We start from the raw sequence: 115,343 nt of genomic DNA, 5'->3' as shown, positions 1-115,343 counted from the left end.
TCTCGCCTCGTGCGTGCTCGCCGAGGAGGTAGATCGCCGGGTACTTCATGGTGACCTTGGAGCCGATGTTGCCGTCGACCCACTCCATCGTCGCGCCCTCGGCGGCCGTGGCGCGCTTCGTCACGAGGTTGTAGACGTTGTTCGACCAGTTCTGGATCGTCGTGTAGCGCACGCGGGCGTTCTTCTTGACGATGATCTCGACGACGGCCGAGTGCAGCGAGTCGGACGAGTAGATCGGCGCGGTGCAGCCCTCGACGTAGTGCACGTAGGAGCCCTCGTCAGCGATGATGAGCGTCCGCTCGAACTGGCCCATGTTCTCCGTGTTGATGCGGAAGTAGGCCTGGAGCGGGATCTCGACGTGGACGCCCGGGGGGACGTAGACGAACGAGCCGCCCGACCACACGGCGGTGTTGAGCGCGGCGAACTTGTTGTCGCCCGAGGGGATGACCGAGCCGAAGTACTGCTCGAAGATCTCCGGGTACTCGCGCAGGCCCGTGTCGGTGTCGACGAAGATGACGCCCTGCTCCTCCAGGTCCTCGCGGATCTGGTGGTAGACGACCTCGGACTCGTACTGAGCGGCGACGCCTGCGACGAGGCGCTGCTTCTCGGCCTCGGGGATGCCGAGGCGGTCGTACGTGTTCTTGATGTCCTCGGGGAGCTCCTCCCACGAGGTCGCCTGCTTCTCGGTCGAACGCACGAAGTACTTGATGTTGTCGAAGTCGATGCCGGACAGGTCGGCACCCCACGACGGCATGGGCTTGCGGTCGAAGAGGCGCAGCGCCTTGAGGCGCGTCTTGAGCATCCACTCGGGCTCGCTCTTGAGCGCCGAGATGTTGCGGACGACGTCCTCGGAGAGGCCGCGCTGCGCGAGCGCGCCGGCGGTGTCGGAGTCGTGCCAGCCGTACTCGTAGGCGCCGATCGAGGCGATGATCTCCTCGTCGGTCGCGGGAGCGTCCTGCTCCGCGACGTTCTCGGTGGGTGCGGTCATCTCATTCCTTCCGCGGTCCGGCCTGTCGGCCGGTGGTGGGTCCCGGTGGTGGTCGTGACGAGTGCGGCGTGCGCCGCGGTCCCGTCGTCCGGCGGGACGCCGGGCGGCGGCCCTACCGGGATGTTCGTGGTGCACACGTGCGCGCCGCCTGCGAGGGTCGACAGGCGCTGCACGTGGGTGCCGAGGAGCCGCGAGAACGCGGCGATCTCGGCGTCGCAGAGCTGCGGATAGCGGGCGGCGACGTGCTGCACGGGGCAGTGCCCCTGGCACAGCTGGACCATCTGCGTGCCGGGGACGGGGCGCACGGAGGCGACGAAGCCGTCCTCGGTGAGCGCCTCGGCGAGCTGCTGGACGCGGGCGGCCGGGTCGGTCGCGGTGAGCACCTCGGCGTAACGCGCCTCGCGCTCGGCGACGTGCGTGGCCGCGAACGACGTGACGGCGCTCGGGCCGCCGACGGCCTCGAGGTGGTTCATGACCTGGAGGGCGAACTGCGAGTAGCCGGCGGCGAGGGAGTCCTGGGCGGAACCGGTGGCGACGTAGCGGCGCGCGGGGCGCCCACGCTGGCCGGTGTGCCCGGACTCGTGGACCGTGACGAGGCCGTCGGACTCGAGGCTCGCGATGTGCCGGCGGATCGCGGCCGACGTGAGGTCGAGCCGAAGCCCGAGGTCGGCGGCGCTCACGGGGCCGTCGGAGACGACGAGCTCGAGCACGCGGTCGCGCGTGCTGTGCTCGCCCGCAGGCGCGGTCAGCCGCGCGTCGTGGTCGACGGTCATGCGCACACCCCTTCCACGTGCCGACATCGATATAGGCAACAGTGTCCTGCCCTAAATGGCCTGCCGCAAGCAAGGTGAGCCTCACCTGAGGACGTTGGTCCCGTCGCGTATCCGCACGATCCCGCCGCTCTCGGGCGGCGTCTCCCGCGCCTGAGACGCTCACCGCGCACGACGTGGTGTGGGACACATCGGCGCTCGGCGTGTCGTCCGGGGGCGCCCCGCCCGAGCACAGGTGGCGACCAGCCCCCTAGACTTGCCGACCGTGACAGCAGATCCCGTCGTCGAGGTGACCGGCCTCGTCAAGCGCTACGGCGGCACCGCCGTCGTCGACCAGCTCACGCTGCGCGCCGCGCGCGGCGCCGTGACCGCCGTCCTCGGCCCCAACGGCGCCGGCAAGACGACGACGATCGAGTGCTGCGAGGGCCTGCGCACACCGGACGCGGGCTCGGTGCGGGTCCTCGGCCTCGACCCGCGCACCGACGCGGTCGCGCTGCGCCCCCGCGTCGGCGTCATGCTCCAGGACTCGGGCCTCCCCGCGCAGAAGCGCGCCGCGGAGGTCCTCGCGCACGTCGCCCGCATGTACCGCGACCCGTGGCCCGTCGCCGACCTCACGGAGCGCCTCGGCCTCGCCACCTTCGCCCGGACGACGGTCCGACGCCTCTCGGGCGGCCAGCGCCAGCGCCTCGCGATGGCGTGCGCGCTCGTCGGACGTCCCGAGGTCGTCTTCCTCGACGAGCCGAGCGCGGGCATGGACCCGCAGAGCCGGCTCGCCGTGTGGGAGCTCGTGCGGTCGCTGCGCGCGCAGGGCACCTCGGTCATCCTCACGACGCACCTCATGGACGAGGCCGCGGAGCTCGCCGACGACGTCGTCGTCGTCGACCACGGCCGCGTCATCGCCCAGGGCTCCCCGGCCGAGCTCACGTCGACCGGTTCCGACCAGGTCGCCTCGCTCACGACGGCCGCTCCCCTGCCGCACGGGACGGCCGCGCGCCTGCGCGCGCACCTCGGCGACGGCTGGACGGTCGACTCCCCCGACGCGACGTCCCTGCGCGTCCATGGGCCCGTCGACCCGACCGCCCTCGCGGCCGTCCTCGCGCTCTGCGCGACGGAGGACGTGCTCGTCACGCGCCTCGACCTCGGCAGCCGCTCGCTCGAGGACTTCTTCCTCGACCTCACCGGACGGACCATGCGATGACCGCCCCCGCGCACCCTGGCGCCGCACCCGTCCTCGACCGGCTCCGCGCGCAGACCGCGTTCGAGCTCGCGTCGATCTTCCGCAACGGCGAGCAGATCATGGTGACGATCCTCATGCCGCTCGTCGCGCTCGTCGCCCTCGCAGCGTTCGACGTCGTCGACCTCGCCCGCGCGGACGGGCCGCGCGTCGACCTCGTCGCCCCGGGCGTCCTCGCGATGGGAGTCATGGCCGCGGCCTTCACGTCGCCGGCCATCGCGACGTCCTTCGACCGGCGTGGCGGCGTGCTGCGCCTCCTCGCGACGACCCCCCTCGGGCGCGTCGGCCTGCTCGGCGGCAAGGTCTGCGCGGTGCTCGTCCTCCAGGCCGTCCAGGCCGTCGTCCTCGGCGGCGTCGCCGTCGGCCTCGGCTGGCGCCCCGCGCCCCTCGAGGTGCTCGTCGCGGCGGGCGTCGGCGTGCTCGGCACGGCGGTGTTCACGGCCCTCGCGATGCTCGTCGCGGGCACGCTCCGCTTCGAGGCCGTGCTCGCACTCGCGAACATCCTGCTCATCGCCCTCACGCTCGTCGGCGGTGTGCTCGTCCCGACGGACTGGCTGCCGGGCGTCGGCGGTGAGATCGCGCGTCTGCTCCCGTCGGGCGCGCTCGGCGAGGCCCTGCGCGGAGCGTTCGGCGACGGCGTCGCATGGCGCGACATCGTCACCCTTCTCGGCTGGACGGGCCTGCTCACGTGGGCGACGAACCGCACGTTCCGCTGGTCCTGACCAGCACCGGTGTCCCCGGCACGACGCCCTCCCGTGACATGTCCCACGCGGGCGCGGCGCAGGTGGCCTCGCGCGGGCGCGCGGGCATAGCGTAGGGGCCGTGACGACGCCCTCGACGACCGCCAGCCCCACCGCGCCCACCAGGCGCCCGACGCTCCTGCAGCGGTTCCTCGCGTGGGTCGACGGCCATCGCCGCGGCATCCTCGTCGCGAACCTCGCCGCGCAGATCGGCATCATCGTCACGGGCGGGCTCGTGCGACTCACGGGGTCGGGGCTCGGCTGCTCGACGTGGCCGCAGTGCGAGCCGGGGAGCTTCGTCCCCGTCTACCACCCGGAGACGGCGTTCCACTCGGCCATCGAGTTCGGCAACCGCACGCTCACGGGCGTCGTGTCGATCACGGCGGTCCTCGTGGCCGTCGCGCTGTGGCGTATGCGCGACCGCGCCAAGGTGCTGCGCGTGCTCGGCTTCGCGCCGATCGTCCTCGTCGCGGTCCAGGCCGTCGTCGGCGGCATCACGGTGCTCGTCGACCTGCACCCGGCGATCGTCGGCTCCCACATGTTCCTCTCCCTCGTCCTCGTCGCGGTCTCGACGTACCTGCTCGTGCGCGCGGGCGAGGGCGACGCGCCCGGGCGCGTCGTCGTGCCGGCGCCGGGGCGGGCGCTCGCGCTCGCCTCGGGCATCCTCGCGGTGCCGATGCTCGTGCTCGGCGTCCTGACAACGGGTGCGGGCCCCCACTCGGGCGACGAGGAGGTCGGCTATCGCTTCGCGCTCGACCCCGCGCACGCGGCGAAGCTCCACGGGATGAGCGTGTGGCTGTACATCGCGGTCGTCGTGGCGTTCGCCGTCGTCGTCCTGCGGGCCGTCCGTCGGGTCCCGGCCGAGGACCGGCTCGAGCTGGTCCGTCCGCTGCACGCGCTGCGCGAGGTCGCGGGTGTCGTCACGCTCCAGGCCGTCATCGGCTATGTGCAGTACTTCGCGGGTCTGCCGATCGTGCTCGTGCTGCTCCACATGCTCGGCGCGGCCCTCACGACGGCCGTCGTCGTGCGCCTCGTGCTCTCCTCGCGCGTGCGTCCTGCGCTCGCGCCCACATCGCCGCTCGTCGCCGACATCGCCTGAGAGCTCCTCGAGCCGAGCACTTGACTCTGACGCGACGTCAACCTGTTGCATGGTGGACGACGACGAAGGAGGCAACATGCGCACGACGTCTGCGACCGAGTGGTCGCTCCACGAGCTCACACGACTCACGGGCACGACGAGCCGCACCTTGCGGCACTACGACGCGATCGGCCTTCTGCCGCCGTCACGCACCGGAGCGAACGGCTACCGCTTCTACGACGCCGACGCCCTCGTCCGCCTGCAGCGCATCCTGCTGCTGAGGGACCTGGGCCTCGGCCTCGCGGCGATCGCCGACGCGCTCGACGGGCACACCGACGAGGCTGCCGCGCTCGAGCGGCACCTCGCCGAGCTCGTCGCCGAGCGCGGCCGCCTCGAGCGACGGATCGCGGCGGTGCGGCACACGATCGCAGGACGACAGGAAGGAGGGCACCTCGTGCCCGAGGAGATGTTCGACGGCTTCGACCACACGGTCCATGCCGAGGAGGTGACGGCCCGCTGGGGCCGTGACGCGTGGGAAAGCTCGGACCGCTGGTGGCGTGACCTCGGCGACGAGGGCCGGGCCGGCTTCCAGGCCGAGCAGCGCGCGATCGCGGACGCGTTCGCCGACCTCGCGACGCGCGGGGTGTCCCCCGCCGACGCCGAGGCAGCCGAGGTCGCGGCCCGCCACCACGCGTGGCTGCGCCCGGCCGCACCGCGGGTGAGCCGCGGGTACTTCACGGGGCTCGCGGAGATGTATGTCGCGGACGAGCGCTTCGCGGCCGCGTACGGCGGGACCGACGGCGCGGCCTACGTGCGCGACGTGCTGCTCGCGTACGCGGAGCACGCGGCCTTCGACGAGGACTGAGCGAACGGCTCATCGCGTCCAGGCACCCCGCCGGGGTGCCTGGACGCCACCATCCGGCCGCACCGTCGAGCGCGGACCGGACGGTTGCGCCCACGCACCTCCCGGTGGTGCGCAGGCGCAAGCAACCCTGCACGGACGACGAGCCCGGACCCGCATGCGGGTCCGGGCTCGTCGAGGTGTCAGAGCAGCCTTGTCAGAGGACGGTGTCAGCCGATCGAGCGAGTGCCCGGCGGCGGACCGGGACGCCGCTGCGGCCACGGCGCGTCGGACGGCCTCAGCGTCGCGAGGTCCGCGGCGAGAGCCGCGTGGAGCGCAAGCACTCCGACGACCGTCGACGGGTTGTGCAGCCGTCCCGCGAGCACCCCGTCGACGGCTTCCTCGACGGGCAGCCACACGGGCACCATGTCGCGCTCCTCGTCCTCGCGGACGTGCCGCTCGGCCTCGGGCACAACCGAGAGCTCGCGCGCGAGGAACACCCGCAGCGCCTCGTTCGAGCCGCCCGGGGTCGTGTAGTAGTCGACGAGCACGTCCCAGCGCGCGGCGCGCAGGTCGGCCTCCTCGAGGAGCTCGCGCTGCGCGGCGAGACATGCGTCCTCGCCCGCGACGTCGAGCAGCCCCGCGGGCGGCTCCCAGAGCTCCGAGCGCACCGGGTGCCGGTACTGCTTGAGCAGCAGGACGCGACCCTCGTCGTCGAGCGCGACGACAGCGACCGCCCCAGGGTGGTCGATGACCTCGCGCGTGACGACGACGCCGTCGCCCAGGTCGACATCGTCGGCCACGACGTCCCACACGTATCCGCGGTGCACCGGCTTGCTCCCCGTCGTGGGACGGGGAGCAAGCCGGTCGAACAGCGGGTCGTCCACGTCAGTCCTGCGCCGCGATCGCGGCAGCGACGAGGCCCGAGAACAGCGGGTGCGCCTTCGTCGGGCGCGACTTGAACTCGGGGTGAGCCTGCGTCGAGACGTAGTACGGGTGGACGTCGGCGGGGAGCTCGACGAACTCGACGAGACCGCCGTCGGGCGACGTGCCCGAGAAGACGAGGCCGGCCGCAGCGATCTGCTCGCGGTAGGCGTTGTTGACCTCGTAGCGGTGGCGGTGACGCTCGGAGACCTCCGTCGCGCCGTAGACACCCGCGACGACCGAGCCCTCGGCGAGGACCGCGTCGTACGCGCCGAGGCGCATCGTGCCGCCGAGGTCGCCCGCGCCGTCGACGAACGCCTGCTGCTCCTCCATCGTCGCGACGACGGGGTGCAGCGTGTCGACGTCGAACTCCGAGGACGACGCGCCCTCGAGGCCGAGGACGCTGCGCGCGTACTCCATGACCATGGCCTGGAGGCCGAGGCAGATGCCGAGCGTCGGGACCTTGTTCTCACGGGCCCAGCGCAGCGCGCCGATCTTGCCCTCGATGCCGCGCACGCCGAACCCGCCGGGGACGAGGATCGCGTCGGCGCCCTCGAGCGCCTCCTGCGCACCCTGCGGCGTCTGGCACTCGTCGGACGCGACCCAGCGGATCGTCACCTTGGCGTCGTTGGCGAAGCCACCGGCGCGGAGCGCCTCGGTCACGGAGAGGTACGCGTCGGGCAGGTCGATGTACTTGCCGACGAGCGCGACCTCGACCTGGTGGGTCGGCTGGTTGACGCGCGTGAGGAGCGTGTCCCACTCGGCCCACTCGACGTCGTGGAACGGCACGCCGAGGCGGCGCACGACGTACGCGTCGAGGCCCTCGGAGTGCAGGACGCGCGGGATCGCGTAGATGCTCGGCGCGTCCGCGGCCGTGACGACGGCCTCGTTGTCGACGTCGCACATGAGAGCGATCTTGCGCTTGATCGAGTCGGGCAGCTCGCGGTCGGCACGCAGGACGAGCGCGTCGGGCTGGATGCCGATCGAGCGCAGCGCGGCGACGGAGTGCTGCGTCGGCTTCGTCTTGAGCTCCCCCGACGGGCCGATGTACGGCACGAGCGAGACGTGGAGGAAGAAGACGAGGTCACGGCCGAGCTCGTGGCGCACCTGGCGTGCGGCCTCGAGGAACGGCTGCGACTCGATGTCGCCGACGGTGCCGCCGATCTCGGTGATGATGACGTCGACGTCGTCGCTCGCCTGCGCACGCATGCGCGACTTGATCTCGTCGGTGATGTGCGGGATGACCTGGACGGTGTCGCCGAGGAACTCGCCGCGGCGCTCCTTGGCGATGACGTTCGAGTAGACCTGGCCGGTCGTGACGTTCGCCTTGCCCGAGAGCGGGACGTCGAGGAACCGCTCGTAGTGACCGATGTCGAGATCGGTCTCGGCACCGTCCTCGGTGACGAAGACCTCACCGTGCTGGAACGGGTTCATCGTTCCCGGGTCGACGTTGAGGTACGGGTCGAGCTTCTGCATCGTGACCCGGAGACCGCGTGCACGGAGCAGGCGACCGAGGCTCGAGGCGGTCAGCCCCTTGCCGAGTGAGGAGGCGACGCCTCCCGTGACGAAGATGTGCCGGGTCGTAGATTCCGACCGCCCGGAGAGTCGGTTCGCATGCTCTGCCACGGAACTCCACTCTAACAACTACCTGGCGCATCCGGGGACGGCGCGCGGTGCGAACGATGTCACACGCGGAGGTGATGACCCGCGTAGACCTGGCTGAGCTGACCGAGCACGGCGGCCGGCGTCGGAAGCGACGCGGCGCGCGCAAGCGCGTCCCGTCGCAGGTCAGCGGCCCGGAGCGGGTCGCTGAGCACCGCGGCGACCTCGGTCGCGATCGCGGTGGGGTCATCGACGGGGACGAGGACGGCGGCGTCGCCGACGACCTCGCGGGTCCCCCCGGCATCGGTGACGACGAGCGCGCAGCCCGCACGCAGCGCCTCCTGCACGGCGATCGGCTGCCCCTCCCACACGGCGGTCGAGACGACGACGTCGGCGGCCGTGAGCAGCGAGGGGACGTCGTCCCGCGGGCCGAGGAACCTCACCGGAGCGTCGAGGCGCGCAGCGTCGGCGCGCAGCCCGTCGAGCAGCGGGCCGCCGCCTGCGACGCACCACGTGACGTCCCGACCCTCGGCGAGCCCTGCGAGCACGCCCGCGGCCTCGAGAAGAGTCCCGAGGCCCTTCTGCGGGGCGAGACGGGCCACCGTGAGGACGAGCGCAGCCTCGGGCGCGAGCCCGAGCGCCGTCCGCACGCCCGCGCGGTCCGCCGCGACGACGCGCGTCGTCGGCGCCGGGACGAGCGCCCGCGCGGCGCTGCGCGCACCTCGCGCCCGGGAACGCTCGACGAGGTCGCCCGAGACGCCGAGGACCGCGTCGGCGCCACGCGCGACGACACGCTCGAGCACCTCCGAGATCCCGCGGACGGCCCTGCCACCGACGGGAAGGTTGTGGAGCGTCACGACGACGCGCGGTCGCCGCCGACGGGTCCGCGCGGCGATCACCGCGAACGCGCCCGCGCGCAGCCCGTGCGCGTGGACGACGTCAGCGCCGCCGAGAACTCCGCGCAGCCGGACTATCGCCGGAAGGTCTCCGGGCCCGGGCCGCGCAGCGATCGGCACCTCCGTCCACGGCAGGTCACCGAGCGAGCCCGAGACCGACGCGGGGCCCGCGACCCGGACGAGCGCGCCCGCGGACGCGAGCTCCTCTCCGATCTGCGCGACGTGCCGCACGACGCCGCCCGCACTCGTGCCGAGCACGAGCAGCACGCGAGTGCCACGCACGTCGAGGTCGCCCGCCGAGGTCATGACGCCACCCTGCCACGGCTGAGCCGTGCGAGCACGGCGCGCAGCGTGCGCAGGTCGGCGACGGCCAGGACGAGCGCGAGGACGACGACCGCGACGAGGCCACCCGCCGCGCCCCCGCTGATCGCTGCGGTGAGCGACGCGTCCGCACCGACGACCGCGTCAGTGACGGCTCGGCCGACCCACGACGCGACGGCCCCGCCGACGGCGATGGCTCCGACCGTGCGCAGGACGCCCGAGAGCACCTCGGCGCCGAGGTCGCGCCGCAGCGCGACGAGCGCGACGAGGCCGCCCGCGGTCATGCCCACGGCGTTGCCGGCCCCGAGCGCGAGCAGCGTTCCGGGGGCGTCGGCCGCGCCGTCGGTCGTCGTGACGACGAGGACGAAGGACACGACTGCCGTGACACCCCACGCGAGCGAGCCGGCCAGCATCGCCGAGCGCGAGCGCTCGAGCGCGTAGAGCGCACGTGTCGCGTGGTAGAGCACGGAGAATCCGACGAGGCCGGGCGCCATGGCCGTGAGAGCAGGCCCCATGGCGGCGACGACGGCATCCTGGCCGTGGCCCACGCGGCCGAACGCGACGGCGACCGCGGGCGCCGCGGCGACGAGGGCGACGGCGCCGAGTCCCGCGAGCGTCGCGACGGCGCGCGTCGTGCGCGCGGCGAGCACCGAGAACCCATGGCTGTCGCGGTCCCCTGCACGTTCAGCGAGTCGCGGGAAGACGCTCGTCGCGAGCGGCACCGCAAGCACCGCGTAGGGCAGCAGGTAGACGGCCTGCGTGTACTGGAAGACGGGCCACGTGCCCGTGCCGCCGTACGTGCCGGCGAGCCTCAGCGTGACGACGACCGCGAGCTGCTGAGCGAGCAGCGCCGTGACCCCCGCGCCCGCGAGCCTGCGTGCTCGTGCGGCGACGCCCTCCGGGAACGAGAACGTCGGCCGCAGGCGGACCCCCGAGCGCAGCACCGGCACGAGCAGCGGGAAGCTCATCGCTGCGACACCGGCGGTCGTCCCCCAGGCGAGCCACGCGACGGCGGCGTCCGGAAGCGCCGACGGGTCGCCCTGGTGGCCTTCGGCGGTGAGAGCGAACAGCCCGTACGCGCCGAGCACCACGAGCGTCGAGAGGACGGGCGCGAATGCGGGCCAGAAGAACCGCTTCTGCGCCTGGAGGACGCCCGAGAGCACGACGCCGACGCCGTACAGCGGCACCTGCAGGGCGAAGATCCGCAGGAACGTCGCCGTGAGCTCGACGGTAGCCGCGTCGTCGGGCGCGAGGACACGCGCGACGGGGTCCGCGAGCACCAGGACGAGCAGCGCGACCGGCGCGAGCGCGGCAAGTGCCCACGTGAGCGCGGCCGACGCGGTCCGGTCGGTTTCGGTGCGCAGGCCGCGCGCGAGCGGAACCGCGAGCAGCGGGACGAGCGCGCCCGCAAGGGCACCACCCGCGACGATCTCGAAAAGGACGTTGGGTACGGTGTTGGCGGACGCATAGGCCGTGCCGACCGCGTCGTAGCCGACGGTTCCTGCCTGCGCGACCCACCGGACGAAGCCGAGGACGCGGGAGAGGACCGTGACTGCCGTGATGAGCGCCGCCGCACCGACGAGGCTCCCGGCGAGCCGTCGGCGCGACTCGGCTGTCACCGCCGTCGGCCCCAGGCGTCGACCGCGGCGAGCACGGGCGTGCGTTCGATGACGGCGGAGAAGCTCACGCGCTCGGAGGCGAGCGTGAGGCCGACGACGCCCGCGAGCATCGCGGCTCGCACGGGCAGCGGCAGGCCTGTCGCGGCGACGCCGAGGTGGGCGCCGAGCGCGTTGGCGCCGCAGTCCCCGAGCATGTCGTCCTCCTCGAGGTCAGCCGTCACCGCGGTCGCGATCGGGCCGAGCGCGGGCGCCGCCGCGAGCCCCTGGCCACCGAGCGACAGTGCGAGCGACGTCGCGGCTCCCGCCTTGAGCGCGCGTCCGGGACGGAGGTCGAGCAGGTTGACGAGATTCGCGGAGCCCGCGACGAGCGCGGTGTCGACAAGGACGTCGACGCACCGGCGTGCGCCGCCCCGCTGTCCGCGATCACCGTCGACGACGAGCGCGGCGACGAGCGCGGACGCGCCGATCCCGGCGATCTTCACGGCCCCGGTCGTCACGCGCCCCTCACGGAGCGCGCCGAGATGGCCGCGCAGTCCCTTGCGGCGGTCCTCGGGGGCCTCGCGGAGGTCGTCGTTGAGGCCCACGGCACCCGCGCCGAGGGTCGCGACGGCGTGCGCGACGCCGGTGCGCGGCGCACCGGCGAGGAGGCCAGCGGCGAGCGCGGCGTCGGCGAGTCCTGCGGCGAGCGCGGGGCCAGCCTTGAGGTCGACCTTGCGGCCCGCGTAGTTCGTGCGTGCCCACGTCGCGGGGTCGAGGTCGGCGGTCGCACCGTCGAGCACGGAGCGCGACACGCGCGTGCTCACGGCACCGGTGACGGCTCCGAGAACGGTGCCGAGCGCGCGGCGCAGGCTCATCCCTCGGCCCCGTCGGTCGCGCCGTCGGTCGCGCCGTCCGTCGCGCCATCCGTCGCACCGTCCGTCGCACCGTCGGTCGGCTCGTCGGTCGTGGGCACCTCGGGTGCGGCCGCACGGCGTGCCGTGCGGTCGACCTCGGCGAGCCGCACGACGGTCGGGACGACCGCGGTCGAGCCCTCAGTCGTGCCGAAGTGGCCGACGGTGCCGGCGGCGCGCGCCGCGAGGGCGAGAGGCACCGAGATCTGACCGGTGAGCTCGCCGACGTCGTCGACGGTCGACACGGAGCTCGCGTCGTCGCCGCCGATGATCGCCTTGAGCAGCGGCGACGTGCGATCGCCCGCGACGACAGCCCCTTCGGCAAGCTCGACCGCGGCGCGCGGCAGCTCCGCCTGGATGAGGAGCGTCGTCGCGTCCTGCGTGCTCGGTGACGACGGCGTCACGTCGGCCTCCGGCGCACCGGGGGCGAGGATGACGATCATGTCGGCGGGCGCGAGGTCCTCGGAGTACGTGACGAAGTCGCCGGCGGAGAGCAGCCGCTGCAGCTGGAGGGCGTCGGCAGAGAACGCGTCACCCTCGTGCGCGAGCTGGACGAGCGAGAGCACGAGCGCCCGCGCGAGGTCCGCGTCGTGGGACCCGCCGCCCGCAGTCTCCGGCAGGTAGTCGGAGAGCGACGGGACGAGCGCCTGGCGGTAGCGCGCCTGCCCCTCGCTCGTCCACTGGTCGGAGACCCGCACGCTGCCCGAGACCTCGGCGCCGGCCGCGACGAGGTACGTCGTCAGCGCGTCGACGACGGCGTCGTCCGTGTCGGCGAGCTCGACGAACGAGACACGGCGGCCCGCGATCGTGCCCGCCGTGAGCTGCGACGCGGTCGCCGCGAGGAACGCGTCACGCGTCTGCACGTTCCCCTCGGTCTCCTGGAGCTTCTCGCGGAGCTTCTCCTTGTCGGCGCGCAGCGTCTCGACCTGGCCCGTGAGCTGGTCGCCGATCGCCTCCTTGAGGGGGCCCGCGCCGAGGACGATGCCGACGGCGAGCGCGAGGAAGACGGAGATGAGCGAGACGAGGTGGTAGCGGAAGTCGATCACGGCTGGAGAGGTCCTCGGGTCAGGGGGCTGGGCGTCACGGAGTTGCGGGGGCTCACGGCCCGGAGAAGAGCCCGACGAACCAGCTCCAGACGTCGTCGACCTGGGCGCCTGCGAGCCCGAAGATCGTCTGGCCGGCGGCCGTCGAGAGCAGCGCGACGACGAGGGCGACGAGACCGGCGACGACGAGCATCGTCAGCTGGAGGTTCGAGATCCGCTGGCGGTAGAGGCGCGAGACGCCCTTCGCGTCGACGAGCTTGCCGCCGACGCGCAGCCGGGTGAGGAACGTCGAGGCCATGCCCGAGCGCCCCTTGTCGAGGAACTCCACGAGGGTGACGTGCGTGCCGACCGCGACGATGACCTCGGCGCCCTTGTCGTCGGCGAGGAGCATCGCGACGTCCTCGCTCGTGCCCGTCGCGGGGAACACGACATGGTGGACACCGAGGCGCTCGACACGCTCGAGGCCCGGCGCTTTACCGTCCCGGTAGGCGTGGACGACGATCTCGGCACCAGACGTGAGCGCCTTGTCGGAGACGGAGTCCATGTCACCGACGATGAGGTCGGGCTTCCATCCCTCGTCGAGGATCGCGTCGGCTCCGCCGTCGACCCCGATGAGGATGGGCCGGTACTCGCGCACGTAGGGGCGCAGCGTCGCGAGGTCCTCGCGGTAGTGGTAGCCGCGGACGACGATGAGCACCTGGCGGCCCTCGATCGTCGTGCTGATGTCCGGCACACCGACGCCGTCGAGCAGGAGCTCCCGCTCGCGGCGCAGGTAGTCCATCGTGTTCGCGGCGAACGACTCGAGCTGTGCGGAGAGGCCCTCGCGCGCCTCGGCGAGTGCGGTCGTGACGATCTCTTCGTCCTGGAGAACTCCCTCTGCCACGAAGGCGTCGCCGAGGAACACCGACGCGCCGTCGAGCCGGACCTTGCGGCCTTCGGGCATCGTCATGATGTCCGGGCCGAGGTCGTCGACGAGCGGGATGCCCGCGGCGAGGAGGATCTCCGGCCCCAGGTTCGGGTAGCGCCCCGAGATGGAGCGCGCAGCGTTGAGCACCGCGGCGGGGCGCGCGGCGACGAGCGCCTCGGCGGCGACGCGGTCGATGTCGAGGTGGTCGATGACAGCGACGTCGCCGGGGCGGAGGCGCTTGGTGAGGTCCTTCGTCCGTGCGTCGACACGGACGGGGCCAAGGATGCCGGTGGTGGGCTCGGGGATCTCTCCCCGGCGGAAGGTGAGTCTCATCGAGGTCATCATCCCACGACCGCGGCACGCAGGAGCTCCGCCGCGTGGGTGCGCGCCACCGCCGAGTCCTGGCCGGAGAGCATCCGTGCGAGCTCGGCGAGACGGTCGTCGCCGGTCACGGTGCGGACGTCGGACTGCGTGACGACATCTCCGTCCGCGGCCGTCGACTTCGTCACGACGACGTGCTGGTCGGCGTACGCGGCGACCTGCGCGAGATGCGTGACGACGACGACCTGCGCGTCGCGTGCCAGCCGCGCGAGGCGCGCCCCGACCTCGAGCGCGGCGCGTCCACCGATGCCGGCGTCGATCTCGTCGAAGACGAACGACGGCGTCTCGCCGCCGGGGCTCGCCGCGAGGACGACCTCGACCGCGAGCATGACGCGCGAGAGCTCGCCGCCCGACGCGCCGCGGCCGAGCGGGCTCGCGGGGGCTCCGGCGTGCGGCACGAGGGAGATGGTCACGTCGTCGGCCCCGTACGGCCCGGGCGCGGTGGTCGCGACGTCGACGACGAGCCGGGCACCGGCCATCGCGAGGCCGTCGAGCTCCGCGGTGACGCGCGCCGCGAAGTCTTCCGCGCCGCGCCTGCGCGCGGCGCCGAGCGTCTCCGCGAGCTCCCCGAGCAGCGCGTCGAGCTCGTCGCGGCGGGTACCGAGGACGACGATCCGCTCGTCGCCGCCCTCGAGGTCGAGGAGGCGGAGGCCGGCGCGCGAGGCCCACGCGAGGACCTCGGCCGCGTCGGCGCCGTAGGACCGGGTGAGCGTCGTGAGCTCGGCGCGTCGCTCGTGGGCGCGTTCGAGCGCGGCCGGGTCGGCCTCGAGCCCGGCTAGGTGGGAGGAGAGCTCGGCGGCGACCTCGGCGAGCGCGTAGCCCGCCTCCGCGATGCGGGCAGCGAGCCCCGCGAGCTCCGCGTCGTGCTCCCCCGCGTGGTCGAGCGCCCGGCGCGCGTGGTCGACGAGCGCGACGGCGTCGGGCCGGTCCTCGCCGGACTCGTCGCCGACGAGAGCGGCGTGCGCCTCGGCCGCGCGCAGGCGGATCTCCTCGACGTTGCTCAGCCGCTCGACGAGCGCGTCGAGCTCAGAGTCCTCCCCCGCGCGCGGGTCGACCCGTTCGATCTCGGCGAGACCGAGGCGCAGCAGCTCGGCCTCGCGCGCACGGTCGTCGCGCTCGGCGACGAGGCGCGCGGCCTCCTCGAGCACCGCGGCACGCTCCGTCCAGGCGTCGCGGTAGCGGCCGAGGAGCGCGAGGTGGTCAGGGCCGAGGTAGGAGTCGAGAGCCTCTCGCTGCCGCCTCGGCGAACGCAGCCGCAGCTGGTCGGCCTGCCCGTGGACGGTGACGAGCTCGCCCGAGATCTCCGCGAGCACGGTCTGCGGGACGGTCCGGCCGCCGAGGTGCGCCCTCGAGCGGCCCGCGGCGGCGACGGTGCGCAGCACGACGAGTGCACCGTCGTCGTCGAGCTCGCCGCCGGCGTCCTCGACGCGCTCGCGCACGGCCGATCCGGCGGGCAGCACGAAGGTACCCTCGGCCGCTGCGCGCTCGGTGCCCGTGCGGACCCTCGCGGCGTCGGCCTTGCCGCCCATGAGGAGGTCGAGCCCCGTGAGGAGCATGGTCTTGCCCGCGCCCGTCTCCCCCGTGATCGCCGTGAGGCCGGGAGCGAACGGGATGCGGGCATGCGTGATGACGCCGATGTTCTCGAGCGAGATCTCCTCGAGCACGCTCATGCCTCCTGGTCGGGTGCGACGGGGGTCGTGCTGCGGTGCTCGGCCGAGGCGCGCGCTGCGCCTCGCCAGCCGACGACCGGAAGGTCGAACTTGTTGACGAGCCGGTCGCTGAAGAGCGCGTGGCTGAGGCGCGCGAGCCGCACGCGGTCGGTCCCGAGCGTCACCTCGATACGCGAGCCGGGCGCGACGTCGACGCGGCGTCGGCCGTCGAGCGTGAGGACGCCCGACGTCTGGGAGTCGGGCACGACCTCGATCGCGAACGCGGAGCGGGGCCCGACGACGAGCGGGCGCGCGAAGAGCGCGTGCGCGGCGAGCGGGACGAGCAGCATCGCGTCGACGTCGGGCCACACGACCGGGCCGCCGCCGGAAAACGCGTGCGCGGTCGACCCTGTCGCCGTCGCGACGATGACACCGTCGCAGCCGAACGACGACAGAGGTCGTCCGTCGACCTCGACGACAACCTCGATCATGCGTTCGCGGTCCGCCTTCTCGACCGTCGCCTCGTTGAGCGCCCAGCCGGTGAGGACGTCGCCCTGGGGGGTGCGGACGGAGACCTCGACGATCCCGCGCTCCTCGACCTCGTAGTCGCGCGCACCGATCCGATGGACGGCTGCGCGCAGGTCCTCTCGCTCGGCCTCAGCGAGGAACCCGACGTGACCGAGGTTAACCCCGAGGATCGGCACGTCCGTGCCGCGCGTGAGCTCGGCGGCGCGCAGGATCGTGCCGTCGCCGCCGAGGACGACGACGATCTCGGCGTCGCCGATGCTGTCGTGCCGGCTGCCCTGGAGGTCGCCGTGGACGGGCAGGCGCTCGTGGTCGTCGTGCAGCACGACCTCGAAGCCCGCCGCCGCCAGCTCGTGGAGCGTCTCCCGGAGCGCGACGAGCGCCTCGGGCCGCCCGCCGTGGGCGACGACGATCGCGGTGCGGGTCATGTGCTCACCGTCCATCTCGGTCGTGCGAAGGGATGCCGACCGTGCGAAAGGTCGCCCCGGACGAGTCTGCCACCGCGGCGCGCACCGCGGCCGCCGCGTCCGTGCGTGCCGCGTGCGGGTCGTGCGGCGCGTCCGGGGAGAACCAGCAGAAGAACTCTCGGTTTCCTGCTGGCCCGGGGACGGCCGACGCGACGACGCCGCGCAGTCGCGCCCCGTGCTCGGCGCCGCACGCGACGACGTCGAGCACCGCGTCCACGTGGTGCTCGGGGTCGCGGACGACGCCGCCACGTCCGAGCCGCGCGCGACCGACCTCGAACTGCGGCTTCACCATGAGGAGCAGCTCGGCGTCCGGGGCCGCGGCGCGGACGGCGGGCAGGACGAGGGTGAGGGAGATGAAGGAGAGATCAGCGACGACGAGAGCGGGCTCGAACGGCAGGTCCTCAGCGCGCAGCTCGCGCGCGTTGAGTCCCTCACGGACGGTGACACGCGGGTCGCGGCGGAGCTCGGGGACGAGCTGGTCGTGGCCGACGTCGATCGCGGCGACCGCGCGCGCACCGCGCTCGAGCAGGACGTGCGTGAAGCCGCCCGTCGACGCACCGACGTCGAGGCAGTCGAGGCCTCGCAGCCCGGGGGTGCGGACTCCTGTCGCCGCGAGCCTGTCGAGCGCGGCGAGCGCGCCGACGAGCTTGCCGCCGGCGCGCGAGACGAGCTCGCCGTCAGGTGCGTCGTCGACCGTGAGCGTGGCGTCGGGACCGACGGGCTGCGCGGGCCGCGACGCGAGGACGCCGTCGACGTGGACGCGGCCGTCCTTGACCTGCTGGGAGGCGCGGGCGCGGGAGCGGGCCAGGCCCCGCGCGACGAGCGCGACGTCGAGACGCTCGTGGGCCCCGTCGGCGTCGGTCGGGACGCCGCCGGTCGAGGTGGGAGGCACGGGGAGGCTCACGGTCGGGGGCGCGCCTCGCCGGGCGCGTCGGGCTCGTCGGCGAGGTGGTCGTGAAGCGTGCGGTGGACGTCCTCGAGCACGCCGGGGTGCTCGGCGAGGGGGCGCGCGGCGAGGTCGGCGAGCGGCGCGAGCGCCGCGTCGACCGTCGCGTCGCCGGTGGGGCCGTCGCTCATGTCCTCGGTGTCCTCTCGGTGGTTCTGTGGTGCGCGTCCACGCTAGCGGACGACGTGCAGGACGGCCCTGTTCCCACAGGTCGCTGTGGGAACAGGGCCGTCCTGGTGCTGCTCAGTGGCTGCCGACGGGAAGGTCGGGCACGACGGACGGGTCGAGCGGGGCGCCCGCGTCGGCCGACTCCCATGCAGCCGCGCAGGCCGCACGCACGAGGTCGACGGGCTCCGCGTCGGCGTCACCGCGCGTGTCGTCGAGCTCGAGCCGGCCGGCCTCGACCCGTGCGGCGATGCCGCGGCTCGTCCACCAGCCGTCGCGGACGACGGGCTCGGGGTGGGCGACGAGCAGCGCGCGCAGGTCCTCGCCGAGAAGGTGGGGCCGCAGGTGCGGCTCAGCGAGGATGTCGTCGCGCGCCGTGCTCACGCCGGTGAGGACGTGGAGCCCGACGTACCCGCCGGAGCGGGCACCGGCGAGGTCCGTGTCGAGGCGGTCGCCGACGACGAGCGGTCGGGCTCCCCCGGCACGCTCGACTGCCAGCTCGTACATGCGCGGTGACGGCTTGCCTGCGGAGTCGGGCTCGAATCCCGTCGCCGCGACGACCGCGCCGACGAGCGCCCCGTTGCCGGGAGCGTAGCCGCGCGCCGTCGGCAGCGAGAGGTCACGGTTCGACGCGACGAACCACGCGCCCTTGCCCACCGCGTAGGCGGCCTCGGCGAGGTCCTTCCACGCGAGGTCGGGCGCGAAGCCCTGGACGACCGCGTCGGGCGCGTCGTCGGCCGACGCGACGATCGTCATGCCGACGTCGCGCACCGCGGTGCGCAGGCCGGCCCCGCCGACGACGAGGACCTTCGAGCCACGCTCGAGCCGGCCCGCGAGGACCTGGGCGGCCGCCTGCGCGGCCGTCATGACCTCGTCGGGCGACGTCGGGATGTCGAGGCCCGTGAGCTGGCCGGCGACGTCCTCGGGCTCGCGCGACGCGTTGTTCGTCACGAAGACGAGCCGCATGCCTCGGGCGCGCGCGCCCGTGAGGCTCGGCGCCGCGTGGTCGATAGGCAGCGGGCCGCGGTAGGCGACTCCGTCGAGATCGACGAGCGCGAGGTCGAAGGCCTCGGCAAGAGGTGCGGCGGACCCGATGAGACCCGCGCTCACGCGCGCTCCTCGTCGTCGGTCGCCTCGGGCTCGTCGCCGATGGCGCCGGACTCGTCCGCGTCGGCGTCGTCGTCCGTGGCGTCGTCGTCCGTGCTGAGCGTGTCCGCCTCGGCGCCGTCGTCCACGGCGTCGATGTCGTCGCCTGCCTCAACGGCCTCGTCGGCGACGTCAACCTCATCATCGTCAGGGGTGAGGTCGGCAGACGCATCCTCCGCGTCCGCGTCCTCGTCCTCCTCCGGCTCGAGGTCGTCGAGGTCGAGGACGACGACGTCCTCGTCGAGCTCGATCTCGCCGATCGCGGCGGCAAGCTCGGCCGGCGTGACGCCCTCGAGCGTGGCGGCGGCCTCCTCGTCGCGTCCTACGGACTCGAGGATGTCGGCGCGGGCCTGCAGCACGCGCACCTGCTGGACGCGCGCGACGCCGGTGAGATCGATGTCAGCGAGCGTCACGAGCGCGGCGTCGGTCTCGCCGAGGTCCATGCGGGCACCGGCGACGACGATCGCGAGCTCGACGCGTCCCTCGGTGTCGAGCGTCTCGGCCTCGGGCGTCTGCGCGAGCGCGATCGCACGCTCGGGACGCCCGAGCCCGCGCTCGCAGTCCGCCATGACGGGCAGGTGCTCGGACGAGCCGTTGAGCCGACGCACGGTGCGCAGCTCGCGCAGCGCCTCGGCGTAGCGCTCGGTGCGGTACGCGGCGAGACCCGCGGTCTCCCGAACGATGTCGACGCGACCACCGCGTGCGACCGCAGCGACAGCGTGCTCGTAGGCAAGCTCGGGGTCGATGTCGAAGAGGCGCGCGACCATGACGAGGTGGCGGCCGACGGTCTCCGCGTTCTGCTTCGAGAGCGAGCGCAGGTTGGCCCGCGCCTCACGGTCGAGCTCGCCGATCGTCACGTCCTCGGGGATCTCGGGACCCGCGGGAACCTCGCGGCGGTCGTCGCGCATGGTGTCGCGGGGCGTGTCACGGCGCACCTCGTGCCGGTCCGACGTGTCACGGGCCGGGCCGTGCGCCCGATCTCCACGTGCCTGGTCGCCGCGGAAGCCGCCCTCACGACGGTCGTCACGCTGGCCGTGCGACGGGCGTTCGCCGAAGCGGCGCTCACCACCGTCGCGGCCACCGCGGAAGCCACCCTCGCGGGGGCCGCCGTCACGGGAGCCACCCTCACGGCCACCACGGAAGCCACCCTCGCGAGGACCACCGTCGCGCTGGCCGTAGGCGGGGCGGTCGCCGTAGCGACGCTCACCACCCTCACGGTTCCCACGGAAGCCACCCTCACGGCGCTCGCCACCCTCACGGTTGCCCTGGAAGCCACCCGAACGCGGTGCGCCGTCTCGGGGAGCTCCGTCGCGGCCACCGCGGAAGCCGCTGTCGCGGCTGCCCTGGAAGCCACCTTCACGACGGTCACCGTCGCGCTGGCCGTAGGCGGGGCGGTCGCCGTAGCGACGCTCACCACCCTCTCGGTTGCCACGGAAACCGCCCTCACGAGGGGCGCCGTCGCGGGTGCCCCGGAAGCCACCGTCGCGGCTGCCCTGGAAGCCACCTTCACGACGCTCGCCGTCGTGCTGGCCGTAGGCGGGTCGGTCGCCGTAGCGACGCTCACCGCCCTCACGATTGCCGCGGAAGCCCCCCTCACGAGAAGCACCGTCACGAGGAGCCCCGTCACGCGGTGCACCGTCGCGAGCACCGCGGAAGCCGCCCTCGCGACGGTCGTCGCGCTGGCCGTAGGCGGGGCGGTCGCCGTAGCGACGCTCACCACCTTCGCGGTTCCCACGGAAACCGCCCTCGCGGTTGCCCTGGAAACCGCCCTCGCGGCGCTCGCCACCCTCACGGTTGCCCTGGAAGCCACCCGAACGCGGTGCGCCGTCGCGGGAAGCTCCGTCGCGACCGCCACGGAAGCCACCGTCGCGGTTGCCCTGGAAGCCACCTTCGCGACGGCCACCGTCGCGCTGGCCGTAGGCGGGGCGGTCGCCGTAGCGACGCTCTCCACCCTCTCGGTTGCCGCGGAAGCCGCCCTCACGAGGAGCGTCGTCGCGGGAGCCCCCGTCGCGGTAACCGCGGAAGCCACCGTCGCGGCTGCCCTGGAAGCCACCTTCACGACGCTCACCGTCGCGACCGCCGCGGAAGCCGCCTTCACGACGGTCACCATCACGCTGGCCGTAGGCGGGGCGGTCGCCGTAGCGACGCTCGCCACCCTCACGGTTCCCACGGAAGCCACCCTCGCGGCGGTCACCACCGCGAGCTCCGGACCGATCCTCACGGCCTGCCTGCTCACGGCCTCCGCGGTAGCTGCGGTCGCCGCGCTCGGGGCGTCGATCCTGACGGTCGCCGCCAGCCTGCTGATCGTTCACGTTGGTCGCTTCCTTCCACGATGTTGTTATCAATGCATTGTCTCATCACGCCACCACACCTGGGGCGCTCAGCACAGTCACGCGCGTCACGACGGCCAGCGCACGGCCGACGGCGGTGCACGCCGCCCCCGCTCCCTAGGTGCGGTGCACGCCGCCCCCCGCTCCCACAGGTCGAGCCGTACTCGAACCACGAGCACCGGCGTCCGCCGGTCCATGCCCTCGATGAAAGGACGCGCTCCACCCATCGAATGGCCGGGATGCGTCAGTCCGTCGCTGACCGTGCAGGCGAGCAACGCTCGGACGCTGTGGACGGAGTGGGCGCGCCGGCGCACACGTCGCGGTCGGCGCCCGGTCACCGGCCACAGGGCCACAGGGCCCGCTCGGTCGCCGGGGTCACTGGGCACCGCTCAAGGACCATGGATCCCCGCGACCTGCACGCGCGGGCGAACGGTCGGGAAACGCAGAAGGCCCACCCCGAAACGGGGTGGGCCTTCGCGAATGAATGTCCGGCAGCGTCCTACTCTCCCACCCCGTCACCAGGGCAGTACCATCGGCGCTATGAGGCTTAGCTTCCGGGTTCGGAATGGGACCGGGCGTTTCCCTCACGCTATGACTGCCGAAACTCTATGGGGTTATCAACACACCGGTGATGACCCGGGAACCGCACAGTGGACGCGTAGCATAAAAACTGTTGTATCAAGTCATCGGCTATTAGTACCGGTCAGCTCCACGAGTCTTTCGTCCTCGCTTCCACATCCGGCCTATCCACCCAGTGGTCTACTGGGAGCCTCTCACCCTCAAAGGGGCACGGAAATCTCATCTCGAAGCAGGCTTCCCGCTTAGATGCTTTCAGCGGTTATCCCTTCCCAACGTAGCCAACCAGCCGTGCTCCTGGCGGAACAACTGGCACACCAGAGGTTAGTCCGTCCCGGTCCTCTCGTACTAGGGACAGGTCTTCTCAAATTTCCAACGCGCGCAGCGGATAGGGACCGAACTGTCTCACGACGTTCTAAACCCAGCTCGCGTACCGCTTTAATGGGCGAACAGCCCAACCCTTGGGACCTACTCCAGCCCCAGGATGCGACGAGCCGACATCGAGGTGCCAAACCATGCCGTCGATATGGACTCTTGGGCAAGATCAGCCTGTTATCCCCGGGGTACCTTTTATCCGTTGAGCGACGGCGCTTCCACAAGCCACCGCCGGATCACTAGTTCCGACTTTCGTCCCTGCTCGACCTGTCAGTCTCACAGTCAAGCTCCCTTGTGCACTTGCACTCGACACCTGATTGCCAACCAGGCTGAGGGAACCTTTGAGCGCCTCCGTTACATTTTAGGAGGCAACCGCCCCAGTTAAACTACCCACCAGGCACTGTCCCTGATCCGGATCACGGACCGAGGTTAGGTATCCAGAGCGACCAGAGTGGTATTTCAACGATGACTCCACCGACACTGGCGTGCCGGCTTCACAGTCTCCCACCTATCCTACACAAGCCGCACCGAACACCAATACCAAGCTATAGTAAAGGTCCCGGGGTCTTTCCGTCCTGCTGCGCGTAACGAGCATCTTTACTCGTACTGCAATTTCGCCGAGTTCGCGGTTGAGACAGCGGGGAAGTCGTTACGCCATTCGTGCAGGTCGGAACTTACCCGACAAGGAATTTCGCTACCTTAGGATGGTTATAGTTACCACCGCCGTTTACTGGGGCTTAAATTCTCAGCTTCGCTCAAGAGAGCTAACCGGTCCTCTTAACCTTCCAGCACCGGGCAGGCGTCAGTCCGTATACATCGTCTTGCGACTTCGCACGGACCTGTGTTTTTAGTAAACAGTCGCTTCCCCCTGGTCTCTGCGGCCCTCAAACGCTCCCCTGGCAAGCAGGTTCACGCCTCAGGCCCCCCTTCTCCCGAAGTTACGGGGGCATTTTGCCGAGTTCCTTAACCACGATTCTCTCGTCGCCTTAGTATTCTCTACCTGACCACCTGAGTCGGTTTAGGGTACGGGCGGCTGGAGCCTCGCGCCGAGGTTTTTCTAGGCAGCATAGGATCATCGACTTCCCTTAACGGTCCCCGTCAGCTCTCAGGCACATGAACGGCGGATTTGCCTACCGTTCGCCCTACAGCCTTGGACACGGTCTACCATCGCCGTGCTTCGACTACCTTCCTGCGTCACCCCTCGCGCTGACCTACTACCGGATCGGTTCGCGGCCTCACCGGAGCACCGGTCCCCCGAAGGGAACATGGTGCCGGCTCGGGCGCTTAGCATCACCGGATTCGATCTGGGCGGCTCTTCGCCGGTACGGGAATATCAACCCGTTGTCCATCGACTACGCCTGTCGGCCTCGCCTTAGGTCCCGACTAACCCAGGGAGGATGAACCTGGCCCTGGAACCCTTGGTCATTCGGCGGACGGGATTCTCACCCGTCATTCGCTACTCATGCCTGCATTCTCACTCGTGTAGGCTCCACCACTGGGTTACCCCGCAGCTTCAATGCCCACACGACGCTCCCCTACCCATCCACACGCCTGGACCACGAAGGCCTAGCGAAAGTGTGAATGCCACAGCTTCGGCGGTGTACTTGAGCCCCGCTACATTGTCGGCGCGGAATCACTTGACCAGTGAGCTATTACGCACTCTTTCAAGGGTGGCTGCTTCTAAGCCAACCTCCTGGTTGTCTGTGCAACTCCACATCCTTTCCCACTTAGCACACGCTTAGGGGCCTTAGCTGGTGGTCTGGGCTGTTTCCCTCTCGACTACGGAGCTTATCCCCCGCAGTCTCACTGCCACGCTCTGGCTTACCGGCATTCGGAGTTTGGCTGACGTCAGTAACCTGGTGAGGCCCATCGGCCATCCAGTAGCTCTACCTCCGGCAAGGAACGCGTGACGCTGCACCTAAATGCATTTCGGGGAGAACCAGCTATCACGGAGTTTGATTGGCCTTTCACCCCTACCCACAGCTCATCCCCCCAGTTTTCAACCTAGGTGGGTTCGGTCCTCCACGCGGTCTTACCCGCGCTTCAACCTGGCCATGGGTAGATCACTCCGCTTCGGGTCTAGACCCAGCGACTATGATCGCCCTATTCGGACTCGCTTTCGCTACGGCTTCCCCACACGGGTTAACCTCGCCACTGAGCACTAACTCGCAGGCTCATTCTTCAAAAGGCACGCGGTCACCCCTGCTAGGGAGGCTCCCACGGTTTGTAAGCACACGGTTTCAGGTACTATTTCACTCCCCTCCCGGGGTACTTTTCACCTTTCCCTCACGGTACTGGTCCGCTATCGGTCACTAGGTAGTATTTAGGCTTATCGAGTGGTCTCGACGGATTCACACGGGATTTCTCGGGCCCCGTGCTACTTGGGAACACCCTCGGGAGGTCACGCCATTTCGTCTACGGGGGTCTCACCCTCTGTGCCGGACCTCTCCAGATCCTTCGACTATGACGCGACTTTCTGACTCCCTGGACCAGCGGCAGCTGGTCCTGAAGGGTCCCACAACCCCGTACGCGCAACGCCTGCCGGCTTTGACACGCGTACGGTTTGGCCTCATCCGCTTTCGCTCGCCACTACTCACGGAATATCTCTTCCTGCCGGTACTGAGATGTTTCACTTCCCGGCGTTCCCTCCGCTCACCCTATATATTCAGGTGAGGGTACCTGGACATGACTCCAGGTGGGTTTCCCCATTCGGACATCCTCGGATCACGGTTCGTTTGCCAACTCCCCGAGGCTTATCGCAGGCTACGACGTCCTTCATCGGCTCCTAGTGCCAAGGCATCCACCATGTGCTCTTAGAAACTTGAACAACAGCTATTGCAGATACCAAAGATAAAGATCTTTGAATTACAAAGATGCTCGCGTCCACTGTGCAGTTCTCAAGCAACCACCGGCCCCGCGCACCCATGCCCGGCGCCTCCAGCCCGAACTCACAAGGAGTAGGGCTGGGGTTCGCCGGCCGGCGCGGTCCGAGAGGTACCTCCACACACCCCGAAAGGGTGTGGGCCTGTTCCCTCAGGACCCAACAGCGTGCCTGATCCACCCCACCGAGGTGACCACCGCGTTCCTTCCCCAACCGAAGCTGGAGCGTACTAGCAGCGCCCACCCCCTATGCGGGGAGGCGAGAGTCAATGTTCCACCCATGAGCGTCCACCTCGAGCACGTACGGCTCGAGCGTGGCACTGACCCGATCACCAGCCAAGGGCTGGGCGGGTTGTGGCTCCTTAGAAAGGAGGTGATCCAGCCGCACCTTCCGGTACGGCTACCTTGTTACGACTTAGTCCCAATCGCCAATCCCACCTTCGACGGCTCCCTCCCAAGGGTTGGGCCACCGGCTTCGGGTGTTACCGACTTTCGTGACTTGACGGGCGGTGTGTACAAGGCCCGGGAACGTATTCACCGCAGCGTTGCTGATCTGCGATTACTAGCGACTCCGACTTCATGGGGTCGAGTTGCAGACCCCAATCCGAACTGAGACCGGCTTTTTGGGATTCGCTCCACCTCGCGGTTTCGCAGCCCTCTGTACCGGCCATTGTAGCATGCGTGAAGCCCAAGACATAAGGGGCATGATGATTTGACGTCATCCCCACCTTCCTCCGAGTTGACCCCGGCAGTCTCCTATGAGTCCCCGCCATAACGCGCTGGCAACATAGGACGAGGGTTGCGCTCGTTGCGGGACTTAACCCAACATCTCACGACACGAGCTGACGACAACCATGCACCACCTGTACACCAGTCCGAAGACGCACACATCTCTGCATGATTCCGGTGTATGTCAAGCCTTGGTAAGGTTCTTCGCGTTGCATCGAATTAATCCGCATGCTCCGCCGCTTGTGCGGGCCCCCGTCAATTCCTTTGAGTTTTAGCCTTGCGGCCGTACTCCCCAGGCGGGGCACTTAATGCGTTTGCTGCGGCACGGAACTCGTGGAATGAGCCCCACACCTAGTGCCCAACGTTTACGGCATGGACTACCAGGGTATCTAATCCTGTTCGCTACCCATGCTTTCGCTCCTCAGCGTCAGTTGCGGCCCAGTGACCTGCCTTCGCCATCGGTGTTCCTCCTGATATCTGCGCATTCCACCGCTACACCAGGAATTCCAGTCACCCCTACCGCACTCTAGTCTGCCCGTACCCGATGCAAGCCCAAGGTTGAGCCTTGGGTTTTCACACCAGACGCGACAAACCGCCTACGAGCTCTTTACGCCCAATAATTCCGGACAACGCTTGCGCCCTACGTATTACCGCGGCTGCTGGCACGTAGTTAGCCGGCGCTTCTTCTGCAGGTACCGTCACTTTCGCTTCTTCCCTGCTGAAAGAGGTTTACAACCCGAAGGCCTTCATCCCTCACGCGGCGTCGCTGCATCAGGCTTTCGCCCATTGTGCAATATTCCCCACTGCTGCCTCCCGTAGGAGTCTGGGCCGTATCTCAGTCCCAGTGTGGCCGGTCGCCCTCTCAGGCCGGCTACCCGTCGTCGCCTTGGTGAGCCGTTACCTCACCAACAAGCTGATAGGCCGCGAGTCCATCCCCCACCGATAGATCTTTCCAGACCCGGCCATGCAGCCAGGTCTCGTATCCGGTATTAGCCACGATTTCCCGAGGTTATCCCGAAGTGAGGGGCAGGTTACTCACGTGTTACTCACCCGTTCGCCACTGATCAGGCGGAGCAAGCTCCACCGTCACCGTTCGACTTGCATGTGTTAAGCACGCCGCCAGCGTTCGTCCTGAGCCAGGATCAAACTCTCCGTAAATGTCTAGCGCCAGCCCCGAAGGACTAACAACCATACGAAGCGAACCCGAAGGTTCAAATAAACTGGCAATGACCGACTCATGTCGGTCCATTCCAAAGGAATCTCAACGATCAGGCACCGGGTCGCCATGTAGCGGCCGGCATCCCTCTCGCACGAGAGTTATTTGGCATTGACTATCAAGCACACTGTTGAGTTCTCAAGGAACAGACGCGCATCCTCTGCTCTTCCCTTGCGGGTCCTGCTCGGAGGCAACCGTTCAAACTTATCCGACCTTTTCTCGCTGTGCAAATCGGCGGGATCTTGCGATTCCTGCCGAACTGCTGCTCCGAGACCGGATCCCTCGCGAGGGGACAACAATGCTGTCCGAGCCTTGTGGGGGGGTGTCGCCTCCGGGGAGCGTCCGCCGGCCCGGAGGCCCTGCGTGTCGCATCCACCCTCGCGGGCTGACTCGGAATACTCTAGGCGAGTGCGTGCCGCGATGGCAAACCCGCAGGGTGTGACCGCGGACACGTGCCGCTGAGCCTCGCGATTCCGCGACTCTCGCTCCGGCCAGACCGCGACGGCACCCCGTTCCGGTGCCCGGGAGACGCGCGGAGTCGTCGGGAGACGTCCGACAGGAATGTGCTCCCACCTCCCGTCGCGATCCCACCCGTCATGTGCGACGGGCCGCCGCCCACCCGTGAGGTGAGCGGCGGCCCGTGCCGACCAGGTGCGGAACCCTCGTCCGTCAGTCAGCGATCTCCGCGACAACGAGCGTCTTCTTGCCCCGGCGCAGCAGCACGAAGCGGCCCGCGAGCACGTCGTCCGCCGTGAGGATCGCGTCCTCCGACATCACCTTGACGTTGCTGACGTAGACCCCGCCCTCGGCGATCGCACGACGTGCGGCCGAGCGACCGGCAACAACACCCGTCGCCGCGAGGACGTCGACCACCGCGTCACCGACACGCGCCGGCGCCGACGGCAGTCCCGAGACCGCCGCTGCGACAGTGTCGTCGTCGAGCTCCGCGAGCTCACCACGGCCGAACAGCGCCTGCGAGGCTGCGATCGCCTGGTGCGCAGCACGCTCGCCGTGGACGAGCGTCGTCACGTCGAGCGCGAGCGCCCGCTGCGCCTCACGCGCCGCCGGCCGCTCCGCGACCGCGGTCTCGAGCTCGGCGATCTGCTCCCGCGTACGGAACGTGAACGTCCGCAGCCAGCCCACGACGTCCTCGTCGGCCGCGTTGAGCCAGAACTGGTAGAACGCGTACGGCGTCATCATGTCCGGCGCGAGCCACACGGCGCCGCCCTCGGACTTGCCGAACTTCGTGCCGTCCGCCTTCGTGATGAGCGGCGTCGTCAGCGCGTGCAGCGCCAGCCCGTCCGACTTGCGCGCGAGCTCGACGCCCGAGAGCAGGTTGCCCCACTGGTCGTTGCCACCCGTCTGCAGCGTCACGCCGTGACGACGGTTGAGCTCGAGGAAGTCCATGCCCTGGAGGATCTGGTAGCTGAACTCCGTGAACGAGATGCCCTCGTCCGACGCCAGCCGGCGCGCAACCGTGTCCTTCGCGAGCATCGTGCCCAGGCGGTAGTGCTTGCCGACGTCCCGCAGGAAGTCGAGCGCCGAGAGGCCGCCGTGCCAGTCGAGGTTGTTGACCATGAGCGCGGCGTTGTCGCCCTCGAACGACAGGAAGCGCTCGATCTGCGCCCGCAGCCGCTCGACCCACTCGGCTACCGTCGCGCGGTCGTTGAGGACGCGCTCCCCCGACATGCGCGGGTCACCGATGAGGCCAGTCGCGCCACCCACGAGCGCGATGGGACGGTGCCCCGCGAGCTGGAGGTGACGCAGCAGGACGAGCTGGACGAGGTGACCGTGGTGAAGGCTCGGCGCCGTCGGGTCGAAGCCGCAGTAATACGTGACGGTGCCGTCCTCGAGAGCCTTGCGCAAGGCGTCGATGTCCGTGGACTGGGCGATGAGCCCGCGCCACTGGAGCTCGTCAAGAACGTCGGTCACGTCTACTCCTTCAGATCTCGGGCGCCGCTCGGCGCACCCGTCGATTGTGCCCCACCTGCGCGACGCCGCGGAGCCGCACGCCTGTACGCGGACACCGTCGGCTCACCGTCGAGCCAGAAGCGCCACGGGAACAGACCGGCGTCACCGCCCTCCCCCGACACCCCGACGCGCGGTCCCGACCGCACCGTCGACGGGTCGACCGGCACAGCAGGGACCCGCAACGCGATGCGGCCGGCGGGGTCGAGCACGTCAGCGCCGTCGGCCTCCGGCCCCAGGCCCAGCGCGACCGTGAGGCGCGCAGGACCGCGCGCCAGGTCGACGTCCGCCCGCGCCGTGCCGCGCGCGGTGCGGCGACGTCGCGCGAGATCCGCGCCGACGACGACCTCGCCCGCCCGCAGCAGGACAGCCGCCGCCTCGCCGTCCGGACCGCACACGACGTTGACGCACGTGTGCAGGCCCAGGTGCCGGTAGGCGTACAGGCGCCCCGGCGGGCCGAACATCACCGCGTTGCGGCGTGACCGGCCGCGGAACGCGTGCGAGCCCGGGTCCTCGACGCCCTGGTACGCCTCGACCTCCGTGATCCGCACCGCGACAGTCCCCTCGGCCGACACTGCGACGAGCAGCGCGCCCAGCAGGAGCGGCACCGCCTCGGTCGCGCGACACGCGAGCAGCGTGCGGTCCGGGACGACGAAACCGCCTGGGCCCGGCACGCTCACGGCGCCCCCGGCTCCACGACGTTTCCCTCACCGTCGAGCACGACGTCCGCACGCTCGCGCGTCCGGTTCACCCGGTGGTGCTCGGCCTCGGCGACCATCCAGCGTCGCCACTCCTCCGCCATCGCCTCACCGTCCCGCGCGATGCCCCGCGCGAGGCGGACGTCGTCAGGCGCCTCGACCCACACGACGAACGGCGCGAACGGCTCCGCGAGCAGGCTCGCCGAACCCACGCCCTCGACGACGAGGAAGTCCCCGAGCGGCACCGTGTGCCGCTCGACGTAACGGCCCAGCCCCCAGTCGTAGCGCCGGTAGCGACCCGGCGTGCCCTGCACGAGCGGCTCGAGCACCCACTCGCGCAACCGCTCTGGCCCCTGCTCGAGGCCCGTCCAGCCCTCGTAGAGGTCGTCCATGTGGAGGACCTGCGCGCCGAGGTGCGGCGCGAGCGCCGCCGCGAGCGTCGTCTTGCCCGAACCCGCCGGGCCGTCGACGCACACGAGTCGCATCGCGGCGAGGCCCGCGGGCGCGGCCTCGATCGCGGCGGCAAGGCGGGTGACGACGTCGTGCGGGACAGGCATGGCTCCTCCTCAGGGCCCGGGTGCGACGAGGGCGGGCCGGAAAACCGGCCCGCCCTCGTCGGCGACAGGATCTTGGAAGCCTCAGGCCTCCGCGAACGTGCGCAGCGCGGTCGCCCGCGCACGCGCCGCCTCGAGCTGCTCGGCCACGCGCGCCGGGGCGGTGCCGCCCACGGCGTCGCGGGACGCGAGCGAACCCTCGACACTGAGCACGCTACGCACCTCCGGCGTGAGGTGCGAGGAGATTCCCGCAAGATCCTCGTCCGTGAGATCCCACAGCTCGATCCCGCGGTCCTCGCACACCTTGACGCACGCACCCGCGACCTCGTGCGCGACCCGGAACGGGACCCCCTCGCGCACCAGCCACTCGGCGATGTCCGTCGCGAGCGAGAAGCCCTGCGGCGCGAGCGACGCCATGCGCTCCGTGTCGAAGGTCATCGTCGCGACCATGCCGCTGAACGCCGGCAGCAGGACCTCGAGCGTGTCGACCTGGTCGAACACCGGCTCCTTGTCCTCCTGCAGGTCACGGTTATACGCGAGCGGCAGCCCCTTGAGCGTCGCGAGCAGGCCCGCGAGGTCGCCGATGAGACGCCCCGCCTTGCCGCGCGCGAGCTCCGCGACGTCCGGGTTCTTCTTCTGGGGCATGATGCTCGACCCCGTCGAGAATGCGTCGTCGAGACGCACGAAGCCAAACTCCTTCGTGTTCCAGATGATGACCTCCTCCGCGAGACGCGAGAGGTCGACACCCACCATCGCCGCGACGAACGCGAACTCCGCCATGACGTCGCGCGACGCCGTGCCGTCGATCGAGTTCTCGACCGGCCCGTCGAAGCCGAGCTCCGCCGCGACCGCCGCCGGGTCGAGCCCGAGCGACGAGCCGGCGAGCGCCCCCGAGCCGTACGGCGAGCGGGCAGCACGCGCGTCCCAGTCGACGAAGCGCTCGACGTCCCGCAGCAGCGGCCACGCGTGCGCGAGCAGGTGGTGCGCGAGCAGCACGGGCTGCGCGTGCTGCAGGTGCGTCCGGCCCGGCATCGCCGCGCCAGGATGCGCGTCCGCCTGCGCGACGAGCGCGTCGACGACGTCGAGCACGAGCCCGACGATGACACGCGCCTCGTCGCGCAGGTACATGCGCGTGAGCGTCGCGATCTGGTCGTTGCGCGAACGGCCCGCACGCAGCTTGCCGCCCACGTCCGCCCCCGCACGCTCGATGAGGCCGCGCTCGAGGGCCGTGTGCACGTCCTCGTCGTCCTCGGCAGCGACGAAGGCGCCCGACGCGACGTCCGCCGCGAGACGGTCGAGGCCGTCGAGCATCGTCGCGAGCTCGGCGTCGTCGAGCAGGCCCGCCGCGTGGAGCACGCGGGCGTGCGCCCGCGACCCCGCGATGTCCTGCCCCGCGAGCCGCCAGTCGAAGTGCGTCGACTTCGACAGGGCGGCGAGCGCCTGGCTCGGACCACCCGCGAAACGGCCGCCCCACAGGCTCACCCGGGCACCCTCGTCGTGCGTCGTCATCGTCAGAGCTTCCCCGTGCCGAAGTCCACGCCGTTGCCGAACTTCACGTCGCGCGCCGCCGCGAGCTTCGCCGTGAGGCCGAAGATCTCGATGAAGCCCTTCGCCTGCGACTGGTCGAACGAGTCGCCCTCGTCGTACGTCGCGAGGTTGAAGTCGTAGAGGCTCGTCTCCGCGCGGCGGCCCGTGACCGTCGCCCGGCCGCCGTGCAGCGTCATACGGATCTCGCCCGAGACGTAGCGCTGCGTGTCGTCGATGAAGACGTCGAGCGACTTCTTGAGCGGCGAGAACCACATGCCGTCGTACACGAGCTCGCTCCAGCGCTGCTCGACCTGACGCTTGAAGCGGGCCTGCTCGCGCTCGATCGTCACGTTCTCGAGCTCCTGGTGCGCGGCGATGAGCGCCATCGCACCCGGCGCCTCGTAGATCTCGCGCGACTTGATGCCGACAAGACGGTCCTCGACGATGTCGATGCGGCCGACGCCCTGCGCGCCCGCACGACGGTTCATCTCCTGGATCGCCTGGAGCGGCGTCACCGCGACGCCGTCGATCGCGACCGGCACGCCCTGCTCGAACGTCAGGACGACCTCGTCCGCGACCGGCGGGAACGTCGGGTCGTCCGTGTAGGAGTAGACGTCCTTCGTCGGGCCGTTCCAGATGTCCTCGAGGAAGCCCGTCTCGACCGCGCGGCCCCAGACGTTCTGGTCGATCGAGAACGGGTTGTGCTTCGTCGTCGCGATGGGCAGCGAGTGCTTCTCCGCGTAGGCGATGGCCTTCTCGCGCGTGAGTGCGAGGTCGCGCACCGGCGCGATCGTCTTGAGGTCGGGGGCGAGCGACGTCGTCGCGACCTCGAAGCGCACCTGGTCGTTGCCCTTGCCCGTGCAGCCGTGCGCGACCGTCGTCGCGTCGAACTGACGCGCGGCGCGGACGAGGTGCTTGACGATCGTCGGGCGCGAGAGCGCCGAGACGAGCGGGTAGCGGTCCATGTAGAGGGCGTTGGCACGCAGGGCCGGCATGCAGTACTCGGCCGCGAACTCCTCACGGGCGTCGGCCACGTACGCCTCGACGGCGCCGCAGTCGAGGGCTCGCTGGCGGATGACCTCGAGGTCCTCCCCGCCCTGACCGAGGTCGACGGCGACGGCGATGACCTCGGCGCCCGTCGCCTCCCCGATCCAGCCGATGGCGACAGAGGTGTCCAGGCCGCCGGAGTAGGCGAGCACGACGCGATCAGTCATGGCGATTCTCTTTCTCGAAAGCTGTGGTTGGGGTGAAGTGTGTCAGGGATGAAGGGTGCCGGCGGACCGTGTCCGTCAGCCGCCCTCGGCGAGCCGCAGGAGGCGCGCGGCGATGGCCGCGCCGCCCTCCTCGCCCTCACGTGCGATGACGAGCACCGTGTCGTCGCCCGCGATCGTGCCGAGGACTCCCGGCAGGACCGAGTGGTCGAGCGCCGACGCGAGATAGTGCGCCGCGCCCGGCGGGGTGCGCAGAACGACGAGGTTGCCCGACGTCTCCGCCGAGACGAGCAGCTCCTCGCACAGCCGGGCGAGGCGCGCGACGAGCGACTCCGCGTCGGCCGACGCCTGGAGGCTCTGGTCGCCGCCCTCCCCCGGGACCGCGTACACCGAGACGCCGTCGGCCGTGCGCACCTTCTGCGCGCGCAGCTCGATGAGGTCCCGCGACAGCGTCGCCTGGGTGACCTGCAGCCCGTCGGCCGCGAGGCGACCCGCGAGCTCCGTCTGGGAGTGGATCGGCTCGGAGACGAGCAGCGCGCGGATGCGCGCGTGCCGCGCCGCCTTGGTCGACGGAGTGCCGGTGGCACCGCGGTCGTCAGTGGTCGTCACGCGTGCTCCAGGACCCAGGTGAGGAGCGCCTTCTGCGCGTGGAGTCGGTTCTCCGCCTCGTCCCACACGACCGACTGCGGGCCGTCGAGGACCTCGGCCGAGATCTCCTTGCCGCGGTAGGCGGGCAGGCAGTGGAGCACGACGGCGTCAGCCTTCGCGTGCGCGAGCAGCGTCGCGTCGAGCGCGAACGGCACGAACGGCGCCTCGCGCTCGGCCTGCTGGTCCTCCTGGCCCATCGACACCCACGTGTCCGTCGCGATGGCGTCGGCGCCCTCGACCGCGGCGACCGGGTCGCTCGTCACGAGCACCGAGCCGCCCGTCGCCTCAGCGATGCGCGCCGCGTCCGCGACGACCTGCTCATCCGGCAGGTAGCCGTCGGGCGTGCCGATGCGCACGTGCATGCCGGCGGTCGCCCCGCCCAGCAGGTAGGAGTGCGCCATGTTGTTCGCGCCGTCACCGACGTACGCGAGCGTCTGCCCCGCGAGGGCGTCGACGCCGCCGCGGTGCTGCGCGATCGTCATGAGGTCCGCGAGGATCTGGCACGGGTGGAACTCGTCCGTGAGCGCGTTGACGACGGGGACGCCCGCGTACGCGGCCATCTCCTCGACGCGCGCCTGGCCGAACGTCCGCCACACGATCGCGGCCGCCTGGCGACCGAGCACGCGCGCCGTGTCCGCGACCGGCTCGCCGCGGCCGAGCTGCGAGCCCGCCGCGTCGATGACGAGCGGGTAGCCGCCGAGCTCCGCGACGCCCACCGAGAACGACACGCGCGTGCGCGTCGACGGCTTGTCGAAGAGCACCGCGACCGCGCGCGGGCCCTTGAGCGGCGTCCGCAGGAAGCGGTCCGCGTGGAACTCGAGCGCCAGCTCGAGCACCTCGCGCTGCTCCGCAGGACTGAGGTCGTCGTCGCGCAGGAAGTGCCGGGTCATGCGAGCTCCTCGGAGGTGGGGACGGTGCAGGTGGCGAGGAAGCCGACGAAGTCGTCGACCTGGTCGCCCGTGAGGATGAGCGGGGGCGCGAGGCGCAGGGCGTCGGGAGCGACCGCGTTGACGACGAAGCCGGCCTCGAGCGCGGCGGCCGCGACCTGGGCCGCGACCGGAGCCGCAAGCTGGACGGCGACGAGCAGGCCCGCGCCGCGCGCACCCACGACGAGCGGGTTGCCGCACGACGCGACCTGCGCGCGCAGGTACTCCCCCGTCGCCCGGACGTGCGCGAGCAGCCCGTCACGCTCGACGACGCCGATCGTCGCGAGCGCGGCCGCCGCCGCGACCGGGTTGCCGCCGAACGTCGTGCCGTGCTGGCCACGGCCGAGGAGCGTCGCCGCCCGCTCACCGAACGCGACGACCGCGCCGATCGGGAAGCCGCCGCCGAGACCCTTCGCGAGAGTCACGACGTCGGGCACGATGCCCTCGCCGATCTCCGGGTCCTGGAACGCGAACCAACGGCCCACGCGGCCCGCGCCCGTCTGGACCTCGTCGAGCACGAGCAGCGCGCCGTGCGCCGCCGTGAGCTCACGGGCCCGTGCGAGATAGCCGGCGGGGTGGCGCCGCACGCCGGCCTCGCCCTGGAGCGGCTCGAGGACGAGGGCGCCCACGAGGTCGCCGTCGGTCGCGAACGCGGCCTCGAGGGCCTCGACGTCGCCGAACGGAAGGAACTCGACGCCCCCGGGCAGCGGCTCGAACGGCTCGCGGTACTGGGGCTTGCTCGTGAGCGACAGCGCGCCCATCGTCCGGCCGTGGAACGCGCCCTCGAGGGCGAGCACGCGCGGCCGCGCCGAGCCGTCCGGACGCCGGTTGCGACGCGACATCTTCAGCGCGGCCTCGTTCGCCTCGGTGCCCGAGTTCGCGAAGAAGACGCGCGAGCCCTCCGGGGCGCCCGCGAGGTCGAGGAGCCGCTCGGCGAGCGCGACCTGCACGGGCGTCGCGAAGAAGTTCGAGACGTGACCGAGCGTGCCGAGCTGAGCGCTCACCGCCGCCGTGAGCGTCGGGTGCCCGTGACCGAGCGCGTTGACCGCGATGCCCGCGAGCAGGTCGAGGTAGCGCCGGCCGTCGGCGTCCCACACGTACGCACCCTCGCCCCGCACGAGCACGCGCTGGGGGGTGCCGAACGTGTCCATGACCGCGCCCGCGTAGCGGCGCGTCCACGCCTCGCCGTCGGCCGCGGGAAGGTTCGTCGTCGTCGTGCTGAGGTCGCTCACGCGACCACCTCCGTGGGGTCGAGGTGGACGAGGGTGCCGTTGCCCGCGTCCGTGAACGTCTCGAGGAGCACCGAGTGCGCGACACGGCCGTCGATGACCGTCGCGCGCGACACGCCGCCCTCCACGGCCCGCAGGCACGCCTCCATCTTCGGGATCATGCCGCTCGCGAGCGACGGCAGGACAGCACGGAGCTCGGTCGAGGAGATCTCGGAGACGAGGGAACCGCGGTCCGGCCACGCCGTGTAGAGACCCTCGACGTCCGTGAGGACGATGAGCTTGCGCGCACCGAGCGCGATCGCGAGGGCCGCGGCCGCCGTGTCCGCATTGATGTTGAGGACCTGCGTCGGGTCCGAGACGTCCGGCGCGATCGTCGAGACCACGGGGATGCGGCCCGCGTCGAGCAGGTCCTGCACCGCCTGGGGGTTGACCGCGACGACGTCGCCGACGAGCCCGACGTCGACCTGGTCGCCCTCGACCGTCGCCGTGCGCCGCTCCGCCTGGAGCAGCGCGCCGTCCTCGCCCGAGAGACCCACCGCGTAGGGGCCGTGCGCGTTGATGAGGCCCACGAGCTCGCGCGAGACCTGCCCCGTGAGCACCATCCGGACGACCTCCATCGCCTCGGGAGTCGTCACGCGCAGGCCCCCGCGGAACTCCGACTCGATGCCGAGCCGGCCGAGCATCGCGGAGATCTGCGGGCCGCCGCCGTGGACGACGACCGGGCGCAGACCCACCTGGCGCAGGAAGACCATGTCCTCGGCGAACGCCGCCTTGAGGGCGTCGTCGACCATCGCGTTGCCGCCGTACTTGACGACGACGAGCGCGCCGTCGAGGTCGCGCAGCCAGGGCAGCGCCTCGACGAGGACCTCGGCGCGCTGGGCGGGCGTGAGGTCGAGAGGTGCGGTCACGGGAGGGGCTCCGTTCGGTGGCAGGGCTGGTGGGTGCGGGGGCGGCCCGGATCAGGTCGAGTAGGCGCTGTTCTCGTGGACGTAGTCGTGCGTAAGGTCGTTCGTCCACACGGTCGCCTCGGCGGAACCCGCGTGGAGGTCGACGACGACGTGGACCTCACGGTCCGCGGCAAGGTCGACGAGCGTGCGGGCCTCACCGACGCCGCCCGCACGGCACACCTGGACGCCGTTGATCGACACGTCGAGCGCGAGCGCGTCGTACGGGGCGACGTCCTCGGGAACCGTGCCGACCGCGGAGAGCACGCGGCCCCAGTTGGGGTCGTTGCCGAAGATCGCAGCCTTGAAGAGGTTGGAGCGCGTCACGGCGCGGGCGACGGCGACGGCCGCGTCCTCGCTCGTCGCGCCGACGACGCGCACCGAGATGTCGTGGCTCGCGCCCTCGGCGTCCGCGACGAGCTTGCGGGCGAGCTCCGCGCACACGGCCGTGAGCGCCTCGGTGAGCTCGGCGAGGCTCGCGGTGACGCCCGAGGCGCCGCTCGCGAGGAGGACGACGGTGTCGTTCGTCGACATGCAGCCGTCGGAGTCGACGCGGTCGAACGTCGGGGCCGTCGCGGCACGCAGCGCGGCCTGCGCCGTCTCCGCGTCGACGACCGCGTCCGTCGTGATCGTGCAGAGCATCGTCGCGAGGCCCGGCGCGAGCATGCCCGCGCCCTTGGCCATGCCGCCGACCGTCCAGGCACCGCCCGGGCCCGTGACGACAGCCGTCTTGGAGACCGTGTCCGTCGTCATGATCGCGACAGCGGCGGCGTCACCGCCGTCGGCAGCGAGCCCTGCGGCCGCGGCGTCCGCACCCGCGAGGAGTACGTCCATGGGGAGCCGCTCACCGATGAGCCCCGTCGAGGCGACGAGGACGTCGCCCGGCGAGACGTCGAGCAGCGCCGCGACGTGCTCCGCGGTGCGGTGCGTGTCGGCGAAGCCCTCGGGGCCCGTGCACGCGTTCGCACCGCCCGAGTTGAGGACGATCGCGCGCGCACGGCCGTCCGCGACGACCTGGCGCGACCACACGACGGGCGCCGCGACGACGCGGTTGGACGTGAAGACGCCGGCCGCGACGTCGAGCGGGCCGTCGTTGACGACGAGGGCGAGGTCCGGCTTGCCCGACGCCTTGAGACCGGCGGTGACGCCGGTGGCGCGGAAGCCCTGGGCAGAGGTGACGCTCACGGGGCAACTCCCTGGACGGTGAGGCCCAGGGTCTCGGGGAGACCCAGGGCGAGGTTGATGGACTGCACCGCGGCGCCCGCGGTGCCCTTGACGAGGTTGTCGATCGCGGTGACCGTGACGACGCGGCCCGCACGACGGTCGACGGCCACCTGGACGAGAGCAGTGTTGGCACCGAGCGTCATCGCGGTCGACGGCCACACGCCCTCGGGCAGGAGGTGGACGAACGGCTCGTCGGCGTAGGCGTCGGCCCATGCGGCGCGCACCTGCGCGTCCGTGAGCGAGGCGTCGACGAGGCGGGCCGTCGCGGTCGCGAGGATGCCGCGGGACATCGGCACGAGCGTCGGCGTGAACGAGATCGTCACGTCGGAGGCGCCCGCGGAGCGCAGGTTCTGCGCGATCTCCGGGATGTGCCGGTGCGTGCCGCCGACCGCGTACGGCGACGCCGAGCCGAGGGCCTCCGAGGCGAGCAGGTGCGTCCGCGGGGACTTCCCCGCGCCCGAGTATCCGTTGGCGAGGACCGCGACGAGATCGGTCGGCTCGACGACGCCTGCCGCGACGCCCGGCTGGAGGCCGAACGTGACGGCCGTGACGTTGCAGCCCGGGACGGCGATGCGGCGTGCACCGGCGAGGTGCGCGCGCTGGCGGCCGCCGCCAGGAATGAGGAGCTCGGGCATGCCGTAGGGCCACGTTCCCGCGTGCGCGGAGCCGTAGTAGTCCTCCCAGTCCTGCGCCGAGGCGAGGCGGTGGTCCGCTCCGAGGTCGACGACGAGCGTGTCCGTGGGCAGCTGCGCCGCGATCTCCCCGGACGCGCCGTGCGGCAGGGCGAGGATGACGACGTCGTGCCCCGCGAGCGTCTCGGCGGTCGTCGGCTCGAGGACGCGGTCCGCGAGCGCGCGGACGTGCGGCTGGTGCTGGCCGAGGGGCTGGCCGGCCGAGGAGTGAGCGGTGAGCGCGCCGATGCGGGCCTCGGGGTGGTCCGCGAGGATCCGGAGGATCTCTCCCCCGGCATATCCGCTGGCGCCGGCGACGGCGACTGAGAACGTCATGCGCATCAACATACACGCTCACGCATAAACATGCACCGACCGGCCGCGTGTCGCGGCCGGTCGGTGCACCGATCCTCTCAGAGCTCGCGCGGTTCCCGCCGTTCGGCGCTCACGAACCACGCGTACTGCTCGAGCTGCTCGAGGACCGCGTGGAGCACGTCCGCGCTCGTCGGGTCCTCCTCGTCGACCTCGTCGTGCACGCGACGGATCGTCGCCGTCGTCGTCTCGATCGCCGCTGTCACGAGGTCGACGACGGCCGCCGTGCTCACCTCGCCGCCCGGCATCTCGGGCAGCGTCGTCGACGCGGCGACGACGTCCGAACGCCCGTCCGGCACGGCGTGAAGCGCCCGCATCCGCTCGGCCACCGTGTCGCTCGACTCCCGCGCCACGTCGACGATCTCGTCGAGGATGAGGTGCGTGTCGCGGAAGTTCGCCCCCACGACGTTCCAGTGGGCCTGCTTGCCCTGGAGGCTCAGCTCGACGAGGTCGACGAGCACCGCCTGCAGATGCCCCGTGAGCCGCTCCGAGGCCCGGAACCCCGACTCGGCGTTCTCGCGTCGTGTGCGCCGCGGTCCCGCGTCCGCCGCGACCTTCACGGTCCGGGACACCCCGGCCTTCGCGGACGTCCTCGGCTTCTTCTTCGTCGTCGTCGCCATGACCTCTCTCCTCCGTACGTCGATGGGCACGGGGCGGACGGCTACGTCCCGGACGACACCGGGCGGCGCGGCTCGACCGCATCCCGACACTCTCGACCGTAGGCCTCGGCCCGGACCGCGGCAACAGGCCACGACCCTGGCCGAGCCCGCTCACAGCGATGCGAGCATGGTCCGGCGCGCGCTCGACACGCCGAGCTCGGCGACGTCTGCGACAGCGACGACCCCCGCGGGCGACCCGCCGAGCACGGCGACGCGGTCCGCGAGCGCAACCGCCTCCTCGACGTCGTGCGTCACGAGGACGACCGCGCGCGTGCGGCCCAGGCCGCCCGTCCGACGTTCCTCGTCGAGCCACGCCCCCGTCCGACGGCGGGTGAGCGCGTCGAGCGCTCCGAAGGGTTCGTCGAGCAGGAGCAGCCTGCGCCCCGCGAGCACCGTGCGGGCGACCGCGACGCGCTGGCGCATGCCGCCCGAGAGCTCGTGCGGCCATGCGCGCAGGGAATCGGCGAGACCGAAGCGCGCGAGCAGCACTGCGGCCCGCTCCCGACGCTCCGCACGCGGGAGTCGGCGCACCTCGCCGCCGAGCACGACGTTGCCGAGCGCCCGCCGCCACGGCAGGAGCGCGTCGTGCTGCGGCATCCACGCGACGTCCCGCGCTCCACCCGTCCGCGGGACGTCGAGCACGTCCGCGGCGACGCGAGCCACCCGCGGCTCGAGGCCCGCGAGCACGCGCAGCAGCGTCGACTTGCCGCAGCCCGACGCGCCGAGCACCGCGACGAGCTCGCCGTCACGCACCGTGAGGTCGACGTCCCCGAGCACCTCCCGGCCGCCGAGCGACACGGTGAGCCCGCGGACGTCGACGAGCGGCTCACCCTGCCCTGGTATGGGCGTGCCGTCGGCGACGTCCGCCGCGAGGAGGTCAGCCGAGGAGCTCATCGGTCCACGCCGCGTCGGTGTCGAAGTCGTCGGACGCCAGGTCGTGCTCGGTGAGGAACGCGACGAACGCGTCCCACGTCGCGGCGTCCTGCACGCCCCAGTCCTCGGGCGTGGGCGCGAAGTGCTCCGCGAGGTAGTGCGCGCTCGGCTCGACGAGCGCCCGGTCGAGCTCCGGGACATGCGCGAGCAGCGCGTCCGCCGCGCCCTGCGGATCGCGCATCGACTCCTGGTAGCCGCGTGTCAGCACGTCGAGCGTGCAGTCGAGCAGCGCGCGGTCGGACGCGAGCTTTGTCGAAGACACCGCGAGCAGCGGCGTGTACCAGCTGGGGATGCAGTCCGTGTAGTCGGCGAACGGCAGCGTCGCGACGTCCATGCCGTCGACGTCGCGCATGCGGATCGTGTCCCACGCCTCGAAGACCCACGTGGTGTCGTAGGCGTCCTGACCGAGGTCGATCCGCGGGTCGTCGCTCACCATGGGCACGCGCTCGAGCTTGGCGGGGTCGCCGCCGTCGCACGTGACGAGCGCGTCGATCAGCGCGTTCTCGAGCGCGCCGCCATAGCCGCCGTAGCGCTTGCCCTCGAGGTCGCGCGGCCGCGTGATCCCGTCCGCGGCGAGCGAGAGCAGGCTCGAGGTGTTCTCCCGGACGACGGCCGCGACCGCGACGACGTCGGCTCCCTTCTCCCGGGCGGGGACGAGCGCCTCGGCGACCGAGAAGACCATGTCGGCCTTGCCGGCCGCGACGAGCTGGAGCCCGGAGGTCTCCCCCGGCTCGACGATCGTGACGTCGAGCCCCGCGTCGCGGAACCACCCCTTCTCGAGCGCGAGGTAGAGGCCGAGGTGGTTCGTGTTGGGCGTCCAGTCGAGGACGATCGAGACGGGCCGCAGCGCCTGGGCCGTGCCGGCCTCGGCGTCGCCCGCGCAGCCGGCGGGGACGGCGAGGGCGAGCACGGCGAGCGCCGCGGCGGCGGTGCGACGGGCGGGGCGGGTCTTGCTGGTGCTGGTGCGGGCCACGAGGGCCTCCTTCGAGGATCAGCGGCGCTGCCAGGGCAGCGCCGCTCGGCACACGCCGTCGACGACGACGTACACGAGGGCGGTGAGCAGGGAGACGGCGGCGATCGCCACGAGGACGAGCTCGACGTCGTAGGACTTGCGGGCGCGCTGGACGACGACACCGAGGCCGCTCGACGCCGCGAGGTACTCGGCGACGACGGCCGCGCCGATCGCGTACGCGGCGGCGACCCGCAGGCCCGCGAGCGCGCCCGGCAGGGCCGCGGGCCCGCGCACGACGAGCAGCGTGCGCAGGCGTCCGCCGCCGAGCCCGCGGACCATGTCCGCGAGCGCGCCGTCGGCGTCGCGCATCGCGGCCGAGGCCGCGACGAGGACGGGGAAGAACACGGTGAGCGCGACGACGACGACCTTGGGAGCCATCCCGAGGCCGAGCCACAGGACGAGCAGCGGCGCGAGGACGACGGTCGGCACCGTCTGCGTCACGGTGATGAGCGGGCCGACGGCGCGCGCGAGCCACGTCGAGGCGTGCATCGCGACAGCGACGAGACCGCCGACGACGACGCCCACGGCGAGCCCGACGGCGGCCTCGGTGAGCGTCGTGCCGACGTGCGGCAGGAGCGTCGGCCAGTCGGCGACGACCCGGCGCGCGACGTCGGACGGCGCGGGCAGGACGAACGCGGGCAGAGCCCCCGAGCGCGCCGCGCGCTCCCACAGAAGCAGGAGCGCGGCGGCGAGCACGACGGGCGGCCAGACCGCGTGGACCGCCGCCCGGAGCCTCACGGCCGGTGCTTCGTCACGAGGTCGGCGATGCGCGGGCCTGCGTCGTGCGCCCCCTGGCCGACCTTGATGTGGCTCGTCACGGCGGCGGCGCCCGACGTGAGCGTCGCGTCGTGGACGGCGCGCAGGAGCGCCCACACCTCGTCGGGCGCTCCCTCGACGGTCGTGCCCATCGCGCCGACCTCGTAGGTGAGGCCGGAGGCCGCGATGACGGCGATCGCGGCGTCGACGTGGGCGTAGGGCGTGGGGGTCGGGCCCGCGCGGCGGGGTGCGACCTGGATCTCGGCGATCATGCGTTGCTCCTCGTTCGAGGGCCGTGCCGAACCGAGGCGCGCCGTGGCGCACGAACGTCCCGGCGCGTGGCGTCCGGGGGCGCGCGGGCCCCGGGGCGCGCACGGCAGGGTCGGGGACCCGCGAGCGGGCTCCCACGCTCCCTCCGCTGGCATGACCCAGTTCAGGTTCGCGGGTCGGCGGCTCGGGCACGTGTCCCATCCGCCCTCTCAGCTCGGTGTACCGAGCTCCCCGGCGTGTGACATGACGACCGTAGCCACCCATGGGATGAATCGCCCGACGAGGGGCACACCGTCTCACCCTGCGGTCGTCACGCGTGCCCGGCCGTGGCCCGCACGCCACGTCGGTGGTTGGCTGGGCGCATGAGAGCCATCCAGGCAGCGCGCGCCGGCGGACCGGACGTCCTCGAGGTCGTCGACCTCCCCGCCCCCTCCCCGGGGCCCGGCGAGGTGCTCGTCGACGTCGCCGTCGCCGGCGTGAACTTCATCGACACCTACCGGCGCAGCGGCGTCTACACCCAGCCGTTCCCGCACGTGCCCGGCGTCGAGGGCGCCGGCGTCGTGAGCGCCCTCGGCGCGGACGTCACCGAGGTCGCCGTCGGCGACCGTGTCGCCTGGTTCGACGCGCACGGCTCGTACGCCGAGCAGGTCGTCGTCCCCGCGGACCGCACCCTCGCGGTGCCCGACGACGTCGATCTCCCGACCGCCGCCGCGCTCGCGCTCCAGGGCCTCACGGCGCACTACCTCGCGACGTCGTCGTTCGACCTCGCCCCCGGGCGCACCGCGCTCGTGCACGCGGGCGCGGGCGGCGTCGGGCTCCTGCTCACGCAGCTCGCCGTCGCACGCGGCGCGCACGTCATGACGACCGTGTCGAGCGAGGCCAAGGCGGAGCTCTCACGCACCGCCGGGGCGAGCGAGGTCCTCCGCTACGACCTGCTCGACGACCTCGCGACGGAGCTCCCCGCCCTCGTGCGGTCCGCCCTCCCGGAGGGCGTCGACGTCGTCTACGACGGCGTCGGGCGCACGACCTTCGACGCGTCGCTCGCGAGCCTCGCCGTGCGCGGCACGCTCGTGCTCTTCGGCGGGTCCTCAGGGCAGGTGCCGCCCTTCGACCTCCAGCGCCTCAACACGGGAGGCTCGCTGTTCGTCACGCGTCCGACGCTCGCGCATCACGTCCGTACGCGCGGCGAGCTGCTCGAACGTTCCGACGAGCTCTTCCGCCTCGCGGGCGTCGGGGCGCTGCGCGCCCACGTCGGTCTCACCCTGCCGCTCGCAGAGGCGGCGGCCGCGCACACCGCGCTCGAGGGTCGGCGCACGACCGGCAAGGTGCTGCTCGAGGTCACGCCCGGAGCCGCGTCGTGAGCGACTTCGACGACCTCGTGGCTGACGTCCGCGCCTTCTCCGAGGAGCGCGGCTGGCCCGCGGTCCAGAGCCCCAAGAACCTCGCCATGGCGATCACCGGCGAGGCGGGCGAGCTCGCCGCCGAGCTCCAGTGGCTCGGCTCGGAGGAGTCCCGCACGGCAGTCGCCCAGGACGACGACCTCCGCGAGCGCGTCGCCATGGAGATGGCCGACGTCGTCATCTACCTCGCGCGGCTCGCCGACGTCACCGGGATCGACCTCATGGACGCCGCGCGTCGCAAGCTCGCGCGCAACCACGAGCGCTTCCCCGTCGGCTCCGTGCTGCGGCTGCGCAGCGACCGTCCGTAAGGGGACCCAGCCCCGGCACGGGACGCGCGTCGACCTTCCCGCTCCCCGGATCGTCCCAGCGACCTTCCAGACCCAGCGCCTATCCTGGAACCATGAACGGACATCACGGTCGCACCCGGGCGGACGACCTCGCATCGATCCTCGCGGACGGCGAGACGCTCTCCCGGATGCTTACCCTCCGTGACGAGTTCACGGCGTTCATGCTCCAGTACAAGTTCGCGATCGACGAGGTCCTCACGAAGGTCTCGATCCTTCGCGACGAGTTCACGCACCTCCACCACGAGAACCCCATCGAGCACGTGACGTCGCGCCTCAAGTCGCCGGAGTCGGTCCTCGACAAGGTCGAGCGCAAGGACATCACACCGGACTTCGAGTCGATCCGGGCCTCGATCCTCGACATCGCGGGCGTCCGCATCATCTGCTCGTTCGTCCCCGACATCTACACGGTGCTCGAGGCGCTCCGCCGCCAGGACGACCTCACGGTGCTCGCGGTCAAGGACTACATCGCCGAGCCCAAGCCGAACGGCTACCGCTCGCTCCACCTCATCGTCTCCGTGCCCGTCTTCCTCTCCTCGGGCACCGTCCCCGTCACGGTCGAGATCCAGATCCGCACGAGCGCGATGGACTTCTGGGCGTCGCTCGAGCACAAGATCTACTACAAGTACGACCGCCAGGTGCCCGGCGAGATCCTCGACCGCCTGCGCCAGTCCGCGCTCGTCGCGGCCGAGCTCGACGCGACGATGACCGACCTGCGCGACCAGGTCAACGCCCTCGACGAGCGCTACGCGGACGGGGACACGGCCATCGCACCGAGCCTGCCGGGCGCGGTCCCCGCGAACGCCTCGTTCGTCCCCGTGCCGCAGCTGCTCGAGCGCCTCGTCGCGATGCGCTCGCGCCGCGACTGACGCACCAGGCCGGGACCTCGGTCCCATGAGGTGAGCCTCACCTCATCCGTAGCGTCGAGGCATGGACCTCGCGCTTCTCCCCCTCGGCCTCGACGCGGTCGTCGCGCGCGTCGACGTCGACGGCCCGCTGGGCGCACGCCTCGCCGAGCTTGGCCTGCGCCCCGGCGCCCGCGTCCGCCCGACCCACGCGGCCGCCGCCGGCGCCCGGGTCGTCGCCCTCGGCGCCGACCGCATCGCGCTCGACCGGTCGACGTGCGGCCGCGTCGAGATCGTCCTGCCGTGACCTCGAGCTGCCACGAGGCCCCCGGCCCCGGCACGACGGCCGTCATCGGCGCGCCCGTCGTCGTCCTCCTCGGCAATCCCAACGCCGGCAAGTCGACGCTCTTCAACAGCGCGACCGGCGCCCGCCAGCACGTCGTCAACGCCCCGGGCACGACCGTCGAGGTCGCCGAGGGCACGTGGCGCACCGCGCACGGCCACGTCCGGCTCGTCGACGCCCCAGGTACGTACTCGCTCGTCGCACGCTCCCCCGACGAGGCCGTCGCGGCCCGCGCCGCGACGGGCGCCGACGGCACGGTGCCCGACGTCCTCGTCGTCGTCGCCGACGCGACGACCCTGCCACGCTCGCTCGTGCTGCTGGGGCAGGTGCTCGCGCCCGGCACGCTCGGCGAGCGCACGCGCGTCGTCGTTGCGCTGACGATGCTCGACACTGCCCGCGCCCAGGGCGTCACGCTCGACGCGCCGACGCTCTCCGAGGCGCTCGGCCTGCCCGTCGTCGGCGTCGACCCACGCTCGGGCGCCGGACTCGGGATGCTCGCGGACGCGGTGCTCGGCGACGCGGCGTTCAGCGACGCGGGCTCAGACGACCTGCCCGACGACGACGCGGCCCCGGCCGCTGTTCGCACACCTCCCCCGGCGTCCGACGACGCCCCCGACGTCTTCGCCTGGGTCGGCACCGTCCTCGAGGTCCTCGGCGACCGCGCGACGCCGCGCGTCCGCACGACGCTCTCGGATCGCGTCGACGCCGCCCTCCTACGCCCGTGGGTCGGCCTGCCCGTCTTCGGCCTCGTCATGTGGGCGCTCCTGTGGCTCGCGACGACCGCGACCGCGCCCGTCATGGACGGCGTCGGCCGGCTCGTCACGTGGCTGGGCGAGCTCGTGCGGCCGCTCGTGCCGGGCCCCGCGTGGGTCGGCGGGCTCGTCATCGACGGCGTCCTCCAGGGCGTCGGGACAGTCCTGTCGTTCCTGCCGTTGCTCGCCATCGTCTTCGGCGCGATCGCCGTGCTCGAGGACTCCGGCTACCTCGCGCGTGTCGCCGTCGTCACCGACCGCGCCGTCCGGCGCCTCGGGCTCGACGGGCGCGCCGTCCTCCCCCTCATCCTCGGCTTCGGGTGCAACGTCCCGGCGCTCACCGCGACCCGCACGCTGCCCGACGCCCGCGCGCGACTTCTCGTCGGCCTCGTCGTCCCGATGACCACGTGCCCCGCGCGCCTCACCGTCTACCTGCTCGTCGCGACCGCTGTCGTGCCCGAGCACGCGGCAACCGTCGTCGCGGCCGCGTATCTCACGAGCGTCGTTCTCGTCGTCGGCGGCGCCTGGCTGCTGCGAAGCACGCTCTTCCGCGACCTCGTGCCCGAGGGGCTCGTCCTCGCGTTGCCCGCCTATCACCGGCCCGGGCTGCGCTCGACCGCGCAGTCGATCGCGACCCGCTGCGGGTCGTTCGTCCGGCGCGCGGGCACCGTCATCGTCGCGACGCTCATCGTCCTCTGGGTGCTCCTCGCCGTCCCCACGACGGGCGATCACGCCATCGCCGACGTTCCCGTCGCCGACAGCGCGTACGGCGCCGTCGCCCACGGCCTCGCGCCCGCGCTCGCGCCCGCAGGTCTCGACGACTGGCACGTCGCGGGCGCCCTCGTCACGGGCATCGTCGCCAAGGAGGTCGTCGTCGGCGCGCTCGCCCAGGCATACGCGATCGACGAACCCGCGGACGCCGGACCCAGCACGCTCACGGAGCACCTGCGGGCGTCGCTCGAGGTGTCGTCGGGCGGAGCCGCGATCGCTGCGGGCCTCGCGCTCGTCGTGCTCGTCCTCGCCTACACGCCGTGCGTCGCGACGATCGGCGAGCAGCGCCGCCTCTTCGGCACGCGCGTCGCCGTGCTCGCCGCGCTCGGACAGCTCGCGGTCGCCTGGACGCTCGCGGTCGTCGTCTTCCAGGTCGGCAGGCTGCTGTGACGGTCCTCGACGACGTGCTCTCGCTCGCGCGCGACGGGCTCACGCCGCCGCGCACCGCCGAGCGCCTCGGCCTGCCCCTGGGGTTCGTCGAGGCCGCGCTCGACCACTGGGAGCGCGCCGGTGCGATCCGGTCCGCGACCGCCGCGTGCCAGACCTGCGGGACCGTCGAGACGCCCGCGTGCGTGACGTGCCCCGTCGCGTCGCTGCGGCAGCGCTGAGACCCTTCGCGCCTCGTCCATCTCCTCCCGCTGCTCCCTCTGGGTGCACCCCCGGTGGTGGCGAGCACGTCCCGGACGCAGACTCGAGGTGTCGGAACCGTCGATCTGGGAGGTCCCATGCGCACGTTCACGCCGAACATCTGGTTCGCGGGCGACGCCGAGGAGGCCGCGGAGCTCTACGCCCGCGTGCTGCCGTCTACTCGCATCACCCGCACCGACCGCTACCCCACCGAGGGCCTGCTCCCCTTCCAGGAGCAGCTCGCCGGCAAGGTCCTCACCGTCATGCTCTCGGGCCCCGGCTGCGACCTCGTCCACATCAACGCCGGCCCCGAGTTCCGGCCCACACCCGCGTCGTCGTTCACCGTGACGTTCGGCGCGGCCGACGACCCGGGCGCGGTCGCCGCGCTCGACGCCGCGGCCTCCGCCCTCGCCGAGGGCGGACGGGTCCTCATGCCGCTCCAGCAGTACCCGTTCAGCGACCGCTACACGTGGGTCGAGGACCGGTACGGCGTCTCCTGGCAGCTCACGGTCGCGTTCCCCGACGCACCTGCCGAGGCGTCGATCGTCCCGACGCTGCTCTTCGGCGGTCCCGCGCAGGACCGAGCGGCCGAGGCCATCGCCGAGTGGACCGCGCTCCTGCCCGGCTCGGAGGTCGTCCGCACCGTGCCGTACCCGGAGGCCACGGGTCCCGCTGCCTCAGGCGCCGTGATGTTCGCCGAGGTCCGCCTCGCCGACCAGCGCGTCTTCGTCATGGACGCGGGCTCGGCGCAGGACACGACGTTCACGCCCGCCGTCTCCTACCAGCTCGCGTGCCCCGACCAGGCCGAGATCGACCGCCTCTGGACGGCCCTCTCGACCGTCCCCGAGGCCGAGCAGTGCGGCTGGTGCGTCGACAGGTTCGGCGTCTCGTGGCAGATCGTCCCCGCGAACATGGACGAGCTCATGGAACGCCCGCACGCGTTCGAGCACATGATGGAGATGAAGAAGCTCGTCATCGACGACTTCTGATCCCCCGCGCCGTCCAGGCTCGCAGCACGACGAAGGCCCGGTCGCCCGGGGCCTTCGCGTGCTGCGAGCCTGACGTGCGCTCAGCGCAGGCGGTCGCTCAGCGCAGCTGAGCGCCCAGCTCCTTCGCGGCGCGGTCGACGACGCGGCCGCGGACCTCGGCGGTCTGCTCGGCCGTGAGCGTCGCGCTCGCGCCGCGCAGTCGCAGGGCGACAGCGACCGACTTGCGGCCCTCGCCGACCTGCGCGCCCGTGAAGACGTCGAACACACGGACGTCCTCGGCGAGGTCGCCCGCTGCGTCTGCGACGACCTTGCGCAGCGCGTCGGCCGGGACCGCGGCGTCGACGACGAACGCGAAGTCCTCCTTCGCGGGCGGGAACGTCGAGACGGGGACGGCCTGGACGGGCCCGGTCGCGCTCGCGCCGATGACCGCGTCGAGGTCGAGCTCGAACGCCGACGCGCGCGCCGGCAGGTCGAGACGCTCGAGCACCTGCGGGTGGAGCTCACCGGCCCAGCCGACGACCTCGCCCGTGGCGAGCTCGAGGCGCGCACAGCGGCCCGGGTGCCACGGCATGCGCTCCGCGTCGTTGACGGCCGTGAGCTCGACGCCGAGCGTACGCCCGACGAGGCGAGCGGCCTCGAGGGCGTCCTCCCAGCCGGCGGCGCGGCCCTGGCCCCACCAGCCGGCACGCTCGCGCGCGCCGACGAGGACACCGGCGACGTGGCGCGGCTGGTCCGGGACGGCCGCGGCGATCGACGCGAGCTCGTCGTCCGACGGGCGACGCGCGCCCGGCAGCTGGGGCGCCGCAGGCGCACCCTCGCGCGGGAGCGTCACGAGCCCCGTCTCCGAGACCGCGAGGTCCGTGAAGCCACGGCCGACGTTGCGGCGCACCGTGCCGAGCAGCGTCGTCAGCAGGTTCGTGCGCAGCTCGGGAGCCTCGTCGGACATCGGGTTCGCGAGGCGCACCGCACGACGGCGCGCGTCGTCCGCGGGCAGCCCGAGCGCGTCGTGCTGCGCGGCGCCGACGAACGGGTACGACAGCGTCTCGACGAAGCCCGACTCGGCGAGCGCGCGGGCGACCGAGCGCCGCGCACGCTGGGAGTGCGTGAGGCCAGTGCCGCCGGGCGCGGTCGGCAGGACCGGCTCGATCGCGTCGTAGCCGTCGATGCGCGCAACCTCCTCGACGAGGTGCTCCGGACCCGTGAGGTCGGGGCGCCACGTCGGAGGCGTCACCGCGACGGTGTCGCCGTCGCCGTCCGCGAGCGTGCAGCCGATCTGCTCGAGGATCTCCGCGATCCGCTCGCGCGGGTGCTCGACGCCCGTGAGGCGTGCCGTCTCCGACCACGCGAACGTCACGGCCGCGGGCGGCTGCGTCGCGTCGAGGTCCGAGACCGCAGCGTCGGCCGTGCCGCCGCCGTGCTCGACGAGCAGGTCGACGACGCGCTGCGCCGCGACGGGCGGCAGGAGCGGGTCGACGCCACGCTCGAAGCGCTTGGCTGCCTCCGAGGGGATCTTGTGGCGGCGAGACGAGCGCGCGACCGTCACCGTGTCGAAGTGGGCGGCCTCGACGAGCACGTCGGTCGTCGTCGCCGACACCTCCGAGACCTGCCCGCCCATGACGCCCGCGATGCCCTGGACGCGAGAGGCCCGCGCGCCGTCCGGCGAGTCCGTGATGAGGAGGTCCTCGGCCGTGAGCGTGCGCTTCGCGTCATCGAGCGTCGTGAACGTCTCCCCCGCGTGCGCGCGGCGGACGACGATCGGCGCGGCGACCTTCGCGAGGTCGTACGCGTGCAGCGGCTGGCCGAGGTCGAGCATGACGTAGTTCGTCACGTCGACCGCGAGCGAGATCGAGCGCATGCCCGCCTGCGTGAGGCGCTTCTTCATCCACGCCGGCGTCTCTGCGGTCGGGTCGATGCCGCGCACGATTCGCGTGACGAAGCGGTCGCAGCCCACCTGGCCGTGGATCGGGGCGTCGTCGTCGACCTCGACGACGAAGCCGTCGGCCGTCGCGGCAGGCGTCTCGGCGAGGCCCGGGTCCGTGAACGCCGCGCCGGTCGAGTGCGAGTACTCGCGGGCGACGCCGCGCATCGAGAAGCAGTAGCCGCGGTCCGGCGTGACGTTGATCTCGAGAACCTGCTCGCCGAGGCCGAGGAGCTCGACAGCATCGGTGCCGTTCGGCTGGCCCGTGTAACCGAGCCGGTCGAGCACGATGATGCCGTCGTGGTCCTCGCCCAGACCGAGCTCGCGCTGCGAGCAGATCATGCCGTCGGACACGTGGCCGTACGTCTTGCGCGACGCGATCGCGAACGGCCCGGGCAGCACCGCGCCCGGGAGCGCGACGACGACGCGGTCGCCCTCGACGAAGTTGTGCGCGCCGCACACGATGCCGCGCGGAAGCGTCGGCTGCCCGGCCTCGTCGAGCACGTTGTGCGCGCCGACGTCGACCTGGCACCAGTTGATCGTCTTGCCGTTCTTCTGCTCCTCCTTGACGAGGGACAGGACGGTGCCGACGACGAGCGGACCCGTGACGGCGGCACCGTGGACGGCCTCCTCCTCGAGCCCGACGCGGACGAGGTCGGCGGCCAGCTGCTCGGCCGTGAGGCCGGCGGGGAGCTCGACGTGCTCGCCGAGCCAGCCCAGTGCGATGTTCGGCATCAGAACCCCATTCCGAACTGACGTGAGAAGCGGACGTCGCCCTCGATGATGTCGTGCATGTCGGTGATCGCGTGGCGGAGCATGAGCGTGCGCTCGAGGCCCATGCCGAACGCGAAGCCCGTGTACTCGTCCGGGTCGATGCCCGCTGCGCGCAGGACGTTGGGGTTGACCATGCCGCAGCCACCCCACTCGATCCAGCCCGCGCCGCCCTTCTTCTGCGGGAACCAGAGGTCCATCTCCGCGGAGGGCTCCGTAAACGGGAAGAAGCTCGGGCGCAGACGCGTGCGCGCCTCGGGACCGAACATCGCGCGAGCAAACGCGTCGAGCGTGCCCTTGAGGTGAGCCATCGTCAGGCCCTTGTCGACCGCGAGGCCCTCGACCTGGTGGAAGACCGGCGTGTGCGTCGCGTCGAGCTCGTCCGTGCGGAACGTCTTGCCCGGGCACGCGATGTAGATCGGCACGTCGCGCGCGAGCATGGTGCGCGCCTGGACGGGCGACGTGTGCGTGCGCAGGACGAGGCCCGAGGCCTCGGCGCCCGCGGGCGGCTCGACGAAGAACGTGTCCTGCATCTGGCGCGCGGGGTGGTCGACGCCGAAGTTCAGCGCGTCGAAGTTGAACCACTCGGCCTCGACCTCGGGCCCCTCGGCGATCTCCCAGCCCATGCCGACGAAGAAGTCGCCGACCTGCTCCTGAAGGAGCTCGAGCGGGTGGCGGGCGCCCGCCTGGACCCGGTCGGTCGGCAGCGTGACGTCGACGGCCTCGGTGACGAGGACGCGCGCGGCGCGCTCGGCCTCGAGGACCTCGGTGCGTGCGGCGAGCGCCTGGTTGAGGCGGCCGCGCGCGGGGCCGAGGATCTTGCCGGCCGTCGCCTTGTCGGGGCCCGCGAGCTGGCCGATCGCGCGGTTCGCGAGCGCGAGCGGGCTGCGGTCGCCCGCGTGGGCGAGGCGGACGTCCTTGAGGGCGTCGAGGTCGGGTGCCGCGGCGACCGCGGCGAGCGCGGCGGCGAGGGCCGCCTCGACGCCGGGGGCGTCAAGAGGCGACAGGGGCGACGTGTCGGAGGTGGACATCGAAGGCCTTCCAGGGACGAACGGACGGCCGGGCGCCAAGACGCGGCCCGGCCACCGGGACAGTCTAGTGACCGCGGGCGGCCACGCGTGCGGCCGTCCGACGTCGCGGGAGCTCAGAGCGCCGCGATCCCCCACGTCACGGCGTGCGTCGCACCCGGCGCGAGGACGATGAGATCCGTGCCGTCGTTGAACGCGCCGGGCGGGCACGTCATGGGCTCGACCGCGAGGCCCACGCGGAAGTCCTCGGGTGCGAGGTCCGCGCCCGCAGGCGTGTGGACCTGGACCCACGGGCTCGCAGCGTCGAACGTCATGACGACGCCCGTCCCCTCGGTTGCGCGCACCTCGACACGAGCGATCCCGTCGGCGTCACGCGCGACATCCGTGAACGCGTGATCGATGAAGGTCTCGGCGAGCGTCCGCCCCGCGCGGAAGTCGAGCTCGCCGCCGCCATAGGCCGCAACGTCGCGCACCGCGACGGGCGAGAGCCGTTCGGGCGTCACCTCGAGCACCTGCGCGGCCGGCAGCGTGAGCGTCCAGCGCTCGAGCGTGCCCTCGCCCGCGACGAGGTACGGGTGCGGACCCGTGCCGTAGGGCGCGTCGCCGTCACCCGTGTTCGTCGTCGTGATCGTCCACGCAAGACCAGCGTCCGTGAGCGTGTACGTCGCACGCGTGACGACGCGCCACGGGTAGCCGGACTGCGGCGCGATCTCGGTCTCGAGCGTCACCGACGCCTCGGACCGCTCGACGAGCGTCCACACGGCCCACGCGGCAAGGCCGTGGAGCGCGTGCGAGCGCGCGGGCTCGGTGAGCGCCAGCTGGTGCGTGCGACCGTCGAACTCGTAGCGACCGTCCGTCACGCGGTTGGGCCACGGAGTGAGGACGGCACCACGGTAGTGCGGACGGACCCGGTCCTCGGCGAACGGGACGACGAGCGGCCGGCCCTCGTGCTCGAGGACCCTGAGCGTCGCGCCGACGTCGGCGACGACCGCGCGGTAGGGGCCGTGCTGAATCTCGAGCTGGTTGCCGGAGGCAGGAATGTTCACGTTCCCACGATAGGGCAACGCAGACCGCGACGGTCCCTCCGAGGTCCTAGCCACGCCGCGCGCGCTGCGCCCGAGCGCTGCCGTAGAGGCAGACGGTCGCCGCCATCGCGAGGTTGAGCGACTCGGCCCGCCCACGCAGCGGCGCACGCACGACATGGTCGGCGAGCGCGCGCTGCTCGTCCGTGAGGCCACGCGCCTCGTTGCCGAAGACCCACGCGGTCGGCGCCGCGAGGTCGGGGCGCCCGGCGGGCGCCGTGCCCGCGACGTCGAGAAGGTCGTCGAGATCGTGCTCGCCCGTGCCGTCCGCGGCGAGGACCTGCAGGCCCGCGGCGCGCAGCCTCACGACGACGTCCTCAAGAGCGCGCGCGTCGTCGCCCGCGACGACGGGGACGTGGAAGAGCGAGCCGGCCGTCGACCTCACGACCTTGGGGTTGTGCGGGTCGACGCTGCTGCCGGCAAGGACGACGCCGTCGCCCCCTGCGGCGTCGACGGCCCGGATGACCGTCCCGGCGTTGCCGGGGTCACGTGCCTCGACGAGCACCGCGACGAGCCGCGGCCCGCGCTCGAGCAGCGCGTCGAGCGAGGAGGGGCGAGGCTCGAGCACCGCGAGAACGCCCTGCGCGTCGGGGCTCATCGCCTCGAGGACCTCCGGCGTCCCCGTGCGCAGCCACAGACCGTCGCACGCGTCGACGATCTCTGCGTAGCGCTCTGCGGCAGCTTCCGTGAGGTAGACCTCGCGGACGTCGTCGCGCGCGTGGAGGACAGCCTCGCGGACGCCCTGGGGGCCCTCGACGAGGTAGCGCCCGGCCCGGGAACGCGCAGGACGCCCGGACAACGCCCGGATCCCTCGCACCCGCTCAGCGCGGGGGTTGGAGAGATCAGGCATCGTCCGGGCGTCCTTCAGATCAAGGGCTGCTCAGGGAGCAGGCTGCTCTCAGGCAGCGTCCTTGGGCGCGTTGATGTCGGCCGGGAGGGCCTTCTTCGCGACCTCGACGAGCACCTTGAAGGCGTTCGCGTCGGTGACGGCGAGGTCCGCGAGGACGCGACGGTCGACCTCGACACCCGCGGCCTTGAGGCCCTGGATGAAGCGGTTGTACGTCATGTCCTCGGCGCGGACCGCGGCGTTGATGCGCGTGATCCAGAGCTGACGGAAGTCGCCCTTGCGCTTCTTGCGGTCACGGTAGGCGTAGACGCCCGAGTGCGTGACCTGCTCCTTGGCCTTGCGGTACAGGCGCGAACGCTGACCACGGTAGCCGCTCGCCTGCTCGAGGACGGAACGACGCTTCTTCTGGGCGTTGACTGCCCGCTTCACGCGTGCCACGTGATGCTCCTTGTAGGTAGGGGGCTCACAAGCTCACCTCGGGGTGCTGACGCACCCCACGAGGGTCACTTGCCGAGCAGCTTCTTGATCTTGGGGGTGTCGGCGGCCGAGACGACCTGGTCGGTGCTCAGGCGGCGCGTGCGGCGGCTCGACTTGTGCTCGAGCAGGTGGCGCTTGTTGGCCTGCTCACGCATGACCTTGCCGGTACCGGTGATGCGGAACCGCTTCTTGGCACCGGAGTGCGTCTTGTTCTTCGGCATGGCTGCCGTTCTCCTCGTGGTCGGTCGCCCACCGGGTGGTGGGCGACGTGGGCGGGGCGGGACCGTTCGCGCTGGCCGTCGCCTCTGCGTCAGGACGTGCGGGTCACTCGCTCTTCTTCGGCCGCGGGGCGACCGGCTTCGGAGCGGGCTTGGGGGCGGCCGGGCGGGCCGTCGGCTTCGGCGTCGCGGCGGGCTTGGGAGCCGCAGCGGGCTTCGGGGCCGCAGCCGGCTTCGGAGCCGCTGCAGGCTTGGCCGCCGCAGGCTTCGGAGCCGCTGCAGGCTTGGCCGCCGCAGGCTTGGCCGTCGCAGGCTTCGGAGCCGCGGCCGCCTTGACCGGAGCGGCCTTCGGGGCCGCCGGCGCCGCGGCTGCGGGAGCCTCGACGACGGGCGCCTCGGCGACAGGGGCCTCGACGACCTCGGCCTCGGCCTCGAGGATCTCGGTCTCGACAAAGGTCTCCTCGCCGGAGACGTCGGCGGGCTGGTCGGGACGCGGCTCGCGACGACGACGGACCTCGCCCTTGACCTCGGACTTCTTCTTCGTCGGGCCGAGGACCATCGTCATGTTGCGACCGTCCTGCTTCGGCATCGACTCGACGAAGCCGAGCTCGGCGACGTCGTCGGCCAGACGCTGGAGCAGGCGCACGCCCATCTCCGGGCGCGACTGCTCGCGGCCACGGAACATGATCATGACCTTGACCTTGTCGCCGGCGGACAGGAAGCGCTCGACGTGGCCCTTCTTCGTGCCGTAGTCGTGCGGGTCGATCTTCAGGCGGAAGCGGATCTCCTTGAGGACGGTGTTGGCCTGGTTGCGCCGGGCCTCACGCGCCTTCATGTCCGCCTCGTACTTGAACTTCCCGTAGTCCATGAGCTTGCACACGGGGGGACGCGCGTCAGGCGCGACCTCGACCAGGTCGAGGTCAGCCTCCTGCGCAAGGCGCAGGGCGTCCTCCACGCGGACGATGCCCACCTGCTCGCCCTGGGGGCCGACCAGGCGGACCTCAGGGACGCGGATCCGCTCGTTGATGCGGGGCTCGCTGATGTGAGTCTCCTCAGATCTGTAAACTGTCGGGCCCGGGAACGGAGAAGGCCTCCGACCCGGGATGCAGGTGGAGGCCTCTGATTGTCCGACCGCGCACGCCACGAGGGCACGCACCCACCGCGAGGTGGCGTCGGACCTGACCCGTCTCCTGTCGGCGCGAGGCCAGTCGGTGATCGGGTGGGAGGGAGCTCCGCTTGCGTGCCGTGTCGATCAAGGATCTTCACGGCGGTCCAGCAGGAAACGATAGCACAGGACCCGCCCGACCTCCGAAGCCCGGCGGCGTGCGTTGCGCCACTCGCCCGACCCCCGGCGACGACACGCGCCGATGCAGTCTGGATCCGATCCTTTTTTGGACAGGTTCCAAAGAATGTGCAAGACTGCAGGTCATGACCACCGAGCACGATGTCCCGGACACGCAGGACGACGAGGCGCTGCTTCGCTCCGTCGGGCTCCGCGTCACCGCGCCCCGGCTCGCGACCCTCGCCGCCCTCGCCACCCAGCCCCACGCGAGCGCCGACCAGGTGGTCGCGAGCGTCCGCGCCCGCCTCGGCAGCGTCTCCGTGCAGGCCGTCTACGACGTGCTCCACGCGCTCGACGAGCGCGGCCTCGTCCAGCACATCGAGCCCGCCGGGCACCCCGCGCGCTACGAGCGCCGCCACGGCGACAACCACCACCACGTCGTGTGCCGCACGTGCGGCGCCGTCGCCGACGTCGACTGTGCGACCGGCCACGCCCCCTGCCTCATCCCCACGAACGACCACGGCTTCACGATCGACACCGCCGAGGTCCTCTACTGGGGCACCTGCCCGTCCTGCCGCGCCGCCGGCTGACACGAGCACGGGGCCGGCCCGTCCGCCCCGACCATCCGTACCTGTTCCGCACCACCACCACGAGGAGAACCCTGTGACCCAGCAGTTCACGACCCGCCAGAACGGCGCCCCCGTCGCGAGCGACCAGCACTCGCTCACGACCGGCCCCGACGGCGTCACCGCGCTCCACGACGCGTACCTCGTCGAGAAGCTCGCGTCGTTCAACCGCGAGCGCGTGCCGGAGCGCAACCCGCACGCCAAGGGTGGTGGCGCGTTCGGGCGCTTCGTCGTGACCGAGGACGTCTCGCGCTTTACGAAGGCCGCGGTGTTCCAGCCGGGCGCCGAGGTCGAGACCCTCCTGCGCTTCTCCTCCGTCGCGGGCGAGCAGGGCTCCCCCGACACGTGGCGCGACGTCCGTGGCTTCTCGCTGCGCTTCTACACGACCGAGGGCAACTACGACATCGTCGGCAACAACACCCCGGTGTTCTTCATCCGCGACGCGATCAAGTTCCCCGACTTCATCCACTCCCAGAAGCGCCTCGGCGCCTCGGGCCTGCGCGACGCCGACATGCAGTGGGACTTCTGGACCCTCTCCCCCGAGACGGCCCACCAGGTCACCTACCTCATGGGTGACCGCGGCCTGCCGCGCTCGTGGCGCCACATGAACGGCTACGGCTCGCACACGTTCTCGTGGGCGAACGCCGAGGGCGAGAAGTTCTGGGTCCAGTACCACTTCAAGTCCCGCCAGGGCGTCGAGGGAATGTCGAACGAGGAGGCCGAGCAGCTCGCCGGCTCCGACGCCGACTTCTACCGCCGCGACCTCTTCGAGGCCATCGAGCGTGGCGAGACCCCCGTGTGGGACCTCTTCGTCCAGGTCATGCCGTACGACGAGGGCAAGACGTACCGCTTCAACCCGTTCGACATCACGAAGACGTGGTCGCACGCCGACTACCCCCTCATCAAGGTCGGCGAGCTCACGCTCGACCGCAACCCGGTGAGCTTCTTCGCCGAGATCGAGCAGGCCGCGTTCTCGCCGTCGAACCTCGTGCCCGGCATCGGCATCTCGCCCGACAAGATGCTCATGGGCCGCGTCTTCGCCTACCCGGACGCGCAGCGCTACCGCATCGGCGCGAACTACAACCAGCTCCCCGTCAACCAGCCGCACGCCGCCGAGGTCGTGAACTTCCAGCACGAGGGCCAGATGCGCTACCACTACGCACCCGCCTCGATGCCGGTGACGGCGACGAACTCCCAGGGCGCCCCGGCGGCCGACGAGGCCCGCGCGGGCGAGGTCGCATGGCAGACGGACGGCGAGCTCGTGCGCGCCGCGCAGACGCTGCGCTCGGAGGACTCCGACTTCGGCCAGGCCGGCACGCTCTACCGCGACGTCTTCGACGCCGACGCCAAGGCGCGCTTCGTCGCGACCCTCACGGGCCAGGGCAAGGGCCTCACGGTCCCCGAGATCCGTGAGCGCTTCTTCTGGTACTGGGGTCAGGTCGACGCCGACCTCGGCGCGCAGCTCCGCGCCGCGGTCGAGGGCTGACGCCCCCGCCGTCCCTCCCGTTCCGCCCCGTCCCCAGCTCGTCCGGGGGCGGGGCGGTCCGCGTCCCGGGGCCGCCCCGCGGCATGTGCGTCGCACGGTGACGTATGCGGGATGATGGTCCTATGAGCGAGCACACGCACGACGACGTCACCCAGCAGGCGGTCCGCGACATCGCCGAGGTCAACGCGGTCGAGGTCATCACGACCGCCGCCGTCCACCTCATGAGCGCGGCCGCGGTCAAGCTCGGCCTCGCCGAGGGCGAGGAGCACCTCACGGACCTCGACGAGGCGCGCAAGCTCATCACGGCGCTCGCCGGCCTCGTCGTGACGTCGGCCCCCGACATCGGCAACCAGCACGCGCGCTCGCTGCGCGACGGCCTGCGCACGCTGCAGCTCGCGTTCCGCGAGGCGAGCGTCATCCCCGACGCGCCGGGCGAGGGCCCGGGCGAGAAGCTCACGGGCGCCGTCTCCTGACACCTGTCCCGCTGGGCACGCACCCCTGACGGCACGATGCCTGCCACCGCTCGGCGGTGGGAGGCATCGTCGCGTTCGGGTGGTGCGGCGCGGGCTCAGGCCTTGCCGACGCGGATCTCGAGGGAGTCGACGCGCTCGGAGATCACCGTGCTCGCGGCGAGCGCCTTGTTGATCCACGCGAGCACGCGGTCGAGGCCCGCGCGGTCGAGGCCCGCGTCGATGCCGAGGACGACGGCGACCTCGGCGGAGCGGCCCGGCTGGGCGTCGGCGCGGACGACGTGCTGCGCGGGCAGGCAGGCCGCGCGGACCGCCTCACGCACGGCGTCGTCGACGACGCCGTCGACGACGGCAGCCCGCCACTCCTTGCCCTGCGCGAGCGCCCACACCGCGGGCCGCGGCACGAGCACCGTCACGGGGCCGCCCGGGTCGACGACGAGGAGCGCCCAGTCCTCCTGGACGGCCGAGAGAGCAGCACGGTTCGCAAAGCCCGGAACCGGCCGCGCGTCGGCGCGCCATGCCGTCATCGTCGCGACCGAGGAGAACACGGGCAGCGCCCGGCGGCCGTCGGGCGCCTGGAGCGCGACGACGCCCGCGGACGCCTCCTTGTCGGCCTCCTGGCCGTGCTCGGACGTCACCCCGGCCTCGAGCTCGGCGAGCACAGGGACGAGCACCCGCGCGGAACCGAGGGCCGCGACGACGGCATGCATCGACGCCGACGACGGGTCGGCGCCGTACGCGTCGAGCGCCGCGGCGAGCGCCGGGTCGGCCGAGCCGTCGTCGCCCGCGAACGGGTTCGCGCGCAGCTCGCGACCACCCCACGGCACGCCGGCCGAGTCGGCGGGGCCGTCGGCCCCCTCGCGGACCGAGGCGACCTGCTCGGGCACGGCACGCTGGTGGCCGTGCGCGTCGGCGTCCCGGACGACACCGTCGCCGAGGTGCGCGGGCTGCCCCTGCACGTCGGCGTGCGCGTGACCGTCGTGGGCGTGGCCGTCGTGACCCACGGTCACGGCCTGCCCGCCACGTCGAGCGCCTCCGGAAGCGTGAACGCGCCGTCGTACAGCGCCTTGCCGACGATCGCCTGGTCGACGCCCGCGGGGACGAGCGCACGCAGCGCACGCAGGTCGTCGAGGCTCGAGATGCCGCCCGAGGCGACGACGGGCGCCGCCGCACGGCGCGCAACCTCGGCGAGCAGCTCGACGTTGGGGCCCTGGAGCATGCCGTCCTTCGTGACGTCCGTGACGACGTAGCGCGAGCAGCCGGCCGCGTCGAGGCGCGCGAGGACCTCCCAGAGGTCGCCGCCGTCCTCGGTCCAGCCGCGCGTCGCGACCGTCGTACCACGCACGTCGAGGCCGACGGCGACGCGGTCGCCGTGCTCGCCGAGCACGCGCGCCGTCCACTCGGGCTTCTCGATCGCGGCCGTGCCGAGGTTGACGCGCGCCGCGCCCGTGCTCAGCGCACGTTCGAGGGACTCGTCGTCGCGGATGCCGCCCGTGAGCTCGACCTGGATGTCGAGACGCCCGACGACCTCGCGCAGCAGGTCCGCGTTCGAGCCACGGCCGAACGCCGCGTCGAGGTCGACGAGGTGGAGCCACTCCGCGCCTCCGGCCTGCCACTCGAGCGCCGCCTCGAGCGGGTCGCCGTAGCTCTTCTCCGACCCGGCCACCCCCTGCGTGAGGCGGACGGCCTGACCGTCGACGACGTCGACGGCGGGAAGGAGGACGAGACGGTCGGACATGGGTTCTCCGTGGGTCGATCGGGTACGTGCGGCCGGGCGCCGGCTCAGCGCAGCGTGCCGAGCCAGTTGGTGAGCAGCTGGGCGCCGGCGTCGCCGGACTTCTCGGGGTGGAACTGCGTCGCCGCGAGCGGGCCGTTCTCGACGGCCGCCACGAAGCGGCCGCCGTGGTCCGACCACGTGACGAGCGGCGGATGGAAACGGGTGTCGGACGGTTCGTCCGTGCCGAGCGTGAAGGTCTGCGCCGCGTAGGAGTGGACGAAGTAGAAGCGCTCGTCCTCGATCCCCGCGAAGAGCCGCGAGCCCACGGGGGCGTCGACGGTGTTCCAGCCCATGTGCGGCACGACGGGCGCGTCGAGGCGTTCGACGACGCCTGGCCACTGCGCGAGGCCCTCGGCGTGCTCGCCGTGCTCGACGCCCTCGTCGAACATCACCTGCATGCCGACGCAGATGCCGAGGACGGGCAGGCCGCCCGCGAGCCGACGCTCGACGATCCAGTCGCCGCGCACGCCGCGCAGGCCCGCCATGACGGCCGAGAACGCGCCGACGCCGGGCACGACGAGGCCGTCGGCCGCCATCGCGGCGTCACGGTCCGCCGTGAGCTCGACCTGCGCCCCCACGCGCTCGAGCGCGCGCACGGCCGAGCGGACGTTGCCGAAGCCGTAGTCGAGGACGACGACGCTGGGTGCGGTCACTGGTCCTTCCGCATCTTCTTGGCGATCTTCTTGAGGGCACGCATCGCGCCGAGGCGCGACATCGACGTCGAGTCGGCGACACCCTGGAGGTCCGCGACCGTCTTCTCACCGAGGATGAGGTCCTCGAGGTCCTGCGGGGCCGAGTCGAGCAGCAGGCCGGCGGGGATGTCCGCGCCGCGCTCGCCGCCCTCCCACCGGGTCGCCGTGAGCTGCGAGCCCGCACGCGTCACGAGGACGACCTCGGAGCCCGCGAGGAGCGCCGAGACTGCCTGCGCCGCCTTGGACGGCGCCGTGCCACCGAGGTCGCGGAGCACCGCGATCGCGCCGATGCGGCTCGCCACGACGTCCGCAGCGACCTGCGCGAGCGCGCACACCGCGACGAGCGGCTCCGAGCCCGCGACCTGCGTGAGCAGGAGCGCGAGCGTCGGAGACTGCCCACCACCGAGCGCGTCGAGCCCCGAGAGGTCGTCGGGGATCTCGAACGAGATGTCGTCGGGAAGGTCGTCGGACATCAGAGCGCGCCCTTCGTCGACGGGATGCCGTCGACGCGCGGGTCGAGCGCGACCGCCGCACGCAGCGCGCGGGCGAGCGCCTTGAACTGCGCCTCGACGATGTGGTGCGGGTCGCGGCCCGAGAGCAGCGTGACGTGCAGGCAGATGTTCGCGTGGTGCGCGATCGACTCGAGGACGTGCCGCGTGAGCGAGCCCGTGAAGTGCCCGCCGATGAGGTGGTACTCCTGACCCGCAGGCTCGCCCTCGTGCACGAGGTACGGGCGGCCCGAGACGTCGACGACCGCGCGCGCGAGCGCCTCGTCGAGCGGGACGTGCGCGTCGCCGAAGCGCGCGATGCCGCGCTTGTCGCCGAGCGCGACCTTGAGCGCCTCGCCCAGGCAGATCGCCACGTCCTCGACCGTGTGGTGCGCGTCGATGTGCGTGTCACCCTCGGCGCGGACCGTGAGGTCGATGAGCGAGTGCTTGCCGAGCGCCGTGAGCATGTGGTCGTAGAACGGCACGCCCGTCGAGATCTCGGTGCGGCCCGTGCCGTCGAGGTCGATCTCGACGAGCACGCTCGACTCCGAGGTGGCGCGCTCGATGCGTGCGGTGCGCTTGGTCGCGGTCACAGTCCTGCTACCTCCACGAGGGCGTCCTTGAACGCCGTCATCTCCTCGCGCGTGCCGATCGACACGCGCAGCCAGCCGTCGGGACCAGTCTCCCGGATGAGGACACCCCGATCCAGCAGGCCCTGCCAGACGGCGTGCCTGTCGGGGAACGTCCCGAAGAGCACGAAGTTCGAGTCGGTCTCGGCGACGTCGAGCGGGCGCCCGCCGACGCTCTGCGCGCGCAGCCACGCGACGGTCGCGTCGCGCTCGTCGCGCAGCTCGGCGACCTTGCCGAGGAGCGAGGGCGCGTGCGCGAGCGCGGCACGTGCGACGGCCTGCGTCACGGCCGACAGGTGGTACGGCAGGCGGACGACGCGCAGCGCGTCGACGATCTCGGTGCGTGCCGCGAGGTAGCCGAGGCGCGCGCCCGCGAGCGCGAACGCCTTGGACATCGTGCGGCTCACCGCGAGGTTCGGGTACTCCGCGAGGAGCTCGAGCGCGCTCGGCACGCCGTCGCGACGGAACTCCGCGTAGGCCTCGTCGACGACGACGACCGCGGGGGCCCCGTCGACGTCGACCGCGAGCGCGGCGTCGAGCACGGCCCGGACCGTCGCGAGCGGCAGCGCCGTGCCCGTCGGGTTGTTGGGGCTCGTGAGGATGATGACGGACGGCTGCTCGGCGCGGACGAACTCGACCGCGTGGGCCGGGTCGAGCGTGAAGTCCGCCTCGCGGTGGCCCACGACGTAGCGCGAGTGCGTGTCGCGCGCGTACTCCGGGTACATCGAGTACGTCGGCGCGAACGAGACGACCGTGCGACCCGGGCCCGCGAAGGCCTGCAGGACGTGGAGCATGACCTCGTTCGAGCCGTTCGCGGCCCACAGCTGCTCGGCGACGAGCGGCACGCCGGACTCGACGCCGAGGTACGCGGCGAGGTCGCCGCGCAGCCCGAGGAAGTCACGGTCCGGGTACCGGTTGAGGGTCGTCGCCGCGTCCGCCACGGCGGCCGCGATGCTCGCGACGACCTCGGGGCCGGGCGCGTACGGGTTCTCGTTGACGTTGAGGAGCACGGGGACGTCGAGCTGCGGGGCGCCGTAGGGCACCTCGGCGGCGAGCTCGGGTCGGATCGGCAGCCTCAGGGCACGGTCGGGGGTCGTCACCCCGTGATCCTAGGTCGCAGACGTGGGACGACGGGACCTGATTCCACGCTCTGGGCCGCCCCGTCGCGCCCACCACATGCCGCCGGGACGCAGGGTCCGTCCACCGCGGGGCCGGGCCCGTCCACGGATGTCGGTCCCGGTCCGTAGGCTGGGAACCATGTCCGACGACCCGCAGACCACCGACGACGCCTCCCCCTCCGTGTCCCCCGCGCCCGACGGTTCTCGGTCCGACGGGTCCGTGGCCGACGGGACTGTGGCCGACGAGACTGTGGCCGACGGCGCGACGGCCGACGAGGGCCGCACCGAGCCGCGGCGCGGGACCCCCGGGCGCTGGGGCGTCGAGCCCGACTGGTCGCTCCTCGAGGGAAAGCCCCGTCGTCACGTCGAGGAGTCCGGGCCTGGCTGGGGCGCGAGCCGCCTCGACGCCCGGACGCTCGCCGACCGCGCCGGGGCCGACGAGCCCTCGTGGTCGAGCGGTTCCGCCCTCGCTCCCGACCCTGTCGCGGCCCCCGCCCCTGTCGAGGCGCAGGCTCCCGGTGCTGCCGTCGCCACGCCGACGCCAGCGGTCCATGATGCCCGCGCCACCGCACCCGCACCGGCCGCAGACGCCGCGGGAGCTGCGCCGTCCGCGGCGGTCGAGGCCCCCGCCCAGGCGGCGCCTGTCACTGCTCCCACCCAGGTGGCGCCCGACGGCGCGAGCACCGCTCGCGCCGTGCCGACCACCGACCCGACGATGTGGGACGACGACGGCATCCCGTTCGCCGAGCCGCCGGCCGACTGGGACGAGATGCCTCCCCCGCCCGAGGACGCCTGGGGCGGCGCACCGTCAGGCCGCGGCGGGCCGTCGACGAGCCCGGCTCCGCGCCAGGGGGCACGCCCCGACCACCACGGTGCTTCCTCTGCCACGCCCCGTGCTGCGGCTCGGACGTCGCGCCCGCAGCGCGCCGGGCTCGACGGGGCCGTCGGGCGCGAGGCCGCCGAGACCGTCCTGCGACGCCTCGTCGGACGCGAGGACGCCCGCCTGCGCGAGGACCAGTGGACCGCGATCGAGGCGCTCGTCGCCCACCAGCGTCGCGTCCTCGTCGTCCAGCGCACCGGCTGGGGCAAGTCCGCCGTCTACTTCGTCGCGACAGCGCTGCTGCGCGAGGCCGGCGAGGGCCCGACCGTCATCGTCTCCCCGCTCCTCGCGCTCATGCGCGACCAGGTCGCCGCCGCCGAGCGTGCCGGCATCCGCGCCGTGACGATCAACTCCTCGAACGTCACCGAGTGGGACGACATCCACGAGCAGATCGCGGCGGGCGAGGTCGACGTCCTCCTGTGCTCCCCCGAGCGGCTCAACAACCCCGACTTCCGCGACACCGTCCTGCCGCGGCTCGCGGCCGACGCGGGGCTCGTCGTCGTCGACGAGGCTCACTGCATCTCCGACTGGGGCCACGACTTCCGGCCCGACTACCGGCGCATCCGCGACCTCGTCGCGAACCTCCCCGTCGGCATCCCCGTGCTCGCGACGACCGCGACCGCGAACGAGCGCGTGACCCGCGACGTCGCCGAGCAGCTCGCCGTCCACGCGGGCGCCCCCGCGGGCGAGGACGTGCTCGTCCTGCGCGGCGCGCTCGACCGCGAGTCGCTCCACCTCGCGGTCCTGCCCGTCACCGACCAGCCGACCCGCGTCGCGTGGCTCATCGACGCGCTGCGAGCGATGCCCGGCTCAGGCATCGTCTACTGCCTCACGGTGTCTGCGGCCGAGCAGGTCGCCGAGCAGCTCCGCGGCGCAGGCCTCGAGGTCAGGGCGTACACGGGCCGCACCGACACCGCCGAGCGCGAGCAGCTCGAGGCCGACCTCAAGGCCGACCGCGTCAAGGCGCTCATCGCGACGAGCGCGCTCGGCATGGGCTTCGACAAGCCCGACCTCGGCTTCGTCATCCACCTCGGCGCCCCGAGCTCGCCCATCGCGTACTACCAGCAGGTCGGCCGTGCCGGGCGCGGCGTCGACCGCGCGACCGTCGTCCTCGTCCCGGGCGAGGAGGACCAGCGGATCTGGGAGTACTTCGGCTCGCTCGCCTTCCCCGCCGAGGAGCAGGTGCGCACCGTCATCGGCGCGCTCGAGCAGGGCGGCACCATGTCGCTGCCGCAGCTCGAGACGCACGTCGACCTCAAGCGCGCCCGACTCGAGACGATGCTCAAGGTCCTCGACGTCGACGGTGCCGTCCAGCGCGTGCGCGGCGGCTGGACCGCGACCGGGCAGCCGTGGCACTACGACACCGAGCGCTACCGGCGCGTCGACGAGGCACGGCTGCGCGAGCAGCGCGCCATGCTCGACTTCGAGCGCACCGAGGGCTGCCGTATGGCGTTCCTCCGCGCCCAGCTCGACGACCCCGAGCTCGAGGCCGGGTGGCGCTGCGGCCGCTGCGACCGTTGCGGCACCGTCACGCTGCCACCGCTGCCCGACCGTGCCGCGATCGGCGCGGCCCGCGAGCGCATGGACCGGCCCGGCATCGAGATCTCGGCCCGGCGCCAGTGGCCCAGCGGCATGACGAACCTCGGCGTCGACCTCGCAGGACGTCTCGCGGCCGACGAGCTCGCCGAGCCGGGGCGAGCCGTCGCACGCCTCGACGGCCTCGGCTGGTCGGCTCCCCTGCGCGAGCTCTTCGCCGCCACGACCCCCGACGGCGAGGTGCCGCGCGCCCTGCGGACCGCGGCCGCACGGGCGCTCGACGAGTGGCCCGGGGCCCGCACCGTCGACGGCATCGTCCTCGTCGCCTCCGCGACCCGGCCACAGCTCGTCGGGCACCTCGCGCACGGCCTCGGCCGCTACCTCGGCAAGCCCGTCGTCGGCGAGATCGCACCCGCCGCCGGCAGCGCGCCCGGACGGCACGACGTCAACTCGGCGCTGCGCCTCGCGGGCGTCGTCGAGCGGCTCCAGCCCCGCCTGAGCGACGCAGCCCTCGCGGGCCTGCCCGGCCGGTCGATCCTCCTCGTCGACGACTACACCGAGTCCGGCTGGACCCTCACCGTCGCGGCGCGACTGCTGCGCCGCGCCGGGGCGGCCTCGGTCCTGCCGTTCGTGCTCGCGCAGGCCTGACCACCGGCGGCACCTCCCGGCATGCGTACCGGGAGGTTTGCCACGCCCGTCGTCCACGTCGGTGTCGGTGCCACGCGCTACCGTCGGAGCATGCCTGCACCTGAGCTCGATGCCGCAGACGTCCGCCTCGCCGCGCTGCTGCGCGGCGTCAACGTGGGCGGCCGCAACATCCAGATGTACGAGCTGCGCGACACGGTCGGGGCCCTCGACGTCCGCAACGTCCGCACGGTGCTCGCGAGCGGCAACGTCCTCCTCGACGCGGCCGCGAGCGTTCCCGTCCCGGAGGTCCGGGCACGGCTCGAGCAGGCGATCGGCGAGCACTTCGAGTACGAGGCGCTCGTCGCCGTCGTGCCGCTCCCCCTCGTCGCCGAGATCGTCGAGGGCTCTCCCTGGCCCGACGACGACGCGTGGCACACGTACGTCGCGTTCTCGACCGAGCCCGGGCTCCTGCGCGAGGCGACGACGGTGACCGAGGAGCAGGTCGAGGCCGAAGCGGAGGCGGCCGCGGCCGCCGAGGACGCCGCCGAGGCCGCCGAGGCCGCGAAGGATGCCGCCGCCGGGGCCGGGACGGCAGCACGCGTCGCAGCGCTGCCCGGCGGCATCACCGAGCCCGGAGCTCCCGCACCGTCCGACGCCCCCGCCGGCACCCGCCTCGCCGAGGTCCGCGCACGCGCCTCGTCCCGCAGGACGCTCGCCGAGACGCTCGCCGCGAACGAGGCCGCGGCCGCACGCGTCACGGAGCTCCGCGAGCGCACGGGACGTACCGAGGTGTGCTCGGTCGTCGCCGCGAGCTTCCTCGTCGGCGGCGCCGAGCGCGACGAGGCGAACGGGGACCTTCTCGAGAGCTGGCAGCACCCGTCCGAGGACCTCGCCGCCCGGCTCGCGGAGATCGGGCTCGACGTGCTGTGGTGGCGCTGCCCCCGCGGCTCGTCCCTCACGACACCGCTCGCGAGGACCCTCGCCCGCTCACGCTTCTCCCGCACGACGACGCGCAACGTGCGCACGCTGCGCCGCTTCGCCTGACGCCGACTCACCTGACGTCGCGTCGCCTGTGACCGGCGTTGGGCGTCCGGCACCCCGTCGTGCGTCCGTGCCCCGCCCTACAACAGCGGCGCCGCGCACCGGAGCCAGCGGTCAGGCGTCCGCGACCTCGGGCGGCCACACGACCGTGAAGCGCTCGGCGAGGACGATGCTGTCGCCGCCGAACGGCACGCCCGTCCGCACGCTCATCCGCTCCCAGTAGGCGCGGTGGCCGGCTCGCCAGGTGGCGAGCGAACCGTCGCCCTCGCCCTCGGACCGCGCGAAGTCCTCGCCGACGTCGTCGAACGGGACGGCGTCGACCGCCGTCGTCCGCAGGATGCAGCGCGGCACGCCGGACCCGTCGCACATCACCCAGTGGTCACCCACCGCGGGTGCGATCTCGCCGACGTGCGTGACCTCGGCCTCGAGGGTCGCCGTACCGCGCTTGCGACCCTCGAGCACGAGGCCGAGCAGCTCGTCGGCGAGCGCCGGCCCGTCACCGAACACGTCGAACGCGACGGGCGCGGTGCCCGCGGGCACCGCGCCCGTCGCGACGTAGGCGTCCCACATGGCGTTGGCCGCGTCGAGGTCGACTGAAGGCTCGGTCATGACGACCACGCTACAGCGCGGCCCCTACGCCCGCGGCCCGCGCCGTCAGCGGCTGAAGCGGGCGCTGACCGCCTCGCCGTGTGCCGGGAGGTCCTCGGCGTTCGCGAACGTCACGATGCGGTCGGCGATCGCGCCGAGCGCGTCGCGCGAGTACTCGACGACCTGGACGGCGCGCACGAAGGAGTGCACGCCGAGGCCGCTCGAGTAGTGCGCGCAGCCACCGGTCGGCAGGACGTGGTTGGAGCCGGCCATGTAGTCGCCGAGCGGCACGGGTGAGAACGCGCCGACGAAGATCGCGCCCGCGCTCGTCACGCGGTCCGCGAGCGCGGCGGCGTCGGCCGTCTGGATCTCGAGGTGCTCGGCGCCGTACGCGTTGACGACGGCGAGGCCCTGCTCGACGTCGTCGACGAGGACCGTCGCCGACTGCGGGCCGCCGAGGGCGATCGCGACGCGCTCGGCGTGCTTGGTGGCCGCGGCGCGGCGGGCGATCGCGGCGTCGACGGCGTCGGCGAGCTCGACCGAGTCGGTGACGAGCACGGAGGCCGCCATGGGGTCGTGCTCCGCCTGGCTCAGCAGGTCGGCCGCGACGTGCTCGGCGTCGGCCGTCGCGTCGGCAAGGACCGCGATCTCGGTGGGTCCGGCCTCGGCGTCGATGCCGACGACACCGCGCACGACGCGCTTGGCCGCAGCGACGTAGACGTTGCCCGGCCCCGTGATGACGTCGACGGGCTCGGCGAGGATCTCGCCGTCCTGGGGCTCAGAACCCACCGCGCCGTACGCGAACATCGCGACGGCCTGGGCTCCGCCGACGGCGTAGACCTCGTCGACGCCGAGCAGCGCGCACGCGGCGAGGATCGTCGCGTTCGGCAGGCCGCGCTCGTCGGCCTGCGGCGGGCTGGCCACCGCGAGCGACGCGACGCCGGCCTCCTGTGCCGCGACGACGTTCATGATGACCGACGACGGGTAGACGGCGAGCCCGCCCGGCACGTAGAGGCCGACGCGCTGCACGGGGATCCACCTCTGGCGGACCGTCGCGCCGGGCGCGACCTCGACCGTGAAGTCGGCGGGGCGCTGCGCCGAGTGGACGGCGCGGACGCGCGTGATGGTCTCCTCGAGCGCCGAGCGCAGCTCGGGGTCGAGACCGTCGAGCGCACCAGCGATCTCGGACGCGGGGACCCGCAGGTGCTCGGGCCGCACGTGGTCGAGCTTCTCGGCATAGTCGCGCAGCGCGGCGGCGCCGCGCGTGCGGACGTCCTCGACGATCGGGGCGACGATGCGGCTCGCGTCCTCGACGCCCACCTCGGGGCGCGGGAGGACGGCGGAGAGCTCACGGGCGGACAGGGAGCGACCACGCAGGTCCAGACGGTTGATCACACCCCGAGGGTAGCCGCGCACCCGCACCCGGCGCAGGGACTTATCGCTGGGCGGACGTCCCGGCGGGCGTGACGCTCCTCGCGTCGACGCCGTGCTCGTCGAGCAGCGCGAGAAGCGTATCGTGACCGTCGGCGACGGTCCAGAGCACGGCCGCGAGCCCCGCGGCGCGGGCACCCTCGACGTTCTCCGCGGTGTCGTCGACGAGGAGCACGGACCCGGGCTCGACGCCGAGGCGCCGGACGACCTCGTCGAAGAACGCGCGCTCCGGCTTGGCCGCGCCGACGTCGCACGAGTAGTGGGACGAGTCGAGCAGTGCGTCGTAGCCGAAGGACTCACGCATCCATGCGGCACGCACCGGCTCCTGGTTCGAGCCGAGGTGGACCCCATAGCCGTTGCGTCGCAGCGCGTCGACCACCTCGAGCGACCCGGCGACGGGCAACGTGCGGCGCCACACGGCCACGTGGACCTCCTCGGCGTCCGCCGTGGCCCCGAGGTCGTCGAGCACCCGCGCGAGGCCTGCGAGGAAGTCCGTGCGACCCGCGTACGCGACGCGCTCGAGCAGGTCGACGCGCGCGAAGAACTCCTCGACGTCGTCACCCACGAACGCCTGGGCCCACGTTCCCCACTCGCGTGCGGGCACGTCCTGGAGCACGCCGTCGGCGTCGAGCAGGACGTGGGTGACCCGGGTCCCGCCGGTGTCCGGCATGAGCGGCCTCAGGCGTCGCGTGCGACGCGGGCGGACCTGCGCCCTGCCGGCGAGGACACCTCGACGACGTCGCCGGGGACGAGCTGCCGTCCACGGCGCGTGTCGACCTCGCCGTTGACCTTGACCTCGCCGTCGGTCACGAGGTCACGGGCCTCGGCGCCGGACTCGGCGAGGTCGGCGAGCTTGAGGAACTGGCCCAGGCGGATGGACTCGTCGCGGATCGTCACGTCGTGCATGCGCCTATTCTCGCAGCCGCTGCGGGCGCCCCACGACGATGCGACACGTCGGACGTCAGTGCGTCATGTACCCCGAGCCGAGCACCCGGTCCGGGCGCACGACGAGGACGACGCGCGAGGGGTTGGGGTCGAGCGACCGGTAGCGCACCGCGTAGCGGCGCACGGCCTCGGCGACGTCGGCCGCGTCGTCGGACACCGTTGCGGTGCCCTCGAACGTGAGCCAGCGTCCGCCGTCGACCTGGCACACGGCGACGCGCGCGACGCCGGCCGCCTCCGCAGCGGCGATGTTGCGTGCCTTGACGCTCGTCCGCTCGGTCGTGATGCGCACGAGCTGCGCGTCGGCGTCCCACGTGAACGCGACGGGCACGACGTGCGGCGTGCCGTCGGCTCGCAGCGTCGTGAGCGTCGCGAGGTGCCGCTCGGTGACGAAGACGGTCTGCTCGGGGGTGAGAGGACGCACGGGACGCTCCTGGGTCGGGTCGGACGGTCAGTGTTCGACGGATTGACGCTCTCCCCCGTTCGACGGGAGGAACGCGTCAATCCGTCGCGCGAGGGAGGACGGGGCCGCGGCGGGGCGCCGGACGGGTGACGGTCGACCGATCGTCAGCCGAGGCAGCTCGGGCCGAAGAGCACCTTGAGGTCGCCGAACAGCGCGGGCGTGCGGTCGACGCGGAAGCGGTCGGCCGCGCGCAGGAGCGTCGAGCGCCCCGGACGTGTCACACGGATGTGCACCTCGGAGGAGCCCGGGTGCGCCCGCAGGATGTCCCGGAGCTTCTCGATGTCGGCCTGGGTGCAGCGCGACTCGGGCACGATGACGCGCACGGGCGCCTCGGGCCCCGCCGTGAGGTCCGGCAGCGAGAGCTCCATCGCCTGGAGCGACATCGACTCGTCGCGCCGCCGCACCCGACCGCGCAGGACGACGATCTGGTCCTCGGCGAGCACCGTCGAGTACGCCGTGTACGTCTCGCCGAAGAACATCACTTCGATCGAGCCCTCGAGGTCCTCGATCGTCACGGCGGCCCACGGGTTGCCGTTCTTCGACATCTTGCGCTGGAGGCTCGTGATGAGGCCCGCGATGACGACGGTCGAGCCGTCGGGACGAGCCTCGTCGGCGAGGAGGTTCGCGACCGACGTCTCCGCGGCGCGCTCGAGCACGTGCTCGAGCCCCGAGAGCGGGTGGTCGGAGACGTAGAGGCCGAGCATGTCGCGCTCGAACGCGAGGAGCTGCTTCTTGTCCCAGTCGGGCAGGTCGGGCACCTCGACGGAGAAGCCCACGGCGTCGTCGTCGGCGCCGCCGAAGTCGGCGAAGAGGTCGAACTGCCCCTCGGCCTCCTTGCGCTTGACGCCGATGACGGCGTCGACGGCCTGCTCGTGCACCATGACGAGCGCGCGGCGCGTGTGGCCGAGCGAGTCGAACGCACCGCCCTTGATGAGCGACTCGATGGTCCGCTTGTTGCACACGACGGCCGGAACCTTGTCGAGGAAGTCGGTGAACGACGTGAAGTCGCCCTTCTCCTCGCGCGTGCGGACGATCGCGTCGACGACGTTCGCGCCGACGTTGCGGATCGCGGTGAGGCCGAAGCGGATGTCGGCGCCGACGGCCGTGAAGTTCGCGGCCGACGAGTTGACGTCGGGGGGCAGCACCGTGATGCCCATGTGGCGGCACTCGCCGAGGTAGAGCGCGGACTTGTCCTTGTCGTCCTTGACGGACGTGAGGAGCCCGGCCATGTACTCGCCCGGGTAGTGCGCCTTGAGGTACGCCGTCCAGTAGGAGACGAGCCCGTAGGCCGCCGTGTGCGCCTTGTTGAAGGCGTAGTCGGCGAACGACTCGAGGACGTTCCACAGGGCGTGCTGCGCGTCCTTCGAGTAGCCGTGCGTCGTCATGCCGCCGAAGAAGTCGGCCTGCTGCTTGTCGAGCTCGGACTTCTTCTTCTTGCCCATCGCGCGGCGCAGGACGTCTGCCTGTCCGAGCGAGAACCCCGCGACCTTCTGGGCCGCGGCCATGACCTGCTCCTGGTACACGATGAGGCCGTAGGTGCCGTCGAGGATCTCGCCGAGCGGCTCCGCGAGCTCGGGGTGGATCGGCGTGATCTCCTGGAGCCCGTTCTTGCGCAGCGCGTAGTTCGTGTGCGAGTTCACGCCCATGGGGCCAGGGCGGTAGAGGGCCAGGACGGCGGAGATGTCCTCGAAGTTGTCAGGCTTCATGAGCCGCAGGAGCGAGCGCATGGGGCCGCCGTCGAGCTGGAAGACGCCGAGCGTGTCGCCGCGCGCCAGGAGCTCGTAGCTGCCGACGTCGTCGAGCGCGAGGTCCTCGAGGACGAGCGGCTCCTTGCCGTTCATGACGATGTTCTCGAGCGCGTCGTCGAGGATCGTGAGGTTGCGCAGCCCGAGGAAGTCCATCTTGATGAGGCCGAGGCCCTCGGACGTCGGGTAGTCGAACTGCGTGATGATCGCGCCGTCCTGGGGCCGACGCATGATGGGGATGATGTCGATGAGCGGGTGGCTCGACATGATGACGCCGGCCGCGTGGACGCCCCACTGGCGCTTGAGCCCCTCGATGCCTCGTGCGAGCTCGACGACGCGCTGCGCGTCCGGGTCGGCGGCGTGCAGGGCGCGGAACTCCGAGGCCTCGGCGTAGCGCTTGTGCTCGGGGTCGAAGATCCCCGAGAGCGGGATGTCCTTGCCCATGACGGCGGGCGGCATAGCCTTCGTGAGCTTCTCGCCCATCGCGAAGGGGAAGCCGAGCAGGCGCGAGGAGTCCTTGAGGGCCTGCTTCGCCTTGATCGTGCCGTACGTGACGATCTGTGCGACGTGGTCCTCGCCGTACTTGTCGGTGACATAGCGGATGACCTCGGTGCGCCGACGCTCGTCGAAGTCGACGTCGAAGTCAGGCATCGAGACACGCTCGGGGTTGAGGAAGCGCTCGAAGATGAGGCCGTGCTCGAGCGGGTCGAGGTCCGTGATGCGCATCGCGTACGCGGCCATCGAGCCCGCACCGGAGCCACGGCCGGGCCCGACGCGGATGCCCTGGGACTTGGCCCAGTTGATGAAGTCGGCGACGACGAGGAAGTACCCCGGGAAGCCCATCTGGATGATGACGTCGGTCTCGTACTTCGCCTGCGCGCGCGAGGCCTCCGGGACGCCGTTCGGGTAGCGCGCCGCGAGGCCCGTCTCGACCTCCTTGACGAACCAGCTCGTCTCGTCCTCCCCCGCCGGGACGGGGAAGGTCGGCATGTAGTTGGCGCTCGTGTCGAAGGACACCTCGCACTGCTCGGCGACGAGCAGCGTGTTGTCGCAGGCCTCGGGGTGGTCCTTGAAGAGCCGCCGCATCTCGGCGGGCGTCTTGACGTAGTAGCCCGTGCCTTGGAACGCGAAGCGGTTGCCGCCCTGCTCGTACGTCGGCTCCGTGAGCGCCGAGCCCGAGTTGATCGCGAGGAGTGCCTCCTGGCTCGCCGCGTCCTCCTCGCGCACGTAGTGGAGGTCGTTCGTCGCGAGCAGCGGCGCCCCGATCGCCTTCGAGAGCTCGAGCAGCTGGGACTTCACGCGCGTCTCGATGTCGAGCCCGTGGTCCATGAGCTCGACGTAGAAGTACTCCTTGCCGAAGAGGTCCTGGAGCTCGCCCGCGACCCGCACGGCCTCGTCGTACTGGCCGAGGCGCAGGCGCGTCTGGATCTCCCCCGACGGGCAGCCGGTCGAGGCGATCATGCCCGCCGAGTAGCGCTCGAGCAGGTCGCGGTCCATGCGCGGCCACTTGCCCATCTGGCCCTCGAGCGACGCGAGCGACGACGCCCGGAAGAGGTTGTGCAGGCCCTCGTTGTTGCGCGCCCACATCGTCATGTGGGTGTAGGCGCCGCGTGCCGAGACGTCGTCGGACTCCTGGCCCTGGTCGCCGAAGCGCACGCGGGTCTGGTCGAAGCGGCTCGTGCCGGGCGTCACGTAGGCCTCGACGCCGAGGATCGGCTTGATACCGGCGCTCGTGGCCTGGCGCCAGAAGTCGAAGGCGCCGAAGAGGTAGCCGTGGTCGGTCGTCGCGATGGCCGTCTGGCCCTGCCGCGCGACCTCCGCCATGAGGTCTCCGACGCGCGCCGCACCGTCGAGCATCGAGTACTCGGTGTGGACGTGGAGATGGACGAAGTCCTCAGCGGTGCTCGGCATGCCCTCGAGTCTAGGGCGAGCCACGGACGCCCGAGGCCGCCCCGGTCGCGTCAGCGCACGAGGTCGACGAACGCGTCCTGGTGCTCGATCCCCGCGTCGAGGTAGAAGTCGCCGACGACCATGTAGCCGAGCGACTCGTAGAACCCGAAGGCCTGACGCTGCGCCGAGAGCACCGACCTCACGCGACCGTCGACCGCGTGGTCGTCGAGCGCGACGGCGTGCGCCGCGAGCATGAGCAGACGCCCGACGCCCGTCCCGCGGGCCACGGCCCGCACAGCGACACGACCGACGTGGATCTCGCCGGGGTGCTCGGGGTCCGCGAGCACACGCGCAGTGCCGAGGACGTCGCCGTCCGCGCCGAGCGCCATGAGGTGCGTCGTCGTCGGAGCGTCGTCGAGCGCGTCGATCTCCTCGGCGAGCGGCACCTGCTGCTCCTCGACGAAGACCTCGAGCCGCACCGCGAGGCAGTCCGGGCGCCGCGTCGCGTCGTCAAGACGGACGACGGTCACGGGACCCTCGACGAGGACGACGCGCGTGCCGTCGGCGCTCACCGGTAGCCCTCGGCGACGACGTCGAGCGCGTGCGCGAGGTCCGTCGGATACTCCGACGTCACCTCGATCCAACGTCCGTCGGACGGGTGCGCGAAGCCGAGGCGCATCGCGTGCAGCCACTGCCGCGTGAGCCCCGTGCGCTCCGCGAGCCGCGGGTCCGCGCCGTACATCGTGTCGCCCACGCACGGGTGACGCAGCGTCGAGAAGTGGACCCGGATCTGGTGCGTCCGGCCCGTCTCGAGGTGCACCTCGACGAGGCTCGCCGACGGGAACATCTCGAGCACCTCGTAGTGCGTCACGGACGGCTTGCCGTCGGCGACGACCGCGAACCTCCAGTCCGAGGAGGGGTGCCGGCCGATGGGCGCGTCGATCGTGCCGACCGACGGGTCCGGGTAGCCCTGGACGAGCGCGTGGTAGACCTTCTCGACCGTGCGCTCCTTGAACGCGCGCTTGAGCACCGTGTACGCGTGCTCGCTCTTCGCGACGACCATGAGGCCGCTCGTGCCTGCGTCGAGACGGTGGACGATGCCCTGGCGCTCGGAGGCGCCCGACGTCGAGATCCGGTAGCCCGCCGCAGCGAGTGCGCCGACGACGGTCGGCCCGGTCCAGCCGGGCGACCCGTGCGCCGCGACACCGACGGGCTTGTCGATGACGACGACGTCGTCGTCGTCATAGCGGATGATCATGCCGGGAACGGGCTGCGGAGGCTCCTCGACCCGGGCGTTCGGGTCGGGCAGCTCGACCTCGAGCCACGAGCCGGGCGTGAGGCGGTCGGACTTGCCGACCGTCCGCCCGTCGAGCTGGACCCCCCCGGCCTCCGCGATCTCCGCGGCGCGCGAGCGCGAGAGCCCGAGCAACCGGGCGAGGCCCGCGTCGACGCGCTCGCCCGCGAGGCCGTCCGGCACGGGCAGGGTGCGGGAGGTCACGGGCGCTCGTCCTCGACGGCGGCGGGCGCGTCGGCGACCGGCTCGTCGGAGGCATGCTCGTCGGAGGCATGCTCGTCGGAGACGGGCTCTTCCGTGTCGGCAATGCCGTCGGCGGCCGCCCCGTCCGCGACCGCCCCGTCCTCGACCGTCGTGTCGACGACCGCGGCACCGTCCGCCTCCGCCGCACGCTCGTCCCCGAACGGCACGCCGCGGAACGACAGCCACACGACGACGACGGCCGCGCCGACGATCGCGATGTCCGCGACGTTCCCGACGAAGAAGCCCGCGTAGTTGATGAAGTCGACGACGTGCCCGTGGCCGAAGCCGGGCTCACGCGCGAGCCGGTCGATCAGGTTGCCGACCGCGCCGCCGAGGATGAGCGCGAGCGCGAACGCCCACGAACGCGACGTGATGCGTCGGGACCCCAGGACGATGACGACCGTGACGCCCACCGCGAGGAGGGTGAGCACCCACGTGAAGCCCTCACCCATCGAGAGCGCCGCACCCGGGTTGAAGACGAGCTTCCACCCGAGCAGCTCCGCGAGGAACCAGTCCGTCGTGGCGCCCGGGTCGAGGCGAGCGAGCGCAAGCTGCTTGGTCGCCTGGTCGAGCCCCACGACGACGAGCGCGCCGAGGAGGATCGGCCACAGCAGACTGCGTGGGCGGGCAGGTGCCGCAGCACCCTCGGGCGTCGTGACCCCGGCAGAGGGCGTGGTGTCGTCAGTCATGGCCGCACCAGTCTGCCACGGTCGCGCACCGTCGCGGCGCCACCGCCGCCGCAGCGCGCAGGACTGCGCTCAGCGACGCTCGGCGAGCTGCTTGCAGCGCACGCACATCGCGGCCCGCGGGAAGGCCTCGAGACGTGCCTTGCCGATCGGGCCGCCGCAGACCTCGCACGTGCCGTACGAGCCGTCGGCGATGCGTGCGAGCGCACGACGGTTCTGCTCGAGCAGGTCGCGCGTGTTGTTGACGAACGTCAGCTCCTGCTCGCGCTCGAGCGCGCTCGAGCCCGAGTCGGCCTGGTCGTCGCCCGCCCCCTCGCCCGAGTTGCGGAGCAGCTCGGTGAGGTCGGCGTCGGCGGCCTCGAGCTCGATCTCGAGGCGTTCGGACTCGGCGATGAGGCCGAGCGCGAGCGCCTTGACCTCCTTGGTCGTCCACGGTTCCTCGCCCTCGCGCACCTGGAACTGCTTGACGTCCTTCGTGAGTCGCGGGAAGCGCTCGGCGAAGGTGGGGGCGGGCGTGGCGTCCTGGATCGACATCGGCAGGCCTCTCTTGACGACGGGAATGCTGAGGATAGACGCAGCGATCGGGACGGACAACTGCGCATTCGTGCTGCAGCGTCCGTCCCGACCGCGACGGGGTGCCCGGAGGTCCGGGCGGGGCCGTCAGATGGAGCGGCCGGAGTCCTTCTCGCCGCCGGGCATGACAGCCCCGCGGTTGTTGAGGTCCCCGAGGAGGTTCTCGAGGTAGCTCTGCAGACGCGTGCGGTAGTCGCGCTCGAACTGACGCAGCTCGTCGATCTTGCGCTCGAGGAGCCCACGCTCCTGCTCGAGCTGGCCGAGCGTGCGGGCCGAAGTCTCCTGCGCGTCCCGGACGATGCGCTCGCCCTCGTTACGCGCCTCGGTGACGAGACGGTCGCCCTCCTCCTGGCCAGAGCGCACGTAGTCGTCATGCAGCTTCTGGGCGAGCTGGAGCATGCCGGTCGCGGACTCGGGCTCCGAGACGCGCGCCGGAGCGACCGGGGCGGGTGCCACGACGGGGGCCGGCTCAGGAGCCGGTGCCGGGGTGGGCTCGGGGGCGGAAGCCACCGGGGCCGGCGTGGCCGCAGCGGCGGCAGCCTGCGCGGCAATCTGACGCGTGAGCTCGGCGACCCGACGCTCGGCGGCGGCGAGCTTGCTCTTGAGGTCGCCGTTCTCGCCCTCGTAGGCGCGCAGCGTGTTGAGCACCTCGTCGAGGAAGTCGTCGACCTCGACGATGTCGTAGCCCTCGCGGAACTTCGTCGCCGTGAACTTCTTGTTCAGGATGTCGTCCGTGGTCAGCAGTTCCATCGGGTCACCTCTGTTGCAGTCGTTGCGGATCCTGACGGACCTGACGTCAGGTGCGCCGAGGATCACGCTAGCGGAAAAAGTGGGGTCGGTGGTCATCGACCACCGCGGTCACGTCGCTTACAGCGTGCGCTGGACGATCGCGAGGACGTTCATGAGCAGCGAGCACGCAAGGAACAGCACGATGAACGACAGGTCGATCTGGACGCGGCCCAGGCGCAGCGGCGGGATGAAACGCCGCAGGAGCTTGAGCGGCGGATCCGTGAGCGTGAAGACGAGCTCGCACAAGACGAGCACGAAGCCGCGCGGACGCCAGTCCCGTGCGAACACCTGGACCCAGTCGATGACGATGCGACCCAGGAGGACGAGCAGGTAGAGCCAGAGCAGGAACGACAGGAGCGAGAGGACAAGTTCCACGGGGGCGATGGCTCAGCTCTGGTTGAAGATCCCGGCACGCGCGGTCTCGCCGCGGTCCTCGCCGGCGATCTCGACGTTCTCGGGAGACAGGAGGAAGACCTTGTTCGTCACGCGCTCGATCGAACCACGCAGACCGAAGATCAGGCCTGCCGAGAAGTCGACAAGACGCTTGGCGTCGGAGTCGTCCATGTCGGAGAGGTTGATGATGACGGGCGTGCCCGACCGGAACGCCTCACCGATCTGGCGCGCGTCGTTGTACGAGCGGGGGTGGACCGTCGTGATGCGACGCAGCTCCGCGGCGGGGGCGACCGCCTGGACACCGCGGCTGATGGGGGTCACCTGTGCATGCGTCTCGCTCACGGTCTCCACCTCGGGCTCGAAGTCCTGGTACTCCTCGACATACTCGTCGTGGTACTCCTCGGCGTACTCCTGGCCGCCGCGGTCGTCCGCGAGGCCCAGGTACAGCATCGTCTTGCGCAGCGCTCCGGCCATCGCCTTGCTCCTCCGTCGTCGTCCAGTGCACCCATGAGGGTGGATCCACGCTAACCGTCGGCGGTCGACGGATCCTGCAGCGACACGCCCGACGGCGCGGGTGCGATCACCTGCCAGGGCCCGGCCTGCGGCCTCTCAGCCACGGGCGTCGAGCAGATGGACGACTCCGGCGAGCCGCCCTGTCGTCCCGGCCCCGCCCGGCGCTGTCGCACGACGGTGGGAGAAGAGCGAGGCGTCCTCGATCGTGCACCTGCCGTCGCGCACGACGTGCCCGACACCGAGGTCGCGCAGGCGGGCGTCGACCGCCGCGGGCAGGTCGAGCGCTGGTGTCCCCCACGACGTCGTCGACCAGGCACCCGGTGCGAGGGACGCGACCGCGTCGCGCATCGCGTCCGGCACCTCGTAGCAGCGACCGCACGCGCTCGGGCCGACGACGGCTCGCACGTCCGCGGGCGAGGCTCCACGGCTCCGCATGACGTCGAGCACGGCGCCGACGACGTCGAGCTCGACGCCGCGCCGGCCGGCGTGCGCGACGCCGACGACGCGGGCGCGCGGGTCCGCGAGGACGACGGGGACGCAATCGGCGACGAGGACGGCGAGCGCGAGACCTGGGACGGTCGTCACGAGCCCGTCCGCCTCCCCGACGGAGTCGAGCGTGGCCGCGGCCGGGTCGTCGACCTCGCGGACGTGCGCGCCGTGGACCTGCGTCGCATAGACGACGGGAGCTCCGAGCGCGCCGGCGAGCAGCGCCCGGTTGGCCCGCACGCGGTCCGCGTCGTCACCGGCGTTGAGTCCGAGATCGAGCCCGGGGCCATCGGGAGCCGCCCACGGCGCGGGCGACACTCCGCCCGCGGCCTCCGTGAGGACGCCGCGGACCCCGGCACCGAGCGCAAGCTCGGTGAACCGGGGTCCGCGGGGTGCGTCGCTCAACGCGTCACTTGAGGAAGTCAGGGATGTCGAGGTCGTCGTTGCGACGACGCGGCGTCTCCTCGTCGAAGACGCGCGGCACCTCGAGCTGTCCGGTCGCCTGCGGGCCGTCGGCGTCGCCGAGGAACGCGGGGACCTGCTCGCCAGGGCCCGTCGTCGCGTAGGGCGACGCGGGCCGGACGGGCTGCGGCTCGACCGGGTGGACGGCCTGCGGCTGGACCGCTCGCTGCCACGACGGGCGCTCGGCGTCGTCCTCGATCGGGAGGATCGGGCGGACCTGCGAGTGGGCCCCCGTCTGCGCCGAGGGCTCGCGGCGCACGGGTGCGGCGGGCGCTGCGGGCGCGGCTGCGGGGCGACCCGCCGCCGGCTCGACCTGGCCGAGGCCACGGCCGTCCTTGCGGGGCTGCGGGGCGCCGCCGTCGAAGCCCGCGGCGATGACGGTGACGCGCACCTCGTCGCCGAGGGCGTCGTCGATGACCGTACCGAAGATGATGTTGGCCTCGGGGTGCGCGGCCTCGTGGACGAGGCGCGCGGCCTCGTTGATCTCCTGGAGGCCGAGATCCGAGCCACCCTGGATCGAGATGAGGACGCCGTGGGCGCCGTCGATCGAGGCCTCGAGGAGCGGCGAGGAGATCGCGAGCTCGGCGGCCTGGACGGCGCGGTCCTCACCGCGCGCGGAGCCGATGCCCATGAGCGCGGAGCCCGCGCCCTGCATGACGGACTTCACGTCGGCGAAGTCGAGGTTGATGAGGCCCGGCGTCGTGATGAGGTCGGTGATGCCCTGGACGCCCGAGAGGAGCACCTGGTCGGCCTGGTGGAACGCGCTGAGCGCGGAGACCGAGCGGTCCGCCATCGACAGCAGGCGGTCGTTGGGGATGACGATGAGGGTGTCGACCTCGTTGCGGAGCGCCTCGATGCCGGCCTCGGCCTGGTTGGCACGGCGGCGGCCCTCGAACGAGAAGGGGCGCGTGACGACGCCGACCGTGAGCGCGCCGAGCGAGCGGGCGATGCGTGCGACGACGGGCGCGCCGCCCGTGCCGGTGCCGCCCCCCTCGCCCGCCGTGACGAAGACCATGTCGGCCCCGCGCAGGACGTCCTCGATCTCTTCCGCGTGGTCCTCGGCGGCCTTCTTGCCGACCTCAGGGTCGGCGCCTGCGCCGAGGCCCCGGGTGAGCTCGCGACCGACGTCGAGCTTGACGTCCGCGTCCGACATGAGGAGCGCCTGCGCGTCGGTGTTGATCGCGATGAACTCGACGCCCTTGAGCTCGACCTCGATCATGCGGTTGACGGCGTTGACGCCACCGCCACCGATGCCCACCACCTTGATGACTGCCAGGTAGTTCTGCGGTGTTGCCACGGGAGGAGCCTCTCGGTCGGTCACAACCTTCACCCTCAGGTAGAGGGTTATAGTTATGTCAGTTTCTGCTAGGTCGACGGTAGGTCGGACCTGCGCGCGGACCAAGCACCTCGGCGTCGCGTGTCGCGCGTGTCGTCCGCCACGCCCACCGCACCAACCCCTGCGGTACGCACGGACGCGCCGTTCAGCGCGTGATCGGCGCCGTGGGCGCAGAGACGTCGAAGACCTTCGAGCCCTTCGTCTTCTTCGCCGTACGGAGCACCTCGACCACGCGCACCTTGAGCGCGGCGTCCGACTTGCCGCCCCACAGGACCGTCGCTCCCCCGCGCAGCGTCATGCGCACGTCGTCCGGGCTCTCGGCCGAGATCGTCGCGACCTCGGCCGCGAGGTCCGCAGGCAGGGCGTTGAGGAGGATGAGGGCCGACTCGAGCGTCCGGCGCCCCTCGTCGGCGATGTCGAACGTCATCGTCGGCAGCCCCTCGGGCGCCGCGTCCGCACGACCCACCTGGACGCCCTCGTCGTCGAGCAGGACGACGCCCGAACCCTGCGGCACCGCCGCGACCGGCTCGCGCGAGACGAGCGCGACCTTGAGCCCGCGGGGCCAGTCACGCGTGAGACGCACGTCCCGGACGCCCGGGACGTCAAGGATCCGACCGCGCAGCGCAACCGTGTCGAGCCGCGTGATCGGCACGTCGACGACACCGCGGACGACCTCCGCGACATCGCCGGGCTCGATGACCGTCCCCTCCCCCGAGATGACGACCTCGTCCGCGTCGAGCGCGAAGACCGGCGAGAAGAAGACGCCCCACACGAGCGCGCCGAGCGCCGCGAGACCCAGCGCGACCCACGCTCCACGCACCCACCACCTGCGACGACGCTGAGCGTCCCGCTCCGCGAGCCGCGCAGCAAGCCCTGTCGAGACGACCTGACGGCGCGGCCCGGCGACGAGCGGCACCCCGCCCGTGCGCGGCGACGCGAGCGCGGTCGACGCCGCGCTCGACGCCGCGCTCGGTGACGTACGGCTGCTGCCTGCTGAGGCCGAGCCGTGACCGCCCGTGCCCGACGTCCGCGCGTGTCCCGCGGTCCGCGGCTCCCGGACCGGCCGGCCTCGTGTCGCGGCCGCGCGCGGCTCGGCCGGCGAGACGCTCGGCTGCTGCGCGACGCGCGACGCGCCCGGACGCGCACCGACCGGCGACGACGGATCGGCGCCCTCACGGGTGTCGCGGGTGTCCTTCCCTGGTGCCTCGGGGCGCGCCGGACGCGGCGCCGGGGGGCGCTGCGGCGGCGTCGGACGCGGACGGGCAGGAGGCTTCACGAGCGCGCGACGAGACTCTCGAGGAGCACAGGCGCCAGCTGCGTGACGTCGCCCGCACCGACGGTGAGGACGAGGTCCCCCGGCCGTGCGAGAGCCGCGACCGCGTGCGCCGCAGCGACGCGGCCCGCGACGTGCCGACCGCGACCACCCATGAGGTCCGTGATCGTCGCGCCCGTCACCGTCGGGTCGTCGTCCTCGCGCGCGGCGTAGACGTCCGTGACGACGACCTCGTCGGCGAGCGCGAGCGCGTCGGCGAACTCGCGCGCGAACGTCCGCGTGCGCGAGAAGAGGTGAGGCTGGAAGAGGACGAGCACGCGCCCGCCCGCGGCGGCAGGACGTGCGGCACGCAGGAGCGCCGCGACCTCGGTCGGGTGGTGCGCGTAGTCGTCGACGACGCGCACGCCGCCGGCCGTGCCACGCTCCTCGAAGCGGCGCCCCGTGCCGAGGAACCGTCCGACGCCCGCGACAGCCGTGTCCGCGTCGACGCCGAGCCGCATCGCGGTGACGAGCGCCGCAGCCGCGTCGAGCGCGTTGTGCAGGCCAGGGACCTCGAGCACGACGTCGAGCGTGCGGTCGGCGGGCACGAGGCCCGTCGCCGCAGGCACGTCGAGCGTGAAGCGTCCGCCGTCGCCGTCGGCGACGTGGTCGCGCACGACGACGTCCGAGCCCGGCCCGCCGTACGTGAGGGCGGTGCCGCCCGTCGCGCGATGCGCGCGGACGAGCGCGGCAGCACCCGGGTCGTCACCGCACGCGACGAGCAGGCCCTCCGGCCTGATGCGTGCCGCGAACTCGACGAACGCAGCCTCGAAAGCCTCGCGCGTGCCGTAGTGGTCGAGGTGGTCGGGCTCGACGTTCGTGACGACCGCGATCTCGGGGCGGTAGTTGAGGAACGAGCCGTCGGACTCGTCCGCCTCCGCGACGAGCACGTCGCCCGCGCCGAGGTGGCCGCCCGGGACGGCGCCCGCGTGCGTGCGCACCGAGCCGCCGATCGCGAACGACGGGTCGCGGCCGGCCTCGCCGAGGACGACCGCGATCATCGCGGACGTCGTCGTCTTGCCGTGCGCGCCCGCGACCGCGACCGCGCGCGTGCCGTCCATGAGCAGGGCGAGCGCCTCGGAGCGGTGGAGCACCCGCAGGCCGCGCTCGCGCGCGGCGGCGAGCTCCGGGTTGGTCTCCCGCACGGCCGTCGAGACGACGAGCGTGTCGGCGTCCGCGACGTGCGCGGCGTCGTGCCCCACCCACACGGTGAGGCCCTCGGCGCGCAGCGCGTCGACGACGTCGGAGGCGTGCGCGTCGGAGCCCTGGACGGGCACGCCGCGCGCGGCGAGCAGCTGCGCGACGACGGAGACCCCGGCGCCGCCGATGCCGACGAGGTGCGTGCGACCGAGCTCGGCGAGAGCGAGCGGGACGGCGGTCATCGGGCACCTCCGGCGGCGGCGAGAACGAGGTCGACGACCGCCGCGGTCGCCTCGGGACGGCCGACGCGCATCGCTGCGGCCGCCATCTCCTCGCGGCGCCCACGGTCGCCGAGCAGCGGCAGGAGCGTCGAGCCGACCCATGCCGGGGACAGGAGTCGGTCCTCGACGAGGAGCCCTCCGCCCGCGTCGACGGCAGGCTGTGCGTTGAGCCGCTGCTCGCCGTTGCCGATGGGCAGCGGCACGTACGCGGCGGGGATGCCGAGCGCCGTGAGCTCGGCGACCGTGCCCGCGCCCGCGCGGCACAGGACGAGGTCCGCGACGGCGAGCGCCCGCTCCATCTCGAGCAGGTACTCGGCGACGACGTAGTCGTCGCCGAGGCCCGCGGCCCGGACCGCGGCACGCACGTCCGCGTCCTTGCCGCGGCCCGTGAGGTGCAGGACCTGTGGCCGCCCTGGTCCGAGCGCCGCGATCTCCGCGGCCGCGCCGGCCACCGCCGCGTTGAGGCTCTGCGCCCCGAGCGACCCGCCCGTGACGACGAGGATCGTGCGCGCGGGATCGAGGCCGAGCGCCGCTGCCGCGTCGCGGCGCGCTGCGGCTGCGTCGGAGCGCCGAGCGAGCGCGAGGTCCGCGATCTCGTGGCGCAGCGGGAGCCCCGTGAGGCGTGCGCCGCGCAGCGGCGTGCCCGGGAACGTCACGGCGACGGCCGCGGCCCTGCGGGCGCCGAGCCGGTTGGCGAGGCCCGGTCGCGCGTTCTGCTCGTGGACGACGACAGGCACGCCGCGACGACGCGCCGCGACGTACGCGGGCGTCGACACGTAGCCGCCGAAGCCGACGACGACGCGCGCCCCGGTCTCCGCGATCGCGTCCTCGGCGACCTTGATCGCCGCACGCAGGCGCGACGGCACGGAGAAGAGCTCCGCCGACGGGCGACGCGGCAGCGGGACGCGCGGCACGTGGACGAGCCTGTGACCGCGGGCGGGCACGAGGTCGGCCTCGAGGCCCTCGGCCGTGCCGAGCACGGTGATGCGCGTCGCGGCGTCGCGGGCACGGAGCTCGTCGGCGACCGCGAGCAGCGGGTTGACGTGGCCGGCGGTTCCGCCTCCGGCGAGCAGGACGGACTCAGGCACGGGTGGATCTCCCCTTCCGGGAACGACGGACGGACCCGCCGACGACGGCGAGCGAGCGGCGCACGACGCCCGCGCGCGCGGCGAAGGCCTCGCGCGCCCCGGGCTCGTCGCGCGCGAACGAGAGGACGACGCCCATCGCTGCCATCGTCATGATGAGCGCCGAGCCACCCGCGGACACGAGCGGCAGCGGGATGCCGATGACGGGCAGGGCGCCGATGACGACGCCGATGTTGACGAGCGCCTGGCCGATGATCCAGCACATGATGGCACCCGTCGCGATCTTGACGAACGGGTCGGGGTGGCGCACGACGATCCGCGACATCGCCCACGCGAGCGCGCCGAAGAGCAGGAGCATGAGGATCGTCCCCTGGAGGCCGAGCTCCTCGCCGACGACCGCGAAGATGAAGTCGTTGTGAGCCTCGGGCAGGTAGTGCCACTTCTCGCGGCCCGCGCCGAGCCCGACACCCGTCCAGCCCCCTGTGCCGAGCGCCCACAGGCCGTGCTTAGTCTGGTAGCAGGCGTCGCCCACACCGCAGTCGCGGCCGAGCCACGCATCGATGCGCCCGAGGCGGTTCTTGTTGGTCTGGAGCAGGATCATCGCAGCGATGCCGGCTGCCATGAGACCGCCGCCGACCGCGAACATCCGCATGGGTACGCCCGCGACCCAGAGGGCGCCCGCGACCAGGAGCATGAGGATGATCGCCGTGCCGAGGTCGTGCCCAGAGAGCACGAGGAGGATCGCCACCGCAGCGACGGGCACGGCGGGCACGATGACGTGCCACCACTGGCGCAGCAGCTCTCCCTTGCGCGCCAGGACCGCGGCGAGCCACACGGCGAGCGCCAGCTTGACGATCTCCGAGGGCTGGATCGTGAAGGTCGTGCCCGGGATCTTGATCCAGTTCGTGTTGCCGAGCGCGGAGACGGACAGCGACGGCACGAAGATCAGAGCCTGCAGCGCGAGCGACGCGGCGAGGATGATCCACGCAAGCTTCTTGTAGACGATGGGCCGCATGCTCGCCGTCACGGTGAGGGCGACGACACCGAGGACCGCGTAGACGGCCTGCCCGAGGAAGATCGAGTAGGCGTTGCCCTCGCGGGTGATCGAGCGCACCGACGACGCCGAGAGCACCATCGCGAGCCCGAAGACCACGAGCAGCACCGTCAGGCCGAGGACGAGGTAGTAGCTCGTCACCGGGGTGTCCCAGGACCCGAGGAGCGATCTGCGCCGGGTCGGCGCAGCGTCGGTGCGCCCCGCCGTCTCGTTCGCCGTCATACCTGCCCCCTCAGTCGTCCTCCGCGGGCCTGCCCGCGACCTCCCGCGCCGCCGCGGCGAAGTCGTCGCCACGCTGCGCGTAGCTGCGGAACTGGTCCATCGACGCGCTCGCCGGAGCGAGGAGCACGGTGTCGCCCGGACGGGCGAGCCCCGTCGCAGCCTCGACCGCACGCGCCATCACCGTCCCAGTGTCGGTCGGATCGACGCGGACGACGGGGATCTGGGGCGCGTGTCGCTCGAGCGCGCCGAGGATCTCGGTCGCGTCGACGCCCAGGACGACGGCCGCGCGCACGCGGTCCGCGCGCTGCACGACGAGATCGTCGAAGGTCGCACCCTTGGCGAGACCGCCGACGAGCCAGACGACCGTGCCTGCGTCGAACGACGCGAGCGACGCCGACGCGGCGTGGCCGTTCGTCGCCTTGGAGTCGTCGACGTAGCGGACCGTGCCGCCCGCGACCCGCGCGGTCGCGACCGTCTCGATGCGGTGGTGGCCGCCGGCGAACGCACGCAGGCCCGCGCGGACCTGCGCCGCGGTGACGCCGTGCGCCCGGGCGAGGGCGGCGGCCGCGAGAGCGTTCGCGACGACGTGCGGCGGGACGCCCGCAGGACCGCCGAGGTGGGCGAGATCACCGAGCGTCGCGAGCTCATCGGCCGCGGCGTGGCGCGCCGGGTCGTCGGCCGCGGTGTGGAACGCGCGGTCGACGAGGAGGTCGTCGACGACGCCGAGCTCCGAACGTCCCGGCGCGCCGAGCGAGAAGCCGACGGCGCGGCAGCCCTCGACGACGTCGGCGTCCTCGACGAGCCCGCGCGTCACGCGGTCCGCGGCGTTGTACACGCAGGCACGCTGCGCCCGCGCGAAGATCCGGCCCTTGTCGGCGGCGTAGCGCTCGAACGAGCCGTGCCAGTCGAGATGGTCGGGGGCGACGTTGAGCACCGCGGACGCCTCGAGCGACGTCGTGCGCGTGAAGCGCAGCTGGAAGCTCGAGAGCTCGACCGCGAGCACGTCGACGTCAGGGTCGAGCGCGGCCTCGACGACGGGGGTGCCGACGTTGCCGACCTCGGCGACGCGCTCCCCCGCGGCCGCGAGGATCGACGTGAGCATGCCGACCGTCGTCGTCTTGCCGTTCGTGCCCGTGACGCCGAGCCACGGCGCTGGGCCGCGACCACCCGTGCGGTCGACGCGCAGGCGCCATGCGAGCTCGACCTCGCTCCACACGGGCACACCTGCGTCGAGCGCACCGGCGAGCAGCGGGTGGTCGGGGCGCCAGCCCGGGGAGGTCACGACGAGGTCGACGTCCGCGAGGTCGACGAGGCTGCCGTCGCGGACGTCCGCGTCGGGCGCCGAGGCGTCGACGGTCGTCACGCGACCGGCACGCCCGTCGAGCGCCGCGACGACCGCACGCCCCGTGACGCCGAGGCCCGCGACGACGACGTGCGCGTCCGCGAGCGGGACGCGCGGCTCGACGACCTCGGTCACGCTCCTGACACCCACTCGGCGTAGAAGATGCCGAGGCCGACGGCCGCGAAGATCATCGCGATGATCCAGAAGCGGATGACGATCGTCACCTCGCCCCACCCCGAGAGCTCGAAGTGGTGGTGGAGCGGCGCCATCTTGAAGACGCGCTTGCCCGTGAGCTTGAACCCGCCGATCTGGATGACGTCGGAGAGCACGATGAGCACGAAGAGACCGCCGATGATCGCGGCGAGCACCTCGGTGCGCGAGAGGATCGAGAGGCCGGCGAGCGCGCCGCCGAGCGCGAGCGAGCCGGTGTCGCCCATGAAGATCTTTGCGGGCGACGCGTTCCACCACAGGAAGCCGAAGCACGCGCCGGTGATCGCGGCCGCGACGATGGCAAGGTCCCACGGGTCGCGGACGTCGTAACAGCTGGGACCGGCCGAGGCGGGCGACGCGCACCGCTGGTTCCACTGCCAGATGCCGACGAACGTGTATGCGCCGAACACCGCGAGCGAGACGCCCGTCGCGAGCCCGTCGAGGCCGTCGGTGAGATTGACGGCGTTCGACCACGCCGTGATGAGGAAGTTGGCCCAGAGGACGAAGAGCACGAGGCCCACGGTCACACCGGCGAACGCGAGGTCGATCCCGGTGTCCCGGATGAAGGAGACCTTCGTCGAGGCGGGCGTCCGGAACCCGTCGTCGGGGAACTGCAACGCGAGGACCGCGAACGTGATGCCGATGACGCCCTGCCCGACGATCTTGCCGATCGGCGAGAGGCCGAGGCTGCGCTGGCGAGAGATCTTCGTGAAGTCGTCCGCGAAGCCGACGAGGCCGAGGCCCGTCATGAGGAACAGCACGAGGAGCGCCGACACGCTCGGCAGGCGGCCCGCGACGAGGCTTCCCGCCGCGACCGCGAGGAGGGTCGCACCGATGATGACGACGCCGCCCATCGTCGGCGTGCCGCGCTTGGTGAGGTGCGAGGTCGGTCCGTCCTGACGGATGAACTGGCCGTACTGGCGCTTCTCGAGGAAGCGGATGAACAGGGGCGTCGCGAGGAGCGCGACGACGAGCGACGTTCCGCCCGCGACGAGGAGCGCGATCATGCGTCGACCCCTGTCCCGGCGAGCTCGTCGGCGAGGCGCCATACGCCCGTGCCGTGCGAGGCCTTGACGAGGACGACGTCGCCCGGGCGGAGCTCGTCGGCGAGGAGCGTGCGCGCGGCGTCGACGTCGGCGACGTGGGCGACCTCGTCGCCCCACGACCCCTCCATCATCGCTCCCTCGCGGATGGCCCAGGCGCCGTCGCCGACGACGACGGTGAGCTTGACGTTGAGCCGGACCGCGAGCCGCCCGACCTCGTCGTGCCGTTCCCGGGAGTCGTCGCCGAGCTCGAGCATCTCCCCGAGCACCGCGATCGAGCGGCGCTCACGCCCGGCGAGGACCGCGAGGGCCCGCAGCGCGGCGCGCATCGAGTCGGGGTTGGCGTTGTAGGAGTCGTCGATGATCGTCACGCCGTCGGCGCGCTCGGTCACCTGCATGCGGTGGGGGCTGACGGCTCGGGCGTCGGAGAGCCGCGCCGCGACGGCCTCGGGCGAGAGCCCGAGCTGCAGCGCGACGGTCGCCGCCGCGAGTGCGTTCGTCACGTGGTGCTCGCCGACGAGGCGCAGCGCGACGGTCGCGGTCGCGTCCCCCGCGACGAGCGTGAACGACGCGTGGCCGTCGCGATCGATCCGTACGTCCTGGGCGCGCACGTCGGTGCCCGTCACGGTGCCGAAGGTGACGACGGGGCCGTGGGCCGCCGACGCCATCGCGGCGACCCTCAGGTCGTCCGCGTTGAGGACCGCGGTGCCGCCCGGTCGGACTCCTGCGACGAGCTCGGCCTTCGCCTGCGCGATCGCCTCGACGCCGCCGAACTCGCCGAGGTGCGCGGAGCCGACGACGAGGACGACCGCGACGTCGGGCGCTGCGATGCCCGTGAGGTAGGTGAGGTGACCGATCCCGCTCGCGCCCATCTCGAGGACGAGGTAGCGCGTCGACGCGTCGGACTCGAGCACCGTGAGCGGCAGCCCGATCTCGTTGTTGAACGATCCCTGCGGGACGACCGTCGGCGCCTCGGCCGCGAGGACCTGGCCGACGAGGTCCTTCGTCGTCGTCTTGCCGACGGACCCGGTGATGCCCACGACCTCGAGCGGACCTGCGGCGCGCAGCCGCGCGAGCACCTCGCGCGCGAGGGCGCCGAGCGCCGACTGCACGTCCTCGACGAGGACCGCGGCGGGCGCGTCGACCTCGCGGGAGACGAGCACGACGGAGGCGCCGGCAGCGACGGCCGCTGCGACGAAGTCGTGACCGTCGGCGTGCTCGCCGGGGAGCGCGACGAACAGCGCTCCGGCGACGACGAGCCGGGAGTCGATGACGACGGGCCCCGTGACGCGCGCCGCGGTGTCGCCGAGTACGCGGCCACCCGTCGCGTCGGCGATCTCGTGGATGCCGAGCTCGATCATGTGCCTACCGTTCTCCCGTTCGTCCGCGCGGAGCGCGTTCCAGCTCTGTCGTGTGCGGCCGTCAGCGGGGCCGTGCGGCGAGCGCCGCCCTGGCCTCGACACGGTCGTCAAGGGCGATGTCGACACCGCCGACGTCCTGCACGGTCTCGTGCCCGCGCCCCGCGACAAGCACCGTGTCGTCCGGGCCGGCCTCGAGGACCGCCCGCCGCACGGCCTCCGCCCGGGGCGCGACCTCCAGTATCGCAGGCCGGTCGCCCGGCGCGCGCGCCGCGACGGCGTCGATCGCCCCCGCGAGCACCGCGGCGCGGATCGGCGCGGGGTCCTCTCCGTGCGGGTCGTCGTCCGTGACGACGACCGTGTCCGCGCCGAGCGCCGCGACCCTGCCCATGACCGGACGCTTGCCCGTGTCGCGCTCGCCCGTCGCACCGAAGACGACGACGAGCCGGCCGGGCGTCGTCGGACGCAGGGTCGCGAGCGCGAGTCCGAGCGCGTCGGCGTTGTGCGCGAAGTCGACGACGACGCGCGGTGACGTCGCGAGGACCTCCATGCGTCCGGGGACAGCGGCGTCGAGGCCGTCGCGCGCAAGGGCGTCGGCGACGTCCGCGACGGTCGCGCCGCCGACGAGCGCGAGGACGATCGCGAGCGCCGCGTTCGCGACGTTGAAGTCGCCCGGCATCGTCACGTGCGCGTCGAGCCGCTCCCCTGCGGGCCCCACGAGCGTGAAGCGCGAGCCCTCGACGCCCGCGACGAGGTCGGCGACGCGCCAGTCGGCGTCACCGCCGTGCGTCGCGACGGTCGTCACGGGCACGCCTGCGGACGCGGCGAGCCGTCGGCCCGCGTCGTCGTCGACGACGACGACGCCCCGGCGCGAACGCTCGGGCGTGAAGAGCGACGCCTTGACGGCGAGGTACTCCTCGAGCGTGCCGTGGAAGTCGAGGTGGTCCTGGCTGAGGTTCGTGAACCCGACGACGTCGTAGACGATCCCGTCGACCCGGTGCAGCGCGAGCGCGTGCGAGGAGACCTCCATCGCGAGCGCGTCGACCTCGACCTCCGCCATCGCGGCGAGCCAGCCCTGGAGCTCGGGGGCCTCGGGCGTCGTGAGCCTGCTCGGGACGTCGCGGCCCGCGTAGCGTGAGACGACGGTGCCGACGAGGCCCGTGCGACGGCCGAGCGTGCCGAGCAGGCGCTCGAGCAGGAACGTCGTCGTGGTCTTGCCGTTCGTGCCTGTGACACCGAACGTCGTCATGCGCGACGCGGGCTCGGCGTGCACGAGCGCGGCGAGCCTGCCGAGGACGAGACGGGGTTCTGCAGCGACGAGCAGCGGCACGCCCGCGTCCGCGAGGACGTCAGCGCCCGCAGGATCCGTGAGGACGGCGCGCGCGCCGCGTCCGAGCGCGGCCGGTGCGAAGCGCGCGCCGTGCACGTGCGCGCCCGGCAGCGCGGCGAAGAGGTCGCCCGGGACCGTGCGGCGGTCGTCGAGGACGACGGAGGACACGACGACGTCCGGGTCGCCGCGGAGCTCGAGGCCGAGGTCCGCCGCGAGCCGTCCGACGGGAACCTCGGCAAGGCGAGAGGGCAGCGTGCGTGGGTCGTTCACGGGTGCGAACCTACCCGCCCGACGGGACCCGTCCGCGCGACGCGGACCGTGGGGCGCGTGAGAGGTTCGTGCAGGCTCACCACTCGGTCGGGATCTTCGTGGCCTTCGAGCCGCTCGGCTCGACCCCGAGGTGCTGCAGCGCGAACGCGGTGACGTCGGCGAACACCGGCGCGGCCGACTCGCCTCCGTAGAGGAGCTTGTCCGCCCAGAGCGCGACCGACACCGCGATGCGCGGGTCGTCGGCCGGCGCGACGCCGTTGAACGACGCGACGAAGTGGTCGTACGTACCCGTGAGCGGGTTCGGCGCCTGCGCCGTGCCCGTCTTGCCCGCGATCCGGTAGCCAGGTACCGCAGCCTTCGAGCCCGTACCGTCCGAGACGACGGTCTCCATCATCGCGAGCACCGTGTCAGCGGTCTCCTCCGAGACGACGCGCGTCGTCTCGGCGGGCTTCACGGCCTCGTAGGTGCCGTCCTCGGCCCGGTAGCCCTTGATGATCCGAGGGGTGTTGCGCACGCCGCCGTTCGCGATCGTCGCGAAGACCTCGTTGGACTGGAGCGCGGTGACGGCGACGCCCTGACCGAACAGGACGTTCCACTTCGTGCGGCCGTCCCACTTCTCGACAGGGTGGAGGATGCCCGCGGACTCGCCGGGCAGGCCGATCCCCGTCTTCTGGCCGAAGCCGAACTTCGAGAGGTAGTCGTAGCGGACCTGCACGGGGATCTTCTCGCCGATCATCACGGTCCCCGTGTTCGAGGACTCCGCGAAGACTCCCGCGAGCGTGAGCCGCTGGTCGGGGTGGACGTGGGAGTCGCGGATCGTCTGCCCGTTCTCCGTGAGGTACGTGTAGGGCACGGTGAACTGCGACGTCGGGGTCCATGCACCCGTCTCGAGCGCGGCGGCCATCGTGATGACCTTCGCGGTCGAACCGGGCTCGAACACGGTCGAGATCGCGCGAGAACCCCAGTTCGACGGGTCCGTGCTCCCGAGGTCGGCCGGGTCGACCGTGCTCGTCTCGGCGAACGCGAGGACCTGGCCCGTGCGCGTGTCCGTGACGACGATGTTCCCGTACGTCGCACCGTAGGCACGCCGCGCCTCTTCGATCGCGTCCTGCGCCTTCCACTGGAGGTCGGAGATGATCGTCAGCTCGACGTCGCGGCCGTCGACCGCCTCGATACGCTCCTTCTCCCCCGTCGGGATGAGCGCTCCGCGCGGGTCCTGCTCGAGGAGGTAGGAGCCGAGGGTGCCCTTGAGCGCACCCTCCTGGGACTGCTCGACGCCCGCAGAGCCGACGCCCTCGGAGTTGACGAAGCCGAGGATGTTGCCCGCGACGTTGCCGTTGGGGTACTTGCGCTCGGAGGTCTCCTCGGCGTTGAGGAACGGGACGCGCAGCGCCTTGATCGCGTTCCACGTCTCGGGGAGCGCGCCGCGCGCGATGTACTTGCCCCGACGGTCGCCGACGAGGTCCGCCGCAAGCTCCGCAACAGGCCTGTCGAGGATCGGGGCGAGCACCTCGGCGAGTGCCTCCGCGCCCTGTCCCAACAGCCGACCGTCCTCGTAGCGCTTCCAGTCGGGCACGAGCGTCTGGTCGACGAGGATGTCGTAGCGCGTCACCGACGTCGCCATGACCGTGCCCTCCGCGTCGAGGATGTCGCCACGGCGCGGCATGAGCTCGCCCGAGACGAGACGCCCCTGGAGAGCCTCGGCCGCAAGGTCGGGGCCCTCGACGGCCTGGACGTAGACGAGACGGCCCGCGAAGACGCAGAGGATCGTCAGCACACCGATGAGCAGCGCGCGCTGCCGCGCGTGGGGCGAGCCCGTGCGCGCGCCGAGCCATGCGGGGAGCACGTACGCGGCGGCCGGGGCTGCCGCGGGGCGCTGCCGACGGTCCGCGGGCCGACGCTCGGGGGCACGGCGCGCGGCACGACGCTGCGGGACGCCCTCGGAGCGCACGGACGCGGCACGCGCGGTGCGGACCGTCGACGACGCTCGGCCGGAGGTCGTGCGGGAGCTCGTGGTGCGGGCGGTCGCGCGCGCTGCGGTCGTACGGCTCGCCGCCGCCCGTGCCGACGGAGCGCGGCCGGTCGCGGGATCCACGGCCGGGGTCCGCGGCGTGCGGGACGAGGTGGTGCGGGCCGCTGCCGTGCGGTCGGTGCCCGTGCTCGACGATGCGCGCGACGCAGCTGACTGCGGCTGCATGGTCCGTGGCTGCGTCGTCCGTGGCTGCGTCGTCCGCTGAGCCGTCGTGCGGCTCTGCGCCGGGCGCGGGGTCGGTGTCCGGCCCGCGGCCGGGCGCGCCGACGCGCCGGGTGCCGACGAGCGCGACGCCTCGGTGCGCGCTGCGGACGGACGACCCGTCGCCTGCCGTGCCTGCGTCTGCCTGTCCCCCGCCCGCGGTGCGCCGCGGGTCGGACGCCGGTCCTCGCTCATGCCTGACCTCAGTCCTTCGCCTGCGCCGGTGTGACGTCGCCGATGACCTTGCCGTCCGCGAGCCGCACGAACGCCGGCGTCGAGTCCTGGACCATCCCCATCCGGGTCGCGTGCTCGGCGAGCGCGTGCGGCGAGGAGGCCGCGTCGATCTGCGCGAGGAGCGCCTGCTCCTCCTGCGCGAGCTGGGAGATCTCTCGCTGGAGGCCACGCTGCTCGTAGGAGCCGTGCGCCATCGTCGTGTTGAGCAGGAGCACGGCGACGAGCGCCGCACCGAGCATCGCGATGCACAGGAGGATGAACGGGATCCGCGAGCGGGACGTCGCGGGGCTCGCCACGAGACGGATGCGGCTCGGCGCCGCCGGCTGCGGGGTCGGGGATGCGAGCGGCCGCGGGGCGTACGCGGTGCGGGCCGCGGCCTGCTGGGCGCTCATCGCGTGGCCTCTCGGGTCGGACGCAGGTGGTCGGGGGTGGGGCGGGTGCGTCGGGCTGCGCGCAGCCGGACGGACTGCGCACGGGGGTTGCTCGCGAGCTCGTCCTCGTCGGCGTCCTCGGCGCCGCGCGTGAGCAGCTCGAGGTACGGCTTGTGCGTCTCCGGCTCGACCGGCAGCCCCGGAGGCGCCGACGACGTCGCGCCCGCCTGGAGCACGCGCTTGACGAGCCGGTCCTCGAGCGACTGGTAGCTCTCGACGACGATCCGGCCGTCGACCGCGAGCACCTCGACGGCCGCAGGGACAGCACGGGCGAGCACCTCGAGCTCACCGTTGACCTCGATGCGCAGCGCCTGGAACGTGCGCTTGGCGGGGTGTCCCCCGGTCTTGCGCGTCGCGGCCGGGATGCACGCGCGGACGAGGTCGACGAGCTCGGCGCTCGTCGTCCACGGCCGCTCCTCGCGGCGACGGACGACCGAGCGGGCGATCTTGCCGGCGAACCGCTCCTCGCCGTACTCGCGCAGGATGCGGGTGAGGTCGCGCTCGTCGTAGGTGTTGAGGACGTCGGCCGCGGTCGGACCGGTCGTCGGGTCCATGCGCATGTCGAGCGGGGCGTCGTGCGCGTACGCGAAACCGCGGTCGACCTCGTCGAGCTGGAGGGACGAGACGCCGAGGTCCATGAGGACCCCCTGGACCCCGTCGAGCCCGAGGTCCGCGACGACCTCGCCGATCTCGTCATACACGGCGTGCACGGCGGTGAAGCGGTCGCCGAAACGTGCGAGGCGCTCGCTCGCGAGGGCGATCGCCTGCGGGTCACGGTCGATGCCGACGACGCGCGCCGTCGAGACCTGCTCGAGCACGGCCTCCGTGTGTCCGCCCATGCCGAGCGTGCAGTCGACGAGCACCGAGCCTGGCGTCGCGAACGCGGGGGCGAGGAGGTCGACGCACCGCTGGAGGAGGACGGGGCGGTGGCGGTCGGACGTCTCCCGCTCGGGCTCGTGCGTCATGTGGCGTCTCCTCTCGGGTGCGGTGCTGGCGGCGGGTCAGGTGGTGCGGGTGGCAGGTCGGGAGGGGCTGGGCCTCCGCCCGACCAGGTCTCCCACCGCGACCCCGCTGGCGCCGGGGAAGTGCGCCAGATGGGGCGGGAGGAGGCCTCGTCGTACGGACGTGGCGCCTCGGGTCAGAACGGGAACGGGGGCAGCACCTCCTCAGCGGTGTCGGCGTAGCCGGACTCCTGCTCGGCGAGGTATGACTCCCACGTCGGGCCGTCCCAGATCTCGACGCGCGTGCCCATGCCGATGACGGCGAGGTCGCGGTCGAGGCTCGCGTACTCGCGCAGCGGTGCGGGGATCGAGATGCGGCCCTGCTTGTCGGGGATCTCGTCGCTCGCGCCCGAGAGGAGGACGCGGAGGTAGTCGCGCGACTGCTTGCTCGTCACGGGGGCGAGGCGGATCTGCTCGTACATCCGGCGGAACTCCTCCATGGGCAGGAGGTAGAGGCAGCGCTCCTGGCCGCGGGTCATGACGAGGCCGGAGGCGAGCTGTCCGCGGAACTTCGCGGGGAGAAGGAGACGACCCTTGTCGTCGAGCCGGGGCGTGTACGTCCCGAGCAGCAGGCTCGGCGCCCCAGTGATCGTCTCTGCCATCCGGATGCACCTCCCCTACGTCCCCGGTTGCCCCACTGTACTCCACTTCCCTCCACCGACAAGGGTCCAGGGCGCGAACTTCACCCCTGTAGCACACGTCTTCGCAGGTCAGAACAGGTGGAGAGAAGTGGAGGGAAGTGCCGGTCCAGACGCGGCGCGCAGTCACCGCATGACTCCCACCCACCCCGAGCCACACGCGAGGAACCGCAGAACTCTGCGGGTCGCGCAGGTTGCGCGCTCCGCGTCGCACGCCCGGTGGAGGAGAGTGGGGAACCAGGGGTTCACCCCCCAGCCCCACCGCGCCGGCACGCACGCGGCTTCCGACTCCGCGCGCCGCCCGGACCGATGTGATCCGGAGCACCCGAATCGTCTACGCTGCCACTCACGACCGAGGAGGACACGTGAGGACGACACCGCCGACGCCCGACGAGCTCAGCGAGATCACGAGCACCTGCGACGAGATCCGCGCGCGGCTCTCGCACGTGCTCTCAGGCAAGCCCCAGGTCGTCATGACGACGATCGCCGTGCTCCTCGCCGAGGGCCACCTCCTCGTCGAGGACGTCCCCGGCGTCGGCAAGACGACCCTCGCGCGCGCCCTCGCCCGCACCATCCGCGGCACCGTCGGGCGCGTGCAGTTCACGCCCGACCTCCTGCCCGGCGACCTCACCGGCATGACGATCTACCGCACGCACGACGGCACGTTCGAGTTCCGCCCCGGACCGATCTTCGCCAACGTCGTCATCGGCGACGAGATCAACCGAGCCTCGCCCAAGACGCAGTCAGCCCTCCTGCAGTGCATGGAGGAGCGCCAGGTCACGGTCGACGGCGCGACCCACGAGCTCCCGCGCCCGTTCCTCGTCGTCGCGACGCAGAACCCCATCGAGATGGAGGGCACCTACCCCCTCCCTGAGGCGCAGCGCGACCGCTTCACCGCCTGCATCTCCGTCGGCTACCCGTCCGCGGACGCCGAGCTCGAGATGCTCGAGCGCCGCGAGACCATCGACCCGCTCGACGAGCTCGAGCCCGTCACCGACGTCGCGACGCTCGGCCGCTTCATCGACGTCGTCCACCGCGTCTTCGCCGCGGACGCCGTCAAGCGCTACGCGATCGACCTCGTCCGCACGACGCGCGAGGACCCGGACGTCCGCCTCGGCGCCTCGCCCCGCGCGTCCGTCCAGCTGCTCCGCGTCGCCCGTTCGGTCGCCGCGCTCAGCGGCCGCGAGTACGTCACGCCCGACGACGTCCAGATGCTCGCGACCGCGGTCCTCGCGCACCGCCTCGTCGTCAACCCGTCCGCCCGCGCCTCGGGCCGCAGCGCCACCGACATCGTCGCCGGGGTGCTCGCCCGCGTCCCCGTCCCCACGCCCGCTCGCCGATGACCGCACGCCCCGTCACCCGCACCGTCCGGCTCACCAACCGTGGGACCGGGCTGCTGCTCGCCGGGGTCGTCCTCGCACTGGCCGGCTTCGTCTCGGCCCTCACACCCGTCACCGTCCTCGGGCTGCTCCTGTGCGTACCGGTCGCCGTCACGACGATCATGCTCGTCGTGCTGCAACCCTCGGGCCGGTTCACCGTGAGCCGCACGTTGCGCCCCGTCCCGGCGCACGTCGGCGACGAGGTCAGCGTCTCGACGCTCATCGCACCCCGGCACCTCAGCCCGTGGACCTCCGACCTCCTCCACGGCTTCGCGCTCGCCGAGGAGGTGCCACCGAGCCTGCGCTCCGGCAGCCCGCTGCGAGCGATCGTCCGCGCCCGCTACGAGGACGTCCACCTCGAGTACGCGCTGCACCCAGCCGTCCGGGGCCGGTGGCCGCTCGGCCCGCTCGAGATCACCCGGGTCGGCCCGCTCGGGCTCTGCCGCGCGACCTCGACCCTCGGCGACCCGTCCCTCGTCCCCGTCCGTCCCCGTCTGCTGCCCATGACGGCAAGCACTGCGCTCGCCCAGGCCGGCATCTCCCCCATGCAGGCCGGCGCGAACGAGCCGAGCGACGAGGACTCGTCGCTGCGCCGCTACGTCCCCGGCGACGACCTGCGCCGAGTGCACTGGAAGAGCGCCGCACGCCACCGAGAGCTCCACGTCCGCGTCGACGAGGGCGCGAGCCTCACCCCCGCGACCGTCGTCATCGACCTCCCGGTCGCGCGCCGCACCGCCCACGACCCCGTCCTCGAGCGGATCGTCTCCGTCGGCGCGACGCTCGCGATCCACCTCGTCGAGACCGGGCACGCCGTCCGCCTCGTCGCCGTCGGTGACGCCGGGCCCGCCTCGGGGACCGCAGGCAACCGCGTCGTCTCGACCGACGACGCCGCCCGGGCCCGCATCCTCGACCCGACGATCGACCTCACCCCCATGCCGGTCGGTGCCACCCGCACGACGTCGCGCTCCACCCGACTCACCGAGGTCGTCGCCGCCCGGCGCGGCGCCGAACAGCTCGTCGTCGTCCTCGGCGGCGACGGCGAGGCCATCGACATCGAGCTCGCCGCGTACGGGGACGAGGCCACGTCGTCCGCGAGCCGCATCGCCGTCGTCGTCACGCGCGCCCACGGCGACAACCCCGTCGCGAGCCTGCTCCGCGACCGCGGGTGGCGCACCGTCGTCCTCACCGACGACGATCTTGACGACGCCTGGCAGCAGCTCACCGGGGTCCGCGCATGAGCACGTCCGTCGAGTACCTTCCCGCCCCCGGTCGCACGATCGCCTCCGGGGTCCTCCTCGCGATCGCCGTGAGCGCCTCGGCGATCGGCCTCTCCGCAGTCATCGTCCCCGGCGCATGGCGCACCGAGGTCGTCACCCTCGTCCTGCTCGTCACGGCCGTCATCGTCCTCGTGCGGCTCGGCCTGCGCGCCTGGCGCGGCGCCGACGTCGGGACGTTCGCCGCCCTCCTGCCGACGCTCGCCGGGGCGCTGCTCAGCGCCTGGCTCGTCGTCGGGCGCTTCGGCACCTCGGAAGCGACCGCGACGACACCGGCGCTCTTCGACCCCCTCGTCGGCCCGTCCGACGTCGGCAACGTCATCGGGCTGCTCCGCACGATCCCCGAGCTCCTCACCATCTACGCCGCCCCGGTCGACCCGCTCGAGCCCGTCGTGCTCCTCGTCGTCGTCGGCGCGCTCGGCGTCCTCGTCCTCGCGGACGTCGTCATCGCCGTGAGGGTCCCAGCCCTCGCCGGCGTCGCCGTCGGGCTCCTGTGGCTCCCACCCCTGCTCATCGTCCAGGACATGCCCCTCACGGCCGTCGTCATCACGGGCCTGAGCCTCCTCGGGCTGCTCGCCGTCGACGACCCCCAGGCGATCGTGCGGCGCTACCCCGCTCCCGGCCGCGACCGATGGACCCGGGACCGTGACCGCGCGGTGCGCACCTACGGGCCACGCGCCGTCCGGTGGGGAGCCCTCACCGCCGTCACCGTCGTCGGGACGCTCACGCTCGGCGCCGTGCTCCCGCACGTTCCCGGGTGGGGCAGCATCGAGGCACCGGACGTCCGCTCGGGTGTCGGCCAGGTCGGCGAGAACCTCGACCTCGCCCGCAGCCTCGGCGAGCGCTCGCAGCGCAAGGCCTACAGCTACACCATCTCCTCTCCTGCGGAGCGAGGCCCGCTCCGCACCGGCACGCTCTACAACTTCGACGGCCGCACCTGGAAGCCCGAGCCCGCGCAGGGCACCGCCGTCGACGACGGCACCCTCCTGTGGCCCGGCGCACTCGCCGGCAACCTCCGGGCCCCCGTCAAGCTCGAGCTGCGCAGCGAGGAGATGCGCGGAAGAGCGCTCCCCGTGCCGCTCGACCCCCGCTCGGTCGACCGCCCCGGCGCCTCGAGCACCTACGACACGACCCGCGACGTCGTCGCGACGACCCCCGACCTCTCGGCGGGCGACGAGGCCACCATCACGTTCCTCCCGCGCGACCTGTCCGCCGACGTCCTGCGCGCCACGACGGCGCCCCGCAACGGCGACGCAGTCCCGTCCGCCGACTATCAGGCCGTCGAGGGGTCCTACGCCCTCCCCGGCGCCGACGAGATCGCGACGATCGCCGCCGGGATCGTCGAGAACGCCGAGACCGACTACGACCGCGTCGTCGCGCTCCAGGACTACCTGCGGACCGATCCGAAGTTCCGGTACACGCTCGAGGTGCCCGCGCAGACGAGCAGCGACGCCGTCCTCGACTTCCTCGAGGACGGCCGTGGGTACTGCGTGCAGTTCGCCACCGCCATGGCAACCATGGCCCGCTCGCTCGGCCTGCCCGCGCGGCTCGCCGTCGGCTACCTGCCCGGACGGTCCGAGTCCGGCCGCTACGTCGTCCGCGGCCGCGACGCGCACGCCTGGCCGGAGGTCTACTTCTCCGAGATCGGTTGGGTCCGGTTCGAGCCCACGCCCGGCTCGCAGTCGGGTCTCGCCCCCGACTACACGGTCCCCGAGCCCGACGCGACGGTCGCACCGACCGAGGAGCCGACGGTCGCGACCGCGACGCCCAGCCAGACCCCGACCGGACGCCCGACCGGACCGAGCTCGCGACCCACCGCCCAGCAGCCCTCCGGCGCCGGCGGGACTCGCACCTGGCTCGTCGGAGGCCTCGCCACGCTCGTCCTCGTTCTCGCAGGCGGCGGTGCGTTCCTCCTGCGCCGCCGGGCGGAGGCACGCCGCGACGTCGAGGCCGCCTGGCGCGCCGTGCTCCGCGCGGCCCACCGCGACAACCTTGCCCCGGCTGCCGGAGAGACGACACGTTCCTTCGCCGAGCGGGTCGGCGGCCCGACCGGCGGGATCGTCGCGCTCGCCCGCGCGGTCGAGCGCGCACGATACGCTCCCGGCTCACCCGTGCCGGCCCCTGACGAGGTCGCGGATCTGGAGAAGTCCGCGCTCGAGGAGCTCGCTCTCCTCCGTGCGCGACGACGGGCTGGCTCCGTCGACGGTCCGGGGGCCGACGGGGGCGCGGTCGACGCGACCGAGGCCGTCGCTGTCGACGAGGTCACGGCGTCTCGACGCTGAGCGCGCCGCGATCGACGAGGTCGCGCCGCCACGACCGAGACCGCCACGGTCGACGAGGTCACAGTGTCATGACGCAGAGCACGCCGCGGTCGACGTGGATACGGCGTCATACCGTCGCGCCGTCACGCCGTCACGCCGTCGCGAGGCTGAGCACGCGATCACGGAAGGCCGGACCGAGCGTCAGCGCGGCAGCGTGCGCTTGTCCGGGCGTGCAGGCATGCAGACGTGCGGACGTGCGGACGTGAGTGCAGCCTGCGCAGGACGACGGAAGGGCCCCACGCACCGTGTGCGTGGGGCCCTTCCGTGAGCTGAGATCCGACTGTCAGAGGCCGCTGTCCCTGCGCTTGTCCCAGCGCTGCTCCATACGCTGCATGAAGCTCTCGCCGCGAGCCTTGCCCTGGTCACGCCCACGGGCGCGCGCCTTGACATGGCCGGAGTCGGTGACGACGCCCTGGGGTCCAGCGGGCTCCGCCGACGCGGACGGTGCAAGAACCGCGTACGCGACGCCCCCGAACATCACGAGGAAGCCGAGGATGCCGACGACGACGAGGCTCTTGAAAACTCCGAGGACAAGGAGGACGAGCCCGACGAGGACACTGACGACGGCGATGACGACCTTGCGCCCCGTGCGTCGACGGGGTGTGGTGAGCGTCGTGGCGAGCTTCGGGTCGTCGGCGGAGAGCTGACGCTCCATCTGCTCGAGCACGCGCTGCTCGTACTCGGACAGTGGCATGGGCACCCCGCTTCATCGTTCGGTTCAGGCGGTCACCCCCAGGATAGGTCGGTTCCGGCAGAAGTTGTACCCGGTGCCCGGGTGACGGTCGGCACCTCGCCCCTCGTAGGGACCTTGCCCACCCCTCCAGGCGTTCCACGACGTGCAACCGGGGCGTCCCACGACGCACAGCCGTGGAGACTCGCGACACCCTGAGCGTCGCGCAGAACCGGGCGGCCCACGCCGTCACCCGTTGCCGGACGAGACCTCTCGGTCGACGCGGTGGACGAGGCTCGCGGCGCCCGGCCCGATGGCCGCACGCCCGAAACGTTCACGCACCAGGTCCATCGCAGCCTCGGCCTCGCGCCGCCTCTCGACGGTGCCGTCCGACGCCTCCTCGAGCGTCGCCTGCAGCGGGACGCCCTCCCGGGCCGCAAGTCCTTCGAGCCGGACGCCGACGAGCCGGACCGGGAGCCCCCGCAGGTCGACGCCCGCAAGGAGCTCACGCGCCGCGAGGTAGATCTCGCGCCCGACGTCCGTCGGGGCATCGAGCGTCCGTGACCGGCTGAGCGTGCGGAAGTCGCTCGTGCGGACCTTGAGCGCGACGACGCGGCCGACCTGGCCGTGCCGGCGCAGCCGGGCCGCGACATGGTCCGCGAGGCCGAGCAGCCGGGCCTCGACCTCGGTGAGGTCCGAGCGGTCGTGGTCGAACGTCGACTCCGCCCCGAGGCTCTTCTCGACGCGGGTCGGCTCGACGGGACGCGGGTCACGACCCCACGCGAGATCGTGGAGGCGCGCCCCCGCCGACCTGCCGATCGCTCCCTGGAGCACCTGGACGTCGGTGTCCGCAAGCTGCGCGACCGTCGTGAGGCCGAACCGCGCGAGCCGCTCCTCCGTGCGCTCCCCCACGCCCCACAGCGCCCCGACGGGCAGGGAGCGCAGGAACGGGACGGTCGCTGCGCGCGGCACGAGGAGGAGGCCGTCGGGCTTCGCGTGGACGGACGCGAGCTTCGCGACGAACTTCGTCGAGGCGATGCCGACCGAGCACGTGATGCCGAGCGTGCGGGCGATCCGCTCACGGATGCCCTCCGCGATGACCACGGGAGGACCGAGCCTGCGCCGTGCGCCACGGACGTCGAGGAACGCCTCGTCGACGCTCAGCTGCTCGACGATGCTCGTGACGTCACGCAGGATCGTCATGACCTCGCGGGAGACCTCGTGGTAGAGCCCGTGCTCGGGGCGCACGACGACGGCCTGCGGGCACAGCCGGACCGCCGCCGCCATCGGCATGGCCGACCGCACGCCGAACGCCCGGGCCTCGTACGTCGCCGAAAGCACGACGCCACGCTCGGCGCCGCCGACGATGACCGGTCTGCCGCGCAGCTCGGGTCGTCGTGCGAGCTCGACGAGCGCGAAGAACGCGTCCATGTCGACGTGGAGGACGTTGCAGCCCTCGTCCTCGTCGCCCCACGAGCGCCCGCGGAGATCGGCCCGTGGACCGCGGCTCATCGCTGCTCCCCCGTCGTCCGGGAGGTCACGACGCCCGGACGACGCGCAGCGCGCGCGTCCCGTCGGCTGCGGGCACGGCCTCGACGAGCTCGTCGATCGCGTCCCGGAAGTCCTCGGCGTCCGCGAGCGCCCGCTCGGCGCGGGCGTCGTCGACGAGGTCGACGCGGCCGCCCTCGACCGACGAGCGGACACGCGCAGCGTCGGCGAAGACGGCGGCCCAGCCGGCGAGCTCCGGCACGCGGTCCGCGAGCTGCTCCCACGCCGACCGGTCGCGGCCACGGCCGCGCGGCGGCACGACGACCGCGAGCACGGCGCCCGCGGCACGCAGCGCAGCGAAATGGGCGTGGAGAAAGCGGTCGACCGGGTCCTGCGAGAGCTGGGCGGCGAGGATCTCGGCGTCCGAGCGCCGCATGAGCGCCGACTCCTGGACGCCGCGCAGCGCGAGACGTCCCTCGGTCGCGCGGTCCCTGCGCGGGGTCATCGTCGTCACGGTCACGTCCACCACCTCCTGCACCCATCATCGAACAACTGTTCGAGTCCGTCAAGCCCTCGGGAGCCGTCTACGGTGGACCGCATGGCCCGCCGCACCTCCCGACGTCGATCGAACACCGAGCCACCGACATTCCAGCTTCCGACCGGCCCCGTCGCTGTCACGACGGGCACCGTCGAGCTCGTCGTCGACCGCGACGACCCTCGCGGCGTCACCGTCCACGTCAACGGCGTCCCCAGCTCCTACGTGCACGAGGACCCGACCGTCCTCGCGTTCGAGTACATGGAGCACATGGGGGCGCTCCTCGACGCCGTGGCCCCGGGCCCGCTGCGCGCGATCCACGTCGGCGCGGCGGGCTGCTCGCTCCCGCGCTGGGTCGAGGCCCGCCGCCCCGGGTCGCGCCAGGTCGCGATCGACCCCGACCCGACGCTGCTCGAGCTCGTGCGCGGCTGGTTCGACCTGCCGCGCTCCCCCGTCCTGCGCCTGCGCGCCGAGGACGGTCGCAGCGCCCTCGCGTCGTCCGCTCCGGCGAGCGCCGACGTCATCGTGCGCGACGCGTTCGCTGGCGACACGACGCCCGCCCACCTCACGACCGACGGATGGACGGACGAGGTGCTCCGCGTCCTGCGCCCCGGCGGCCTCTACCTCGCGAACGTCGCAGACCGCGCGCCGCTGCGCACCGTGCGCAGCGAGGTGGCGACGCTCCTCGCCCGCCTCTCGGGCACCGGGGACGACGAGGCGCCGTGCTGGTCGTCGGTCGTGCTCGTCGCCGAGCCCGCCGTCCTCAAGGGACGCCGCTATGGCAACCTCGTGCTCGCCGCGGTGCGCGCGGGCGCGCCGGGGCCCGACCTCACGGGGCCACAGGTCGAACGCGACCTGCGGCGGCTCGCCGTGCCCGCGACGCTCGTCACGGGCAGTGCGCTCGAGCGCTTCGCGGCCGGCGCCGCACCGTTCGTGGACCCTGCCGCGGCAGCGGCCCCGGCAGGGCACGACGGCACTGCCGGGCACGACGGCGCTGCCGTGCACGACGGCACGATCGGGGGCACACCCGCGGTCGAGGGCCCCTCATCGGCAGACGCCGCACAGGACACCCCCGGCGCGCCCTGAGGGCGGGTCCTGTCAGTCCTCGTCGGGACGCGCGCCGTCCGCCGGCTCGTCCTGCGCCGCGAGGAACTCCTCGAACGCCGCCCCGATCTCGTCCGCGGACGGGATCTCGACCGGCTGCGCGAGGAGGTTCGCACCGCCGTTGGCCTCGACGAACGCGTCGTAGCGACGCTCGAGGTCGGCGACGACCTCACGCACCTCCTCGGAGGTCGACGCGCGCTCGGCGATCTCCTCGGCCGCGTCGTGCGCGGCCTCCTCGAGGTCGTGGGCGCGCAGCGAGAGCCCCGTGACGTGCTCGACCCGCCGGACCGCCTCGAGCGCCGCGGGCGGGAAGTGACCCTGCGCGAGGTAGTGCGGCACGTGCATGGTGAGGCCGAGCGCGTCGCGCCCCGACTCACCGAGACGCCGCTCGAGCATCGCGCCGAAGCTCGCGGGGACGCGCACCTTGCCGAAGACCCGCGGCTGGACACCCACGAGCTCGGGCCGCGTCGCGCTCACGCTCGCCCCGACGGGACGCGTGTGCGGCGTCGCCATGGGGATGCCCTGGACGCCGACGACGAGCGACACACCGAAGCGGTCGACGACCTGCTGGAGGCCCGTCGCGACACGCTCCCAGCGCAGGTCCGGCTCGGAGCCGTGCAGGACGAGGAACGCCGTGCCCTCCGCGTCGTGCGCGACGTCGACGACGAGTCGCGGCGCGGCGTACGACGTCCAGCGGTCCTCGTCGTAGTCCATGAGCGGGCGGCGCCCGCGGTAGTCGTGGAGCTCGTCGGAGTCGAACGTCACGAGGCGCTCGGTCTCGAACGCCTCGGCGAGGTGGTCGGAGACGAGCTCGGCAGTCCGGCCCGCGTCGACGAACCCCTCGAGGGCGTGGAGCAGGACCGGCCCCGTGCCGCCCTCGCGCACGCCGAGGCGCGCCGCGACGCCCTCGTCGATCTCGTACAGGTCCGTCGGATCGAGCACCGGTCCTCCTTCGTCGGTCGTGGCCCACGTGCGGGCCTCACGCGTGTCAACGCACGTCCGCGCCGCTGCATTCCCGCACGGGCCCCGGAGGACCGACTGGCGGGACCGGGGTCCGTGGACGTGCGCGAGGGACCATAATGGATGGCCACGTGCGCGCAGGTCGCGCCGTCCCAGTCCCAGGAGGCCCGGTGTCAACGTCCCGTTCGTCCGAGATCCTCTCCGAGCAGGAGGTCGTCGACCGGCTCTACGCCCGGCTCGACGCACTGCGCGCACAGACGCGTGACCGGCTCGCGAAGGTCCGCCGGTCGGGGCCGTCGGGCTCGCCCCAGAACCGCTCGGAGCGCGACGCGTTCGCGACGCTCTACGAGGACCGCGTCGCGCAGCTCGAGGCCGTCGAGGACCGCCTGTGCTTCGGTCGGCTCGACCTCACGGGCGACGAGGTCCGTCACATCGGCCGCATCGGGCTCAACGACGACCAGCACCGGTCGATCCTCACCGACTGGCGCGCTCCCGCCGCGCAGGCCTTCTACCGAGCGACCGCCGCGCACCCCGACGGCGTCCTGCGACGCCGCCACCTCGTGACGCGCGCACGTCAGGTCGTCTCGCTCGAGGACGAGGTCCTCGACCTCGACGCGCTCGTCGACGACGAGGTCCACCTCTCGGGCGAGGGCGCGCTGTTCGCCGCGATGGCCGCCCAGCGCACGGGCCGCATGCACGACATCGTCGCGACGATCCAGGCCGAGCAGGACCGTATCATCCGCGCCGACCTCGCCGGCGCCCTCGTCGTCCAGGGCGGCCCGGGCACGGGCAAGACCGCCGTCGCGCTCCACCGTGCGGCCTACCTCCTCTACGCGCACCGGCGTGTCCTCGAGCGTTCGGGCGTCCTGCTCGTCGGCCCGTCGTCGGCGTTCCTGCGCTACATCGACCAGGTCCTGCCCTCGCTCGGCGAGACGGGCGTCGTCGCGACGACGATGGGCGACCTCCTGCCCGGCATCTCGGCCCGCGCCGAGGAGCCCACGGACCTCGCCGCGCGGCTCAAGGGCGACGCCTCGATGGCACGCGTCGTCGCAAGCGCCGTCCGTGCGCGCCAGCGCATCCCCGAGCACGACGTGCCGTTCCGGCTCGAAGGGGTCGACCTCGTCATCCGGCGCGACGACGTGCGCGAGGCCGTCGCGCGTGCGCGTCGGACGAACAAGCCCCACAACCTCGCCCGCGTGACGTTCGTCAAGGAGATGCTCTCGCGGCTCGCGTCGCAGTACGGGCGCGCGACGGGCGTCGAGCTCGAGCAGGAGGACCGCCGTATGGTCCTCGACGACCTCCGCGCGCACCGCGACGTCCGCGTGACGCTCAACCTCGCGTGGTTCCCCCTCACGCCGCAGCGCCTCGTCGAGGACCTGTGGACCAAGCCGCACCGGCTCTCCGAGGCCGCTCCGCAGCTCTCCGACGCGCAGCGCGCGGCGCTCGCCCGCGAGCCGGGCGCGCCGTGGACCGTCGCGGACGTCCCGCTGCTCGACGAGGCCGCCGAGCTGCTCGGCGAGGACGACCAGGCCGCGCGCGCCCAGGCGAAGGCCGACGCCGCCGCCCGCGCCCGCGACCTCGAGTACGCGCAGGAGGTCCTGCAGGGCACGGGCGCCGGCGCGCTCGTCTCGGCCGAGGTCCTCGCGGACCGCTTCGCCGCGGGCGGCTCGAACCTCACGACCGCGGAGCGCGCGGCCGCCGACCGCACGTGGACCTACGGGCACGTCGTCGTCGACGAGGCGCAGGAGCTCACGGCCATGGCGTGGCGATCCCTCCTGCGGCGCGTCCCGACGCGCTCGTTGACGATCGTCGGCGACGTCGCCCAGACGTCGGCGGCAGGCGGCGCCCGGGCATGGCGCTCGATGCTCGACGGCCCGCTGCGCGGCGGCTGGCGGCTCGAGGAGCTCACGGTCAACTACCGCACGCCCGCGGTCGTCGCCGACGCCGCGCGCGACGCGGCCGTCGCCGCGAGCCTCCCCGTATCCCCGATGACCTCGGCGCGCGAGGTCGAGGACTCCCTCCACGTGCACTGGTCGACGAACGTCGCCCGGGAGGCCGCGCAGGTCGTCGCGGCCGAGGTGCGGGCCGGGACGACGTCCGACGGGGTCGGGCGCGTCGCCGTCGTCGCCGAGCCCCGTCGGGCTCCGGCGCTCCGCGCCGCGCTGCGCGCCGTCCTGCCCGACGCGGCGCTGCGGGCGGCCCGCGGCGACGACGAGCTCGACGCTCCCGTCTCGGTCGTCGACCCGCGCACGGTCAAGGGCCTCGAGTACGACGTCGTCGTCCTCGTCGAGCCCGACGAGCTCGCGCCGTCGGACCTCTATGTCGCGATGACGCGGCCGACGCAGCGGCTGCACCTCGTCCACTCCCACGACCTCCCACCGCGCATCGCGGACGCCGTCGCGAAGCGCTGAGGAGACGCCCGTTCCATGGTGCGGACCCGGTTTGGACCGGCCACCGGACGGGTCGATACTGGCCCCGTGCCTACCGCCCTTCTCCTCGAGAACCTCCATCCGCTCGCGACCCAGATCCTGCAGTCCCACGGGATCAAGGTCGTCAACCGCACCGGCGCCCTCGACGAGGACGACCTCATCGCAGCACTCGACGGTGTCGACATCCTCGGCATCCGGTCCAAGACGACGGTGACCGCGCGCGTGCTCGAGCACGCACCGCAGCTCAGCGTCATCGGTGCGTTCTGCATCGGGACCAACCAGATCGACCTCGCCGCGGCCGCGACCCGTGGCATCGCGACCTTCAACGCGCCGTTCTCCAACACGCGCTCGGTCGTCGAGATCGCCATCGCCGACATCATCTCGCTCACTCGCCGTCTCACCGTCTTCAACGACGAGATGCACGCGGGCGTGTGGAACAAGTCCGCGACCGGCGCGCACGAGATCCGCGGTCGCACCCTCGGCATCATCGGCTACGGCAACATCGGCACCCAGCTCTCGGTCCTCGCCGAGAACCTCGGCATGTCGGTCGTCTTCTACGACTCCGCCGAGAAGCTCGCGCTCGGCAACGCGCGCCGCATGGAGACGCTCGAGGAGCTGCTCGAGGTCGCCGACATCGTCACGCTCCATGTCGACGGTCGCGCGGGCAACGCCGGCATGTTCACCGCCGAGCACTTCGCCCGCATGAAGCAGGGCTCGCTGTTCCTCAACCTCTCGCGCGGCTTCGTCCCCGACTACGCGGCGCTCCGCGACGAGATCCTCGCGGGCCGCATCGCGGGCGCGGCGGTCGACGTCTTCCCGGTCGAGCCCAAGCGCAAGGGTGACCCGTTCGTCTCCGAGCTCCAGGGCCTGCCGAACGTCATCCTCACCCCGCACACCGGCGGCTCCACCGAGGAGGCGCAGGAGGCGATCGGCCAGTTCGTCGCGACGAAGATCCGTGACTACCTCACGACGGGCTCGACGACCCTCTCGGTCAACCTGCCGAACCTCGCTCTCGAGAACACGGGCGCGAGCCGCGTCGCCTATCTCCATCGGAACGTGCCCGGCGTGCTCGCGAAGGTCAACCAGATCCTCGCCGCGCACGACGTCAACATCGAGGGCCAGCTCCTCGGGACGCGCGGCGACATCGGCTACGTCGTCACCGACGCGGGCTCCGACGTGTCCGCCGACGCGATCGCCGAGCTCACGCAGCTCGACGAGACGGTGCGGCTCCGCGTCCTCGACTAGGACCCGCCTCCCGCGAACGCCACAGGGCCCGCGTTCCCCTCACGGGGAGCGCGGGCCCTGTGGCGTCGCGAGCATCGTGACTGTCGCGACGGACGGTCGTCGGCTCAGCCGGACTTGCGGCGGAACGTCCGCTGCGTGCTGCCGCTCGTCTCGGAACCGTGGACGGCCCCGGTGTTCGCGGCCCGCTCCGCAGTGCGGTCGTTGCCCTTCTTCGCGGCGAGCGCCGCACGGAACTTCTCCTTGACGTCCTCAGGGACGGATCGGTCGTCGTGGTCAGCCATGGGCGCCTCCTTGGGAACGGCCGCGGGTGCGGCACTCCACCTTCTCGCGTCGACAGGCTCGACGCCAACCTTTTGCGCGGCGCGGACGCCCGCCCTCACGCCTCGGGCGCGTCGCTCTCGGCGTCCTGGCCCGCGGGGAGCGTGGCTCCCTCGCGGTCCGCGCGGAGCAGGGTGATCGCGGCCTCGAAGTCCTCGAGCGAGCCGAAGTCCTGATAGACGCTCGCGAAGCGGAGGTAGGCGACGACGTCGAGCTCGCGGAGCGGCCCGAGGATCGCGAGCCCGATCTCGTTGGCGTCGATCTCAGCGCTGCCAGAGCCTCGGATCGACTCCTCGACACGCTGCGCGAGCAGCGCGAGGTCGTCGTCGCTCACGGGACGGCCCTGGCACGCCTTGCGGACGCCCGCGACGACCTTGTCGCGCGAGAAGGGCTCGGTCGCACCGGAGCGCTTGACCACCGTGAGGCTCGAGGTCTCGACCGTCGAGAAGCGCCGGCCGCACTCGGGGCACTGGCGACGGCGCTTGATCGAGAGCCCGTCGTCGGACGTGCGTGAGTCGACGACGCGGGAGTCGGGGTTCCGGCAGAACGGGCAGTGCATGTGCGTCCTCGGGGATGTCACTTCGGGGGGCATCGCGACGATAGGCCCACGCCCCGCGCCACGCAAGGCGGCGCGCCGCTCCTCAGTCTGCGTCGACGACAGGGACGACGAGCTGCTGACCCGCCGCGAGGCTCGAACCCGTGAGGCCGTTGAGCCGTGCGATCTCCTGCAGCGCGTCGCGCACGTCAGCCCCGGGCGCCGTGACGGACGAGGCGATGGCCCACAGCGACTCCCCTGCACCAACCGTACGGACCGTCACCGCCTGCGCCCCCGCAGGGGCGTCGGCCGTCGCCCCGTTCGCGAACACGAGCGCTCCGGAACCGAGGACCGCGGACACGAGCAGACCGAGGACGATGCGTCCACGGCGCGTGATCCGGAGCGGCGCAAGCTCGGGCGCCGGCGCAGCGGCACGGGCAATGCGGGGCGAGGCCGCCAGGCTCATGGTGCTCATCTCGGTGCTCCTCCGTCGGTCGAGGTGAACCTCGAACGCCTGTTCGTCGAACTGCTGTTCTATTTCTAGCAGGGTCCGCCACGGATGTCGAGACACGCTCGAACGGATGTTTGAACCCGCCGGTGTCCTCCCCTAGGCTGACGAAGGACAGCCGACCACGAGCCTCCGACATTCGGGGGTCGACGAGGGAGCAGCACGTGACGCAGACCGCCTCCGGGCCCACCGGGCCCGACCTTCCCGTGACGCGGGCGCTCACGGGACGCCAGCGCGCGGTGCTCGAGTGCATCCGCGCGTCGCTCGACGAGCGTGGCTACCCCCCGACGATGCGCGAGATCGGTCGGTCCGTCGGACTCACGAGCCCGTCGAGCGTCAAGCACCAGCTCGAGGCACTCGAGCGCAAGGGCTATATCCGCCGCGACCCCCACAGCCCGCGCGCGCTCGAGATCGTCCAGGCGGACGACGCCCGCGTCGTCGCCACGTCGGTGCCCTCCCCGGTCGAGCCGGACGCCCGGCCGCGGATCGTCCACGACTCCGCCGCCGAGGACGACTCGCGCCCCACCCCGTCGTACGTCCCGCTCGTCGGCCGCATCGCCGCAGGCGGCCCGATCCTCGCCGAGCAGGTCGTCGAGGACGTCTTCCCCCTGCCCCGCCAGCTCGTCGGCGACGGCGAGCTCTTCATGCTCAAGGTCCAGGGCGACTCGATGATCGACGCGGCGATCTGCGACGGCGACTGGGTCGTCGTCCGGCGTCAGCCCGTCGCCGAGAACGGCGAGATCGTCGCCGCGATGATCGACGGCGAGGCGACGGTCAAGACGTTCAAACGCACGTCCGGCCACGTCTGGCTGCTGCCGCAGAACTCCGCGTACGCGCCCATCCCCGGCGACGGCGCACAGGTCCTCGGCCGCGTCGTCTCGGTGCTGCGCTCCCTGTAGCCCGACCGCACCCGGACAGCGACCACGGCAGCATGACGAAGGCCCCCTCCGCGGAGGGGGCCTTCGTCATGCTGCCGTGGTGCTCAGAATCCGAACTCGCGTGCGACCGCACGCAGGTGGTCCGCCGACGCCTTGAGGCCGTCGTACTCGGCGTCCGACAGCGGCACCTGCAGCTGCTCGTACACGCCGCGACGCCCGACGATCGACGGGACGGACAGGCACACGTCGGAGATCCCGTAGTAGTCCGTGAGGAGCGAGGAGACCGGAAGGACCGAGTGCTCGTTCGTGAGGATCGCCTCGATGATGCGCGTGCCCGCGAGCCCGACCGCGTAGTTCGTCGCGCCCTTGCCCTCGATGATCTTGTACGCCGAGTTGACGACCTCGTCTGCGATGCGCGCGCGGTCGTCGTGCGTGAGCGGTCCGTGGTGCTCCGACTGACGGTTCCACTCGAGGAGCGGCACGCCACCGATCGTCGCGGAGTCCCACAGCGGGATCTCGGTGTCGCCGTGCTCGCCCGCGATGTAGGCGTGGACGTTGCGCACCGCGACGCCGCAGTGCTGCGCGATGAGGAAGCGCAGGCGCGAGGTGTCGAGCACCGTGCCCGAGCCGAACATCTGGCTCGGCGGCAGGCCCGAGATCTTCAACGACGCGTACGTCACGACGTCGACCGGGTTCGTCACCATGATGTAGACGGCGTTCGGCGCGGCCTCGACGAGCCCCGGGAGGATCTTCTTCATGAGGTCGATCGTCGCGCCCGCGAGCTCGGTCCGGGTCTGCCCCGGCCTCTGCTTCGCGCCCGCCGTGACGACGACGACGTCGGCGTCCGCGCAGACCTCGACGTCGGCCGAGCCGATGACCTGGGCCTCTGGCACGAACTGCACGCCGTGCGAGAGGTCGAGCACCTCCGCCTCGACCTTGGCGGCGTTGATGTCCATGAGCGCGACCGTGCGCGCCGCGCCGCGCATGAGCGCCGCGTAGGCGAGCGTCGAGCCGACGGCTCCTGCTCCCACGACGGCCAGCTTGGTCGTGCGCAGCGCCGTGTGCTCGTCGGGGTGCGGCGTGATGTTCGGCATCGTTCCTCCAGGGTTGAGCAGCGGGTCGCGCGAGCGGCCCGCAGGTCCTGGTCCAGCCTAGCGAGCGGGCTCGCCCTCGGTGAGCCGTCTCAGGGCGCCGAGGACCGTCGCGCGGTCGGTCGTCGGCCACAGCGGGGGCATCGAGCGCGTGAGGAAGCTGCCGTAGCGCGCGGTCGCGAGGCGTGAGTCGAGCACCGCGACGACGCCGCGGTCCGTCGAGGTCCTCACGAGGCGACCTGCGCCCTGCGCGAGCAGGAGCGCCGCGTGCGTCGCCGACACCGACATGAAGCCGTTGCCACCCGCTGCGGCGACTGCCTCGGTCCGCGCGGAGCGCACGGGGTCGTCGGGCCGCGGGAAGGGGATGCGGTCGATGAGGACGAGGCTGCACGAGCGCCCAGGCACGTCGACGCCCTGCCACAGAGAGAGCGTTCCGAAGAGGCACGTCGCCTCGTCCTCGGCGAACTGCTTGACGAGCGTCGGCAGGACGTCGTCGCCCTGGCACAGCACGGGAACGTCGAGCCGCTCGCGCATCGCGGCCGCGACGGTCTCGGCGGCGCGTCGGGACGAGAAGAGCCCGAGCGTGCGACCGCCCGCGGCCTCGACGAGCTCCGCGATCGTGTCGAGCTGCGCCTCCGTCGCGGGTTCGCGGCCCGGCGCGGGCAGGTGCTTCGCGATGTAGAGGATGCCCTGCTTGGCGTAGTCGAAGGGTGTGCCGACGTCGATGCCGTCCCAGCGCGCCTCGGGCCCGTCGCCGCCGGCCGAGCCGAGGCCGAGCGAGCGCGCGACGTGCTCGAAGGACCCGCCGAGGCTCAGCGTCGCCGACGTGAAGACTCCCGTGCGCTCCGCGAGCAGCGACGTCCGCACGAGGCCCGAGACGCTCATGGGCGCGACGTGGAGGCGCGTCGCACCACCCGCCTCCCACGAGCCGCGCGAGCACCACAGGACGTCGTGGCCCGACGGGTCCGCGGCCATGCGCTCGGCCGTCTCGAAGAGGATGAGCATGCCGGCCTGCGCGACCTTGAGCGCGCCGTCGGCGTCCGCCTTGGGCTCGGGCTTGAGCGCGGTGACGAGCTCGCGCGCCTCGTCGCGCACGGCACCGACGGCCGCGCTCACGCCCTCGGGCAGGCCGTGCGGGAAGCGCCCCTCGGGCAGGTCCATGAGCAGCGCGCCAAGGTCGGCGGCCGCACGGTCGAGCGCCGCCGTCCCGATTCCCTGGCGCCGCGCGAGCCGCGCCGCCTGGTCGATCGAGAGCGTCGAGAGCTCGAGCGTCGCCTGGTTCGTGATGCGGTCCGTGAGCTCGTGCGCCTCGTCGACGACGAGCGCCGAGTGCTCGGGCAGGACTCCCGGCGAGCCCGAGGCCGCGATGCCGAGCATCGCGTGGTTCGTCACGACGACGTCAGCCTCGCGCGCGAGCGCCCGCGCCCGTTCGGGGAAGCACTGCTCGACGAGGGGGCACCTGGAGCCCAGGCACTCCATCTTCGTCACGGACACCTGCCGCCACGCCCGCGCGCTCACTCCCGGCACGAGGTCGTCACGGTCGCCCGTCGTCGTCTCCTGGGACCACTCGCGCAGCCTCACGACCTCACGGCCGAGGCGCTTGATCGCGCTCTCGTCGCGCGGTCCGTCGTCGTCCTCGAGCGGGTCGGGCGCCGAGCCCGCGTCCGACAGGTCGAAGAGCGTCGA

103 protein-coding genes, 3 rRNA genes and 1 riboswitch (2 of these 107 cut by a window edge) are annotated in these 115,343 nt (G+C 72.5%); of the genes, 23 read left to right on the top strand and 83 right to left on the bottom strand.

The genetic code is table 11. The annotated features are described in order from the left end of the window. On the bottom strand, window positions 1–988 hold the 5' portion of the coding sequence (gene sufB / locus G7063_RS06895) for a Fe-S cluster assembly protein SufB (protein WP_166413735.1). It extends 461 nt beyond the left edge of the window; 988 of the gene's 1,449 nt are visible here — the first part of the coding sequence; its start codon is at window positions 986–988; its stop codon lies beyond the left edge, outside the window. Continuing rightward, window positions 985–1,761 carry a metalloregulator ArsR/SmtB family transcription factor gene (locus G7063_RS06890; RefSeq protein ID WP_166413734.1) on the bottom strand — a complete coding sequence of 259 codons (777 nt, stop codon included), beginning with the start codon at window positions 1,759–1,761 and terminating at the stop codon, window positions 985–987. Before G7063_RS06890 ends, sufB begins: the two co-directional genes overlap by 4 nt. 262 nt (window positions 1,762–2,023) lie before the next feature. On the opposite strand from G7063_RS06890, the gene G7063_RS06885 reads away from it, so the two are divergent. The 4 genes from G7063_RS06885 to G7063_RS06870 all read left to right on the top strand — a co-directional run bounded on the left by G7063_RS06885 (window position 2,024) and on the right by G7063_RS06870 (window position 5,675). Further along, on the top strand, window positions 2,024–2,956 hold the full coding sequence (locus tag G7063_RS06885) for an ABC transporter ATP-binding protein (protein ID WP_166413733.1): 933 nt from the start codon (window positions 2,024–2,026) through the stop codon (window positions 2,954–2,956). Beyond that, entirely contained in the window at window positions 2,953–3,714 is a 762-nt protein-coding gene (locus tag G7063_RS06880; RefSeq protein ID WP_166413732.1) for an ABC transporter permease, read from the top strand. The genes G7063_RS06885 and G7063_RS06880 overlap by 4 nt, the downstream gene beginning before the upstream one ends. Before the next feature lie 100 nt (window positions 3,715–3,814). Further along, the gene (locus G7063_RS06875) at window positions 3,815–4,831 is read left to right on the top strand and encodes a heme A synthase (RefSeq protein ID WP_240916221.1); all 1,017 of its coding nucleotides are present in this window, start codon (window positions 3,815–3,817) and stop codon (window positions 4,829–4,831) included. A gap of 76 nt (window positions 4,832–4,907) precedes the next feature. Beyond that, window positions 4,908–5,675: a MerR family transcriptional regulator gene (locus G7063_RS06870; RefSeq protein ID WP_166413731.1), complete on the top strand. Its 768-nt coding sequence runs from the start codon at window positions 4,908–4,910 to the stop codon at window positions 5,673–5,675. A gap of 206 nt (window positions 5,676–5,881) precedes the next feature. On the opposite strand, the gene G7063_RS06865 is transcribed toward G7063_RS06870, so the two are convergent. The 32 genes from G7063_RS06865 to G7063_RS06710 all read right to left on the bottom strand — a co-directional run bounded on the left by G7063_RS06865 (window position 5,882) and on the right by G7063_RS06710 (window position 42,842). Next, on the bottom strand, window positions 5,882–6,538 hold the full coding sequence (locus tag G7063_RS06865; RefSeq protein WP_166413730.1) for an NUDIX hydrolase: 657 nt from the start codon (window positions 6,536–6,538) through the stop codon (window positions 5,882–5,884). Window position 6,539: 1 nt separating this feature from the next. Then, window positions 6,540–8,201, bottom strand: coding sequence for a CTP synthase (locus tag G7063_RS06860; protein WP_166413729.1), 1,662 nt, complete (start codon window positions 8,199–8,201; stop codon window positions 6,540–6,542). A 59-nt stretch (window positions 8,202–8,260) separates the two neighbouring features. Next, on the bottom strand, window positions 8,261–9,379 hold the full coding sequence (locus G7063_RS06855) for a glycosyltransferase family 4 protein (RefSeq protein ID WP_166413728.1): 1,119 nt from the start codon (window positions 9,377–9,379) through the stop codon (window positions 8,261–8,263). Continuing rightward, window positions 9,376–11,013, bottom strand: coding sequence for a murein biosynthesis integral membrane protein MurJ (murJ, locus tag G7063_RS06850; protein WP_166413727.1), 1,638 nt, complete (start codon window positions 11,011–11,013; stop codon window positions 9,376–9,378). The genes G7063_RS06855 and murJ overlap by 4 nt, the downstream gene beginning before the upstream one ends. Beyond that, window positions 11,010–11,867, bottom strand: a complete 858-nt coding sequence (locus tag G7063_RS06845) for a hypothetical protein (protein WP_166413726.1) — start codon at window positions 11,865–11,867, stop codon at window positions 11,010–11,012. The genes murJ and G7063_RS06845 overlap by 4 nt, the downstream gene beginning before the upstream one ends. Continuing rightward, window positions 11,864–12,949: a copper transporter gene (locus tag G7063_RS06840; protein WP_166413725.1), complete on the bottom strand. Its 1,086-nt coding sequence runs from the start codon at window positions 12,947–12,949 to the stop codon at window positions 11,864–11,866. Before G7063_RS06840 ends, G7063_RS06845 begins: the two co-directional genes overlap by 4 nt. A 52-nt stretch (window positions 12,950–13,001) precedes the next feature. After that, on the bottom strand, window positions 13,002–14,186 hold the full coding sequence (steA, locus tag G7063_RS06835) for a putative cytokinetic ring protein SteA (protein ID WP_166413724.1): 1,185 nt from the start codon (window positions 14,184–14,186) through the stop codon (window positions 13,002–13,004). An 8-nt stretch (window positions 14,187–14,194) separates the two neighbouring features. Then, window positions 14,195–15,898 carry a DNA repair protein RecN gene (recN, locus tag G7063_RS06830; protein WP_206188254.1) on the bottom strand — a complete coding sequence of 568 codons (1,704 nt, stop codon included), beginning with the start codon at window positions 15,896–15,898 and terminating at the stop codon, window positions 14,195–14,197. 2 nt (window positions 15,899–15,900) lie between these two features. Beyond that, window positions 15,901–16,836, bottom strand: a complete 936-nt coding sequence (locus tag G7063_RS06825; RefSeq protein ID WP_166413722.1) for an NAD kinase — start codon at window positions 16,834–16,836, stop codon at window positions 15,901–15,903. A gap of 4 nt (window positions 16,837–16,840) precedes the next feature. After that, window positions 16,841–17,779: a TlyA family RNA methyltransferase gene (locus G7063_RS06820; protein WP_240916220.1), complete on the bottom strand. Its 939-nt coding sequence runs from the start codon at window positions 17,777–17,779 to the stop codon at window positions 16,841–16,843. Then, a complete protein-coding gene (locus tag G7063_RS06815; RefSeq protein WP_166413721.1) occupies window positions 17,776–17,952 on the bottom strand; it encodes a hypothetical protein in 177 nt (58 codons plus the stop codon). The genes G7063_RS06820 and G7063_RS06815 overlap by 4 nt, the downstream gene beginning before the upstream one ends. A gap of 112 nt (window positions 17,953–18,064) precedes the next feature. Beyond that, a complete protein-coding gene (locus G7063_RS06810; RefSeq protein ID WP_166413720.1) occupies window positions 18,065–19,096 on the bottom strand; it encodes an HAD-IIA family hydrolase in 1,032 nt (343 codons plus the stop codon). After that, complete coding sequence (locus tag G7063_RS06805; protein ID WP_166413719.1) at window positions 19,093–21,444, bottom strand: tetratricopeptide repeat protein; 2,352 nt, start codon at window positions 21,442–21,444, stop codon at window positions 19,093–19,095. Before G7063_RS06805 ends, G7063_RS06810 begins: the two co-directional genes overlap by 4 nt. A 504-nt stretch (window positions 21,445–21,948) precedes the next feature. Then, a 5S ribosomal RNA gene (gene rrf / locus G7063_RS06800) occupies window positions 21,949–22,065 on the bottom strand. Window positions 22,066–22,136: 71 nt separating this feature from the next. Further along, a 23S ribosomal RNA gene (locus G7063_RS06795) occupies window positions 22,137–25,240 on the bottom strand. A 419-nt stretch (window positions 25,241–25,659) separates the two neighbouring features. Then, window positions 25,660–27,180: ribosomal RNA gene (locus G7063_RS06790) — 16S ribosomal RNA — on the bottom strand. The 16S, 23S and 5S rRNA genes sit together here, the layout of an rRNA operon. Window positions 27,181–27,907: 727 nt before the next feature. After that, window positions 27,908–29,170, bottom strand: coding sequence for a tyrosine--tRNA ligase (tyrS, locus tag G7063_RS06785; protein WP_166413718.1), 1,263 nt, complete (start codon window positions 29,168–29,170; stop codon window positions 27,908–27,910). A gap of 2 nt (window positions 29,171–29,172) precedes the next feature. Beyond that, window positions 29,173–29,886: a DNA-3-methyladenine glycosylase gene (locus G7063_RS06780; RefSeq protein ID WP_370520738.1), complete on the bottom strand. Its 714-nt coding sequence runs from the start codon at window positions 29,884–29,886 to the stop codon at window positions 29,173–29,175. After that, window positions 29,883–30,461 carry a uridine kinase gene (locus G7063_RS06775; RefSeq protein ID WP_166413717.1) on the bottom strand — a complete coding sequence of 193 codons (579 nt, stop codon included), beginning with the start codon at window positions 30,459–30,461 and terminating at the stop codon, window positions 29,883–29,885. The genes G7063_RS06780 and G7063_RS06775 overlap by 4 nt, the downstream gene beginning before the upstream one ends. 81 nt (window positions 30,462–30,542) lie before the next feature. After that, a complete protein-coding gene (argH, locus tag G7063_RS06770) occupies window positions 30,543–31,967 on the bottom strand; it encodes an argininosuccinate lyase (protein ID WP_166413716.1) in 1,425 nt (474 codons plus the stop codon). Window positions 31,968–31,969: 2 nt separating this feature from the next. Then, entirely contained in the window at window positions 31,970–33,199 is a 1,230-nt protein-coding gene (locus tag G7063_RS06765; protein WP_166413715.1) for an argininosuccinate synthase, read from the bottom strand. A gap of 75 nt (window positions 33,200–33,274) precedes the next feature. Next, window positions 33,275–33,805, bottom strand: coding sequence for an arginine repressor (locus tag G7063_RS06760; RefSeq protein WP_166413714.1), 531 nt, complete (start codon window positions 33,803–33,805; stop codon window positions 33,275–33,277). Beyond that, window positions 33,802–34,734, bottom strand: coding sequence for an ornithine carbamoyltransferase (gene argF / locus G7063_RS06755; protein ID WP_166413713.1), 933 nt, complete (start codon window positions 34,732–34,734; stop codon window positions 33,802–33,804). The genes G7063_RS06760 and argF overlap by 4 nt, the downstream gene beginning before the upstream one ends. Next, a complete protein-coding gene (locus tag G7063_RS06750) occupies window positions 34,731–36,002 on the bottom strand; it encodes an acetylornithine transaminase (protein WP_240916219.1) in 1,272 nt (423 codons plus the stop codon). Before G7063_RS06750 ends, argF begins: the two co-directional genes overlap by 4 nt. Further along, a complete protein-coding gene (argB, locus tag G7063_RS06745; protein ID WP_166413712.1) occupies window positions 35,999–36,907 on the bottom strand; it encodes an acetylglutamate kinase in 909 nt (302 codons plus the stop codon). The genes G7063_RS06750 and argB overlap by 4 nt, the downstream gene beginning before the upstream one ends. Before the next feature lie 51 nt (window positions 36,908–36,958). Further along, window positions 36,959–38,128 (bottom strand): bifunctional glutamate N-acetyltransferase/amino-acid acetyltransferase ArgJ, encoded by a 1,170-nt coding sequence (argJ, locus tag G7063_RS06740; protein WP_166413711.1) that lies wholly within the window; start codon window positions 38,126–38,128, stop codon window positions 36,959–36,961. Next, on the bottom strand, window positions 38,125–39,180 hold the full coding sequence (gene argC, locus G7063_RS06735) for an N-acetyl-gamma-glutamyl-phosphate reductase (RefSeq protein WP_240916218.1): 1,056 nt from the start codon (window positions 39,178–39,180) through the stop codon (window positions 38,125–38,127). Before argC ends, argJ begins: the two co-directional genes overlap by 4 nt. 71 nt (window positions 39,181–39,251) lie before the next feature. Further along, the gene (locus G7063_RS06730; RefSeq protein ID WP_166413709.1) at window positions 39,252–39,830 is read right to left on the bottom strand and encodes a Dps family protein; all 579 of its coding nucleotides are present in this window, start codon (window positions 39,828–39,830) and stop codon (window positions 39,252–39,254) included. 150 nt (window positions 39,831–39,980) lie between these two features. Continuing rightward, window positions 39,981–40,763, bottom strand: a complete 783-nt coding sequence (locus G7063_RS06725; protein ID WP_166413708.1) for an ABC transporter ATP-binding protein — start codon at window positions 40,761–40,763, stop codon at window positions 39,981–39,983. Beyond that, entirely contained in the window at window positions 40,747–41,775 is a 1,029-nt protein-coding gene (locus G7063_RS06720; protein WP_166413707.1) for an ABC transporter substrate-binding protein, read from the bottom strand. The genes G7063_RS06725 and G7063_RS06720 overlap by 17 nt, the downstream gene beginning before the upstream one ends. Before the next feature lie 18 nt (window positions 41,776–41,793). Further along, window positions 41,794–42,552: an ABC transporter permease gene (locus G7063_RS06715; RefSeq protein WP_166413706.1), complete on the bottom strand. Its 759-nt coding sequence runs from the start codon at window positions 42,550–42,552 to the stop codon at window positions 41,794–41,796. Beyond that, window positions 42,549–42,842: a thiamine-binding protein gene (locus tag G7063_RS06710; protein WP_166413705.1), complete on the bottom strand. Its 294-nt coding sequence runs from the start codon at window positions 42,840–42,842 to the stop codon at window positions 42,549–42,551. The genes G7063_RS06715 and G7063_RS06710 overlap by 4 nt, the downstream gene beginning before the upstream one ends. Window positions 42,843–42,963: 121 nt before the next feature. Then, a riboswitch (TPP riboswitch) is annotated at window positions 42,964–43,084 on the bottom strand. Between the two features lie 118 nt (window positions 43,085–43,202). Here G7063_RS06710 and G7063_RS06705 point away from each other — a divergent pair. From G7063_RS06705 to G7063_RS06675, 7 genes are all read left to right on the top strand, one after another. Continuing rightward, complete coding sequence (locus G7063_RS06705; protein ID WP_166413704.1) at window positions 43,203–44,201, top strand: quinone oxidoreductase; 999 nt, start codon at window positions 43,203–43,205, stop codon at window positions 44,199–44,201. Beyond that, window positions 44,198–44,548 carry a nucleotide pyrophosphohydrolase gene (locus G7063_RS06700; protein ID WP_166413703.1) on the top strand — a complete coding sequence of 117 codons (351 nt, stop codon included), beginning with the start codon at window positions 44,198–44,200 and terminating at the stop codon, window positions 44,546–44,548. The genes G7063_RS06705 and G7063_RS06700 overlap by 4 nt, the downstream gene beginning before the upstream one ends. A 92-nt stretch (window positions 44,549–44,640) precedes the next feature. After that, window positions 44,641–45,453 (top strand): GTP pyrophosphokinase family protein, encoded by an 813-nt coding sequence (locus G7063_RS06695; protein ID WP_166413702.1) that lies wholly within the window; start codon window positions 44,641–44,643, stop codon window positions 45,451–45,453. Window positions 45,454–45,514: 61 nt separating this feature from the next. Further along, complete coding sequence (locus tag G7063_RS06690; RefSeq protein ID WP_166413701.1) at window positions 45,515–45,736, top strand: FeoA domain-containing protein; 222 nt, start codon at window positions 45,515–45,517, stop codon at window positions 45,734–45,736. Then, entirely contained in the window at window positions 45,733–47,685 is a 1,953-nt protein-coding gene (locus tag G7063_RS06685; RefSeq protein ID WP_166413700.1) for a ferrous iron transporter B, read from the top strand. The genes G7063_RS06690 and G7063_RS06685 overlap by 4 nt, the downstream gene beginning before the upstream one ends. Beyond that, window positions 47,682–47,903, top strand: coding sequence for a hypothetical protein (locus G7063_RS06680; RefSeq protein WP_166413699.1), 222 nt, complete (start codon window positions 47,682–47,684; stop codon window positions 47,901–47,903). The genes G7063_RS06685 and G7063_RS06680 overlap by 4 nt, the downstream gene beginning before the upstream one ends. A gap of 117 nt (window positions 47,904–48,020) precedes the next feature. Next, entirely contained in the window at window positions 48,021–48,911 is an 891-nt protein-coding gene (locus G7063_RS06675) for a VOC family protein (protein ID WP_166413698.1), read from the top strand. Between the two features lie 97 nt (window positions 48,912–49,008). Here G7063_RS06675 and pheT read toward each other — a convergent pair whose 3' ends face one another. The 7 genes from pheT to infC all read right to left on the bottom strand — a co-directional run bounded on the left by pheT (window position 49,009) and on the right by infC (window position 56,396). Continuing rightward, window positions 49,009–51,564 (bottom strand): phenylalanine--tRNA ligase subunit beta, encoded by a 2,556-nt coding sequence (gene pheT, locus G7063_RS06670; RefSeq protein ID WP_166413697.1) that lies wholly within the window; start codon window positions 51,562–51,564, stop codon window positions 49,009–49,011. Then, a complete protein-coding gene (gene pheS / locus G7063_RS06665; protein WP_166413696.1) occupies window positions 51,564–52,631 on the bottom strand; it encodes a phenylalanine--tRNA ligase subunit alpha in 1,068 nt (355 codons plus the stop codon). Before pheS ends, pheT begins: the two co-directional genes overlap by 1 nt. Before the next feature lie 113 nt (window positions 52,632–52,744). After that, window positions 52,745–53,674 (bottom strand): aldose 1-epimerase family protein, encoded by a 930-nt coding sequence (locus tag G7063_RS06660; protein WP_240916217.1) that lies wholly within the window; start codon window positions 53,672–53,674, stop codon window positions 52,745–52,747. 46 nt (window positions 53,675–53,720) lie between these two features. Beyond that, a complete protein-coding gene (locus G7063_RS06655; protein WP_166413695.1) occupies window positions 53,721–54,560 on the bottom strand; it encodes an RNA methyltransferase in 840 nt (279 codons plus the stop codon). A 48-nt stretch (window positions 54,561–54,608) separates the two neighbouring features. Further along, the gene (gene rplT, locus G7063_RS06650) at window positions 54,609–54,995 is read right to left on the bottom strand and encodes a 50S ribosomal protein L20 (RefSeq protein ID WP_166413694.1); all 387 of its coding nucleotides are present in this window, start codon (window positions 54,993–54,995) and stop codon (window positions 54,609–54,611) included. A gap of 65 nt (window positions 54,996–55,060) precedes the next feature. Then, window positions 55,061–55,255: a 50S ribosomal protein L35 gene (gene rpmI / locus G7063_RS06645; RefSeq protein ID WP_166413693.1), complete on the bottom strand. Its 195-nt coding sequence runs from the start codon at window positions 55,253–55,255 to the stop codon at window positions 55,061–55,063. Between the two features lie 103 nt (window positions 55,256–55,358). Then, on the bottom strand, window positions 55,359–56,396 hold the full coding sequence (gene infC, locus G7063_RS06640) for a translation initiation factor IF-3 (protein WP_370520744.1): 1,038 nt from the start codon (window positions 56,394–56,396) through the stop codon (window positions 55,359–55,361). Between the two features lie 284 nt (window positions 56,397–56,680). Between infC and G7063_RS06635 the strand changes: the two genes are divergently transcribed. From G7063_RS06635 to G7063_RS06625, 3 genes are all read left to right on the top strand, one after another. Then, a complete protein-coding gene (locus tag G7063_RS06635; RefSeq protein ID WP_166413692.1) occupies window positions 56,681–57,124 on the top strand; it encodes a Fur family transcriptional regulator in 444 nt (147 codons plus the stop codon). A gap of 73 nt (window positions 57,125–57,197) precedes the next feature. After that, window positions 57,198–58,646 (top strand): catalase, encoded by a 1,449-nt coding sequence (locus tag G7063_RS06630; protein ID WP_166413691.1) that lies wholly within the window; start codon window positions 57,198–57,200, stop codon window positions 58,644–58,646. A 122-nt stretch (window positions 58,647–58,768) separates the two neighbouring features. Continuing rightward, a complete protein-coding gene (locus tag G7063_RS06625) occupies window positions 58,769–59,119 on the top strand; it encodes a DUF1844 domain-containing protein (protein WP_206188225.1) in 351 nt (116 codons plus the stop codon). Between the two features lie 95 nt (window positions 59,120–59,214). On the opposite strand, the gene G7063_RS06620 is transcribed toward G7063_RS06625, so the two are convergent. Genes G7063_RS06620 through G7063_RS06595 form a run of 6 tightly spaced genes read right to left on the bottom strand, consistent with a single transcriptional unit; the run spans window position 59,215 to window position 63,802 of the window. Continuing rightward, window positions 59,215–60,126, bottom strand: a complete 912-nt coding sequence (locus tag G7063_RS06620; protein ID WP_370520737.1) for an SseB family protein — start codon at window positions 60,124–60,126, stop codon at window positions 59,215–59,217. Beyond that, entirely contained in the window at window positions 60,123–60,854 is a 732-nt protein-coding gene (priA, locus tag G7063_RS06615; RefSeq protein WP_166413689.1) for a bifunctional 1-(5-phosphoribosyl)-5-((5-phosphoribosylamino)methylideneamino)imidazole-4-carboxamide isomerase/phosphoribosylanthranilate isomerase PriA, read from the bottom strand. Before priA ends, G7063_RS06620 begins: the two co-directional genes overlap by 4 nt. Window positions 60,855–60,898: 44 nt before the next feature. Continuing rightward, entirely contained in the window at window positions 60,899–61,546 is a 648-nt protein-coding gene (gene hisH, locus G7063_RS06610; RefSeq protein ID WP_166413688.1) for an imidazole glycerol phosphate synthase subunit HisH, read from the bottom strand. Beyond that, window positions 61,543–62,058, bottom strand: a complete 516-nt coding sequence (locus G7063_RS06605) for a hypothetical protein (RefSeq protein WP_166413687.1) — start codon at window positions 62,056–62,058, stop codon at window positions 61,543–61,545. Before G7063_RS06605 ends, hisH begins: the two co-directional genes overlap by 4 nt. Further along, a complete protein-coding gene (gene hisB / locus G7063_RS06600) occupies window positions 62,058–62,666 on the bottom strand; it encodes an imidazoleglycerol-phosphate dehydratase HisB (protein WP_166413686.1) in 609 nt (202 codons plus the stop codon). Before hisB ends, G7063_RS06605 begins: the two co-directional genes overlap by 1 nt. Then, window positions 62,663–63,802, bottom strand: coding sequence for a histidinol-phosphate transaminase (locus G7063_RS06595; protein ID WP_166413685.1), 1,140 nt, complete (start codon window positions 63,800–63,802; stop codon window positions 62,663–62,665). The genes hisB and G7063_RS06595 overlap by 4 nt, the downstream gene beginning before the upstream one ends. Window positions 63,803–64,589: 787 nt before the next feature. On the opposite strand from G7063_RS06595, the gene G7063_RS06590 reads away from it, so the two are divergent. After that, window positions 64,590–66,884, top strand: a complete 2,295-nt coding sequence (locus G7063_RS06590) for a RecQ family ATP-dependent DNA helicase (RefSeq protein WP_206188252.1) — start codon at window positions 64,590–64,592, stop codon at window positions 66,882–66,884. Window positions 66,885–66,974: 90 nt separating this feature from the next. Further along, the gene (locus G7063_RS06585; protein WP_166413684.1) at window positions 66,975–67,907 is read left to right on the top strand and encodes a DUF1697 domain-containing protein; all 933 of its coding nucleotides are present in this window, start codon (window positions 66,975–66,977) and stop codon (window positions 67,905–67,907) included. A gap of 111 nt (window positions 67,908–68,018) precedes the next feature. On the opposite strand, the gene G7063_RS06580 is transcribed toward G7063_RS06585, so the two are convergent. The 27 genes from G7063_RS06580 to mraZ form a co-directional block, all read right to left on the bottom strand. After that, window positions 68,019–68,513 (bottom strand): ASCH domain-containing protein, encoded by a 495-nt coding sequence (locus G7063_RS06580; RefSeq protein ID WP_166413683.1) that lies wholly within the window; start codon window positions 68,511–68,513, stop codon window positions 68,019–68,021. Window positions 68,514–68,558: 45 nt separating this feature from the next. Further along, entirely contained in the window at window positions 68,559–69,887 is a 1,329-nt protein-coding gene (gene hisD / locus G7063_RS06575) for a histidinol dehydrogenase (RefSeq protein WP_166413682.1), read from the bottom strand. Between the two features lie 40 nt (window positions 69,888–69,927). After that, a complete protein-coding gene (locus tag G7063_RS06570) occupies window positions 69,928–70,593 on the bottom strand; it encodes an HAD family hydrolase (protein WP_166413681.1) in 666 nt (221 codons plus the stop codon). A gap of 8 nt (window positions 70,594–70,601) precedes the next feature. After that, window positions 70,602–70,829 carry an RNA-binding S4 domain-containing protein gene (locus tag G7063_RS06565; RefSeq protein ID WP_166413680.1) on the bottom strand — a complete coding sequence of 76 codons (228 nt, stop codon included), beginning with the start codon at window positions 70,827–70,829 and terminating at the stop codon, window positions 70,602–70,604. Between the two features lie 55 nt (window positions 70,830–70,884). Continuing rightward, window positions 70,885–71,289, bottom strand: a complete 405-nt coding sequence (locus G7063_RS06560) for a pyridoxamine 5'-phosphate oxidase family protein (RefSeq protein ID WP_166413679.1) — start codon at window positions 71,287–71,289, stop codon at window positions 70,885–70,887. 143 nt (window positions 71,290–71,432) lie between these two features. Continuing rightward, a complete protein-coding gene (dnaE, locus tag G7063_RS06555) occupies window positions 71,433–74,984 on the bottom strand; it encodes a DNA polymerase III subunit alpha (RefSeq protein WP_166413678.1) in 3,552 nt (1,183 codons plus the stop codon). A gap of 50 nt (window positions 74,985–75,034) precedes the next feature. Further along, entirely contained in the window at window positions 75,035–75,535 is a 501-nt protein-coding gene (locus G7063_RS06550) for a GNAT family N-acetyltransferase (protein ID WP_240916216.1), read from the bottom strand. Continuing rightward, window positions 75,532–76,461 (bottom strand): RluA family pseudouridine synthase, encoded by a 930-nt coding sequence (locus G7063_RS06545; protein WP_166413677.1) that lies wholly within the window; start codon window positions 76,459–76,461, stop codon window positions 75,532–75,534. Before G7063_RS06545 ends, G7063_RS06550 begins: the two co-directional genes overlap by 4 nt. Beyond that, complete coding sequence (gene lspA, locus G7063_RS06540) at window positions 76,458–77,189, bottom strand: signal peptidase II (protein ID WP_166413676.1); 732 nt, start codon at window positions 77,187–77,189, stop codon at window positions 76,458–76,460. The genes G7063_RS06545 and lspA overlap by 4 nt, the downstream gene beginning before the upstream one ends. Before the next feature lie 69 nt (window positions 77,190–77,258). Beyond that, complete coding sequence (locus G7063_RS06535) at window positions 77,259–77,720, bottom strand: TraR/DksA family transcriptional regulator (RefSeq protein WP_166413675.1); 462 nt, start codon at window positions 77,718–77,720, stop codon at window positions 77,259–77,261. Window positions 77,721–77,846: 126 nt separating this feature from the next. Next, on the bottom strand, window positions 77,847–78,509 hold the full coding sequence (locus tag G7063_RS06530) for a DivIVA domain-containing protein (RefSeq protein WP_166413674.1): 663 nt from the start codon (window positions 78,507–78,509) through the stop codon (window positions 77,847–77,849). A gap of 117 nt (window positions 78,510–78,626) precedes the next feature. After that, window positions 78,627–78,923: a YggT family protein gene (locus G7063_RS06525; RefSeq protein WP_166413673.1), complete on the bottom strand. Its 297-nt coding sequence runs from the start codon at window positions 78,921–78,923 to the stop codon at window positions 78,627–78,629. Window positions 78,924–78,935: 12 nt separating this feature from the next. Further along, entirely contained in the window at window positions 78,936–79,415 is a 480-nt protein-coding gene (locus tag G7063_RS06520) for a cell division protein SepF (protein ID WP_166413672.1), read from the bottom strand. 135 nt (window positions 79,416–79,550) lie between these two features. After that, on the bottom strand, window positions 79,551–80,345 hold the full coding sequence (pgeF, locus tag G7063_RS06515; RefSeq protein WP_166413671.1) for a peptidoglycan editing factor PgeF: 795 nt from the start codon (window positions 80,343–80,345) through the stop codon (window positions 79,551–79,553). Window positions 80,346–80,349: 4 nt separating this feature from the next. Then, window positions 80,350–81,699 (bottom strand): cell division protein FtsZ, encoded by a 1,350-nt coding sequence (gene ftsZ / locus G7063_RS06510; RefSeq protein ID WP_166413670.1) that lies wholly within the window; start codon window positions 81,697–81,699, stop codon window positions 80,350–80,352. Window positions 81,700–81,883: 184 nt separating this feature from the next. Further along, on the bottom strand, window positions 81,884–83,014 hold the full coding sequence (locus G7063_RS06505; RefSeq protein ID WP_166413669.1) for a cell division protein FtsQ/DivIB: 1,131 nt from the start codon (window positions 83,012–83,014) through the stop codon (window positions 81,884–81,886). After that, window positions 83,011–84,432, bottom strand: coding sequence for a UDP-N-acetylmuramate--L-alanine ligase (gene murC / locus G7063_RS06500; protein ID WP_166413668.1), 1,422 nt, complete (start codon window positions 84,430–84,432; stop codon window positions 83,011–83,013). Before murC ends, G7063_RS06505 begins: the two co-directional genes overlap by 4 nt. Further along, window positions 84,429–85,559: an undecaprenyldiphospho-muramoylpentapeptide beta-N-acetylglucosaminyltransferase gene (gene murG, locus G7063_RS06495; protein ID WP_166413667.1), complete on the bottom strand. Its 1,131-nt coding sequence runs from the start codon at window positions 85,557–85,559 to the stop codon at window positions 84,429–84,431. Before murG ends, murC begins: the two co-directional genes overlap by 4 nt. After that, on the bottom strand, window positions 85,552–86,832 hold the full coding sequence (ftsW, locus tag G7063_RS06490) for a putative lipid II flippase FtsW (protein WP_166413666.1): 1,281 nt from the start codon (window positions 86,830–86,832) through the stop codon (window positions 85,552–85,554). The genes murG and ftsW overlap by 8 nt, the downstream gene beginning before the upstream one ends. 10 nt (window positions 86,833–86,842) lie before the next feature. Further along, window positions 86,843–88,309 carry a UDP-N-acetylmuramoyl-L-alanine--D-glutamate ligase gene (gene murD / locus G7063_RS06485; protein WP_166413665.1) on the bottom strand — a complete coding sequence of 489 codons (1,467 nt, stop codon included), beginning with the start codon at window positions 88,307–88,309 and terminating at the stop codon, window positions 86,843–86,845. Next, the gene (mraY, locus tag G7063_RS06480) at window positions 88,306–89,391 is read right to left on the bottom strand and encodes a phospho-N-acetylmuramoyl-pentapeptide-transferase (protein ID WP_166413664.1); all 1,086 of its coding nucleotides are present in this window, start codon (window positions 89,389–89,391) and stop codon (window positions 88,306–88,308) included. The genes murD and mraY overlap by 4 nt, the downstream gene beginning before the upstream one ends. Then, window positions 89,388–90,788: a UDP-N-acetylmuramoyl-tripeptide--D-alanyl-D-alanine ligase gene (gene murF / locus G7063_RS06475; RefSeq protein ID WP_166413663.1), complete on the bottom strand. Its 1,401-nt coding sequence runs from the start codon at window positions 90,786–90,788 to the stop codon at window positions 89,388–89,390. Before murF ends, mraY begins: the two co-directional genes overlap by 4 nt. 61 nt (window positions 90,789–90,849) lie before the next feature. Continuing rightward, entirely contained in the window at window positions 90,850–92,385 is a 1,536-nt protein-coding gene (locus G7063_RS06470) for a UDP-N-acetylmuramoyl-L-alanyl-D-glutamate--2,6-diaminopimelate ligase (RefSeq protein WP_166413662.1), read from the bottom strand. A gap of 76 nt (window positions 92,386–92,461) precedes the next feature. Beyond that, window positions 92,462–94,480, bottom strand: coding sequence for a penicillin-binding protein 2 (locus G7063_RS06465; protein WP_240916215.1), 2,019 nt, complete (start codon window positions 94,478–94,480; stop codon window positions 92,462–92,464). Window positions 94,481–94,821: 341 nt separating this feature from the next. Further along, a complete protein-coding gene (locus tag G7063_RS06460) occupies window positions 94,822–95,244 on the bottom strand; it encodes a hypothetical protein (RefSeq protein WP_166413660.1) in 423 nt (140 codons plus the stop codon). After that, complete coding sequence (rsmH, locus tag G7063_RS06455; protein ID WP_166413659.1) at window positions 95,241–96,248, bottom strand: 16S rRNA (cytosine(1402)-N(4))-methyltransferase RsmH; 1,008 nt, start codon at window positions 96,246–96,248, stop codon at window positions 95,241–95,243. The genes G7063_RS06460 and rsmH overlap by 4 nt, the downstream gene beginning before the upstream one ends. A 173-nt stretch (window positions 96,249–96,421) precedes the next feature. Then, a complete protein-coding gene (gene mraZ, locus G7063_RS06450) occupies window positions 96,422–96,856 on the bottom strand; it encodes a division/cell wall cluster transcriptional repressor MraZ (RefSeq protein WP_166415237.1) in 435 nt (144 codons plus the stop codon). A 431-nt stretch (window positions 96,857–97,287) separates the two neighbouring features. Here mraZ and G7063_RS06445 point away from each other — a divergent pair, with 431 nt between their 5' ends. The 3 genes from G7063_RS06445 to G7063_RS06435 are packed head-to-tail and all read left to right on the top strand — an operon-like array spanning window position 97,288 to window position 101,857. Continuing rightward, window positions 97,288–98,265, top strand: a complete 978-nt coding sequence (locus tag G7063_RS06445; protein ID WP_240916214.1) for a MoxR family ATPase — start codon at window positions 97,288–97,290, stop codon at window positions 98,263–98,265. Next, a complete protein-coding gene (locus tag G7063_RS06440; RefSeq protein WP_166413658.1) occupies window positions 98,262–99,539 on the top strand; it encodes a DUF58 domain-containing protein in 1,278 nt (425 codons plus the stop codon). Before G7063_RS06445 ends, G7063_RS06440 begins: the two co-directional genes overlap by 4 nt. Further along, complete coding sequence (locus G7063_RS06435; protein WP_166413657.1) at window positions 99,536–101,857, top strand: transglutaminaseTgpA domain-containing protein; 2,322 nt, start codon at window positions 99,536–99,538, stop codon at window positions 101,855–101,857. Before G7063_RS06440 ends, G7063_RS06435 begins: the two co-directional genes overlap by 4 nt. Window positions 101,858–102,179: 322 nt before the next feature. Here the strand turns inward: G7063_RS06435 and G7063_RS06430 are convergent, their stop codons facing one another. From G7063_RS06430 to G7063_RS06420, 3 genes are all read right to left on the bottom strand, one after another. Then, window positions 102,180–102,590, bottom strand: a complete 411-nt coding sequence (locus tag G7063_RS06430; RefSeq protein ID WP_166415235.1) for a DUF3040 domain-containing protein — start codon at window positions 102,588–102,590, stop codon at window positions 102,180–102,182. A gap of 225 nt (window positions 102,591–102,815) precedes the next feature. Beyond that, window positions 102,816–104,078, bottom strand: a complete 1,263-nt coding sequence (gene dinB / locus G7063_RS06425) for a DNA polymerase IV (RefSeq protein WP_166413656.1) — start codon at window positions 104,076–104,078, stop codon at window positions 102,816–102,818. A 25-nt stretch (window positions 104,079–104,103) separates the two neighbouring features. Continuing rightward, window positions 104,104–104,574, bottom strand: a complete 471-nt coding sequence (locus G7063_RS06420) for an SAV_6107 family HEPN domain-containing protein (protein WP_240916213.1) — start codon at window positions 104,572–104,574, stop codon at window positions 104,104–104,106. Between the two features lie 78 nt (window positions 104,575–104,652). Between G7063_RS06420 and G7063_RS06415 the strand changes: the two genes are divergently transcribed. Beyond that, complete coding sequence (locus G7063_RS06415) at window positions 104,653–105,675, top strand: spermidine synthase (protein WP_206188224.1); 1,023 nt, start codon at window positions 104,653–104,655, stop codon at window positions 105,673–105,675. Between the two features lie 12 nt (window positions 105,676–105,687). Here G7063_RS06415 and G7063_RS06410 read toward each other — a convergent pair whose 3' ends face one another. Beyond that, on the bottom strand, window positions 105,688–106,635 hold the full coding sequence (locus G7063_RS06410) for a PAC2 family protein (protein ID WP_166413655.1): 948 nt from the start codon (window positions 106,633–106,635) through the stop codon (window positions 105,688–105,690). 188 nt (window positions 106,636–106,823) lie between these two features. Here G7063_RS06410 and G7063_RS06405 point away from each other — a divergent pair, with 188 nt between their 5' ends. Together G7063_RS06405 and serA are read left to right on the top strand one after the other, a co-directional pair. After that, entirely contained in the window at window positions 106,824–109,064 is a 2,241-nt protein-coding gene (locus G7063_RS06405; protein WP_240916212.1) for an AAA family ATPase, read from the top strand. A gap of 66 nt (window positions 109,065–109,130) precedes the next feature. Then, window positions 109,131–110,327 carry a phosphoglycerate dehydrogenase gene (serA, locus tag G7063_RS06400; RefSeq protein ID WP_166413653.1) on the top strand — a complete coding sequence of 399 codons (1,197 nt, stop codon included), beginning with the start codon at window positions 109,131–109,133 and terminating at the stop codon, window positions 110,325–110,327. A 104-nt stretch (window positions 110,328–110,431) separates the two neighbouring features. Here the strand turns inward: serA and G7063_RS06395 are convergent, their stop codons facing one another. From G7063_RS06395 to G7063_RS06385, 3 genes are all read right to left on the bottom strand, one after another. Continuing rightward, on the bottom strand, window positions 110,432–110,608 hold the full coding sequence (locus G7063_RS06395; protein WP_166413652.1) for a DUF5302 domain-containing protein: 177 nt from the start codon (window positions 110,606–110,608) through the stop codon (window positions 110,432–110,434). Window positions 110,609–110,703: 95 nt separating this feature from the next. After that, complete coding sequence (gene nrdR, locus G7063_RS06390; RefSeq protein WP_166413651.1) at window positions 110,704–111,204, bottom strand: transcriptional regulator NrdR; 501 nt, start codon at window positions 111,202–111,204, stop codon at window positions 110,704–110,706. An 82-nt stretch (window positions 111,205–111,286) separates the two neighbouring features. Further along, window positions 111,287–111,655 carry a LysM peptidoglycan-binding domain-containing protein gene (locus G7063_RS06385; protein ID WP_166413650.1) on the bottom strand — a complete coding sequence of 123 codons (369 nt, stop codon included), beginning with the start codon at window positions 111,653–111,655 and terminating at the stop codon, window positions 111,287–111,289. A 197-nt stretch (window positions 111,656–111,852) separates the two neighbouring features. Between G7063_RS06385 and lexA the strand changes: the two genes are divergently transcribed. Continuing rightward, window positions 111,853–112,587 (top strand): transcriptional repressor LexA, encoded by a 735-nt coding sequence (gene lexA / locus G7063_RS06380; protein ID WP_240916211.1) that lies wholly within the window; start codon window positions 111,853–111,855, stop codon window positions 112,585–112,587. An 83-nt stretch (window positions 112,588–112,670) separates the two neighbouring features. Here the strand turns inward: lexA and G7063_RS06375 are convergent, their stop codons facing one another. Beyond that, the gene (locus tag G7063_RS06375) at window positions 112,671–113,660 is read right to left on the bottom strand and encodes an L-lactate dehydrogenase (RefSeq protein WP_166413648.1); all 990 of its coding nucleotides are present in this window, start codon (window positions 113,658–113,660) and stop codon (window positions 112,671–112,673) included. A 57-nt stretch (window positions 113,661–113,717) separates the two neighbouring features. Further along, on the bottom strand, window positions 113,718–115,343 hold the 3' portion of the coding sequence (locus tag G7063_RS06370) for an ATP-dependent DNA helicase (RefSeq protein WP_240916210.1). It continues 420 nt past the right edge of the window; the window shows 1,626 of its 2,046 coding nt (coding positions 421–2,046); the start codon falls outside the window, past its right edge; it ends in the stop codon at window positions 113,718–113,720.

The sequence above is a fragment of the Sanguibacter sp. HDW7 genome (assembly GCF_011300875.1).
Lineage (GTDB): Bacteria > Actinomycetota > Actinomycetes > Actinomycetales > Cellulomonadaceae > Flavimobilis.
The sequence above is the reverse complement of the archived record's forward strand: the minus strand, read 5'-3'. Positions and strand labels throughout refer to the sequence as shown.

What these genes read in the sequence shown, in the direction of transcription:
- G7063_RS06585 (WP_166413684.1), top strand. Translation starts at nt 66,975, where the DNA reads ATGCCTGCACCTGAGCTCGATGCCGCAGACGTCCGCCTCGCCGCGCTG.
- G7063_RS06435 (WP_166413657.1), top strand. Translation starts at nt 99,536, where the DNA reads ATGAGCACGTCCGTCGAGTACCTTCCCGCCCCCGGTCGCACGATCGCC.
- G7063_RS06690 (WP_166413701.1), top strand. Translation starts at nt 45,515, where the DNA reads ATGGACCTCGCGCTTCTCCCCCTCGGCCTCGACGCGGTCGTCGCGCGC.
- G7063_RS06605 (WP_166413687.1), bottom strand. Translation starts at nt 62,058, where the DNA reads ATGTCCGACGACCTTCCCGACGACATCTCGTTCGAGATCCCCGACGAC.
- G7063_RS06520 (WP_166413672.1), bottom strand. Translation starts at nt 79,415, where the DNA reads ATGGCCGGAGCGCTGCGCAAGACGATGCTGTACCTGGGCCTCGCGGAC.
- G7063_RS06725 (WP_166413708.1), bottom strand. Translation starts at nt 40,763, where the DNA reads ATGAGCTCCTCGGCTGACCTCCTCGCGGCGGACGTCGCCGACGGCACG.
- G7063_RS06535 (WP_166413675.1), bottom strand. Translation starts at nt 77,720, where the DNA reads ATGTCGATCCAGGACGCCACGCCCGCCCCCACCTTCGCCGAGCGCTTC.
- G7063_RS06460 (WP_166413660.1), bottom strand. Translation starts at nt 95,244, where the DNA reads ATGAGCGCCCAGCAGGCCGCGGCCCGCACCGCGTACGCCCCGCGGCCG.
- G7063_RS06580 (WP_166413683.1), bottom strand. Translation starts at nt 68,513, where the DNA reads ATGACCGAGCCTTCAGTCGACCTCGACGCGGCCAACGCCATGTGGGAC.
- G7063_RS06815 (WP_166413721.1), bottom strand. Translation starts at nt 17,952, where the DNA reads ATGAGCGACGGCCCCACCGGCGACGCGACGGTCGACGCGGCGCTCGCG.
- argC (WP_240916218.1), bottom strand. Translation starts at nt 39,180, where the DNA reads ATGCGCATGACGTTCTCAGTCGCCGTCGCCGGCGCCAGCGGATATGCC.
- dinB (WP_166413656.1), bottom strand. Translation starts at nt 104,078, where the DNA reads ATGAGCCGCGGTCCACGGGCCGATCTCCGCGGGCGCTCGTGGGGCGAC.
- G7063_RS06430 (WP_166415235.1), bottom strand. Translation starts at nt 102,590, where the DNA reads ATGCCACTGTCCGAGTACGAGCAGCGCGTGCTCGAGCAGATGGAGCGT.
- G7063_RS06530 (WP_166413674.1), bottom strand. Translation starts at nt 78,509, where the DNA reads ATGGAACTGCTGACCACGGACGACATCCTGAACAAGAAGTTCACGGCG.
- mraY (WP_166413664.1), bottom strand. Translation starts at nt 89,391, where the DNA reads ATGATCGCGCTCCTCGTCGCGGGCGGAACGTCGCTCGTCGTCGCGCTC.
- G7063_RS06870 (WP_166413731.1), top strand. Translation starts at nt 4,908, where the DNA reads ATGCGCACGACGTCTGCGACCGAGTGGTCGCTCCACGAGCTCACACGA.
- murF (WP_166413663.1), bottom strand. Translation starts at nt 90,788, where the DNA reads ATGATCGAGCTCGGCATCCACGAGATCGCCGACGCGACGGGTGGCCGC.
- G7063_RS06415 (WP_206188224.1), top strand. Translation starts at nt 104,653, where the DNA reads ATGGCCCGCCGCACCTCCCGACGTCGATCGAACACCGAGCCACCGACA.
- G7063_RS06625 (WP_206188225.1), top strand. Translation starts at nt 58,769, where the DNA reads ATGAGCGAGCACACGCACGACGACGTCACCCAGCAGGCGGTCCGCGAC.
- argF (WP_166413713.1), bottom strand. Translation starts at nt 34,734, where the DNA reads ATGACCCGGCACTTCCTGCGCGACGACGACCTCAGTCCTGCGGAGCAG.
- ftsW (WP_166413666.1), bottom strand. Translation starts at nt 86,832, where the DNA reads ATGACGGCGAACGAGACGGCGGGGCGCACCGACGCTGCGCCGACCCGG.
- rpmI (WP_166413693.1), bottom strand. Translation starts at nt 55,255, where the DNA reads ATGCCGAAGAACAAGACGCACTCCGGTGCCAAGAAGCGGTTCCGCATC.
- G7063_RS06570 (WP_166413681.1), bottom strand. Translation starts at nt 70,593, where the DNA reads ATGCCGGACACCGGCGGGACCCGGGTCACCCACGTCCTGCTCGACGCC.
- G7063_RS06635 (WP_166413692.1), top strand. Translation starts at nt 56,681, where the DNA reads ATGACCACCGAGCACGATGTCCCGGACACGCAGGACGACGAGGCGCTG.
- argH (WP_166413716.1), bottom strand. Translation starts at nt 31,967, where the DNA reads ATGACGACGCACGACGAGGGTGCCCGGGTGAGCCTGTGGGGCGGCCGT.
- priA (WP_166413689.1), bottom strand. Translation starts at nt 60,854, where the DNA reads ATGTCCGACCGTCTCGTCCTCCTTCCCGCCGTCGACGTCGTCGACGGT.
- G7063_RS06710 (WP_166413705.1), bottom strand. Translation starts at nt 42,842, where the DNA reads ATGATCGCCGAGATCCAGGTCGCACCCCGCCGCGCGGGCCCGACCCCC.
- dnaE (WP_166413678.1), bottom strand. Translation starts at nt 74,984, where the DNA reads ATGCCGAGCACCGCTGAGGACTTCGTCCATCTCCACGTCCACACCGAG.
- G7063_RS06375 (WP_166413648.1), bottom strand. Translation starts at nt 113,660, where the DNA reads ATGCCGAACATCACGCCGCACCCCGACGAGCACACGGCGCTGCGCACG.
- G7063_RS06845 (WP_166413726.1), bottom strand. Translation starts at nt 11,867, where the DNA reads ATGAGCCTGCGCCGCGCGCTCGGCACCGTTCTCGGAGCCGTCACCGGT.
- nrdR (WP_166413651.1), bottom strand. Translation starts at nt 111,204, where the DNA reads ATGCACTGCCCGTTCTGCCGGAACCCCGACTCCCGCGTCGTCGACTCA.
- G7063_RS06890 (WP_166413734.1), bottom strand. Translation starts at nt 1,761, where the DNA reads ATGACCGTCGACCACGACGCGCGGCTGACCGCGCCTGCGGGCGAGCAC.
- G7063_RS06705 (WP_166413704.1), top strand. Translation starts at nt 43,203, where the DNA reads ATGAGAGCCATCCAGGCAGCGCGCGCCGGCGGACCGGACGTCCTCGAG.
- pheT (WP_166413697.1), bottom strand. Translation starts at nt 51,564, where the DNA reads ATGCCGAACATCGCACTGGGCTGGCTCGGCGAGCACGTCGAGCTCCCC.
- G7063_RS06565 (WP_166413680.1), bottom strand. Translation starts at nt 70,829, where the DNA reads ATGCACGACGTGACGATCCGCGACGAGTCCATCCGCCTGGGCCAGTTC.
- G7063_RS06695 (WP_166413702.1), top strand. Translation starts at nt 44,641, where the DNA reads ATGAACGGACATCACGGTCGCACCCGGGCGGACGACCTCGCATCGATC.
- G7063_RS06655 (WP_166413695.1), bottom strand. Translation starts at nt 54,560, where the DNA reads ATGCCTGATCTCTCCAACCCCCGCGCTGAGCGGGTGCGAGGGATCCGG.
- lspA (WP_166413676.1), bottom strand. Translation starts at nt 77,189, where the DNA reads ATGACTGACGACACCACGCCCTCTGCCGGGGTCACGACGCCCGAGGGT.
- G7063_RS06395 (WP_166413652.1), bottom strand. Translation starts at nt 110,608, where the DNA reads ATGGCTGACCACGACGACCGATCCGTCCCTGAGGACGTCAAGGAGAAG.
- pheS (WP_166413696.1), bottom strand. Translation starts at nt 52,631, where the DNA reads ATGTCCACCTCCGACACGTCGCCCCTGTCGCCTCTTGACGCCCCCGGC.
- G7063_RS06880 (WP_166413732.1), top strand. Translation starts at nt 2,953, where the DNA reads ATGACCGCCCCCGCGCACCCTGGCGCCGCACCCGTCCTCGACCGGCTC.
- rsmH (WP_166413659.1), bottom strand. Translation starts at nt 96,248, where the DNA reads ATGACGCACGAGCCCGAGCGGGAGACGTCCGACCGCCACCGCCCCGTC.
- steA (WP_166413724.1), bottom strand. Translation starts at nt 14,186, where the DNA reads ATGAGACTCACCTTCCGCCGGGGAGAGATCCCCGAGCCCACCACCGGC.
- G7063_RS06775 (WP_166413717.1), bottom strand. Translation starts at nt 30,461, where the DNA reads ATGCCTGTCCCGCACGACGTCGTCACCCGCCTTGCCGCCGCGATCGAG.
- murC (WP_166413668.1), bottom strand. Translation starts at nt 84,432, where the DNA reads ATGACCGCCGTCCCGCTCGCTCTCGCCGAGCTCGGTCGCACGCACCTC.
- G7063_RS06675 (WP_166413698.1), top strand. Translation starts at nt 48,021, where the DNA reads ATGCGCACGTTCACGCCGAACATCTGGTTCGCGGGCGACGCCGAGGAG.
- G7063_RS06385 (WP_166413650.1), bottom strand. Translation starts at nt 111,655, where the DNA reads ATGAGCACCATGAGCCTGGCGGCCTCGCCCCGCATTGCCCGTGCCGCT.
- G7063_RS06825 (WP_166413722.1), bottom strand. Translation starts at nt 16,836, where the DNA reads ATGACCCGCACCGCGATCGTCGTCGCCCACGGCGGGCGGCCCGAGGCG.
- G7063_RS06730 (WP_166413709.1), bottom strand. Translation starts at nt 39,830, where the DNA reads ATGGCGACGACGACGAAGAAGAAGCCGAGGACGTCCGCGAAGGCCGGG.
- G7063_RS06765 (WP_166413715.1), bottom strand. Translation starts at nt 33,199, where the DNA reads ATGACTGATCGCGTCGTGCTCGCCTACTCCGGCGGCCTGGACACCTCT.
- G7063_RS06440 (WP_166413658.1), top strand. Translation starts at nt 98,262, where the DNA reads ATGACCGCACGCCCCGTCACCCGCACCGTCCGGCTCACCAACCGTGGG.
- G7063_RS06590 (WP_206188252.1), top strand. Translation starts at nt 64,590, where the DNA reads ATGCCTCCCCCGCCCGAGGACGCCTGGGGCGGCGCACCGTCAGGCCGC.
- G7063_RS06855 (WP_166413728.1), bottom strand. Translation starts at nt 9,379, where the DNA reads ATGACCTCGGCGGGCGACCTCGACGTGCGTGGCACTCGCGTGCTGCTC.